This window comes from Pantoea sp. QMID4 (assembly GCF_030270445.1).
Lineage (GTDB): Bacteria > Pseudomonadota > Gammaproteobacteria > Enterobacterales > Enterobacteriaceae > Pantoea > Pantoea vagans.
The window spans coordinates 114,684-230,026 of the sequence record NZ_BSXL01000004.1 but is presented as its reverse complement, the minus strand read 5'-3'; the positions used below and the strand labels follow the sequence as shown (position 1 = coordinate 230,026).

Here is a 115,343-nt window from a genome sequence, read left to right as displayed (position 1 = left end):
TTTTCTGGTTCCTGCCGACGCATGGCGACGGCCACTATCTTGGTACCGCCGAAGGCGCGCGCCCGGTTGATCACGCCTATTTACAACAGGTGGCGCAGGCTGCTGACCGTCTCGGCTTTGGCGGGGTTCTGATCCCAACCGGCCGCTCCTGCGAAGATGCCTGGCTGGTTGCCGCCTCGCTGATCCCGGTGACGCAGCGCCTGCGTTTTTTGGTCGCGCTGCGGCCCGGCGTCATTTCCCCGACTCAGGCAGCGCGTCAGGCTGCCACGCTGGATCGCCTCTCCAACGGCCGCGCGCTATTCAATCTGGTGACCGGCGGCGATCCGGAAGAGCTGGCGGGCGATGGCGTGTTCCTGGATCACCGTGAGCGTTACGCAGAATCTGCCGAGTTCACCCGTGTCTGGCGCCGGGTACTGGAAGGCGAAACCGTCGATTACGAAGGCAAGCACGTGAAGGTTCGCGGCGCACGCCTGATGTTTAAACCGGTGCAGCAGCCTCGCCCACCACTCTGGTTTGGTGGCTCTTCTGAACCGGCTCAGGAACTGGCGGCCGAACAGGTCGATGTTTACCTCACCTGGGGCGAGCCGCCTGCTCAGGTTCGGGAAAAGATTGAACAGGTACGCGCGAAAGCAGCCGCGCAGGGACGTACGGTGCGGTTTGGTATCCGTCTGCATGTGATTGTGCGCGAAACGAATGAAGAAGCCTGGCAGGCCGCCGACCGGCTGATTGCCAATGTCGATGACGCCACTATCGCGAAGGCACAGGCAGCGTTCCAGCGGACCGATTCCGTCGGGCAGCGCCGGATGGCCGCGCTGCACGGTGGTCGCCGCGACAAACTCGAAATCAGCCCGAATCTGTGGGCAGGTGTGGGTCTGGTACGCAGCGGAGCCGGTACCGCGCTGGTCGGCGATGGTCCGACCGTGGCCGCGCGCATCAAAGAGTATGAAGCGCTGGGCATCGAGACCTTTATTCTGTCGGGTTATCCGCATCTGGAAGAGGCTTATCGCGTTGGCGAACTGCTGTTCCCGCATCTTGATCTGCAGGTGCCACTGGTGCCACAACCGCGCGTCGTTCAGGCGCACGGTGAAGCAGTCGCCAACGATTTTACCCCTGAGAAAAAAGTCGCCCGGGGCTGAGGAGAGCATGATGGCCAGAACCCGAAAACGCCTTGCTGATACGCTGGTGCCGTGGCTATTGCCGACGCTGCTTATTGTGGTGTGGCAGATTGCTTCACAAACTGGCTGGTTATCGAACCGTATTCTGCCCGCGCCGGAGAAAATTGTGACCACCTTCTGGCAGCTGACTGCCAGCGGTGAACTCTGGCAGCATCTGGCGATAAGCAGCTGGCGGGCGCTGATCGGCTTCAGCATTGGCGGTTCTATCGGCCTGATACTTGGGCTGATCACCGGCACCTCAAAAACCGGTGAACGCCTGCTGGATACGTCGGTGCAGATGCTGCGCAATGTGCCGCATCTGGCGCTAATCCCGCTGGTTATCCTCTGGTTCGGAATCGACGAGTCCGCCAAAATCTTTCTGGTGGCGCTGGGCACGCTGTTCCCGATCTATCTGAATACCTATCACGGCATCCGCAATATCGATCGCGGGCTGGTTGAGATGGCGCGCAGCTATGGCCTGTCCGGCTGGCGCCTGTTTATCCAGGTGATCCTGCCCGGCGCACTGCCAAATATTATGGTCGGCGTGCGTTTCGCGCTCGGTCTGATGTGGCTGACGTTGATTGTCGCTGAGACCATCTCCGCCAACTCGGGCATCGGCTATCTGGCAATGAACGCGCGTGAATTCCTGCAGACCGATGTGGTGGTGGTCGCCATCATTCTCTATGCCCTGCTCGGCAAACTGGCGGATGTCGCCGCGTTGTTACTGGAACGCGTCTGGCTGCGCTGGCACCCCGCTTACCAACTGAAGGAGGAGAACGCATGAGCCAGACTCTCTCACCAGCCCGCCTTAACACCGGCACGCCGGTTGGCGTTAATGGCGTCAGCAAACAGTATGGCAGTCGTACTATTCTCAATAAGATCGACCTGCATATTCCTTCGGGTCAGTTTGTGGCGGTAGTGGGTCGCAGCGGCTGCGGTAAAAGCACCCTGTTGCGCCTGCTGGCCGGACTCGAACAAAGCTCCAGCGGTGAACTGCTGGCAGGTAATGCGCCGCTGCAGTCGGCACGCGATGATACCCGCCTGATGTTTCAGGATGCGCGACTGCTGCCGTGGAAAAAAGTGATCGATAACGTCGGGCTGGGCCTGCGCGGACGCGAATGGCGCAGCGCGGCCATGGATGCCCTGACGGCGGTGGGACTGGCCGATCGCGCCAATGAGTGGCCAGCCGCCCTTTCTGGCGGACAGAAACAGCGTGTGGCGCTGGCCAGAGCGCTGATTCATCGGCCCGGCTTACTGCTGCTGGATGAACCCCTGGGAGCGCTGGATGCCCTGACCCGCATTGAAATGCAGGGATTGATTGAATCACTGTGGCAGCAACATCACTTTACCGTTCTGCTGGTCACGCATGATGTCAGTGAAGCGGTCGTGATGGCGGATCGCGTATTGTTGATCGAAGAGGGTGAGATCGGTCTGGATCTGCTGGTGGATCTGCCACGTCCGCGGCGTCGGGGATCGGCGCGGCTGGCAGAGCTGGAAGCGGAGGTGCTGGATCGGGTGATGCAGCGTACAGAACGACCGCAGCCGGTACGCTACGCGCAGCAGCGCTGAAAAAGGGAGCGTCTCAGACGCTCCCTTTTTTATTATCAGGCGTTCAGCGCCCGGGTAATTTTTTCGTAGAGATCGCCAGAGAGTTTATTCAGCTCCAGCAGCTGTTCCAGCGCCTGGCGCATCATTGCCTGACGGCCTTCGTCATAACGTTTCAGACGAATCAGCGGTTCTACCATTCGTGCCGCAACCTGCGGATTGCGCGTGTTCAGATCGATGAGCATTTCCACCAGGAACTTGTAGCCGCTGCCATCTTTAGCATGGAACGCGGCCGGGTTAGCCGAGGCAAAGGCACCCACCAGCGAGCGAACGCGGTTTGGATTGCTCATCGTGAAGGAGCGATGATTCAGCAGCTGACGCACATTGCGCATCACGTTGGCAGCCGGACTGGTTGCCTGCAACACAAACCATTTGTCCATCACCAGACCATCCTGATGCCAGCGCTCATCATAAGCCGCCAGCAGCGCATCGCGGCACGGTAACTGAGCTGCCACAGCAGCGGAAAGTGCCGCCAGCGTATCCGTCATGTTGGTTGCCTGGCGATACTGCGTCTGCACCAGTTTGTCCGCCAGCTGTGCATCGCTGAAGGCAAGATAGGTCAGGCAGATATTTTTCAGGCTGCGCTGACCAATCGCGTCATGCTCCACACGGTATTCAGGCTGCTGATTGGCGTTGTAGATCGCAAAGAACTCATCGGCCAGTTCGCGTGCCAGTGTGCGTTGCAGGGCGTCACGCACCAGCGCAATCGCCTGCGGATCGATAGTATCGAACAGCTCGGCAATCTCATTTTCTGACGGCAGCGTCAGGATCAGCGCGGTCAGGGCCGGGTCACAGTCGGTATCGAGCAGCACCGCGCGGAAAGCATCGGCAACATGCAGCGGCAGCGACAGATGCTGGCCCTGCTGATAGCGGGCAACGTTCAGGCGAATGTAGGTCGCCAGCAGGCTCTGAGCCGCATCCCAGCGGGAGAAGTCGTTGCGTGCATGACGCATCAGGAAGGTGAGCTGAGCATCACTCCATTTGTAGTCAAGCTTCACTGGCGCAGAGAATTCACGCAGCAGCGACGGCACCGGCTGGAAGTAGACATTATCGAAAATAAAGGTCTGGAACTCTTCGGTGACATTCAGCACATGATGCACCGGGTGGCCGTTATTCTGCAGCGGGATCACCTTGCCTTCACCGTCATACAGCTCAATATCCAGCGGGATATGCAGCGGCAGCTTCTCTTTCTGTTCGGCAGTCGCTGGGGTGTGCTGCGTAACGTGTAGCGTGTACTGCTCAAGTTCCGGATTGTAATCGTCGCGCACCGTCAGTACTGGCGTACCGGACTGGCTGTACCAGCGGCGGAACTGCGACAAATCGACATTTGAGGCATCTTCCATCGCCTGAACAAAGTCATCACAGGTGGCGGCGCTGCCGTCGTGACGGTCAAAATAGAGCTTCATGCCCTTCTGAAAGTTCTCTTCACCCAGCAGGGTGTGCATCATGCGAATGACTTCTGATCCCTTTTCATACACCGTCAGGGTGTAGAAATTGTTCATCTCGATAACCTGATCCGGACGGATCGGGTGCGCCATCGGGCTGGCATCTTCGGCAAACTGCGCGCCACGCACGATACGGACGTTATCGATGCGGTTCACCGCGCGTGAACCCAGATCGGAGCTGAACTCCTGATCGCGGAACACCGTCAGTCCCTCTTTCAGGCTGAGCTGGAACCAGTCGCGGCAGGTCACGCGGTTACCGGTCCAGTTGTGGAAATATTCGTGACCGATAACCGCCTCAATGCCGAGGTAATCTTTGTCGGTCGCCGTTTCCGCTTTCGCCAGCACATATTTGGCGTTGAAGACGTTAAGACCTTTGTTCTCCATTGCACCCATGTTGAAGAAGTCCACCGCCACGATCATAAAGATGTCGAGGTCATACTCCAGCCCAAAACGCTCTTCATCCCACTTCATGCTGTTTTTCAGCGACGTCATCGCCCAGTCGGCACGATCGAGATTCCCGCGATCGACGAAGATCTCCAGCGCCACGTCACGTCCTGAACGGGTGGTGAAGCTGTCGCGCAGCACGTCGAAATCGCCCGCCACCAGCGCAAACAGGTAGCAGGGTTTCGGGAACGGATCTTCCCACTTCACCCAGCTGCGGCCCTGCTCATCCCGGCCGCTGTCAATGCGGTTTCCGTTGGAGAGCAGGAACGGATAACGCTCACCGTCGGCATAAATGGTGGTGGTAAAACGTGCCAGCACATCAGGGCGATCGAGATACCAGGTAATATGACGGAAGCCTTCAGCCTCACATTGGGTGCAGAGCGCCTCGCCCGATTTGTACAGCCCTTCCAGCGCGGTGTTCTGATCCGGATGAATCACATTGATGATTTTCAGGGTGAAGCTGTCCGGCAGCTGGCTGATGACCAGTGCGCCCTCTTCTTCACGGAAGGCCGTCCAGGGTTGCCCGTCGATCTCCAGCGCAATCAGCGTTAACGCTTCGCCGTCGAGTCGCAGCTCAGCCTGGCTGTCACCCACGCGTTTAACCTGGCTGATGGCCGTTACACGGGTCGTCGACGCATCCAGTTCAAACGTTAAATCGATATCGGTGATGGTGTAATCGGGCGCACGGTAGTCGTGGCGATACTTGATTTGGGGCTGTTGCGTCATAGTGCGTCTCGCGTAGTTATAAGTTTACCGGCAAAGTCTAAGCTTGTTACTGCAAGCTTGCCATGCACAATGCACCTGAAGGGTGAAATGGCTACACTTTGTTAACAAAGGCACAGATTGGTCTCGACCCGCCCGATTGAAATATGCTGTGATCGGCTTCAGATAGTGAATTATACTTTTGCGTCTTTATGACTGTGTACAACACCGGGCACTGCGCCACCGAACAGGATGCTGAAACGCGCCATGACAGGACATGCTTCCCCGATACTGACCTCCCTGCTGGATACGGACGCCTACAAGCTCCATATGCAGCAGGCCGTTTTTCACCGCTATCATGACGTAACGGTGGCAGCGGAGTTTCGCTGCCGCGGCGACGAACTGCTGGGTCTCTACGCTGACGAAATTCGTGAAGCGATTACTGCCATGCAACACCTGGCGCTGACTGATGATGAAGCGACCTGGTTATCCCGCCTTCCCTTTTTCCAGCAGGATTACCTCAGCTGGTTGCGCCAGTTCCGCTATAATCCGGAGCAGGTTGAGGTGTGCAATCATCATGGCAAACTGGAACTTCGTATCCAGGGGCCGTGGCGGGAGGTGATCCTGTGGGAGGTGCCGCTACTGGCGCTGATTAGTGAGATTGTGCATCGTCATCGCACGCCGCAGGTCACCACCCAGCAGGCGATCGACCACCTGCATCAGAAACTGGGCGACTTTAAGACGCAGGTGGCTGACCTGGATATGTCGCGCTTCCGCCTGATGGATTTCGGCACCCGTCGTCGCTATTCGCAGGATGTGCAGCAGTCGATTGTCTCCACGCTGAAACAGGATTTTCCGTGGCTGATTGGCACCAGTAACTATGATCTGGCGCGCCGTCTGTCACTGACGCCGGTCGGCACGCAGGCGCATGAGTGGTTCCAGGCCTTCCAGCAGATCAGCCCGGTTCTCGCCAACAGTCAGCGTGCTGCGCTGCAGGCGTGGCTGGACGAGTATGACGATCAGCTGGGTATCGCGCTGACCGACTGCATCGCCATGGATGCGTTCCTGCGCGATTTCGGTCCGGTGTTTGCCCGCCGCTATCAGGGACTGCGTCACGACTCCGGCGATCCGGTTGAATGGGGCGAGAAAGCTCTGGTTCATTATCAAAAGCTGGGTATCGATCCGCAAAGTAAACACCTGGTCTTTTCTGACAACTTAAATCTCGACAAAGCACTGGCGCTCTATCGCCACTTTGGCCAGCGGACGAATGTGGTGTTTGGCATCGGTACGCGTCTCACCTGTGATATTCCAGGCGTGACACCTCTGAACATCGTTATCAAGCTGGTGCAGTGCAACGGCAAGCCGGTAGCAAAACTTTCAGACAGCCCGGGTAAAACCATCTGCCAGGATAAAGCCTTTGTCAGGGCCCTGCGTAAAGCCTTTGATCTGCCGCTGGTGAAGAAAGCGAGTTAAACCTCTTCTTATCGGGGCGTTGATGCGCCCCGCCTCTGCTGTAATAAATCCGCTTTCCCTCTGAATTTTGCTTGTTTCCTGAAGACTCACAAGTAACATAGCAAAACCCCGGATGGGGCAACTTTTAACTCACTTCTTCTATAGAGAGATATTTATGAGCGTAGTGCCTGTAGCGGACGTACTGCACGGTCGCGTCGCGGTTGACAGTGAAGTCACCGTACGTGGTTGGGTGCGTACCCGAAGAGATTCCAAAGCCGGTCTTTCCTTCATCGCTGTCTATGACGGCTCCTGCTTTAATCCCGTTCAGGCTGTCGTCAATAATTCTCTGAATAATTATCAGGATGAAGTGCTGCGTCTGACCACCGGCTGTTCCGTTATTGTCACCGGTAAAGTGGTGGCATCGCCGGGTCAGGGCCAGGCGTTTGAGATTCAGGCGACCAGCCTGGAAGTCGTCGGCTGGGTAGAAGATCCGGACAGCTACCCGATGGCGGCAAAACGCCACAGCATCGAGTATCTGCGCGAAGTCGCTCACCTGCGTCCGCGCACAAACCTGATTGGCGCGGTCGCCCGCGTTCGCCATACTCTGGCGCAGGCGCTGCATCGCTTCTTCCATGAAAATGGCTATTTCTGGGTTTCCACTCCGCTGATTACCGCCTCGGATACCGAAGGTGCTGGCGAGATGTTCCGTGTCTCGACGCTGGATATGGAAAACCTGCCACGTAACGATCAGGGCAAAGTCGACTTCAGTGAAGATTTCTTTGGTAAAGAAGCCTTCCTGACCGTTTCCGGTCAGCTGAACGGCGAAACTTATGCCAGTGCCCTGTCGAAGATCTACACCTTCGGCCCGACGTTCCGCGCAGAGAACTCCAACACCAGCCGCCATCTGGCTGAATTCTGGATGCTGGAACCGGAAATTGCGTTTGCCTCACTGGATGATGCCGCCGCACTGGCAGAAGCGATGCTGAAATATGTGTTCAATGCCGTGCTGGAAGAGCGCGCCGATGACATGGCGTTCTTTGCTGAGCGCGTGGATAAAGACGCGGTTGAGCGCCTGCAGCGTTTCATCACTACCGATTTTGCCCAGGTTGACTATACCGATGCGGTTGAGATCCTGATGAACTGCGGTCAGACCTTCGAGAACCCGGTTTCATGGGGTATCGATCTCTCTTCTGAACACGAGCGCTACCTGGCAGAGCAACACTTCAAAGCGCCAGTGGTGGTGAAAAACTATCCGAAAGACATCAAAGCGTTCTATATGCGTTTGAACGAGGATGGCAAAACCGTGGCAGCGATGGATGTTCTGGCGCCAGGCATTGGTGAAATCATTGGCGGTTCACAGCGTGAAGAACGTCTGGATGTGCTGGATGCACGTCTGGAAGAGATGGGTCTGAACCAAGAAGATTACTGGTGGTATCGTGATCTGCGTCGCTACGGTACTGTGCCACATTCTGGCTTCGGACTGGGCTTTGAACGTTTAATCGCCTATGTGACTGGCGTGCAGAATGTCAGGGACGTCATCCCCTTCCCACGTACGCCACGCAATGCAAGTTTCTAAAAATCAGCATTAAATATAAGAAATTCATATATATAAAGAGGTCGGCACTGCCGGCCTTTTTTTATTTTTGTAAATTTTGAGTTCTCTCACAAAGTTCCGTATTTTTTACATTTTGTAATACATATTTTCCTTTAGAAACCAGATTACGAGTTTAGTAGCATTTAAGCGCTAGAATTACGGCGGGTTGGATGGAAAGATGCGTGCAGACACAGGAAGACACCAAACTTCGCTCAGGGTTCTGTAAAGATTTCCTGACGGCAGTGGCAGGTGTACAAATAACTCCAATGAGGGTAATGAATAATGATGAAGCGCAATATTCTTGCAGTGGTTATCCCTGCTCTGTTAGCCGCCAGCGCAGCAAATGCTGCAGAAATCTATAATAAAGACGGCAACAAACTGGACCTGTACGGTAAAGCTGTCGGCCTGCACTATTTTTCTGATAATGATGCAGCGGATAACGATGGCAACAACGGCGACAAATCTTACGTTCGTTTCGGCTTCAAGGGTGAAACTCAGATCAATGACCAGCTGACCGGTTACGGCCAGTGGGAATACAACATTCAGGCGAATAACTCTGAAGGTTCTGACGCACAAGCCAACAACAAAACACGTCTGGGCTTTGCCGGTCTGAAATTTGGTGACGCGGGCTCAATCGACTACGGCCGTAACTACGGTGTGGTTTATGATGCAATTGGCTGGACCGATATGCTGCCAGAGTTCGGTGGCGACTCAGGATACTCAGATAACTTCATGAACGGTCGTAGCACCGGCCTGCTGACTTACCGTAACACCAACTTCTTTGGTCTGGTAGATGGCTGGGACTTCGCACTTCAGTATCAGGGTAAAAACGAGCGTACCGACACTCGTCGTGCTAACGGCGACGGCTGGGGCGCATCAACCAGCTATACCTCACCAATTGGTGTGGGTGTTGTTGGCGCATACAGCAGCAGCGATCGTACCGACTCTCAGGCAGACGGCACCACTGATATCAACGGTAACGTAGTCGGTCAGGGTAAACGCGCTGAAAACTGGGCAACTGCTCTGAAATATGATGCAAATAACGTTTACCTGGCAGCAATGTACGGTCAGACCCGCAACTCTACGCCAATCTCTGTTGTAACTGGTCTGAACAACACCACCAGCGCTGCCTCTGCTAACAAGGCACAGAACATTGAACTGGTTGCACAGTACCAGTTCGACTTCGGCCTGCGTCCATCCATTGCTTACGTGCAGTCTAAAGGCAAAGATATCGAAGGCGTGGGCGATGCTGACCTGGTTAAATACATCGACGTTGGCGCGACTTACTACTTCAACAAAAACATGTCTACCTATGTGGACTATCAGATCAACCAGCTGGATGATAACAACGCGCTGGGTCTGAACACTGATGACACTGTAGCAGTAGGCCTGGTTTACCAGTTCTAATCCTGCTTTAAGCATGCTGAAAAACGGGGCTACGGCCTCGTTTTTTATGCCTGTCATTTACCTCATCTGCATTTCTCTCCGCCCTTCTGCTCAGCGTTAACCTCAGCTTCTGTTCATAGCGAAATCAAAGCCGCTAAATAGAGGATTTTGTCTCCCAAACGGTTGGCATTTGCCTGGCCGGACGCTACCCTGACAGCTCTCTTGCTTACGTTCACGCTAATGGACCTGACACATGTTTGAATCGATCTCTGCTGCACCCGCCGATCCTATTCTCGGACTGGCCGATCTGTTTCGTGCTGATGACCGCCCTGAAAAAATTAATCTGGGTATCGGCGTCTATAAAGACGAAACCGGCAAGACCCCGGTACTGACCAGTGTTAAAAAAGCTGAGCAGTACCTGCTGGAAAACGAAACCACGAAAAATTATCTCAGCATTGATGGTCTGGCTGAATTTGCCCGCTGCACACAGGCCCTGCTATTCGGCAATCAAAGCCCGCTGATCACCGCAGGCCGCGCCCGCACAGCTCAGACGCCAGGTGGCACAGGTGCGTTACGTGTAGCAGCAGATTTCCTCGCCACGCAGACCTCCGTAAAGCGGGTCTGGATCAGCAATCCGAGCTGGCCGAATCACAACAACGTGTTCAATGCAGCCGGTCTTGAAGTTTGTGAATATCATTACTATGACGCAGCAAACCATATGCTCGATTTCGAGGGTATGCTGGCGTCGCTGCAGCAGGTCCAGCCGGGCGACGTGGTGCTGTTCCATGGCTGCTGCCATAATCCGACCGGTATCGACCCAACGGCTGAGCAGTGGCAGCAGCTGGCGCAGCTGTCACAGACTAATGGCTGGTTACCGTTGTTCGATTTCGCCTACCAGGGCTTTGCCCGTGGTCTGGATGAAGATGCAGAAGGCCTGCGTATTTTTGCCGCCTTGCATCAGGAGTTGATCGTCGCCAGTTCTTACTCCAAGAACTTCGGTCTGTATAACGAACGTGTCGGAGCCATCACCCTGGTGGCTCCGGAAGCCAGCGTGGCCGATACGGCGTTCAGCCAGGTGAAGTACACCATTCGTGCCAACTACTCCAATCCACCGGCGCATGGTGCTGCCGTTGTCGCCACCATTCTCGGTAACGACACGCTGCGCACGATCTGGGAACAGGAGCTGTCGGATATGCGTCAGCGCATTCAGCGCATGCGTCAGCTGTTTGTGAACACCCTGGCAGAAAAAGGCGCGCAGCGTGACTTCAGCTTTATCATTAAGCAGAACGGCATGTTTTCGTTCAGTGGCTTAACCAAAGATCAGGTGATTCGCCTGCGTGAAGAGTTTGCCGTCTATGCCGTCAACTCAGGCCGCGTAAATGTGGCGGGCATGACGCCAGACAATATGTCGGCGCTGTGCGAAGCGATTGTCGCGGTGCTGTAACGCTGTCGACGAAACAAAAATGGGCCTCATGGCCCATTTTTTATTTCGGAAAAATGACGAATTGTTTACTGCAGGAAAGGATTGCTGATGCGTTCATGTCCCAGTGTGGAAATCGGACCGTGACCGGGAAGAAAAGTCACATCATCGCCCAGCGGCAGTAATTTTGTGCGGATAGCATCAATGAGCTGCTGATGATCGCCCTGCGGAAAATCAGTACGCCCAACACCACCATTAAAAATCACGTCGCCTGAAATCAGCAACCGTCCTGGCCGGTCAAAGAACACGACATGGCCGGGTGAATGTCCCGGGCAGTGCAGAACGTCCAGCGTGGTCAGCCCGACCTGCACACTCTCTCCCTCTTCCAGCCAGCGATCGGGGGTAAAAGGTGCGCACTCGTCAAGTCCGAACATCCGGCTCTGAGTCGGCAGCGCTTCCAGCCAGAAGGCATCGCGCTTTTGCGGTCCGACAATCGGAATCTGATAAAACGCCGCCAGTTCAACAGCGGCCCCGACGTGATCAAGATGTCCATGTGTCAGCAGAATCTGAGCAGGTTTACGTTTTAGCTGTTCCAGCGTTTGTTTGATCAGTTCAGCATCGCCGCCTGGGTCGACCAGTGCGGCTTCACGAGTCGCGTCGCACCAGATAACTGAGCAGTTCTGGGCAAAAGCGGTAACAGGAATAATGTGGTAGTTCATAACGCTCCATGACCGGCTCACGCAGCGTTGCCGGTGTCACTACCAGTGCCTGATCGGACCGGTATCAATATGTACAAAGTTACTGCGGGGATAATATCCTACACCACCCGCACGCAGAGATAACGCCGCTTTGCGTACATTCGCCAGCGAAACCCCTTCAATATGAAAATCCATCGCCTGGCCTTTGGTATGATAGCTGTGTTTTGCGACTCCCGGACCACTCTCACGTAACATGTTGTTGGTTGCCAGTGAACGATAGCCGGAAACCAGCTGGATCGGTTTACGCATACCCAGCAGCGCCTGCAGGCGGAAAATCTGGTCAAACAGATGTGGATCGATGCTTTTCACTTTATTGGCGCGATAGTCACGGAAAAAATGATTTAATCGTGACAGCTCATCCTTGTCGTAACTCTTACCATTAAAAAACTCAGTTTTAAGGGTTTCACCGGTGTGAAGATTATTAAGCATCAATACACGCGGGCGAGACGTTGAAAGCGAGGCCCTTGCAGAAGCTGGCAATAATGCCAGTCCGGCGGCGGCACTACCGCACAGCAGTAGTTTGCGACGAAAAGAATCAATAGTAGACATGTAACGGTTTACCTGAGAGTGAAGCCATAGAAATGTGCAAAAAGCGCACAGGCCGAACCATAACTTTCTCCCGGAGAAGCGTCAACCCATCTGCCATGAGTTTGCGAGGCGATCCCTTGAGGGACCGCCATTTGATAATATTTTACTTTAATGAGGATTTGCGGAGAACGATTTAAAATCAATTACTAGAGCAGCAATCGCTCGGCCCGACTCAGGGCCTGACTGCCCGAACGGGCGGTGTCATCATAATTGTAAATATCTGTGCGGAACTGTGGTTTGCCATCATCCGCAACCCATGCCGTCAGGTAATAAAGGTTCACCGGAATGCGATGGCGAATCGGCACATAGCGGGTGTCGCCCTCTTTTAACGTGCTGGAAATACGGGAGTCGTTCCAGCCCGCATCCTGCAGCAATAACCCTGCCAGTTCAGACGCTTTGTTCACCCGCACACAGCCTGAACTGAGCGCACGGATATCACGCTGGAACAGGTTATGATTTGGCGTGTCATGCAGATAGATCGCATCTGAACTCGGCATATTAAATTTATACCGGCCCAGCGCATTCGCCACGCCCGGAGCCTGAATCAGCCGGTAAGGGAACGATGACGCGGTGACCATGCGCCAGTCGATCATGCTGGGGTCAATCACTTCAGCGTCTGCGCTCCAGCCCGACAGCAGGGTATACCCATGCTTGTAAAGATAGGTTGGATCCTGCTTCACCTTCGGAATGATGTCTTTACGCACCAGCGTTGTCGGCACATTCCACGGCGGGTTGAGCACGACGTTATTAAGCGCACTGCGCATGAGTGGCGTTTTACGATCGGGACGACCGACGATGACACGCGATGAAAGAATCTTGTTACCGTTGTTGTAATAGATCAGCGAGTAGTTGGCGATGTTCACCATGATGCCGTTGTGCATATCATCCGGCAGCAGACGCAGGCGCTGAATGTTCAGCGCAAGCAGCGAAGCGCGCATCTGCGGAGAGACGTTAAGCCACTGCCGCGTTCTGGTACCAATAGCACCATCGCCATCCAGTCCCTGCCACTGCTGGAAACGCTTCACTGCCGCCACCAGCGTATCGTCATAAATATTGGCGATATTCCCTTCCAGCGTCGAAATCCGGACGTTACCCGGTGATTGTGGTGAAGGCGAAAGCAGATTGGTGACTGGTGCGGCGGAAGGACTTACCGTGACAGGCTGGTCGCTGTGTGTCACCGGCGACGGCGCGACAGGCACCGCATCGTCATCCGGTGCGGGTACGTTAATCTGCGCCGTTAACATACCGCTGCGCTGCAGAATTTCACGCAGTGCTGGAACGTCATCACTGACCTGGCCGGGACGCAGGGTTTCACTGCTTTTTAGTTGCGGCCAGGGTTGCTTGTCGCTGAGCAACGTTTTCAGCGCAGCGTGCATAGGCTGATACTGTGGGTGCTGCGGCTGTAATGAGGCAATAAACGTGTCAGCCGAACCCGCATTAACCGAGTTTTGCCACTGATTCACCACTGCGACCGATGGCTGGGTCAGCCTGTAGGGAACATTGCTATAGAGCCAGGTTTCACCCTGCGTCGGCACATTTGAAACAAACTGCAGATAGCCCAGCATCGCATCAGAGAGCGCGACATCGCGGGCAAAGCCGGTAATAGCCGGATTAGTCAGACGCTCAATCCAGCGCGTGAACTGCGGCTGAACACCTGAAAGCGCCACCTCAGCCAGCTGCTGCTGAAATTTCTGCACCGCCTGAGCATCCTGCCAGAGCGGCTGCATATGGCGGGAGGCATAGAGCGTTGCCAGCGGTCCCAGATAGAATGGCTGGTCGGCACTGGAAAAAGCCTGACGGATTCGGTGCTGACTTTCGGAAACCGGGATAGCCGTCTGCGTTGTTCCTGGCATCGCGGCGATGACAGCAGCCTGTGGTAGCGTAAATGGAACAGCGGTTAGCGCCAGCGCTAACAATGATAAAACGCGATGATGATTTAATTTTTTTACCAGCAACATCCCTGCCCCCCTTAATTTTCAACTTCGCAATGTTCCCTGTATCCACTGCGACCGCGCCGTGACTCATAATGTGAGTATACAAACAAAAACGGCATTTGCCTCATGGGACAAATGCCGTTATCAGATTAACCACTGGTTCAGTTTTTGACTACGTTTCCGCCTGCGATTTTTCAGCGGTCAGATCGGGGAGCGCATCCGCTTCGCTTCCCGCACGCACCGGTGAAGGATCGGCAGCAAAACCACGCAGCCCGACCACATGCACATGCTCGGTGTTATTAAACACTTTACGAACCAGTTTGTAGGTCGTGCCTTTCTCCGGGCTGATGTTCTCCGGTGCTGCAATCACCAGCTGCATCTCCAGTCGCTCACAGAGTTCAAACAGTGTGGCGATGGAGCGGGCATCCAGACGGGCCGCTTCATCAAGGAACAGCAGTCGGCATGGCGAAATATCTTTGCCACGCAGACGACGGGATTCCTCTTCCCAGCTCTGCACCACCATCACCAGAATAGACATACCGGTACCAATCGCTTCACCCGTTGAGAGCGCACCGCTTTCTGCACGCAGCCAGCCATCGGAGCCCCGGTTAACTTCCACTTCCATCTCCAGATAGTTGCGGTAGTCGAGCAGCTCCTCACCAATGGTCTGCGGCGTTCGCTGCCCCATATCGATATGCGGGTTAAGACGCTGATAGAGTTTCGCCAGCGCCTCAGAGAAAGTCAGGCGGTTACTGTTGAACAGATCCTGATGCTGCTCATGCTCTTCTGATAGCGTATCCAGCAGCATAGCGTGGGTTTCACGCACGTTCACGTTGAGCCGCACGCTGCGGACCTGACCAAAGCTGACGGTCTGCAGGCCCTGGTTGAGCTGGCGGATGCGGTTCTGTTCACGCTGGATCGTTTTGCGGATAATGTTCGCCGCACTGCGTGAACTGATCGCCAGCATCTGCTCACGCGCGGTCAGCTCTTCGGTCAGACGGTTCAGTTCGATTTCCATCTGCTCAATCGCTTCGACCGGATCGTCGGTACGAATAATATCCTGACGAATACGCTCGCGCAGATGCTGATAGACCGCAATAAAGAACTGAATCTTACGTTCAGGACGTTTTGGATCTTCCGACAGTCGCAGTACGTCGCGCAGATGTTCGTTGTCCGCCACCGCCAGACGCAATGCACCCAGCGCTTTATCCGACATCGAGCGCAGCTCATCACCGCTCAGGTAAGCCAGTTCGCGACGATGCAGGCGACGCTCAACGCCATTCTCTTTCACCAGACGCAGGACGGTACACCAGCCCGCTTTCGCGCTGACCACCTGCTCACGCACCTGATGATACTGACGCTCCAGCTGACGCAGGCGCTTCTGCAGGTTATCCATCTCCGCTTCACAGAAGGTGAGCTGTTTCTCCAGCTGATTGCGGCGGGCACGGTTGTGGCTCAGTGCCGTGTAGAGCTCATCGCGGCGAACGCGCGCGCGTTCTTCTGCGCTGCTGTCAGCCTGGACGCCAATATCCTGCATTTCCTGCTGCAACTCTTTCAGCATGTCGCGCCTGGCGTCATAAGCGCTTTTCAGCGAAGCCAGCACCTGCGAGTATTGCGTCAGCTGTGCCTGATGTTCACGCAGGCGATCGCGGCTGCGTCTGCGTTCACCCTCCGCCTGCTCAAGACGCTGACGCAGCTTATCGCTGAGGTCGTTGTTGCCGTTGAGCATGCTGGCCGAGTCGTCATAGCTGAAGTGAGCGCGACGCTGCACCACTTCTGTCAGCGCAAAGGCCTGCTGACGCGCGTTACGCTGCTGCTGCTGCGCCTGCTGATAATCCGCCTGTAACTGCTCGTGCTGTTCCGGATCGCTCTGCAATACGGCGATGATCGGTTCCAGTTTCGCCAGTTTCGCGCCATGCTGATGCAGGAAGCGCGCTGCCTCCTGTGCTGCATCGACCTGCTCACGGATCTCTTCGCAGCGATCGCCCAGCGTATCGTCCAGCAGCAGGTTAACGCGAGGCAGCAGTCGGTTTAACTGCGACACGCCCTCTTTCGCCAGCTCATACTGCTGACGCTGCTGCTGATTATTGCTCTCATGCTGATTCAGTGCCCGCTCCAGTTCCCCCCGGCGCGCGCCAAGTTGACGGATCTGCGCTTCCGGGTCGGCATCAAAGGCTACGGCCAGATGTGTGCCGATAAAGCGGCTGAATGACTGATGCAGACGCTGCGTTTTCTGCACATCGAACGACAGCGTGGCGTAACGCTCAGCCAGTTTGTCGCGCTCAAGGTGCAGCAGCTCCAGCTGATTTTCGCGCGCTGCGCGACCAAACAGCGGGATTTTCGGGAAGCGGGAGTAGCGCCACTGCCGCTCTGCTACTTTCACCACGACGGCATTCTGCAGCTCATCAACGCTGAAAACACTGTCATCGAATGACTGCGGATCACCTTCGATCAGATAGAGATCTTCCGGGCACTCCTCCAGACCATCCAGCATCTCACGCACGCGGGAGAGATCCGGCACCACGATCGCATGACGGGACGGACCATAGAGCGCCGAAAAGTAAGGTGCATCATCCAGGGTCACATCATCATAAATCTCAGACAGTAATACGCCGCCAAAGCGTTCGGCCAGTTGGGTCAGGCGCGCATCTTCCGCCCCGCCCGGCTGACTGAGCCGCTCAATCTGCTGCTCGATATCACGTTTGCGTGCCGCCACTTCGTCGCGCTCGACGGTGGTTTCACGCTCGCGTTCCAGCAGTTGCTGCATAAATTCGGTGACGTCCTGGCTGCTGTTCAGCGCCTGGCCAGTCTGTTCACTGAGCTGGGTCAGGATCTCCTGTGCCGCCAGCCAGTGTGGCGCACGGGCGGTCAGGCTGGTGATGCGTTCGCGCAGCTGTTCCAGCTCCTGACGCATCATCATGCGCTGCTCACCGGCGTCCGAGACGCTGCTGTCCAGCTGTTCGATCTGCGCTTCAAACGCCTGCTGCAGTCCGGCCAGCGCATCGGCCTCGTACTGCTGCCCCTGACGCTTGCAGAACTCGGCCAGCAGCCGCTCCGCCTCATGCTGCTCGCGCAGGCGCTGTTCCAGCTCATTGAGACGCAGACGCAGCGACGAGAGCTGTTCGGCGTGATGACGCTGATTGCTGGCATCACGCAACAGTTCGCGGCCGGTCTGCCAGGCATCCTGACGGGTCACGTCACCGGCAATGCTGGTCACCAGCGCCAGCGCCTGTTCAAACTGACTGTGCGCGGCTTCGGCCACGCTCAGCTTCTGCTCCAGGCGCAGCAGGCGTTCTGTCGCCTCTTCCTCTTTCGCCTGGAAACTCTCCTGCCATTCTGCAGCATTATCGATGGTCAGATCGGGCAGCTGGCACAGCATGCGGGCGCGTTCCAGCGCCTGCAAAGCTTGCTGATACTGAATGGCGCGCGTTTGCTGCACGTCGAGTGCCTGCTGGAAATCGGCCAGCTGACTTTTCAGCTCATCCACTTCCAGCTCAGCCGCTTCGGCACGCGCTTCATTCTCTTCCTGAATTTCGCGCGCTTCGGCAACCACTTCGGTCTGCTCTTCCAGACGCAGCGTCAGATCGTCGATATCCGCATCGTAGCGCTCAATCTTCTCCTGCTGCCGCATCGCCGTCTGCACCAGATTCAGGTGATCGCTGGCAGCCTGATAATCGACTTCGAGATCGTTCTCTGCGCCACTGTGCTCTGACAGCTCGCGCGCCATCTCCACGTGACGATACTGCTCGGTGGCGAGTTGCTTACGGCTGCTGAACAGCTCATTGCGCAGCTGTAATGCGCTGTCGAGATGTCCACGGCGCTCGTTGGCGTGGCGCATGTAGTCAGCCGACACGTAGCTGGTTGCCTCGGAGATGAGATGCTTAAAGAGGTCGCGGTCTGACTGGGTAACGCGGATCGCCTCCAGCGTCATGCGGTTCTCGCGCAGCGCAGCTTCCATATCCTGGAACGCTTTACGCACGCCGCTGTTTTCAGGCAGCAGGTAATCACGCAGCGATCGGGTGATGGCACTGGAGATACCGCCATAGAGCGAGGCTTCGATGAGACGATAGAACTTGCTGCGATCGCTGGCAGAGCGCAGACGACGCGGCACCACGCCCAGATCAAACAGCATGGCGTGATAATCCGTCACCGAGTTATAAGCGCGGAATTGCACGCCTTCCTGTGCTTCAACCCGCTCTTTTACCTCATTCAGCGGTAAGACGCGTGCCTGACGGCTGTTAAGCACTTCCGTCAGCATATCGGTCGGGTTGGTATCGGTTGGCAAACCGTGGATACTGAACGGCTTGATATCGACCTTTTTATCGCGTCCGGCAACCTGTTGCAGACGCACACCGACCACCACACGCTGATGGCGAGAGTTCACCACATCCAGCATGGAGTAGCAGACACCAGCCCGCAATTTACCGTGCAGACCTTTGTCACGTGATCCTGATGTCGCGCCCGCTTCGGTGGTGTTACGGAAGTGCAGCAGCGTTAAATCGGGGATCAGTGCGGTGACAAATGCCGCCATGGTGGTGGACTTACCCGCGCCGTTACCGCCTGACAGCGTGGTCACCAATTCATCAAGATCAAAGGTACGGGCAAAAAAGCCGTTCCAGTTGATCAGCGTAAGCGAACGAAACTTTCCGCGCTCAATCATGCCTGTTCTTCCTCTGCGTTCTCACTCGCGTCGCCTTCCTGCCCTTCACTTTCATCGGTGTCAATCGGTGCAGTTGCATTTTCCAGTAGCATAGCCTCGCCATCACGAATCAGGCGAAGCTGCGCTTCACGGGCATCATCACCGCCGCGCACGTCGGCACCAAAGCGGAACACCGATTCCGTGATACGGAATTTGCTGCTGTCGTTGCCGAAAAACCACACCATACCAAGGCGGCGCAGGCGGCTCAGAGAGGCGCGTACTTTCTCCTGCAGTTTGGTGCGATCCAGGTCTGAACCGGTTGACCGCTGGTTAACCAGCTTCAGCAGACGGTTCTCATCGGCCAGCGAGAGCAGCTCGTCATAGAGCTCCTGCTGGGTGAAGATCCCCTCATTCGCCAGGCGTTCCGGGCTGAGATAGAGGTAGCAGAGAATCTTCCCGACCATCATGTCCAGCTCAGAGAGCACAGAACGCGGAATCAGCGTGGTTGAACGCGGTCGCAGATAGAAAAAGCCTTCCGGCGCACGAATTAACTCAACGTTATAGCGGGTATAAAACTCTTCGAGAAAGGACTGATAGTCCATCAGAAAAGCGTGGTTATCCAGCTCTTCAATTCCGATATGGCGTCCGGCGCGTAACTGGCTGTCCAGCGCGGGAAAAATCGGGTTGGCCAGTGCCTGTGCCAGCTTAACCGGCATCACTTGTTCAATACTTGTCGATGACATGTGCCTGCACCTTGGCTCCGTAATCATTGATGGCTTGCCATTCAACAGGCAAACCGGCTAAATCAGCTTCCGCTACGCCAAGGCGTACCGCCTGGTCCACCACAATGCGCGCCAGGTCGAAATGGCGGGCGCGTGGATACTGGGCCAGGTAGTCACGCATCACTGACGCGAGGTTGAGCGGTTTTTGTTGCGATTTGTAGACCTGCAGCGCTTCTTCAATCATCGCTGCCAGCTGTTCGCGAATTTCGTTAATCTCTTCGTATTCCATCTCTGGCGGCAGTTCGCCCATCACTTCGTCATTCCGCAGCGTCAGTGCCTCATCGCGCATATCATACAGGCGGTCGGCATTGGCGTAGGTCAGCGCCCAGGGCGCGTCGAAGTAATTCTGTACTGATACCCGCAGACGCTGGGCAAAGACGCGGTTTTTATCCATGTCGATGGCGGTACGAATAAATTTATGGACGTGCCGGTCATAGCCGATCCACAGGTCAATCGCCTGCTGGCCCCAACTGGTAATACGGTCGAGCTTGCTTTGCAGGTCAAACACCAGCTTATCGACGAAGCCCAGGTCCGGGCTGTCCAGCGTGGCATCCTGAATGCGCAGCAGGTTTTCCTGAAGTTTGTCGCCCGCCGCTTCCAGCGTATCCTGCAGTTCACGTAGCGTCCCGGAGGTTTCAGAGAGCAGCATTTCACAGCTGGAGATCGCCGCGCGCCAGTCTTTATTCAGCAGTTCAGCAATATCGTTTTTCACCGCCTGCTGCTGTTCATCCATCAGACGCTGGGTCATATCAATGCTGTCGAAGATCTCCGCCACCGAATATTTCAGCGGCGCGAAAACATTGCGATGCCAGTGAAACTCATCGCCGTTTTCCTGCGCGGCATCGGCTGCCCGCTTGAGCTCGCTGGCCACAATTGACAGCTGCATCGACAGACGCAGCGTTGAAAACTCACGCTGACGGATGTAGTAGTCGGTGATGCCGATCGCCAGCGGCGTCAGGCGATAGATAGCGTTGCCTTCGGTGAGTTCACTGGTAAAGCGGTTAAGCAGGCGCTGACGCACCATGTCGTTGATGGCGTTGTTGGCACGAACCAACACGGTTTCATGGGTTTGTTCAAAAGCTTTACTGACATGACGGAAAGCGTCTATCAGATCGCCTTCGCTCATTTCACCATCCATCCGCTCACCGTTGAGGGTGGCGATAGCCAGCAAAAAGGCCAGACGTTCCACTGGCAGCGCAAGAGAAAAGTCATTTTTGCGCGCCCAGGATACCAGTTCAGGTACCGTCTGGGAAAATTCACTCATAATTCGTCCTTCTGCCCCGGTTTACGCGCGGTGACATGGATGTAGCGCCCTAAGCTTAAAAAGGGTTCCTGACGGCAGTAACGCCGCTCCATCTCAATAATTTCGTCGTCGCTTTTTGGCTCGCCCTTCGGCGGTTTCATGTAGTCACTGAATACCCGGATCCCGGCACGCTGCTCAATCACAAAGCCACACGCCTCCAGCCAGCGATAGACCTGCTCGGGGTCGCGCGGATAGTCAGGCGACAGGGTTCGCTTTTTGCGTTTGGTCAGATTGGTGCGCAGATAGCCGAAGTTACCCAGCGTTAAGGTGCGCAATGTCAGGCCGTGCAGATTGTAAAACATCAGCGACATGACGCCCCCTGGACGCAGCAGGTCGAACAGCGCTTTGAGCACCTTCTCCGGTTCAGCAACCCACTCAAGCACAGCGTGGAACAATACCAGATCCACCGGCTTATCCAAATGTTCGCCCACCTGCTGCGCGCTAATTTGTCTGAATTGCATGTTGTGGCTCACATCCTGTGCCGCCGCATTTTCCGCGGCCCGGCGCAGCATCTCAGCAGAGAGGTCGCACAGCAGAACCTGATGGCCCTGTGCAGCCAGCCCGCTGGACACCTGGCCAACACCGCCGCCGGCATCCAGTACCAACAGCGGATGGGGTGACAGGCCGGGCACTATCTTCTCCAGCTCATCCCGGAGGATGGCCTGACGTATCTTCCCTTTGGTGGTGCCGTAAATATTTTGCGAAAATTTATCCGCGAGATCGTCAAAGTTACGATCCTGCATGGCATGCGCTCCGGTATGCTGCGGTGAGACTTGTGCTATTTTGTCACAGGCACCAGAAGAATGAACCTTTCATCCCCATCTTCCCTTCCGGGTGCTCTATTTTCGGACAACAGGACGCGTTTTCGATGTTATTTACCCTGAAAAAAGTGATTGGCGGGCTGCTTTTACCCTTGCCGTTTCTGCTTTTGCTGATGGCGCTGGGCATTTTACTGCTTTGGTTCACTGACTGGCAAAAAAGCGGTAAAACCGTGATCTCCGTCAGCTGGCTGTTACTGCTGCTGCTGAGCCTGCAACCGCTGGCCGATCGGCTGCTTTTGCCGCTGGATAACCGCTATCCGACCTGGAATGGCGCAGAGAAGGTGGACTACATTGTGGTGCTCGGCGGAGGCTATACCTTCAACCCGGCCTGGGCACCCAGCTCGAACCTGCTGAATAACAGTCTGCCACGCGTGGCGGAAGGTATTCGCCAATGGCAACGCAATCCACAGTCGACTCTGATTTTTACCGGTGCTGCCGGTGGCAGCAATCCGAAGAGCAGTGCGTGGGTAGCCGCTCAGGTGGCAGAAAGTCTGGGCGTGCCGCGCGAACATATTCAGATTCTGGACCAGCCTCGTGATACCGCGGATGAAGCGCAGGCGGTCAAAACGGTAGTTGGCGATCGCCCGTTGCTGCTGGTCACCTCAGCGAATCATATGCCGCGGGCGATACACTTTTTCCACGCGGTCGGTCTGAAGCCGATTGCTGCGCCTGCTAATCAGCTGGCGATTACCTCGCCGCTGAATGGCTGGGAACGGGCGATACCGTCATCGATCTGGCTGAGTCATAGCGAACGGGCTGTGTATGAGGCGCTGGGCACGTTACTGCAGCGACTTAAAGGTGAGGAAGGCTCAGCCGAGCCAGGGTAGTAGTTGCGTGCGGGCATGTTCAAAACGCGGACGATTGAACGTGCCGGTATGCACAAGATGCTCGATGCAGTCCCACAGTTGATAAACCCACCGGCGCCAGACAAAGCCCTCTGAGACGGGTGCCCGTTGCAGGTAGTCGTGCAGCAGCGCTGTCTCAGCAGGTGAGGTATCCAGATGGATCAGGTCATATTCACGGGGTGCCCAGAGAATGGTGCCCGGCTGTGTCATAGCGACTAACTGGTCACTGCGGCTGTTTTTCAGCATGCTCTGCAGCCGCACGTTGCCATGAACCATCACACAGGGATCATCGAAGTCGCGAAAAAGATGCGCCAGACGCGACCGGCAGCGGAACAGAATCTGACGATCCTCCAGCGTGAAGGCGGGTGGGCGCAGATAGCTCAGGGTCGACCACAATACTTCAACCCGTTGCGCATACCAGGCCAGCCAGTGATTCTGCTGGGTGCTGTCTACCGTTCCGACCAGGCCGTGGCTGTCGAGCCGGTGCCAGGCCAGCAGCCCCTCGACTGCCTGCTGGCAAAACTGTTGCCAGCGCTGAGCATCCCGCGCAGGCGCCTCAGCCGTCACCCCATTCAGTCTCGCCATCAGAAGCATTTCATGCACCGGTGGCTGCTGACTGAGCACCAGACCATACACCGCTGGCACGGCGATCAATCCGGCCTGCCGCAGTAATGCCAGCTTTCTGGCTTCCAGCGCTGCCCGCCCCTGATGACGAAAATATTTTGCCACCATCGGCATGGGGTGCCCCTGCCGATCGTACAGGGCATAGAGTCGGGTGGGCGGATGTTCACTGATTAATTCGAGGCGACTTATGGTTTCACCCAGCGCCAGCGTGAGTTCCGATTTAAGCTGTTCCATGCGGCATCCTCCTCAGATGAGTATCACACTATCCTGAAGGAAGTACTGGAGATAAGTTTAGCGGCGGATCAATAACGTTGCGCTGAAACGGGGAGACTGACTCCCCGTGTATCAGGCCTGCATGGCATCGCGGACGCGTTGCAAATCGTCTGGCGTATCCACACCCACGCTGGGAATGGTTTTTGCTACGGCGACATGGATTTTTTCACCGTACCATAAGACACGCAGTTGCTCGAGCAGCTCAATCTGTTCAAGAGGACAAGGCGCCCAGGCAACATAGCGGCGAATAAAACCGGCACGGTAGGCATAGATGCCAATGTGCCGCAGAAGCGTATCGCCAATCTGTTCGCGTGAGGCAGCATAGCGTTCACGATCCCAGGGAATGGTGGCCCGTGAGAAATAGAGCGCATAGCCATTCGCATCCATAACCACCTTCACCGCGTTCGGATTGAAGGCTTCTTCCACATCGGTAACTGGCACCGCCAGCGTTGCCATCCCGGCCGCTGAGCCTGCCAGATTGGTCGCCACCTGGCGCACAATCTCTGCCGGGATCATCGGCTCATCACCCTGCACGTTGACGATGATTTCGTCATCAGCAAACTGATATTTTTCGATCACTTCCGCCAGCCGCTCCGTGCCGGACTGGTGATCGGCGCGCGTCATGCAGACTTCACCGCCTGCCGCTTCCACTGCTCTGGCTACGTCAGGATGATCGGTGGCAACAATGACCCGGCTGGCACCCGATTCACGGGCGCGCTCCATCACATGCACGACCATTGGTTTACCGTGAATATCGAGCAACGGCTTGCCGGGTAACCGGGTTGACGCATAGCGCGCAGGAATGATGGCAGTGAAACTCATGGATGAATCTCTTCAACTGACAGGGTACGGGCTTCGGTTTCCAGCAGTACCGGAATACCCTCCCGAACCGGGAAGGCCAGGCCATCAGGCTTGCAGATCAGCTCCTGCTGAGCATTGTTGAAGTAAAGTTTGCCATTGCACACCGGGCAGGCAACGATTTCGAGTAAACGATGATCCATATGTCCTCCATCAGGAACCGAATGCTTAAGGCATCAAGCATACCATAGCGCGACGCAGTCGGGATGAGGTAAAAAGCCCTCCCGCAGCGACTACCGCAAAATTGATTAATCCAGCCGCCACTGGGCTGGCCAGTGGTCTTTGAGTGCATCAGGTGCCTGCAGAATAGTGACGCTTTCTGCCCCCTGCCAGGCCGCGAAGCGTTCAATTGCACGCCGGATATCCATAACAAAGCGCGCCGTGACGCGGGTCGTCTCTTCCAGCCAGAGTTTTTTAATCTCCAGCTGTTTTGCCTGACGCAGCATGCGGGCATCGAGCCGCCCTTTTATCTGCCCTCGATGAAGGATGGGCAAAACGAAATAGCCAAACTTGCGCTTCTCCTCGGGGGTGTAACACTCGATACGATAGTCAAAACTGAACAGCTCAAGCGCACGTTTGCGATCCCAGACCACCGGATCAAATGGGGACAGCAGCGCGCTGTGCGTTGCCTGCAGCGGTGTCTCCAGTAATGGCAGGTAGTCACGATGCAGCCACATCTCACCCAGCCCTTCTGTATTGATGGCGACCAGGTCGCCCGCAGCCTGGGCCTCAGAGATAAAGTCGTTCAGGGGTGCCCGTTTAAGCCGATAATAGTCCGGCAGCCAGGCCGCGCGGAAAATCCCTAAGCTACGGGCGCTATTCATCAGCATCTGTCGGGTGGCCTCGGCTTCGCTGATACCATGCACCGCATCCTGCCAGTCGGGCATGACGCGACTGCGCAAATCGTAGACGCGCTGAAAATTACGGCGTTCTGTGACCATCAGCTCACCGGCGCTAAAGAGATTTTCCAGATGTCGTTTGTGTGGTTTCCATGCCCACCATCCCGACTTCGGATTATCGGCATGGGTGAAATCAGCGGCGCGCACCGGACCGTTTTCCTGAATCAGCTGCAGTAATTCGGTAATCGCCTGCTGGTGGTCAGCAACCCATTGCGCATTGTATTTCCAGCCAAGGCGTTCAGGCGCCAGCATGCGATGACGAAGTAGTCTGTAATCAGCGCGGGGAATAAAGCAGGCTTCGTGCGCCCAGTACTCAAAGAGATCGCCCTGGGCCAGCGCCTGTTCCAGCCATGCCTGAGGATAGTTTCCCAGGCGACTGAACAGCACCAGATAAGGACTGCGGGCCACCACATGGATGGTGTCGATTTGCAGCAGCGACATACGAGAAATGCAGTTAATCAGATCCTGATAAACAGCGCGTTTTGCCGGAGGGCGCAGCAGGCCCTGCGCGGCGAGATGAAGGTGACGTGCTTGCTGTAACGAAAGTGAATGCGGGGTGTTCATCCTCTTCCTTATCGGGCTTCACCTGAATGGGTGCAGGTATCAGAGCGGGCGACGGCAGCGTTGTTCAATGTCGTCGAGTAACGGCGTTACGGCGTTACCGGTTAAATGGGCGTCCACTGGCAGATACCACCAGTCAGGCTGCGCAAAGTGACGGCATTTCACTGCGTCCTTTTCGGTCATCAGTAGTTGCTGATCCGGCTGTAGCAATCGGGTCAGCTCATCTTTGCTGTAGGCGTGATGGTCAGCAAAGGCGATCTCTGCGACCGGCGTTATGCCCTGCTGTTTAAGCGTGGTGAAAAAACGCGGAGGATGACCAATACCAGCCATGGCGACCACTGCGCCCAGTTGATCAGGTGCACGGGTTTCCCCGGTCAGCAGATTGGTGGCGAGTCCGGGCTGAAGTTGCATTGCAATCTCGTCACCCAGGGCCTCACCGCCATTAATGATGACGGCATCAACCTGCCGCAGACGATCGGCACGTTCACGCATCGGACCGGCAGGCAACCACCAGCCATTGCCAAAGCGACGAACGCCATCAACCACCACGATCTCGCGATCGCGCTGCAGCGCATAATGTTGCAGGCCGTCGTCAGTGATAATCACATCCAGCGGCCCCTGCTTCAGTAACGCCTCAATCGCCTGGCGCCTTTTCGGAGCAACCGCGACCGGCGCTCCGGTGCGCTGGGCAATTAAAACTGGCTCATCACCGGCCTGTTGGGTGGGGGTCTGCGCCGTGACCAGCAAGGGATAGTGGTCCGCCTTGCCGCCATATCCTCTGGAAACGACGCCAGTGCGCAGGCCGCGCTGCTGCAGCGCCTCGACCAGCCAGATCACGACCGGCGTCTTACCGTTGCCACCGGCAGTGAGGTTACCCACCACCACGACCGGCAGAGGCGCACGCCAGCTTTTACGCCAGCCGCGCCTGTAACTGAAACGTATCAGGGCCGTAATCGCACCATACAGCAGGCTGAATGGCCATAGCAGTAACCATAGCGGTGAGCGACCACTCCAGATACGGTCAATCATTGGCCGAATTGCATCTTGTGCAGCTGTGCATAGGCGCCACGTTCTGCTAACAGCACCTGATGCGTACCACGTTCAACAATCTGACCATCTTCAATCACCACGATTTCATCGGCTTTCTCAATGGTAGAGAGGCGGTGCGCAATCACCAGCGAGGTACGGTTCTTTTGCAACTCATCCAGTGCCGACTGAATGGCACGTTCCGACTCGGTATCCAGCGCAGAGGTCGCTTCATCCAGAATCAGAATCGGGCAATCACGCAGCAACGCACGGGCAATGGCAATACGCTGACGCTGGCCGCCAGATAACAGCACGCCATTCTCGCCAATCACCGTGTCCAGGCCTTTATCCATTTTATTGATAAAGTCCATGGCATGCGCCATGGTGGCCGCCTGCTCGATCTCTGCACGGCTATATTGCTCACTGCGGGCATAAGCGATGTTATTGGCAATGGTGTCGTTGAAGAGATGCACATTCTGCGACACCAGTGCCACCTGATTGCGCAGCGAACGCAGGCTGTACTCACGCAGATCATGACCGTCCAGCAGAATTTCACCCTGCTGAATGTCATAAAAGCGGGTCAGCAGGCTTGCCATCGTAGACTTACCGGAACCGGAACGGCCCACCAGCGCCACCGTTTTACCGGCCGGCAGCGACAGATTGATATTACGCAGTGCCGGGATATCACGGCCCGGGTACGTAAAGGTTACATCACGGAATTCGATATCCCCTTTAGCACGGGTGATTTCGCGCGTGCCATTGTCTACTTCCTGCTCGCTATCCAGAATCGAGAACAGTGTCTGGCAGGCCGCCATGCCACGCTGGAACTGGGCATTGACGTTGGTCAGCGACTTAAGCGGGCGCATCAAGGCAATCATTGAGGAGAAGACGACAGTAATCGTACCGGCTGTCAGCGTATCCATGACGCTGGGGAAGCTGGCGGCATAGAGTACAAAAGCCAGTGCCAGCGACGCGATCAGCTGAATAATCGGATCGGAAATGGAAGAGGCAGAGACCAGTTTCATACCCTGCTGACGCATGCGGTTACTGACGCGGGAAAAACGCTCTGATTCAATTTCCTGACCGCCAAAAATCAGCACTTCTTTGTGACCCTTCAGCATCTGTTCGGCGCTGGTTGTCACCTGCCCCATGGTGTTCTGCATACTTTTGCTGATGGTGCGGAAACGCCTGGATACGGTGCGAATGGCAAATGAGACGATAGGCGCCAGTACAATCAGAATTAACGACAGCTGCCAGCTGTAGTAAAACATCATGATAAACAGACCAATAATCGATGCACCTTCACGCACTACGGTAACCAGCGCCCCCGAAGACGAGGAGGCGACCTGCTCAGAATCGTAGGTAATGCGCGATAACAGGGTACCTGTGGACTGCTGGTCAAAAAATGAAACCGGCATGCCCATCATATGGCTGAACAGCCGACGGCGGATATTCATCACGACGTTGCCAGAGACCCAGGAGATGCAGTAGCTGGAGATATAACTGGTAATTCCGCGTACCAGCATCAGGCCAATAACGACTAACGGCATCCAAAGCATTACCGACCTGTCAGCTTTACCAAAGCCATCATCCAGTAACGGTTTCAACAGGGAGAGCATTAAGGCGTCGCCCGCAGCATTAATAATCAGGGCGACAGAGGCCACAATTAATCCCGCTTTGTTAGGCGCGATCATCGGCCAGAGTCGGCGAAACGTCTGCCACGTAGAGAGATCTTTATCTTGATGCATTATTTATTCACGCTGTTGGAAATAGCCGGCCATTCTACCTGGATTCGCGTTTGACGCCAAACCACTGATGATACCAACGAGGCATTAATTGTTCCCGCAGGGTGAAAACCTGTACTCTGCCGTGCTCTATCCTGATACTGATTTGTCCTGACTGGGCCGTGTCCAGCCACTTAAAACCAGCCGTTCGGTAATTTTCCAGCACATTTTTCGCGGGCATGCGCCATGCATTGTAGCGTGCCAGAGAGGCGATAGCGGTGTGCCCTTCTGTTTTGCGCAGTAGCAGGGAGGTCGATGAAGTCCGGCTTCCGTGGTGCGGTACCTGCACGATATCGACCTTCAGCCCCTGCTTCTCCAGCGCCACCAGCTGGCGTTCCGCCTTAGCCTCGATATCGCCGGTTAACATCAGCCGCACCTGTCCATCATCGACGATCACCACACAGGAGTCATTATTTCCACCCGGTAAGGGTGCCGTCAGCGGCCAGACAACCCGAAAGTGGAGCTGCCGCCAGCGCCACTGGGTGCCACGAACACAGGGTAAATGCGTCTTATCGGCCAGCACGCTTCTGATTTCAACCGCTGGCCAGCGTTGCGAGATCGCCTCCAGCCCGCCCGTATGATCCAGATGTTTATGACTGAGAATGATCTGTTTTAGCTGTAACTGCCTGCGCGCCAGCCAGGGAATAATCACCCTGCTCCCCGCATTATCGTTCTGCCAGCGAGGCCCTGTGTCATACATCACCGCTTCGTTACCCTGAGTGAGCACTATGCTCAGGCCATGCCCGATATCAAGCATATCGATGCGCCAGCCCTGCTCCGGCTCTGGCTGGCGACTCAGTATCATCGCCAGCGCTAACGCGCAGCTGCTCAATGGCAGTGAGAAGAAGAGCTGCGCACGCCAGAGAATCAGGCCGCCCCATACCATGACCGTAAACCATATTGTGCCACTCAGTGGCCACCAGCCCGGTGGGAGCAGCGTCAGACAGTGAAACAGGGAGCGCAAAGAGAAATCGGCGGCTCCCCAGAAGAATCCGGATACCTGCGCCATCGGTAATAACATGGCGAGCGTCACCAATGGCATGGTGATAAACGAGACGACAGGGATAGCGATAACATTAGCCACCAGCGCAGTCAGGCTGATGCCATTGAATATCGCCACCTGCAACGGCACCATCAAAATCATCATGCCTGCCTGCAAATGCAGCAGCTGTAACGGAATCCAGCGCCGTTGATGACGGAATCGTGCAGGCAGCGGGAACCAGTGGTACCAGACCAGCAACATGCCGACAGCCAGAACCGAGAGCCAGAAGCTGTCAGACAGCACCGTCAGCGGATCCATCACCAGCAGCAACGCAATACAGAACGTCCAGATCTGCCAGCTGTTCAGCTGAACACCCGCAAACCGGGTTAGTGCCCACAGCGTCAGGGCAAGCAGTGAACGGGCTGCGGGCGGCTGAGCCCCGGAGAGCCACGTATACACGGCAGCAAATAGCCAGCTCACGATGAGGGGAAAAAGATAGCCGATAAAGCGGGCTGGCAGGATAAATTGCACCCCACGCGCCATCATCCAGCCGGTGCTGGCGGCCAGAGCAATATGCATGCCCGATATCGCCATCAGGTGCGCCGTGCCGGTATCACGCAGTAGCTGGCGCGTCTGTGGGCTCATCTCTTCCCGGATACCAAATGCCAGTGCCTCCAGCGTGCCACGCGAAGGCATTTCACGGGTTCTGTCACGATGCCCTACAATAAATCGCCAGCGGCCATCACAGCGTTCGCTGACAGCATCCTGTTTAAGGATCCGCCCCTGAAGCGGCGTATTATTCGCGAGTGCAAAACGCTGGGCATCGAAATCGCCTTCATTCAGGCGGGCATGAACCGGTCGTAAGCGCAGCTGCATCGTCCAGCGTTGTCCAGGACAGTAAATCGTTGGGTCAGCATCGAAATAAAGCCAGGCAAAGCGAGGCGGAAATATCATTCGGCCCTCCTCTTCCAGCAGACGAACCCGGATTTGTTTTCGCTCTTGCCGCAGTTCATTAATCTGAAGTGTAAAGGTGGCGGGCCGTGCGGAAAGCTGTTCAATATCCTGTACCATCACGCGGGCATCGTGACAGGCCCATGCCAGAAACAGCAGAGCAATTCCCGTCAGACGAGCGGGCTGATAAGGACAATGCTGCAGAGCCACGCCCACAAAGAGCAGGGCCACTATCGCCTCACCGGAAGGCAGTCGGGCAATCAGCAGTAGCGGCAAGGTCGCAACGATCGCCAGTCGCGCCAGAACGGTCCATGTCAGCATCATCGTATCCATTGATTCAGTACGATTATTCTGGCCAAATCTGGTGAAAGTGACAGTGGACGATGAGTAAAGCTGGGGCAGTCTCGCAGAGAAAGTACAATATTACAGTGTTATTGCCTGAGATCTGGATATCAGGTCTCAAGCTGAATAACAGGCAAAAAAAACGACATCCGGAGATGTCGTTTATCTGGTTCGGTATCGGCTTAGCCGTAGATATTTGCGCGATCGCGCAGCTCTTTGCCCGGCTTAAAGTGGGGAACGTATTTACCTTCCAGGTCCACTTTGTCACCCGTTTTCGGGTTACGGCCAGTACGCGGAGCGCGATAGTGCAAAGAAAAGCTGCCGAATCCCCGGATTTCGATGCGTTCGCCCTGTGCCAGCGTAGTGGCCATGTGCTCGAGCATCTCTTTTACTGCATCCTCAACGACTTTCGCCGGTATATGAGTATGCTGTCCCGCCAGTCTTTCGATCAGTTCTGACTTGGTCATGTAACCTCCGGTTTATCCCTGTGGGAATGTATGACAGCTTTTACCGAAACCGGGTGGTTGCCCACCCGGTGCTTCAGGTCGATTACTCGCCTTTAGCCGCTTTGAACGCTTCAGCCATAGCGCTAGAGAAATTGCCTTCTTCCTGTTTAGTGTTAACAGTATTGATAGCTTCTTTCTCATCAGCCTGGTCTTTCGCACGGACAGACAGGCTTACGACACGGTTTTTACGATCAACGCCGGTGAACTTAGCTTCAACGTCGTCGCCAACGTTCAGAACCAGAGTTGCATCTTCAATGCGGTCCAGTGAAGCTTCAGAAGCGCGCAGGTAACCCTCAACGCCGTCTGCTAATTCAACTGTAGCACCTTTAGCATCAACTGCAGTCACTTTACCGGTGACGATCGCACCTTTCTTATTCAGAGTGATGTAGTTGTTGAACGGATCTTCTGCCAGCTGTTTAACGCCCAGAGAGATACGCTCGCGCTCTGCATCAACCTGCAGTACAACGGCAGCGATTTCGTCACCTTTTTTGTACTCACGAACGGCTTCTTCGCCAGTCGCGTTCCAGGAGATGTCAGACAGGTGAACCAGACCGTCGATGCCGCCGTCCAGGCCGATGAAGATACCGAAGTCAGTGATTGACTTGATTTTACCTTCAACACGATCGCCTTTGTTGTGCGTCTCAGCGAACAGCTGCCATGGGTTAGATTTACACTGCTTCAGACCCAGGGAGATACGACGACGCTCTTCATCAATGTCCAGAACCATAACTTCAACAACATCGCCTACATTAACAACTTTAGACGGATGGATGTTTTTGTTAGTCCAGTCCATTTCAGACACGTGTACCAGACCTTCAACGCCTTCTTCGATTTCCACGAAGCAGCCGTAATCAGTCAGGTTGGTAACACGACCGGTCAGGCGGGTGCCTTCCGGATAGCGTTTAGCGATAGCAACCCATGGATCTTCGCCCAGCTGCTTCAGACCCAGAGAAACACGGGTACGCTCGCGGTCGAACTTCAGCACCTTAACGGTGATTTCGTCGCCAACGTTAACGATTTCGCTTGGATGCTTAACGCGTTTCCATGCCATATCAGTGATGTGCAGCAGGCCATCAACGCCGCCCAGATCAACGAATGCACCGTAGTCAGTGAGGTTCTTAACGATACCTTTAACTTCCATGCCTTCCTGCAGATTTTCCAGCAGCTGATCGCGCTCTGCGCTGTTTTCGGATTCGATAACCGCACGACGTGAAACCACGACGTTGTTGCGTTTCTGATCCAGCTTGATGACTTTGAACTCAAGCTCTTTGCCTTCCAGGTGCAGCGTATCGCGCACCGGACGCACATCTACCAGTGAACCTGGCAGGAACGCACGGATACCGTTGAGCTCAACTGTGAAGCCGCCTTTAACTTTGCCGTTGATAACACCGGTAACAGTTTCAGCGTCTTCGTAAGCTTTCTCCAGCGTGATCCATGCTTCATGGCGCTTAGCTTTCTCACGGGACAGCAGGGTTTCACCGAAGCCGTCTTCCACTGCATCCAGAGCAACGTCAACTTCGTCGCCAACCTGGATTTCCAGTTCGCCGGCTGCGTTCTTGAACTGCTCTGCAGGAATTGCAGATTCAGATTTCAGACCCGCATCAACCAGAACGACATCTTTGTCGATAGAAACGACGATGCCACGAACGATAGAACCCGGGCGGGTTTCGATTGTTTTTAAGGATTCTTCAAATAGTTGAGCAAAAGATTCAGTCATATTGATAATCTTCAGGATTCTTCAATTTAACGTCCATCTGACTTCATGTCGGATGGGGTTGTTTCACATGCCCGGCACCGGATCCGTGGTACAGGGTGATAAATTCAGTTAAGCCGGAATGCCCAACTTCTCGCGGGCATAGTGTAGCGCTTTTTCAATGACCTGGTCGATAGACATCTCTGTAGAGTCCAGAACCAGTGCATCAGCAGCAGCCACCAGAGGCGCAATTGCGCGGTTACGATCGCGGTCGTCGCGTTCTTTTATCTCGGCTAAAAGGCGGTCAAAGTTAACATTAAAGCCATTTCCCTGCAACTGTAGCATACGTCGCTGAGCACGCTCTTCCGGGCTGGCATCAAGGAAAATCTTTACTGGCGCATCCGGGAAAACCACGGTGCCCATATCACGGCCATCAGCAATCAGGCCCGGCATCTCGCGGAAACCGCGCTGGCGGCGCAATAACGCTTCGCGCACCCGTGGAAACGCAGCGACACGTGATGCGGTGTTGCTGACCTCCTGAGTGCGGATTTCACCGGTCACATCTTCACCTTCAAGTATGACCTGCACTTCACCGTTTTGTGACAAAAAGCGCACATCAAGATGCGCAGCAATCGGCACCAGCGCCTCTTCAGATTCAATGTCCACCTGATGATGCAATGCGGCTAACGCCAGCACGCGATAAATAGCACCGGAATCCAGCAGATGCCACTGCAGCGATTCTGCCATCGCTTTGCAAAGGGTTCCCTTTCCCGCTCCACTTGGCCCATCAATAGTTATGACCGGGGCAGTTACTGTCATTATTCCCTCCTGTTGCTGCGTGCATTATGACCTTCAGGCCACCCTTAATGCTTAGCATTATACGCTGCATAGCAAGGCTTGGTTACCCTTTCGCACTGACGGGGTTCGAAATGTTAGTCAATTCAGAGGATATCGGTGCGGTTGCAGCCAGATTAAATCAGGGAGAGATCCGGTGCGGAACCGCACCGGAAAGGCAATATCAGGCGTGCTGGCTGATTTTAGCCAGCTGAACAAAATAGTCCGGGAAGGTCTTCGCTGTACAGCCAGGATCAAGAATGGTTACCGGCGTATCAGAAAGTGCAACCAGAGAAAAACACATCGCCATGCGGTGGTCATTGTAGGTGCCAATATCAGCATGAATCAGCGATGCTGGCGGTGTAATACGGATGAAATCATGACCTTCTTCGACTTCCGCCCCTACTTTACGTAATTCAGTGGCCATTGCGCTCAGTCGATCGGTCTCTTTTACCCGCCAGTTATAAATATTACGTAACTGGGTAATGCCCTCTGCAAACAGCGCGGTGGTCGCAATGGTCATTGCAGCATCAGGGATATGGTTCATATCCATATCGATAGCCTGCAGTTTTCCGGCTGTGCAGGCAATGTAATCATCGCCCCACTCAATTACAGCGCCCATCCTTTCCAGCACGTCAGCGAAACGGATATCGCCCTGCACACTCTGGCGTCCGATACCGGTGACGCGAACCGTCCCGCCTTTTATTGCGGCGGCGGCCAGGAAATAGGAGGCGGAAGAGGCATCGCCTTCAACCAGGTAATCGCCTGGTGACCGATACTGTTGCTGTCCCTTGATCAGGAAGCGCTGATAGCTCTGATTCTCAACCTCAATGCCAAAGCACTGCATCAGATTGAGTGTGATATCAATGTAAGGTTTGGAAACCAAATCGCCTTTAATCGTGATACAGGTATCCTGCTGTGCCAGCGGCGCGGTCATCAGCAGCGCAGTCAGGAACTGACTGGAGACGCTGCCATCCACGCTGACGTCTCCCCCGGTGAAACCTCCGCGTAAACGAAGCGGCGGATAGTTTTCATTTTCCAGGTAATCAATGATTGCGCCACCCTGACGAAGCGCATCAACCAGATGGCCGATTGGACGCTCTTTCATGCGGGGTTCGCCAGTCAGTTCGATATCGTGCTCACCCAGACAAAGTGACGCGGCCAGAGGACGCATTGCGGTTCCGGCATTGCCCAGAAATAGTGACAGCGGTTGAGAGGAGTGCAGCGGCCCGGCATTTCCCGTCACTTCACACACGGTACGATCGCTGGAAAGCGTATAGCTTACGCCCAGCGCGGTCAGCGCATTCAGCATATGCTTCACATCATCGCTGTCGAGCAGGTTAGTGAGACGGGTTGTACCTTCAGCCAGCGCAGCCAGCAGCAATGCGCGATTGGAAACGCTTTTTGAACCGGGCAGATTTACGGTGCCATCGACGCGCGCGATCGGTTGGAGAGTCAGGGAGTCCTGCATGTGAAACAAAATCCTCAAAAAATACAGAGACCTCGCCGTATGGCGAGGTCTGGCATCAGCATCAACGCTGATATCTTAATAATCAGCCGTGACGGCGTTCAAAGTCGACCATGAAATCGGTCAGCGCTTTCACACCTTCCAGCGGCATCGCATTATAAATAGAGGCACGCATACCGCCTACTACACGATGGCCTTTAAGCGCATGCAATCCTGCCTTAAATGACTCTTCAAGGAACAGCGCATCGAGTGACGCATCCGCCAGCTGGAAAGGAATATTCATGCGTGAGCGGTTTTCTTTAGCCACATCGTTACGGTAGAAGCCACTGTGATCGATAACGCCATAAAGCAGGTCAGATTTTGCCTGATTGATACGATCAATTTCAGCTACACCGCCCTTCTCTTTCAGCCATTTAAACACCAGGCCTGAGAGATACCACGCAAATGTTGGCGGGGTATTAAACATCGAATCATTATCGGCCAGCACTTTGTAATCAAGAATTGAAGGTACAGAGGCGTGCGCCTGACCCAGCAGATCTTCGCGAACGACGACCAGCGTTAATCCTGCCGGACCGACATTTTTTTGTGCGCCGGCATAAATCACGCCATAGCGGCTCACATCGATCGGACGTGACAGAATGGTAGATGAGAAGTCAGCGACAACCGTTTTACTGCCGAAATCGGGCTGTTCATCAATAGCGATGCCATCGATAGTTTCATTCGGGCAGAAATGCAGGTAAGCAGACGCATCACTCACCTGCCATTCGCTCATCGGCAGAATGGCACGTTTACCATCGCGGGTGGTTTTTACATCCAGCGTGCGTGGGGAGCAATACTTTTCCGCTTCTTTTATTGCACTGTGCGCCCAGTAGCCGCCATCAACATAGTCAGCGCTGGTCGCTTGCCTGAGCAGATTACCTGGTACAGCAGCGAACTGCGCACGCGCGCCGCCATGACAGAATAAAACTTTGTAATTAGCCGGTATTTTTAGCAGATCACGGAAGTCCTGCTCCGCTTCCTCAGCCACCTGAATAAACTCTTTACTGCGGTGACTGATCTCCATTACAGAGGTTCCCAGACCGCGCCAGTTCGTCAGCTCCTGTTCTGCACGACGAAGGACTTCAACCGGTAGCATCGCCGGGCCAGAGCTAAAATTATAAACTTGCGTCATTTCCCCTCACCACTGTCATATCGAACGGTTATGAATAACCATCCGGTTTTATCACTGCATTCTGATAGCTGCAATCATAAATCAGGGTGCGGTCACATTTTCTGAATCCGGCTCGCCGGAGGTTATGTTACCAATGCAAATCTGAACGGAATTTTATGAGGCTTTATCCAGCTCCATCAATCTGCGTTTGGCCAGAGTGCCGCTGTGATGAAAACTACGCCGGTAAACTAAGCCGGTAAAAATGTCCCGCCCTGATAGCGGTCAGTAAGCAAAATCCGTATCATGGCGCGCTTTACGCACCCTATGACAACAGAGAGAGCGGCACTATGACGCAAACATTTATCCCGGGCAAAGATGCCGCACTGGAAGACTCCATCGCGCGTTTCCAGAACAAGCTGCAGGATCTTGGTTTTAATATTGAAGAAGCCTCCTGGCTTAATCCTGTTCCCCATGTCTGGTCTGTGCATATCCGCGACCGCGATTGCCCGCTCTGCTTTACCAATGGTAAAGGAGCCAGTAAAAAAGCGGCACTGGCCTCTGCACTGGGCGAGTATTTTGAGCGTCTTTCTACTAACTATTTTTTTGCTGACTTCTGGCTGGGGAAAAAGATCGCCAGCGGTGATTTTGTCCACTATCCCAATGAAAAATGGTTTGCGTTACCGGAGAATGATTCCTTACCTGAAGGCATTCTGGATGCGCGCCTGCATGCGTTTTACGATGCCGACAATGCTCTGACGGCTTCCGGCCTGATTGATTTGCAGTCCGGCAATACTGAGCGTGGTATCTGCGCTCTGCCCTTTACCCGCCAGTCCGATCAGCAAACTGTCTATATCCCGATGAACATCATCGGCAACCTCTATGTCTCAAATGGCATGTCGGCGGGCAACACCGCGAATGAAGCGCGTGTTCAGGGGCTGTCAGAAGTGTTCGAGCGCTACATTAAAAACCGCATTATTGCTGAAGCAATCAGCCTGCCAGCGATTCCTGATGAGGTGATGCAGCGTTATCCTGACGTCATTGAGGCGATTGCACGCCTGGAGGCAGAAGGCTTCCCGATTTTCGCCTATGACGCCTCGCTGGGCGGCAAATATCCGGTTATCTGTGTGGTGCTGTTTAACCCGACCAACGGCACCTGTTTTGCCTCATTTGGTGCGCATCCCGATTTCGGTGTGGCGCTGGAGCGTACCGTTACCGAGTTGCTGCAGGGTCGCAGCCTCAAAGATCTGGATGTGTTTACACCACCAACCTTTGATGACGAAGAAGTGGCTGAACATGCCAACCTTGAAACACACTTCATCGATTCAAGCGGTCTGATCTCCTGGGATCTGTTTAAAGAGACGGCGGATTATCCCTTTGTCGACTGGTCTTTCGCAGGCAGCACTGAGCAGGAATTTGCTACGCTGATGGCGATCTTCGCTTCAGAAGATCAGGAAGTCTATATCGCTGACTACGAGCACCTGGGTGTCTATGCCTGCCGCATCATCGTACCTGGCATGTCTGATATTTACCCGGCGGAAGATTTGTTCCTGGCGAATAACAGCATGGGTGCTGGCATGCGTGAAACTCTGCTTGCTTTGCCTGACAGCAACTGGAATCCGGAAGAGTATCTGGATCTGATTGGACAGCTGGATGATGAAGGTTTTGACGACTTCACCCGTGTTCGCGAGCTGCTGGGACTGGCAACCGGTAAAGACAACGGCTGGTACACGCTTCGTATTGGCGAATTAAAAGCGATGCTGGCGCTGGCGGGCGGCGATCTGGATCAGGCATTGATCTGGACAGAATGGACAATGGAGTTTAACAGCTCAATCTTTACGCCAGAGCGGGCTAACTACTATCGTTGCCTGCAGACCCTCCTGTTACTGGCAATGGAAGATGAGCGCGATCCGCTGCAGTATCATCACGCCTTCCTGCGTATGTATGGTGAGAACGCAATGGAAGCGGCTTCCGCCGCTATTAGTGGTGAGAATCCGTTTAACGGGCTTCAGGCTGTGGATGAAGCGTTGCAGGCATTCCCGGCCCATCAATCCCTGCTTGCTGCCTACGAAAAACTGCAAGCTGCTAAACGTCATTACTGGAAAAAAGCGTAAGGCATAACGCCTGGAGCTGGAAAAAAATAACTCAATATGGCACTGGATTTATCTGGTGCCATAGTTTCCCTCTGTCTCAATTAAACATCAGCTGTAATGAAAATACCTTCCGCCACATTGCATCATTTCACTTAACATATACGATATTAATTCGTAACATAGACTGAATTAAAAGTGCGAGCAACCGCATCCTATTAAAATATATTTGTATTTTTAAAATTTATTTAAACCTTTATTTTCATGAAGTTACGCTATTATTTTTTCATTTACATGCGAGATGATGGCTACCCTTTCGGCAAACATGATCCACATCAATTACCGATTGATACTCCTTTGTTAGTATTTTTTCAGACAACTTCAGGAGTAAGTTAGTGTGAAAACTGACAACCCTTTTAATCTTTTATTACCATCCGCAATGGCGAAAGTGGCCGAAGAGGCGGGTATCTATAAAGCAACCAAACATCCCTTTACTACCTTCTTTCTGGCAATAAATGCTGGCGTATTCATCTCAATCGCATTCGTTTTTTATATTACAGCAACTACCGGCAGCGGCGCGATGCCCTATGGCATAGCCAAACTGATTGGCGGTATCTGCTTTTCACTCGGTTTGATGCTGGTCGTGGTGTGTGGTGCCGACCTTTTTACCTCAACGGTATTAATCGTCGTGGCTAAAGCCAGTGGTCGCATCAGCTGGGGTCAGCTGGCCCGCAACTGGATTAATGTTTACGCCGGTAACCTGGCAGGTGCACTCTTCTTTGTCGCCCTGATGTGGTTTGCCGGACAACATATGGTTGCGAACGGTGCCTGGGGCTTAAATGTCCTGGAAACCGCCGATCACAAGATGCATCACACCTTCTTAGAAGCAGTCTGTCTGGGTACTTTAGCTAATCTGCTGGTCTGCCTCGCCGTCTGGATGAGCTATTCCGGTCGCAGCCTGACCGATAAGCTGGTCGTGATGATTCTGCCTGTTGGAATGTTTGTCGCCAGCGGTTTCGAACACAGCATCGCCAATATGTTTCTCATTCCCTACGCCATTACTATTCGTGACTTCGCAACACCTGAGTTCTGGCAGGCTGCTGGCACCACGGCTGCACAGTTTCACGCGCTGACAGTCAGTAACTTTATTCTCCACAATCTGATTCCCGTCACCATCGGTAACATCATCGGCGGTGGCGTTCTGGTTGGTCTGACTTACTGGATTATCTATCTCCGCAACGGTGACCAGGTACATTAAACGCATTTTTGACGGCACAGGACGTTGACTGTGCCCGACCGTAAAGTCTCTTCATATAAGGCAGGTATATTATGACCGAACTTAATGCAAAACTGGCTTCAGCATGGGAAGGATTTGCTGAAGGCGAATGGCAGAACAGCGTCAATGTGCGCGACTTCATTCAGAAAAACTACACCCCCTATGAAGGTGATGAGTCATTCCTGGCGGGCGCCACTGAAGCGACCACCAAACTGTGGGAAAGCGTGCTGGAAGGCATCAAAATTGAGAACCGCACCCACGCGCCAGTCGACTTCGACACCGATCTCGCCTCCACGATTACCTCGCACGACGCGGGCTACATTAATCAGTCTCTGGAAAAAATTGTTGGGCTACAAACTGAAGCGCCATTAAAACGCGCCATCATTCCTTATGGCGGCATCAAAATGGTTGAAGGTTCATGCAAAGTGTATGGCCGTGAACTCGACCCTTCTCTGAAAAAAATCTTCACCGAATACCGCAAAACACACAATCAGGGTGTATTCGATGTTTATACTCCGGACATTCTGCGCTGCCGCAAATCAGGTATTCTGACCGGTCTTCCTGATGCTTATGGCCGTGGCCGTATTATCGGTGACTATCGTCGTGTGGCGTTATACGGCATCGATTTCCTGATGGCGGATAAATTCGCACAGTTCGCATCACTGCAGGCAGATTTAGAGAACGGTGTGAATCTCGAAGCGACCATTCGTCTGCGTGAAGAGATCTCCGATCAGCATCATGCACTGGCCCAGATAAAAGAGATGGCCGCAAAATATGGTCATGACATTTCCAGCCCGGCAACCAACGCAATGGAAGCTGTTCAGTGGACTTACTATGGTTATCTGGCTGCCGTTAAATCACAAAACGGTGCTGCCATGTCGTTTGGCCGCGTCTCAACCTTCCTGGATGTTTACATTGAGCGTGACCTTAAAGCCGGTAAGCTGTCGGAAGAACAGGCTCAGGAACTGATTGACCATCTGGTCATGAAACTGCGCATGGTGCGCTTCCTGCGTACCCCGGAATATGATGAGCTGTTCTCTGGTGATCCAATCTGGGCAACTGAATCACTGGCAGGTATGGGCGTTGATGGTCGTACACTGGTATCAAAAAGCACCTTCCGCTTCCTGAATACCCTTTACACCATGGGTCCTTCACCTGAGCCAAACATGACCATTCTATGGTCAGAAAAACTGCCAATTAACTTTAAAAAATACGCCGCTAAAGTTTCTATCGATACCTCATCTTTGCAGTATGAGAACGATGATCTGATGCGTCCTGATTTTAACAATGATGATTACGCCATTGCCTGCTGCGTTAGCCCGATGATTGTCGGCAAACAAATGCAGTTCTTTGGCGCACGTGCCAACCTGGCGAAAACGCTGCTTTACGCAATCAACGGCGGCGTGGATGAAAAACTGAAAATGCAGGTCGGACCGAAAGGCGACAAAATCAGCGACGACGTGCTGGATTTCGACACCGTCATGGAGCGTATGGAGCACTTCATGGACTGGCTGGCAAAACAGTATGTGACTTCGCTGAACATCATCCACTACATGCATGATAAGTACAGCTATGAAGCGGCACTGATGGCTCTGCATGACCGGGATGTCTATCGCACCATGGCTTGTGGTATCGCCGGTCTCTCTGTTGCTGCGGATTCACTTTCTGCAATTAAATACGCCAAAGTGAAACCGGTCCGTGACGAAGATGGTCTGGCGATCGACTTCGATATCGAAGGTGAATATCCTCAGTTCGGTAACAACGACGCTCGTGTTGATGACCTGGCCTGCGATCTGGTTGAACGCTTCATGAAGAAAATTCAGCAGCTGACTACCTATCGTAATGCCGTGCCGACGCAGTCTGTTCTGACCATCACCTCGAACGTGGTATATGGTAAGAAAACCGGTAACACCCCGGATGGACGTCGCGCTGGCGCACCGTTTGGACCTGGTGCTAATCCGATGCATGGTCGTGACCAGAAAGGTGCGGTGGCTTCACTGACTTCTGTCGCTAAACTGCCCTTTGCCTACGCGAAAGATGGTATCTCCTATACCTTCTCAATCGTACCAAACGCGCTGGGTAAAGATGATAATGTGCGCAAAACCAACCTTGCCGGCCTGATGGATGGTTACTTCCATCACGAAGCCAGCATCGAAGGCGGCCAGCACCTTAACGTCAACGTTATGAACCGTGAAATGCTGCTGGACGCGATGGAGCATCCGGAGAAGTATCCGCAACTGACGATTCGCGTTTCTGGTTACGCTGTACGCTTTAACTCACTGACTAAAGAGCAACAGCAGGATGTGATTACCCGTACCTTCACACAGTCACTGTAATCACGGCTAAACCCGATAAAAAGGCTCCTCGCGGAGCCTTTTCCTTAAAAGTCTGTTCTGATGGTCATCTTCATCAAGGTTCCCACCAGAATCGATTTCCTGCCCTGAGCGCAACAGAGATTGCGCCGTCTGTCCCGGCAGACTCACTGGAGAAACATCGCAATGTCAGTTAACGGTCGTATCCACTCATTTGAATCCTGCGGGACCGTTGACGGTCCCGGCATCCGTTTCATCACCTTCTTCCAGGGCTGCCTCATGCGCTGTCTCTACTGTCACAACCGTGACACCTGGGATACTCACGCCGGCAAAGAGATCAGCGTCGAGGCGCTGATGGCGGATGTGCTCTCCTATCGCCACTTTATGAATGCCTCTGGCGGCGGTGTTACTGCGTCAGGCGGTGAAGCGATTCTTCAGGCTGAATTTGTGCGTGACTGGTTTCGCGCCTGCAAGGCCGAAGGCATCCATACCTGTCTTGACACCAATGGCTTCGTACGCCGCTACGATCCGGTAATCGACGAATTGCTTGACGTGACTGACTTAGTGATGCTCGACCTGAAACAGATGAATGACGATGTGCATCAGATTCTGGTGGGTGTATCCAATCATCGTACGCTGGATTTTGCCCGCTACCTGCAGAAAAAAGGCAAGCGGACCTGGATCCGATTTGTTGTGGTACCTGGCTATTCTGACGATGATGACACCGCGCATCGGCTGGGTGAATTCACACGTGATATGGAGAACGTCGAGAAGATTGAATTGCTGCCCTATCACGAGCTGGGTAAGCATAAATGGATTGCGATGGGTGAAGAGTACAAGCTGGATGGGGTAAAACCACCGGGGAAAGAGACGATGGAACGCGTTAAAAACATTCTCGCCAGCTACGGCCACGAAGTGATGTACTGAAGAATCGGTCACAAAAAAGGGAGCTTAACGCTCCCTTTTTACTGTTCAGCGATCAGGCATGTGCCACTGGCGTCGCCTGCTGGTCCGCTTTACGCAGCAGCATCAGCAGATAGATCAGCGCTACTGCAGCGATCATCACAAACAGCAGTCGGTCAGAGTAATTCTGCATCAGAACGGAGGTCATTGCCGGTCCAGCCAGACTGCCAACGGTATAACTCATCAGCAGCGCCTGATTCATCGCAACCAGCTCATGATGTGCAACCGTCTCACAAGCCCAGGACATCGCCACCGGATAAAGGGTGAAGCCCGCCAGCCCCAGAACAAACAGTGCTGGTGCCATTGCGGCATTGGTTAGCATAGCCATCGCACCCAGGATAACGACAAAGACCTGCACCCGCAGCACCAGCAGGCGACCGAAACGATCGGCCAGGCGACCAACTGGCCACTGACCGACAATACCTGCGCTGACCAGTAACGCCATCCAGTAGCCGACATTGGCATCACTCATTCCCTGATGCGACAGGTAAAGCGGCATCAGGCCATAAAGCGAGCCTAAAACGATACCGGAGATAATGCAGCCATTAATGCCGAGACGTGAACTGCGACGACGAAGCATTGGCCAGATGCGAGCCGGTGCCGTTTCAGCCGCTTCACCGGTAGCTGATACACGTGTAAAGACCAGAGGCAGTACTGCACAGAACACCAGTGAAGTGACCCAGGGTACTACACTCAGTAATTCTGTAGAGAGGGTGCTGACCAGTAACTGACCGGTTACGGTGCCGAGATAATAAACAATCATATAGGCAGCCAGTAGCTGTCCACGATTGCGGACGGTTCCGCTACAAAGAAGTGCGCTTTCAACCACGACCCACATCAGTGCACAGCCTACGCCCGCGACAAAACGAAGCGAACTCCATGCCCAGAAACCTTCCATTGTTGCCAGGCAAATCGTTGCCACGGCAAAGAGTCCGGTTGCCAGATAATAACTGCGATTAAACCCGTAATGCCTGATTAACCAGCCAGCCAGCAATGTACCTGCCAGATTGCCGGTGTAATAAGAAGAACTTACGATGCCTACCTGCCAGGTTGTCAGTAAGTCATGCGTCAGCCACAATGGAACAAGCGTATTCAGCACGGCAATGGCGACAGTCATTAACATCAGGCCGCAAAGCAGCAATATCACGGGGCGTGACCAGGTTGACATAGGGGTTAGAAACCAGAGCAAAATGAAGGAAATTGCGCGCAGTTTGCCACTGGCTTTTTTAAAGTCAATGGGCTGAATCTGACAGCAGCACATTTTGCTGCGGGACAATTTAATTTACTAATCTTCAGTGAGTTACAATTATGTTATGCGGCATATTGCTGAATGCTATCTCTATGAAATATTAGATTTTTAAGCGTTCCGGCGCACCTGGTATCGATAACGTTTATTTGTGATTAAAATCAGTCTCAATAAATCCTTTTTTCTCAGATAACAGGCATAAAAAAACCCGGCCATGGCCGGGTTTAAGAATTGTGAATCGCTTAGCCGATGATATCGACGCCATTCATGTAAGGGCGTAAGACTTCAGGCACGGTGATGCGGCCATCTTCCTGCTGATAGTTTTCCAGCACCGCGACCAGAGTACGGCCTACGGCCAGTCCTGAGCCATTCAGGGTATGAACCAGACGCGGTTTCTTTTCCTGCTTATTGCGGTAACGCGCCTGCATACGACGGGCCTGGAAATCACCCATATTGGAACAGGATGAAATTTCACGATAGGTATTCTGCGCTGGCAGCCAGACTTCCAGATCGTAGGTTTTGGTCGATCCGAAGCCCATATCGCCGGTACAGAGTAAAACCTTACGATACGGCAGGTTCAGCAGTTGCAGCACTTTCTCCGCATGACCTGTCAACTCCTCCAGTGCATCCATTGACTGTTCCGGCGTGACAATCTGCACCATTTCAACTTTGTCGAACTGGTGCATACGGATCAGGCCGCGCGTGTCACGACCGTAAGAACCCGCTTCAGAACGGAAGCATGGCGTATGCGCGGTCAGTTTAACCGGCAGGCTATCCTCTTCCACGATCTCATCGCGCATCAGGTTGGTCAGCGGTACTTCCGCGGTAGGAATCAACGCATAGTTGCTGCTGTCTGACTGCTCTTCCAGCGGACGGGTGTGGAACAGGTCTTCACCAAACTTAGGCAGCTGTCCTGTGCCATAAAGCGTTTCGTGATTGACAAGGTAAGGCACATAGGTTTCAAGGTAGCCATGCTGCTCAGTGTGCAGGTCAATCATAAACTGACTCAGTGCACGGTGCAGGCGGGCAATCTGACCCTGCATGACTACAAAGCGCGAACCGGTCAGTTTCACGGCAGCCGCAAAATCCAGGCCTTTCGCCGCTTCACCCAGCTCAACGTGATCTTTAACCTGGAAACTAAACTCGCGTGGGGTACCCCAGCGGCTCACTTCCTGGTTTTCGCTGTCATCTTTGCCCAGCGGCACTTCATCTGCCGGAATGTTAGGCAGCGCCAGCGCAAAGTCACGGATTTGATTCTGCAGTTCATCCAGTTCTGCTTTTGCGGCATCCAGGCGTTCGCCCAGCGCGTTCACTTCCTGACGCAGCGGCTCGATGTCTTCCCCACGTGCTTTGGCCTGACCGATGGATTTGGATCGGGAGTTACGCTCTGCCTGCAGATTTTCAGTTTCCACCTGCAGTACTTTGCGACGCTCCTCAAGCGAACGCAGCGTTTCCACATCCAGTTTGAATCCCCGGCGTGCCAGTTTTTCTGCGACTGCGTCTGGCTCGTTACGCAGCAGATTGGGATCGAGCATGCTTATCCTGTGTATAAAAAGTTGGTTGAAAGAAGGGGCGCATTCCTGCGGAATGCGTTGAAAACATTGCCCACATTACCGTAACGTCTGTTTCAGCGGTAGCGTTTTGTCGGGCTATTTTGATCCTGCTCAGCGAGCCAGCTTAGCTTTTCACCAATCTTACCCTCAAGCCCGCGCTGGGTTGGAGTGTAATAGCGTGCGCTGGCCAGTTCCTGCGGAAAATAGACTTCACCGGCGGCATAGGCGTTGGTTTCGTCATGGGCATAACGATACTCTTTGCCCAGGCCCATCTCTTTCATCAGCTTCGTCGGCGCATTACGCAGATGTTCCGGCACATCGTAATCGGGATGGTCGCGCGCATCACGCATAGCGGCTTTAAACGCGTTGTAGACCGCATTACTTTTAGGCGCGCAGGCGAGATAAACAATGGCCTGAGCGATGGCGCGCTCCCCTTCTGCCGGACCGACACGTGTAAAGCAATCCCAGGCCGCAATCGCCACCTGCATACCGCGCGGATCGGCATTGCCAACATCTTCGGAGGCAATAGCCAGCAACCGGCGTGCCACATAGAGTGGATCGCCACCCGCGGTGATAATGCGCGCATACCAGTAAAGCGCCGCGTCGGGTGCGGAACCGCGAACCGATTTATGCAGTGCCGAAATCAGGTCGTAAAAGCGGTCGCCTTTGTTATCAAAACGCGCGGATCGCTCACCCGAGACTTCGTTAAGCAACTGCGGCGTCAGTTCACGCTGACCCGAAGCGGTGATTTCAGCCATATCCGCCATCATCTCCAGCGTGTTCAGCGCCCGGCGTGCATCGCCATTAACCAGTTCAGCGATCATCCTGCGTGTATTGTCCGGCAGCACGATATCACTGTCGCCATACCCACGGGCTTTGTCCTGCATCGCCTGATCCAGCACCTGCTCAATATCCTCGGTCGTCAGTGATTTCAGCAGGTAAACGCGGGCGCGTGACAGCAATGCGGAGTTGAGTTCAAAAGAGGGGTTTTCGGTGGTCGCTCCAATAAAGGTAATCGTGCCGTCTTCGATATGCGGCAGAAAAGCATCCTGCTGGCTCTTGTTGAACCGATGGACCTCATCCACAAACAGGATGGTGCGCCGCCCGGCATGTTTATTCTGGCGGGCACGCTCAATCGCTTCACGAATCTCTTTCACACCCGAAGTGACTGCTGAGATACGCTCCACATCGGCGTTACCGTAATGCGCAATAATTTCAGCGAGTGTCGTCTTGCCGGTCCCGGGTGGTCCCCACAGGATCATCGAGTGCAGGTGCCCTGCTTCAATCGCGCGCGGCAGAGGTTTGCCCGCATCCAGCAGATGTTGCTGACCAATGTACTGTTTCAATGTTTCTGGCCGCATACGCGCGGCCAGAGGTTTGAAATTTTCGGTGGAAAAATCCAGGGACAGGTTACTCACCGTGACCTCACTGACGTTGGTCGTCCACCGTCACGCCTTTTGGCGGTGTGAACGTGAATTTATCCGGGCTGATAGCGCCATTCTGCTGGCTTTTCAGTTGGTAATCACTGCGCTGGCCATCCTGTTCGATAGCGCTGAAGCGGTTAATGGTGCCGCTGGAGGTCACCTGAATGGTGAACTGTTTCAGGTTGCCATCGCTGTTTTTCGGAGTCAGCTCGAAATTGTCACCCTGCTGTTTAATGTTGTACTGCTTCCAGTCATTCGACTGGTTGCGGGCAATCAGCATAAACGGTGTGTTGCTGGTCGCATTCTGCAGCAGGCTAACGGTCGCCTGCTCAACAAATGGGTTGTAGAACCACAGCGATTTGCCGTCAGAGATGATGATGCTTTCATCCGGCGCGGTCATGTGCCAGTTAAACAGGCTGGGACGTTTAACCCACAATTCGCCTTCACCATCCTGCACATTCGCGCCGCTGCTGTCGGTCACTTTTTGCGTGAAGCTGGCATGGAAGCTGCTGACCTTATTGAGGCGCTGTTGCAGATCACTGGAAGCATCAGCCAGAACGCTGGCTGAAGAAAAGGTGGCCAACAGGCCCAGAGCGATTACGCGTAATTTCATCTGCTTCAATTCCTTATTTAAACGTTCCCATTAATAACCACAGTAAGCCTGGTCGCCGTTCCGCCAACAGAACAGAGGAAAAAGCCGAAAGCTGATCCAGATATGGGGCTTAACCGCGTAAAAACAATGAGCCAGTCGGAACTGGCTCATTAAGTAGTGTTTCAAAACATTTAACCCCTACATATCGTGTGGTGGTGGCGACAGCACTTCACGGTTACCATTGTGTCCCGGTGCAGAGACAATACCCTGTGCTTCCATCTGCTCAATGATACGTGCCGCACGGTTATAGCCGATGCGGAACTGACGCTGAACGCCTGAAATCGAGGCGCGGCGCTTATCAACCACAAAACCGACTGCCTGATCGAACAGCGGATCAAGTTCTTCATCGCTATCAATGCCACCGGCACTTTCGCTCTCTTCGCCTGCCGTAATACTGTCGATATATTGTGGACGACCACGTGCTTTCCAGTCCTGAACCACCGCATGCACTTCCTGGTCACGCACAAAGGCACCATGTACACGAACCGGCAGGGAGGAATTTGGCGGCATGTAGAGCATATCACCCATACCCAGCAATGACTCCGCGCCGCCCTGATCGAGAATGGTACGGGAGTCGATTTTGCTCGAAACGGTGAAGGCGATACGTGTCGGGATGTTCGCTTTGATCAGGCCGGTAATCACATCCACGGATGGGCGCTGTGTTGCCAGCACCAGATGGATACCCGCCGCACGGGCTTTCTGTGCCAGGCGGGCAATCAGCTCTTCAACTTTTTTACCCACTGCCATGATCAGGTCAGCAAACTCATCGACCATTACCACGATATACGGCAGTTTCTCCAGCACCGGCGGCGTCATATCCATGCTGTCGCCCGGTTTCCAGAACGGATCAGGTATTGGACGGCCCATCGCTTCGGCCTGCTCCACTTTCTCGTTGTAACCCGCCAGGTTACGCACGCCCAGCGCAGACATCAGCTTATAGCGACGCTCCATTTCGCCGACGCTCCAGCGCAGCGCATTCGCGGCGTCCTTCATGTCGGTGACAACTTCGGTCAGCAGGTGCGGAATACCTTCGTAGACCGACAGCTCCAGCATTTTCGGGTCGATCATAATGAAGCGAACGTCTTCCGGTGTCGCCTTGTAAAGCATGCTGATGATCATGGCGTTTACGCCCACAGACTTACCGGAACCGGTGGTACCGGCAACCAGTAAGTGCGGCATTTTCGCCAGATCGGCCACGACAGGCTGACCGGCAATGTCTTTACCCAGCACGACGGCCAGCGGCGATGGGTTGTCGCGGAATTTAGGGCAATCCAGGACTTCACGCAGATAAACGGTCTGACGATGTTTGTTTGGCAGTTCCAGGCCCACATAAGGTTTGCCAGGGATCACTTCCACCACGCGAACCGCGACAGTCGAGAGTGATCGTGCCAGGTCGCGCGACAGGTTAGAGATACGTGCTGCTTTTACACCCGGTGCCAGGTCAAGCTCGAAACGGGTGATAACCGGGCCGGGTGAGATGCCGACCACTTCGGCTTTGACGCGGTAATCGCCTAAGCGTGACTCCACCAGACGGGCAGTCTGCTCCAGCGAGAACATATCAACCGGCTCTTCCTCTTCAGGAGGCGCCGTCAGCAGATCCAGCGAAGGCAGTGGCGTGGACGGTTTCTCCAGCGGCTGCTCGTGGCGCATCAGGAACGGATGGATCAGGCTGTCATGCAGTGAAGGTTTCGCTTCTTCAACTGGCTGAACCGGCTCAACGGCTGGCGTGCCATAAGCCGGGGCCTGAGGCGCCGTTGGTGCAGCATACACAGGCGCAGATGGCGCGGCATAACCCGCTTCAGGCTCTGAAGGCGTACCATAAGCAGGCGCAGAATAAGCCGGTGCCTGAGGTGCCGCTGGCGCACTATATACAGGTTCTGCCGGTACAGAACGGGCAGGTGCAGGCACCTGAACCGGCGCCTGAGGACTTGAGACCTCACTCACCTGCTGCCACGGTTCGTGTGAAACTGCAGGGGCTTCCGGCTCCGGCGTCGCAGCAATGGTAAACAGTGGTTCAGACGGGCCGTCATCCACCAGATCTTTCATCGGTGAAAAATCGAACGCGGAGGCTGTATCAATGTTCAATACCGGCTCTTTTCTCACTTCAGGTTCATAGCGCTGCTGTTGCTGCTCGGCGAACTGACGCGCCAGTTCATCCTGCTGTTGCGCATCCTGCTCCTCTTCTTCGTCCTGTTGCCAGCTGGTGCCGTAACGCTGCTGTTGTTCAGACTGGAAGGCCTGACGCAGTTCAGCCTGCTGCAATGCCTCTTCAGCATCAGGTGCTGTGGAAACCGACGTTGCCGATACCGTTTCGCTCTCTTCCGCTTTGGCTTTCTCTTCAGCCATGCGCTGAGAAGGTAACTTAATGCCATAAGAGGCCAGCTCACGACGCGTAGGCAGTTTTACCGGATTAGGACGCGGCAGCGCCGGTCCGATACCCTGTTTAACCTGCGGATTCAGATTGGTTTCAGGGGCTAAATCGAAAACAGGCGCAGTACGTGTGGCCGCCGTTGCGGCAGCGGCGGCTGTAGCGGCCGCTGGGATCGCTGACGTGTCACGCCAGTTACCCATTTTAGGTTCGTCATCGTCGTAAGCATTAAACGACGGCGCGGCCGGAGCTTCATCTGGCATTTCAAAGTGGTAAAGCGGTGGTGAGGCTGCGGGTGCAGAAGCACTCTGCACCGGAGTCGGGGCCGTCGCGGCACCATAGGATGCAGGGGTGCTCTGTACAGCTGCTGGAGCAGGTTGTGCCGTCGGCGATGCAGGTGTTGCTGCTGACGCGGCAGGCGCCGATGCAGTTAAGGCCGCTGCAGCAGGCGCCGCGTTAACCGGCGCTGCGGGAGCGATAGTCACTTCTGCAGCTTCCGCAGTGGCGGCTACCGCCGCACTGGTTGCGGCTGCTGCTTTCGCCAGTAGCGGATCCGGCTGTGTCGTAACAGGCTGAGCGGCAGCGCGTGGCGCGGCAAGCAGCACATCATCATCCTGATCGACAGCACGCGGAGCAGACAGCAGCACGTCATCATCCTGATCGGCGGCATGCAGTGCAGGGACATCCGCATAATCTTGCACGTCCCGCTCGTCATCCCCTTCCTGCCAGGGTTCATCGTGGCGTGAGCGGTTGCTGGCAAATGTCAGTACGCCCATGACGACACCACCAATTCTTTCTGCAATGGTGAGCCAGGACCAGCCGGTATACAGGGTTATCCCCGCTGCCCAGACGCAGAGCAGCATCAGCGTGCCGCCAGCCGGACTGAACCAGGGGGCAATAGCATTACTGACCAGACTACCAATCACGCCGCCCGAAGCGAAGTACCAGATATCATCAGCGTTCAGCGCTGCCATACCACAGGTCGTTACCACCAGCGCAAGAACGCCGATTAAGCGTAACCCCACGGCAAAGTAGTCAAAATAGTCCTGGCTGTCGCGCTGACGGAAAGCAATCCAGCACAAACCCAGTATGACGGGCGGAATGGCGTACGCCATCACACCAAAGATGAAAAGTAAGGTGTCAGCCAGCCAGGCACCAACGCTGCCGCCGATATTATGGATAGGTTCATGCCAGGCCGTTTGCGACCAGCTCGGATCGGAAGGGTTAAAACTGACCAGTGAAACCATCAGGTAAATGGCAAACAGCGCCACCAGAATGAGCAACGCCTCCAGCAGACGACGTCCACTGCTCAGCGATTGTAACGAAACGTCTTTATCTTCTGTATATTCCTGGCTCAAGAGGACTCTCCAGGTGCCTGTAAAGTAAGAAGCAACAGCGTCGGGCAAGCCCGACGCTGATCCTGTATGAATGCACAGGAGTGTACCGAAATCTCACAGGTTTTGCACCTGCCCCGCATCAGCGAGTTTTGATCACCAGTCGATTGCTCTGTTTGACCTCTTCCATCACCACATAAGTTCGCGTGTCGTTTACGCCCGGCAGGCGCAACAGGGTTTCACCCAGCAGCTTACGGTAGGCAGACATATCAGGTACGCGCGTTTTCAGCAGGTAGTCGAAATCGCCGGAAACGAGGTGACACTCTTGAGTTTCCTCAAGTTTTTGCACAGCGGCGTTAAATTGCTCAAACACATCCGGCGCACCACGATTCAGAGTAATCTCAACGAATACCAACAGAGAGGCATCCAGATAGTGCGGGTTTAACTGCGCGGTGTAACCAAGAATAAATCCCTGGCGTTCCAGACGGCGTACACGCTCAAGACATGGCGTAGGCGATAAGCCTACGCGTTTAGAAAGCTCTACGTTTGAAATGCGACCATCTTTCTGAAGTTCATTCAGAATGTTCCTGTCAATTCTGTCGAGGTCTTTCCCGGGGCGTTTCTTATTGTCTACCATTATTATTGTCTCTCTTAATTCCTTCCCTTTACCTGCCACGCCCTGAAAACGCTCAATGTTCGGGGCATTTCTGAAGTGAGCTAACAGAGCCTGTGATCTGACTCCTATCGATATGACGCATGTTGTCTGTCCACATCATGCGTCATTATCCATATCAGGCTGCTTTTATTCGGCGTTACACGCAAAACAGGCGAGGAAAACCTGTTTTGTTCCGATAAATGTTATTCGCTTCTGATAATGTTTTCGCAAAAGCGCAGGCGATTGTCAAAGTAAAATCACCAAATTCAGGACAAGATGCCAGACAGACCGCTGGGTATCTGTTTTTAAATGAGTATTTTTCCACTTTTGCACCCTATAAAGCCGATTTTTGCCCCATTCTGGCGCATTGACCAGGCAAAACCGTCGCTCATCGTCTACGCCACTTGCAGCTATCGTTAACAAAATTGGCTAAGTCTTGTTATTGTCGCCGGATATTCCCTACAATCGCAGGCTATGTCAGCCGAATGAAACTGAGGAACGCATGAGTACGGCCAAACACAGTAAGTTACTCATTCTGGGCTCCGGCCCAGCGGGTTATACCGCAGCCGTTTATGCTGCACGCGCCAACCTGAACCCGGTGCTGATCACCGGTCTGGAAAAAGGCGGACAGCTGACCACAACCACTGAGGTGGAGAACTGGCCGGGCGACCCGCACGATCTGACAGGTCCATCGCTGATGGAGCGCATGCACGAGCATGCCGAAAAATTCAATACTGAGATCATTTTCGATCACATTCATACCGTGGATCTGCAGAACCGTCCGTTCACTCTCACTGGCGACAGCGGCGTATACACAGCAGATGCCCTGATCATCGCAACCGGTGCATCAGCTCGCTACCTGGGTCTGCCGTCTGAAGAGGCGTTCAAGGGCAAAGGAGTCTCTGCCTGTGCAACCTGTGACGGTTTCTTCTATCGCAACCAGAAAGTTGCAGTGATTGGCGGGGGTAACACAGCCGTTGAAGAGGCGCTCTATCTGGCGAACATTGCGGCTGAAGTGCATCTGATTCACCGTCGTGACAGCTTCCGCGCAGAGAAGATCCTGATCGACCGGCTGATGGAAAAAGTGCGCAATGGCAATATCGTGCTGCACACCCATCGTACGCTGGATGAAGTCACAGGCGATCAGATGGGTGTGACAGGTCTGACACTGCGTTCTACTCAGAACAGTGATGAAACAGAAGCGCTGGAAGTCGCGGGTCTGTTTGTTGCTATCGGACACAGTCCGAATACGGCCATCTTCGAAGGTCAGCTGGCGCTGGAGAACGGTTACATCAAAGTTCAGTCGGGTCTGCACGGCAACGCCACTCAGACCAGTATTCCAGGCGTCTTTGCGGCAGGCGATGTGATGGACCATATCTATCGTCAGGCGATCACCTCGGCGGGCACCGGCTGCATGGCGGCGTTAGACGCTGAGCGTTTTCTTGACGGGCTGGTTAAAAACGATCGGTAAGTTGTTAACCCTCTGATCTCAAATGTTCCAGGCGACGGTTTTTCCGTCGCCTTTTTTATGGCTCTCATGCTAAATTCTGGCGCCTGAAGAGATGGAATTGTCTTTCCATTTTCCCCTGTCACCGACATTTAGCATGGTCTCGCATGGACAAATCGCGGCAGCAGCATCTTACCCGCTGGCTTCGTCAGCAACGTCGTTTTGCCGGTCGCTGGTTGCGGCTCAACACGCTGCTGGGCATGGTAAGTGCCCTGCTGATCATTGCCCAGTCGGGTTTACTCGCCTCGCTGCTGCAGGCGCTGATCATAGACCAGCAGCCGCGTGAAACCCTGACTGTCAGCATCCTGCTGTTACTGCTCTGCTTCGCACTGCGCGCCCTGATCAACTATGCCCGCGAGCTGACCGGTTATCGGGCGGGGCAGGCTATCCGTCAGGCGTTACGTCAGCAGGTCTTAGACCGGCTATCTGTGCTGGGCCCGGCATGGATACAGGGAAAACCAGCCGGTAGCTGGGCAACCCTGCTGCTGGAGCAGATCGAAGAGATGCAGGAATACTACGCTCGCTATCTGCCGCAGATGACGCTGGCAGTGTTGATCCCCTGCTGCATTCTGCTGACTGTTTTTCCGCTGAACTGGACGGCGGGTCTGATCCTGTTTGCCACTGCGCCGTTAATTCCGCTGTTTATGGCGCTGGTCGGCATGGGTGCGGCCGAAGCCAATCGCCGCAACTTCCTGGTGCTGGCCCGCCTGAGCGGTAACTTTCTCGACCGTCTGCGCGGCAGAGAAACGCTGCGGCTGTTTCATCGTGGTGAAGCAGAGCAGCAGGCGGTTGCCGACGCCACCACCGATTTTCGCCAGCGCACCATGGACGTGCTGCGTTTAGCGTTTCTCTCCTCCGCCGTGCTGGAGTTTTTTGCCTCGTTAGCCATTGCTGTGGTAGCCGTCTATTTTGGCTTCTCCTATCTGGGTGAATTGCATTTCGGTGATTATGGCCAGGGCGTGACGCTGTTTGCCGGGTTCCTGGTGCTGATCCTCGCCCCGGAATTTTTCCAGCCATTGCGCGATCTCGGCGCGTTCTATCATGCCAAAGCCCAGGCGGTTGGGGGTGCCGATGCACTTGAAACCTTTATGCAGGCAACACCGGACGCCGCGCCGCAGGAGGAGGGTCCGTTACCTTTCACAGCCGACCGTTCCATCGCGCTTGTCGCCGATGAGCTGCGGATCTGCTCGCCCGATGGTCAGGTGCTCTGCGGCCCGCTCACTTTCACTATTGCCGCTGGCGAGCAGATTGCGCTGGTCGGTCAGAGCGGAGCCGGGAAAACGGCACTGATGAACGCCCTGCTTGGCTTTCTGCCTTATCAGGGCTCGCTGAAAGCGAACGGCATTGAACTGCGTGATATACGGCGGAGCGACTGGCATCAGCAGCTTAGCTGGGTAGGACAGAATCCTCAGTTACCGGCCACCACCTTGCGCGATAATATTGTGATGAATGCGGTCTGGGATAGCGAGCGCTTTGCGACGCTGCTGGAATCGTGTGGCATTAACGAGTTCCTGCCTCGTCTGCCCAGCGGGATTGAAACTCAGCCCGGCGATGGCGGTAATCAGCTGTCGGTGGGTCAGGCACAGCGGGTCGCGGTCGCACGCGCCCTCTATAAATCCTCACATTTATTGCTGCTTGATGAACCCGCAGCCAGCCTGGATGCACTCAGCGAACGTCATGTCATGGTGGCCCTGAACCAGGCGGCTGCTCGCCAGACAACCCTGATGATTACCCATCAGATTGATACGCTGAGTCGCTGGCAGACCCTCTGGGTGATGGAGGCGGGTAAGCTGGTGCAACAGGGTAACTGGCAGCAGCTATCGCAACAGCCTGGTGCCTTCAGCGAGATGCTGAAGTATCGTCAAAAGGAGATCCGCTGATGTCGGCCTTGCGTCCTTTTCTTCGTCTCTGGCTGCGCCACCCTTTCCGTCTTGCATTAGGCATCGTGCTGGCGATTGTTACCCTGCTGGCCAGCATCAGCCTGCTGACCCTGTCAGGCTGGTTTCTCGCCGCATCGTCAGTAGCAGGCGTAGCGGGTCTCTATACCTTCAACTATATGCTGCCCGCGGCAGGCGTCCGTGGCGCTGCGATCGTCCGCACCGCCGCACGCTATGCTGAACGTCTGGTCAGCCATGATGCGACGTTCAGGGTGCTTCAGCATCTGCGTGTCCACACCTTCAGCCGCCTGATGGCACTTTCGCCGGGACAGTTGTCACAGTTCCGCCAGGCGGATCTGCTCAACCGTTTTGTCGCCGATGTTGATACGCTGGACCATCTCTATCTGCGCGTCATGTCGCCGCTGCTCGGCGCATTTGTGGTGATAGTGGTCGTTACCCTTGGTATGAGTTTTATTGATGTTCCGCTGGCACTGACGCTGGGCGGTATCATGCTGAGTACGCTGGTTCTGATGCCGTCGCTGTTTTATCAATTGGGCTCACCGGCAGGCATCGCGATTGCCCGTGGACGCGCCCGCTGGCGTCTGCAGCTGATGCAGTGGCTGGCGGCGCAGGCTGAACTTACGTTATATGGTGCCTCACAGAGCTGGCGTCAGCAACTTGACCAGGATGAACAGCGCTGGCAGCAGGCACAGAGCCAGCAACACCGTTTACAGGCCGCCGCCCAGAGCCTGCTGCTGCTGGTCAGCGGCGTAACCGTAACCCTGCTGCTCTGGCTTAGTGCTGCGACAATCAGTGAACAGCAGTTACCCGGCTCGCTGATTGCCCTGGTGGTGTTCTGCGCCCTGGCCGCCTTTGAGGCACTGGCACCGGTTGCAGGCGCTTTTCTGCCTATGTCGCAGGTGACAACCGCCGCGCAACGGGTTAATGACATTATCGATCAGTCACCCGAGATCACCTTTCCGGCACAGTCAGACGCCCGATCAGGACCGCTCGACGTCAGTATCGATCGGCTTGACTTCAGCTACCCCGACCGTCCGGATAAGGTACTCAACGGCTGTTCCCTGCAGGTGGCCGCGGGTGAACATATTGCGCTACTGGGACCGACCGGCTGCGGAAAATCGACGCTGCTGGCGCTGCTGACCCGCGCCCGTGAGAGCCAGCACGGTGTCATCAGCCTGAATGATCTGCCGATTACCGCCTGGTCAGAGCCCGCGTTGCGCCAGCGTATCAGCGTGGTGACGCAGCGGGTTCATCTTTTCAGTCAGAGCCTGCGCGATAACCTGCTGCTGGCTCGTCCCGATGCCACTGATGAGAAGCTATGCCGTGTACTGAACGACGTTGGCCTGCAGCGCCTGCTTGAGAACCAGGAAGGATTAAACGCCTGGATGGGCGAAGGGGGTCGCCCACTTTCTGGCGGTGAACTGCGCCGGCTGGCGCTGGCGCGTGCGTTACTGCACGACGGCGATCTCTGGCTGCTGGATGAGCCTACTGAAGGGCTGGATGCCACCACCGAGCAACATATTCTCGCCCTGCTGCAACGGCTGACCGCCGGAAAAACCACAATCATGGTTACTCACCGGCTGAGTGGCCTGGAGCGTATGGATCGTATCTGCGTGATGGATAATGGCGAGATTGTTGAACAGGGCAGTCATACGGAATTAATCTCAAAAGCGGGGCGCTACTGGCGTTTCCGGCAGCGTATTGCGTTATAGTCTTAGCGAAATGCCGATGAGTAACTTAACGCGATGAGACTGGTACAACTGTCACGGGAATCTCTGCTCTTTCCCCCGCCTGAGATGGCGCTGCGTGAGCCAAACGGCCTGCTGGCCATGGGCGGTGATCTTTCCCCTGCCCGGTTACTTAACGCTTACCAGCACGGTATCTTTCCGTGGTTTTCGCCCGGTGATCCCATTCTCTGGTGGTCGCCCGATCCCCGGGCCGTTCTGCTACCAGAACAGTTTCATCTCAGCCGCAGCATGAAACGTTTTCACAATCGTTCACCTTATCGGGTGACAATGAACGAGTCTTTTGCCGAGGTGCTTGAGGGCTGCGCCAGCGGTCGCGAGGAAGGCACCTGGATTACCTTTGAGATGAAGCGTGCCTGGTTGCGACTGTATGAACTTGGCCACGCGCACTCCATCGAGGTGTGGGATGAACATCAACTGGTGGGTGGCATGTATGGGCTGGCAATGGGGCAAATATTCTGCGGTGAGTCGATGTTCAGTCGTCAGCAGAATGCATCCAAAACCGCACTATGGGTATTTTGTCAGCATTTCATCCGGCATCAGGGCCAACTGGTTGATTGTCAGGTACTTAATCCCCATACTGCCTCGCTGGGCGCGCAGGAAATCCCGCGTGCTGATTATCTGCAATATGTACAAAGCCTTGCTTACCAGCCGGTCAGCGATGGCTGCTGGCAGACCCAAACGCTTTTTTAGCCGTGCAGAGATGTTTTGCACACATAAAGGCGCATAAGTGGTATAATAGCCGGGTTTGGTATGTCGTCCGCGTTTCGCAATAACGAGCCGGAATTGCCAGGCTGGGAATCTCAACGCACTCTCGGAACTGTTTTCAATCGTGCGCATGTAACCGGTTGATTCAGATTCCTGGCCCGCTAATCCCCTGCAGACGTCACCTTAAACACCCTAATTTTACCGGATGCGCGCAACTGACGTGCATCCCTGCAAAGCGTTGGCAAAATCGCCGACGGTTCTTTACATAAATCGTTGAATTGGGCATTATCTTGCCGGTTCAACTGAAAGGTAGTACACCCAGAGGATTCGATGGCCAAAGAAGACAATATTGAAATGCAAGGTACCGTACTGGATACGTTGCCTAACACCATGTTCCGCGTAGAACTTGAAAACGGACACGTGGTCACTGCTCATATCTCCGGTAAAATGCGCAAAAACTACATCCGCATCCTGACGGGTGACAAAGTGACCGTTGAGTTGACCCCGTACGACCTGAGCAAAGGCCGCATTGTCTTCCGTAGTCGCTAATTTGCAGTAATCTCATCGCTCTGCATATTGCAGCAAAAAAAAAGGCCGGATTTTAATCCGGCCTTTTTCACCTTTGTAGCAGGTGATTAATGCACAGTGCCTTCGGTTTTTCGTTTTTCAGCACTCATGAAGTGATAGGTGAGTTCACCTTTCTCACGATCCAGCGCGACTGATACTGAGCCGCCATCCACCAGCGAACCAAACAGCAGTTCGTTAGCTAACGGTTTCTTCAGGCTGTCCTGCACGGTGCGCGCCATCGGACGTGCGCCCATCGCTTTGTCGTAGCCTTTCTCAGCCAGCCAGTCACGCGCTTCATCGCTGACTTCCAGCGACACGCCTTTCGCATCCAGCTGCGCCTGCAACTCGACAATAAACTTGTCGACCACCTGATGGATCACCTCTGGTGACAGATGACTGAACCAGATAATGTTGTCAAGACGGTTACGAAACTCTGGCGTAAAGATCTTTTTGATCTCTTCCATCGCATCGGTGCTGTTGTCCTGATGAATCAGGCCAATCGACTTACGTTCAGTCTCACGCACACCGGCGTTGGTGGTCATGACCAGCACCACGTTGCGGAAGTCCGCTTTACGACCGTTGTTGTCGGTTAGCATGCCGTTGTCCATCACCTGCAGCAGCAGGTTAAAGACATCCGGGTGCGCTTTCTCAATCTCATCCAGCAGCACGACCGCGTGAGGATGCTTGATTACCGCATCCGTCAGCAGGCCACCCTGATCAAATCCGACGTAACCCGGAGGCGCACCAATCAGACGACTGACGGTGTGACGCTCCATATACTCAGACATATCAAAGCGCAGCAGCTCAATGCCCAGTGCTTTCGCCAGCTGCACGGTGACTTCCGTTTTACCCACACCGGTTGGTCCGGCAAACAGGAAGGACCCGACCGGCTTACGATCCTGACCCAGACCGGCGCGGCTCATTTTGATTGCTTCGGTCAGCGCCTCAATGGCGTTATCCTGACCAAACACCAGCATCTTCAGGCGATCGCCCAGATTTTTCAGCGTATCGCGATCGGTTGCCGACACGCTTTGCTCAGGAATACGGGCAATACGGGCCACCACGGTTTCAATGTCAGAGACATTGATGGTTTTCTTACGCTTACTGGCTGGCATCAGGCGCGCACGCGCACCCGCTTCATCAATCACATCAATGGCCTTGTCAGGCAAATGACGATCGTTGATATATTTCACCGCCAGTTCCACGGCTGCACGCACCGCTTTCGCGGTATAACGCACATCGTGATGCGCTTCGTACTTGGTTTTCAGGCCGTTCAGGATCTGCACCGTCTCTTCAACGGAAGGCTCCGTGATATCGATCTTCTGGAAGCGACGCGCCAGAGCACGATCTTTTTCGAAGATGTTGCTGAATTCCTGATACGTGGTGGAACCCATCACGCGAATCTTGCCCGAAGAAAGCAGTGGTTTGATCAGATTAGCGGCATCAACCTGGCCGCCGGACGCGGCACCTGCACCGATGATGGTATGGATCTCATCGATAAACAGAATGCTGTGTTCGTCCTGTTCCAGCTGCTTCAGCAGCGCTTTGAAACGTTTTTCAAAGTCACCACGGTATTTAGTGCCCGCCAGCAGTGAACCGATATCCAGCGAGTAGATGGTGCAGTCTTTCATCACTTCCGGTACGTCGCCCTGCTCGATGCGCCAGGCAAGACCTTCTGCAATGGCGGTTTTACCCACACCCGATTCCCCCACCAGCAGCGGGTTGTTTTTACGGCGACGGCACAACACCTGAATGGTACGTTCCAGCTCTTTATCGCGACCAATCAGTGGATCAATACCACCGACGCGAGCAAGCTGATTAAGATTGGTGGTGAAGTTTTCCATACGCTCCTCCCCGCCTGCTTGCTCTTCGTTAACCGGATTTTCAGCGCCTGGCGCCTGGCCCGGCTCGTCTTTGCGCGTACCATGAGAGATGAAATTCACCACATCAAGGCGGCTGACTTCATGTTTGCGTAACAGATAGGCCGCTTGCGACTCCTGCTCGCTGAAGATGGCGACCAGCACATTTGCCCCAGTGACTTCGCTGCGACCGGATGACTGGACATGGAAAACCGCACGCTGCAGGACGCGCTGGAAGCTGAGCGTTGGTTGTGTATCACGCTCCTCTTCACTGGCAGGCAGCACCGGCGTGGTTTGTTCGATGAAGGCTTCGAGTTCCTGCCGCAGAGCCACAATGTCCACCGTACAGGCTTCCAGTGCCTCTCTGGCCGACGGGTTACTGAGCAACGCCAGTAACAGATGCTCGACGGTCATAAACTCATGACGGTGCTCACGCGCTCTGGCGAAAGCCATATTTAAACTGAGTTCCAGTTCTTGATTGAGCATTAGGCACCTCCCCCAATTATCGCCCTTACCAGTTTCCTATATGGAGCCTGGTTCAGGCTTTTTCCAGCGTACACAGCAACGGATGATGGTTTTCCCGCGCATAGTTGTTCACCTGGGCCGCTTTTGTTTCGGCGACTTCTGCAGTAAATACACCACAGGTCGCCTTGCCGTGATAGTGAACTTTCAACATCAGCTGCGTTGCACGTTCAACATCATAAGAAAAGAACTTTTGTACGACGTCAATAACAAATTCCATAGGTGTATAATCGTCATTATTCAGAATGACTTTATACATAGAAGGCGGCTTTAACCCTTCGCGTACTTTGTCTTCGGCCAGATGTTCAAAGTTAAGCCAGTCATTTGTGTTTGCCATAGTGTTCCGTTGAGATTTTGCTTTGAGCCTGATGGCTACATGTTGAGAGTTTAACATGCCTGTCAAGCTCCTGGTCGCTGCTGAAAATTTATTCAGAAATTCCCTTGCGCGACCTGCATCACAAAATTTCTAATAGCGTTAACTACCTCAAATTTTGATGATTTTTTCCCCACCTGGCCCGGTGGTTTGCTTGACGCCAGCGGCGCTTTCTCTACATTCTACCTGCACACGCTGATTGAGTTTTAATCAAATCCGACTCACAGCCTGTAAGACCTCACCTACTTATAAAATGTCTTGCGAGGGAAGTAAAAGCATGGAGACGGGCACAGTTAAATGGTTCAATAATTCCAAAGGCTTTGGCTTTATCTGTCCGGTTGGCGGTGGCGAAGATATTTTTGCACACTACTCCACCATTCAGATGGAAGGCTACCGCACGCTAAAGGCAGGCCAGCAGGTTCAGTTCGACGTTCATGAAGGTCCGAAAGGCAATCACGCCAGCCTCATCGTGCCGGTTGAGATACAGGCCGTGGCGTGATACTTACCCCACCTCTGAATAGTGACGCAAAAATGCCAGCCAGTGCCGCTGGCATTTTTCTTTCCGGAGCAGACTTAATCTGCCTGGCGCTGCGCCAGCCCGATCACCCGGGCAAACATCTGCCGTATTAACGGCGGGATGGCCTCCGGCCCGCGTTCCGCCGCCGACGTCGCCACTGCGATCGCCAGTTCTGGCTTGGAGCTCTGATGAATCGCTTTAGTAATAATACGCCTGGAACTCATCGGAACGTTTAACGGCAGGTGCGCCATCTGATGATAGATATCCTGGAAACCCTGATGATAGAGAAAATTCTCCATATCCAGCGCCGGTAGCTGCGTCAGAAAACGCGGCTCAGGATCGCCGGGCTGTAACTGCGTCCGTGCGGTGCTGGCATATTTGTTACCCGCCTGATCGCCGTCTGTCAGCACATGCCAGGCGATGCCCATGCGGCGGGCAAACTTCAGCAGCGGCTTTAAGCCCGACTGAGCAAACTCAATTACTTTTACCCCTTCAGCCGCGAAGTTGTAACCGCACTGCTGTGCCAGCTCATTCATGATCCAGACTTCGGTTTCCCCCTCCACCAGCAGCCAGCAACGGGCAAACAGCGCAGCAGGCCGGTTAACACGAATATGGAAGCCGATGCGTCGGCTCTCTTCGGCACTCAGTCCCTCCGGACCGATGCGCCAGGCCGTCACGCGCGAGGAGCCGCGTACCAGACGACAGACATTCTCTACCGGCACCTGAGACAGCAGCTCAGCGGAATTGGTGGTGGCAATTTTTTGCAGCGGCAACAGCCTTAGCAGGTTCCATGCCACCGACAGCATAATCGGATGCAGCCGGGTTTCCGGATCTTCTATCAGCAGCAGCGGCCGGGCATCAGCGGCCAGCGGGACGTCGCCTCGCGCCTCAATCAGCAGGGTAAACATCTGCAGCAGGATCAGCTGACGGCTGCGGGAGTCGGTTCCGGCAATCAGCTGATTGAGATGATCCAGCGCCCGCCATCCCTTTTCCCCGTCGCGTGTCTGCGGATCCCGTGACCAGAGTCCGTTGCCCGCATCGGGCAGCTGCACCAGAAAGTAGTGCTGCATCAGTTGCTGCATGGTCTTCAGCCCCTGTCGCAGCACCTCATCACTGAGCTGCTGAGGATGGCGCTCCAGATCGCGCGCCAGCGACGTCATGCCCGCCAGCAGCTCAGGATGGGGAGTCGCCACCGGCGCACTATTACGCGTGCGCTTACTAAAGCGCGCATCGCGTAATCGCAGCACCGGATAGCGTTTCAGCAGCAGATCAATGGCCGCCGCGCAGTGCTGTTCAGGCAACAGCTGTGCGTTCACATCAACGAAACGGCGTCGGGTCTCGATGCCGCTGTCACGCCAGGTCGCGCTGACGCTGTAATAAAGCCGACGCTGGCCCTGAGTATCGTGCTGCCAGAAGGCCGAGAGCACCGCATCCGGGTCGCTGCCATCATCGCGAAAATGAAATACCACTGACAGACGGCGCATGGGATCGGTCACATCGCCTGGGGTGAAATGGAAATCAGCCTGGGTAAAAACATAGGCCGGTTCATGGGGCGAAAGTAGCAGGCTCAGGGCATCCAGCAGGCTGGATTTCCCCCACGCATTTTCACCAATCAGCAGATTGGTCCGGGTTAAAGGGAGTGAGAGTTTATTGATGCCGCGGAAACCGCGAATATCGATATGTTCCAGAATCATAGGCGTCCGTCCTCAGGTTATAAACAGCATGGTTGCCGCCAGCGAACCGGTCAAGCTGCTATGGGGTTTACTCCGATACGCTTTTTCGCTAGCGTGTGGCCTCTTCCCCCATGGATGGCATTGATATGTACTCCGGACTTCTGATTATTCTGCTGCCGCTGATCGCCGGCTGGCTGTTACCGTTCCGTAAAATCACCACCCTGCGCCGGGTAAATCAGCTGCTGGGCTGGATGGTTTACGTCATTCTGTTCTTTATGGGCATCAGCCTGGCTTTTCTCGACAATCTGAGCAGCAACCTGCTGGCGGTCTTTCACACCGCGCTGGTAGCGGCGTTCTGCATTCTGCTGTGCAACCTGCTGGCGCTGCGCGGACTGGAAAAGTATGCCCCCTGGCAGCATGCGCACCGGCAGGAGAAACTGCCATCGCGACTGCATATGGCGCTGGACTCCCTCAAGCTGTGCGGCGTCGTTGTCCTTGGTTTTTTGCTTGGGCTGACCCAGTGGCCACTGCTGCATCACGCCTCGACAGCCAGCGAGTACGCGCTGATCTTCCTGCTGTTTCTGGTGGGCATTCAGCTGCGCGGCAGCGGCATGACGCTGCGGCAAATCATCCTGAACCGTCGTGGCATGCTGGTGGCCGTTGTCGTGCTGGTCAGCGCGCTAATCGGCGGCATGATTGCCACGCTGGTGCTGGGCATACCACTGAAGACCGGTCTGGCGTTAGCCAGCGGCTTTGGCTGGTATTCTCTCTCCGGTATTCTGATGACCGAAGCCTTTGGGCCGGTCATTGGCAGCGCCGCCTTCTTCAACGATCTGGTGCGTGAACTGGTGGCGATCATGCTGATTCCGGCACTGATTGGCCGTCATCGCTCCAGTGCACTCGGCCTGTGCGGTGCCACCTCAATGGACTTTACCCTGCCGGTCCTGCAGCGGGCGGGCGGTAATGAAATTGTTCCGGCCGCCATTGTGCACGGCTTTGTCATGAGTCTGCTGGCCCCGATTCTGATCGCCTTCTTCTCTGCCTGAATCCTGTCTGAGATGCGCTGAGCTCTGCCAGCGCATTTTTTCACGTCTGTTTTTCTGCCCTGTCGTCTACGCTTCTTTTTTCGGTTCTGGTCACGTCACTCTTTAGTACGGGCTGACAAAGGAGAAGAGCATGAAACAAACCGTGGCGGCGCTGGTCGCCAAAACGCTGGAAAGCGCGGGCGTTAAACGCATCTGGGGTGTCACCGGGGACTCCCTTAACGGCCTGAGCGACAGTCTCAATCGCATGGGCACCATCGAATGGATGCCAACGCGCCATGAAGAAGTGGCCGCCTTTGCGGCGGGTGCGGAAGCCCATATCAGCGGCGAACTGGCGGTCTGCGCCGGTTCCTGCGGGCCAGGCAACTTACATCTGATTAACGGTTTGTTCGACTGTCATCGCAACCGCGTCCCGGTTCTGGCGATTGCGGCGCATATCCCCTCCAGCGAAATCGGCAGCGGCTATTTCCAGGAAACCCATCCGCAGGAGCTGTTCCGCGAATGCAGCCACTACTGTGAGCTGGTCTCGAATCCTGAGCAGTTACCGCAGGTGCTGGGCATTGCAATGCGAAAAGCGATTCTGAATCGTGGCGTCTCAGTTGTGGTACTGCCTGGTGACGTGGCGCTGAAACCGGCACCGGAAAGCGCCAGCACTGAGTGGTATCCGCCGCAGTTGCCGCAGGTCCTGCCTCAGCCCGCCGAACTGGCCCGGCTGGCACAGACGCTGAATGACGCCACCGATATTACGCTGCTGTGCGGCAGTGGCTGCGCCGGTGCGCATCAGGAAGTGGTCGCGCTGGCCGAAGCGCTGAAAGCGCCTATCGTCCATGCGCTGCGCGGTAAGGAACACATCGAATATGACAACCCTTATGATGTTGGCATGACCGGACTGATTGGCTTCTCATCCGGTTTCCACGCCATGATGAATGCCGGGACGCTGGTATTGCTCGGCACCCAGTTTCCCTACCGCGCCTTCTATCCCGAAAAAGCTAAGATCATTCAGATTGATATTAATCCGGGCAGCCTGGGATCACATTGTCACGTCGATCAGGCTTATGTCGGCGATGTGAAAAGCACGCTGCAGGCATTGCTGCCGCAACTGACGCACAAAAGCGATCGCAGCCACCTCGATAGCGCAGTTAAGCACTATGGCGAGGCGCGTAAAAGTCTGGACGAGCTGGCGCAGCCCAACGACAAGCAGCCGATCCACCCGCAATATCTGGCACAACAGATCAGCCACTACGCCAGTGACGACGCTATCTTTACCTGTGATGTCGGAACACCGACCGTCTGGGCGGCGCGTTACCTGAAGATGAACGGCAAACGTCGCCTGCTGGGTTCGTTTAACCATGGCTCGATGGCGAATGCGATGCCACAGGCACTGGGCGCGCAGTCAATCGATCGCAACCGTCAGGTCGTTGCGCTGTGCGGCGACGGCGGTTTTAGTATGCTTATGGGCGATTTTATCTCGCTGGCGCAGCTGAAAATGCCGGTAAAACTGGTGATCTTTAACAATAGCGTACTGGGCTTTGTGGCGATGGAGATGAAGGCCGGCGGCTATCTCACCGATGGCACGGAGCTGGAGAATCCCGATTTTGCCGCTATCGCCCAGGCCTGCGGCATTCATGGTATCCGGGTAGAAAAAGCGTCGGAACTGAATGGCGCGCTGGAGCAGGCGTTCGCCCATGATGGCCCGGTGCTGGTGGATGTCATCACCGCCAAAGAGGAGCTGGCGATGCCGCCGCAGATCAAAATGGAGCAGGCCAAAGGCTTCAGTCTTTACATGCTGCGCGCCATCATGAACGGTCGCGGTGATGAGGTGGTAGAACTGGCGAAAACCAACTGGCTGCGGTAAAACAGAAGTTCCATCCAGGCGGGCGCGATGCCCGCCTTTTTTTTCTCTTTCGCCACATCCAGGAGCATAAGGTGATCGATTTACGCAGTGATACCGTGACCCGGCCCAGCGCCGCCATGTTAAGCGCGATGATGTCAGCCGAAACCGGTGATGACGTCTACCGTGACGATCCCACCGTGAATGCGCTGGAGGCGGAAGCTGCACGGCTGAGCGGCAAAACCGCAGCGCTGTTTTTCCCGACCGGCACCCAGGCAAACCTGGTGGCGTTACTCAGCCACTGCGAGCGCGGCGATGAATATATCGTCGGTCAGCAGGCACATAATTACAAATATGAAGCGGGCGGAGCGGCGGTGCTGGGCAGCATTCAGCCGCAGCCGGTGCTGGCCGCCGACGATGGCACCCTGCCGCTCGATGTGGTGGCAGCGGCCATTAAGCCGGATGATATTCACTTTGCCCGCACCCGCCTGCTGAGTCTGGAGAACACCCACCACGGTAAAGTACTGCCGCTGGATTATCTGGAACAGGCCTGGACCTTTACCCGCGCGCATCAGCTGGCGCTGCACATCGATGGCGCGCGCATTTTTAACGCGGTAGTCGCGCAGAAGACCACGCTGGCGGCGATCGCCCACTACTGTGACACCCTGACCATCTGTCTCTCTAAAGGTCTGGGTACGCCCGTCGGTTCGCTGCTGTGCGGCGACACGGCGCTGATTGAGCGCGCCCGTCGCTGGCGCAAAATGACCGGCGGCGGCATGCGTCAGGTGGGTATTCTGGCGGCGGCGGGTCTCTATGCGTTGGAGCACAACGTGGCGCGACTGCAGGAGGATCATGACAATGCCGCCTGGCTGGGACAGCAGTTGCATGAGCTGGGCGTCAGCGTCATCGATCAGCAGACCAACATGCTGTTTGTAGCGGTGCCGGAAGCCCAGGTCAAACCCTTAGGCGAATGGATGAAGGCACGTGGCGTGTTAATCAGCGTGGGAACACGCACCCGACTGGTTACTCATCTGGATGCGGACCGTGCAGCGCTGAAGCAGGTTGTCGCCCACTGGAAGGCGTTTCTCCAGCAGTAATCCGCTATTCCGCCGCGCCATACTTCTCCAGTAGCGCGGCAGCTATCGCGGCGGTTTCGGCATCGGGCTGACCGCGATAATCCGCAGGCCGGAAATGCATCTGAAACGCGGCAATCACTTTCTGCTGCTCACGCGCACTCATCCCCGCTGTCACTGAATAACCGTAGCGTTGCAGGCTTTCCATAAGGGGCTGTACGAGCACCAGGGCGTGCGGATCCTGACCCGCTAAATAAAACCGCACCCGTCCGGCATCGGGCCAGGCACCGAGTCCGCGCTGCGCCAGTTGCTGCCAGGGGAACAGCGGACCGGGATCCTGCTTACGCTGCGGCGCGATATCACTGTGCCCGATAATGTTTTCTGGTGGGATGCCGTAACGCTGTGCAATATCCCGCACCAGCGCCTCCAGCGTGGTGATCTGCGCGGCGGTAAAGGGCTGCCATTCGAGGCCGGTCAGCGTCCGGCGATAGCCCCGGTTCACCAGTTCAATGCCAATCGAGGTGTCATTGATGCGGGTGGCTCCACGCCAGAAGCTGGGCCCGGCATGCCAGGCGAGCTGCTGCTCCGGCACCAGCTGCCAGATAACGCCTTTACCGGCGTGCTGTGGCGGCTGGCGGGGGATCAGATAGTGGGCGCTGACTTCCCGATCGGTGAGGGTCGCCAGCGACGAAGAAAAATCCTCGGCGGTGTAGTGGACCACAATCACCTTCACTCGCGGTCGCGCGCCCTGTGCCGGATGCCGCAGATCGGCCCAGTAGCCGTCACGCGATTCCATCCCGGAGTGACAGCCCGCCAGCAGCAGCGCCAGTATCAGCCACAGCCCGCGTTTCAACGAATGATCACCGCCGTGCCGCTGACGCTGACCATCAGCATGCTGCCATCTTTGCCGACCGTTTCGTAATCAATGTCGATACCGACCACCGCGTTGGCACCCAGCGCTTTCGCCTGCTCTTCCAGCTCTTCAAACGCGATCTCCCGCGCTTTACGCAGCTCTTTCTCATACGCGCCGGAACGGCCACCGACCACATCACGAATGCCCGCGAAAAAATCACGGAAGATGTTGGCACCGAGAATCGCTTCTCCAGTTACCACACCGCAATATTCACTGATGCTATGACCTTCCAGCGTTGGGGTTGTTGAAAATTTCATCGCATTCTCCTTGTTGTAAACCGGGCTAAGGCTCTTTCGACTAAAAAGCACGGCTATACTCTATGCTAAAAAGGGCACCTTGCCAGAGAACCATAAGGAAATCGAGATGAGAAACAACGCGTTTGCGCTAATGATCCCGGCGGCCCTGCTGCTCAGCGCCTGTACCACCGTTGAGCCAGTCATTAAGGATAATGGCCCGCGCACCGCCCCCTGCATTGACGGCGGTCCTGACCAGGTAGCCCAGAAGTTTTACGACCTGCGTGTCGGGCAGCCTGTGCAGGGTCTGCCCGACAGCAACACGCTGGCAAAATATCGCCCTTACCTGAGTGATGCGCTTTATCACTCCCTGCAGGCGGCCAGCGGCAGTAATGCCGGCTCACAATGGCGCAATGGCGATCTCTTCTCCAGCCTGTCACAGGGTCCGACAGCTGCCAGCGTCGCCGATGCCTCCACCATTCCGAACCGTGATGCACGCAACATTCCGCTGCGGGTCGATCTGAGCCGCGACGGCAAACAGTGGCAGGATGAAGTGCTGATGATCCATCAGGGCACCTGCTGGGTCGTTGACGACGTGCGCTACATGGCGAATCCTGCGCATGCCGAGGGCGGTAGCCTGAGCCAGATGCTTGAAAAATCAAAAAAATAATTCAGACTCAACGGTTATGAGAAGCGCAGCCACCGCAGGTGACTGCGCTTTTTTTATTGCCACTACCCGCTACAGGGCCTTTTACTGACGCCAGACAGCGCATGATATTGTGCTAAGCTTTTGCTGTTTACCTGCTGTTTTACAAATTTTAACCCACCTTAATTGCATAACTATTCTGGTGACGTTAAAATCCGCGACACTAATAGCTATTCAAATCTGGCGCATGAGTATTCAACTAAACGCAATAAACTGCTTCTACGGTGCTCATCAGGCGCTGTTCGACATCAACCTTGAGTGTCCGCAAGGCGAGACCCTGGTGCTGCTGGGGCCCAGCGGTGCGGGCAAGAGTTCGCTGTTGCGGGTGCTTAATCTGCTGGAGCAGCCCCGTTCAGGTCAGTTGCAGATTGCCGGCAATCAGTTCGACTTCACGCAGAAACCGTCTGATGCCGCGATTCGCGAACTGCGTCAGAACGTCGGCATGGTGTTCCAGCAATATAATCTCTGGCCACATCTGACCGTGCTACAGAATCTGATCGAAGCGCCCTGCCGGGTTCTGGGCCTCAGTAAAAGCGACGCCCGCGCCCGCGCCGATAAACTGCTTGACCGGCTGCGCCTGACGCCCTACAGCGATCGCTTTCCGCTCCATCTCTCCGGGGGGCAGCAGCAGCGTGTGGCCATTGCCCGTGCGCTGATGATGGAGCCACAGGTGCTGCTGTTCGATGAGCCGACGGCCGCGCTGGACCCTGAAATTACCGCACAGATTGTCAGTATCATTCGCGAACTGGCGCAGACACGCATTACCCAGGTGATCGTGACCCATGAAGTGGAAGTGGCACGTAAAACGGCCAGCCGCGTGGTTTATATGGAGAACGGTCACATTGTGGAACAGGGCGATGCCAGCCGCTTTACACAGCCGCAAACCGACGCGTTTGCTCACTATCTTTCGCACTAAGTCAGGATGCTAAAAATGAAAAAAATGGTACTTGCTGCACTGCTTGCCGGTTTTAGCCTGAGCGCTACCGCGGCACAGACGATTCGTTTTGCGACCGAAGCCTCTTATCCTCCTTTTGAGTTTGTGGATGCGGACAATAAGATCCAGGGCTTTGATGTCGATCTGGCCAATGCGCTGTGTAAAGAGATTGATGCTACCTGCACCTTCACCAATCAGGCATTCGACAGCCTGATCCCGAGCCTGAAGTTTCGCCGCTTTGATGCGGTGATGGCGGGCATGGATATCACGCCGGAGCGTGAAAAGCAGGTCCTGTTCACCAAACCTTACTATGACAATTCAGCGCTGTTTGTGGCCCAGAAAGGCAAAGTGGCCAGCGTTGAGTCCCTGAAAGGCAAACGCGTAGGCGTTCAGAACGGCACCACCCATCAGAAATACCTGACGGAAAAACACAGCGACATTACCACTGTGCCTTACGACAGCTATCAGAATGCCGTTCTGGATCTGAAAAACGGTCGTATTGATGCCGTGTTCGGTGACACCGCCGTGGTCAACGAATGGCTGAAGCAGAACCCTGCACTGGCGGCCGTCGGTGACAAAGTGACGGACAAAGCCTACTTTGGTACCGGTCTGGGCATCGCCGTGCGCACCGGCAACACCGAGTTGCAGAGCAAATTCAATGGCGCGCTGGATAAGATCAAAGCAGATGGCACTTACAAAACCATCTACAGCAAATGGTTCCAGCAGTAATCTCTGATGAATGAAATGATGACCCTCGCAAGCGCCGCCGGTATGACCGTCGGCCTTGCTGTTTGTGCTCTCATCGCGGGCCTGGTGCTGGCGATGATATTCGCTGGCTGGGAGTCGCTGCGCCTGAGGCCGCTGGCGTGGATAGGCACCGGTCTGGTGACGCTGATCCGTGGCCTGCCGGAAATTCTGGTGGTGCTGTTTATCTATTTTGGCGCTTCACAGCTGCTGCTCACCCTCTCTGATGGTTTCACGCTGAACTTCGGGCTGTTTACGCTGCCGGTTCAGATGCAGATAGAGAACTTCGATGTCAGTCCGTTCCTGTGCGGTGTGATTGCGCTGGCGATGCTCTATGCCGCCTACGCCTCACAGACGCTGCGCGGCGCACTCAAAGCGGTGCCGGTCGGTCAGTGGGAGTCGGGTCAGGCGCTGGGCATGAAAAAATCGGCCATTTTTCTCCGGCTGATTATGCCGCAGATGTGGCGTCACGCCCTGCCCGGTCTGGGTAATCAGTGGCTGGTACTGCTGAAAGATACCGCGCTGGTTTCGCTAATCAGCGTCAACGATTTGATGCTGCAAACCAAAAGTATCGCGACGCGTACCCAGGAGCCGTTTACCTGGTTCCTGGTGGCGGCCGCGATCTACTTAGTGATTACGCTGTTCAGCCAGGCGGTGTTACGCCGCATCGAACTGCGCACCACCCGCTTTGAACGGGGGAACAGCTAATGCTGGCCTATCTGCCCGAACTCCTGAAAGGGCTGCACACCAGCCTGACGCTGACGGCGGCCTCGCTGGTAGTGGCACTGCTGCTCGCGCTGCTCTTCACCGTGGTGCTGTCGCTGAAGACGCCGGTACTGAATCCGCTGGTAAAAGGGTTTATCACGCTGTTTACCGGTACGCCGTTGCTGGTGCAGATCTTCCTGATCTACTACGGTCCGGGACAGTTCCCCTCGCTCCAGCAGATCCCCTGGCTGTGGCATTTACTGTCGCAGCCGTGGCTGTGCGCGATGCTGGCGCTCTCGCTGAACAGTGCGGCTTATACCACGCAGCTGTTTTACGGTGCGGTCCGGGCGATTCCTTCCGGACAGTGGCAGTCGTGCGCAGCACTCGGTATGAGCCGCAAAGATACCCTGCGCATTCTGCTGCCTTATGCATTTAAACGCGCCCTCTCCTCCTACTCCAATGAAGTGGTGCTGGTGTTTAAAGGCACCTCGCTGGCCTACACCATCACCCTGATGGAAGTCATGGGCCACGGCCAGCTGCTCTATGGTCGCACCTATGATATTACGGTCTATGCCGCGGCGGGTCTGATTTATCTCTGCGTTAATGGTTTGCTGACGCTGATGATGCGCCTGATCGAAAAACGTGCCCTGGCCTTTGAACGGCGTAACTGAATACCGGGCGAGGCTGCTCGCCCCTTTCGCCTGAAAACCCACTATAATTGCATAAAAATTCATTTTATGGCAGGGTATCGCCTTCTCTGGCTGACCACATCACAGGAATCATAAAATGAAAAAATGGATTATCGCTGCTGCGCTGGCTTCGCTGGCAGTGACCGCGCAGGCTGCGGAAACGATTCGCTTCGCTGCTTCAGCAACCTATCCGCCCTTTGAATCTCTGGACAAAGGAAATAACCTCGTCGGGTTTGATATCGATCTGGCTAAAGCGCTGTGCCAGCAGATGAAAGCGGAGTGTACCTTCACTAACAATGCCTTCGACAGCCTGATTCCGTCACTGAAATTTCGCCGCTATGACGCCGTGATTTCCGGTATGGATATCACCACGGAGCGCAGCAAGCAGGTCGATTTTACCCAGCCCTATTACGCTAATTCCGCCATCGTGATCGCGCCCAAAGGCCGGTTCAGCAGCTTTGGTGATTTGAAAGAAAAGCGCATCGGCGTTGAAAACGGCACCACCCACCAGAAATACCTGCAGGATAAGCATCCGGAAGTGAAAGTGGTGGCGTATGACAGCTATCAGAATGCGATTCTGGATATGAAAAGTGGCCGGCTGGATGGCGTGTTTGGCGACAGCGCGGTAGTGAATCAATGGCTGAAGACCAATCCGGATCTCGCCACGGTCGGTGAACATGTCACGGATGCAGACTACTTCGGTACCGGCCTTGGCATTGCCGTGCGCAAAGGCAATATGGCGCTGCGCGATCGGTTCAATCAGGCACTGACTGAACTGAAAGCCAACGGCAGCTGGCAGCAGCTCAATCAAAAGTGGTTCCCGGAGTAAGGACCGGGTGAAACTCCGGACTTAGTGCTGACGGCGGGTTAACAGCGTCAGCACTTCAAAATGCGCGGTGTGCGGGAACATGTCGAACAGCTGCACTTTTGTAACCTCATAGTCACTCAGCCGGGCAATATCCTGCGTCATGGTCTGCGGATTACAGCTTGAATAGATCAGATAGTCCGGAGCCATCTGGCTGAGATAGTCACACAGCGCCTCACCCATCCCACGGCGCGGCGGATTCACCAGCACCAGCTGCGGCACTGCGTCGCGTCTGGTGGCAAACGCCGTCGAATCCAGCGCCGCAAACTGCACTTTTTCCAGCCCCAGCATTTCAGCAGAACGTCGGGCGCATTTAATCGCCTCAGCGCTAATCTCGATGCCGGTCAGTTCCATCTGCGGTGTCGCGCAGTGCAGGCCAAAACCACCTACGCCGCAGAAGAGATCCCACATGCTGTTAACCGGCAGCGCACGCACCCAGTCGCGCGCGGTGGCATAGAGTGCGCTGGCAACCTGCGGGTTGGTCTGAAAGAAGCTCTGCGGGCGGATCCACAGCGGCACGCCATTGAAGTTCTCTGCCAGCGACTGATCGGTCGTGAGTGCAATCTCCTCTTCTCCCTCCAGAATCGCCATATGCACCGGCTGAATATTGACCGAGATCACCGCCAGCTGCGGTAACTGCTGTTGCAGCCACGGCAATGCCGCACGCAGCTGTTCCAGCTTGGCGGCTGAGCGCAGGACAAAACGCAGCATCACGCCGCCCTGCTGGCTCTCGGTGATCAGCAGAAATTTGAGTTCGCCGCGTTTACGCGCCACGTTGTAAGGCGTCAGCCCGGCACGGGCGATAAAGGGCTTAAGCGCTGCAAACACCGGCTGAAAGCTGGCGGGATAGAGCGGACAGTCGCAGAGATCGACCGGCTCACCATCACGGTGAATAAGACCCAGCACCGGACGCTCGACGCTGCCGCTGACCACCATTTTGGCTTTGTTACGAAATGCCTGCTGCGCTGATGTTACCGGCGGCAGCCAGACCGCAACCGGCTGTTCAGCCAGTAGCTGCTCCAGCATCGACTGTTTGTCGTTCAGCTGAGTGGGATAGGGTTTTTCCAGCCACTGACAGGAGCGGCAACGGTTAGCGTCATAAAGCGCGCAGTGCATGGTAAAGCCTTAACGATGGGGTCGGGCGGAGCGCGATTGTATCACCGCTTTCTGAAAAAAGCGCGGCTGCTGGCAGGCAGAAACAGCAACATTAGCACGACCAGATCCGGGATTTTCTGCGACAGGGTGTGGTGGATAATCTGGACGTTATTGTCGCCATCAATGCTGAAAATCTCGGGGTAGATCCCGCCCAGCGAGGCGACCAGCATATAGCAGAGCACTATCACCTGGGTTGCCACATATCCCCAGCGGCCACGGTTACTGCCGCGCATCAGGGTAAAGGCGCAGCGCAGTTCGAACAGGAAGATCAGCTGGCTGGCGATAAAAATAAGCGTAGCGTCCCAGGACTGGGCGCTGCGATGAACAAAGTTAGCGATTTCACTGTAACCCAGCTCATTGGCCAGCATCAGTACGCTCAGGCAGCGGGTCGCAATAATAGCAATGCCCGCGACCGTCACCGGAACCGGTGCGTCTGAAAGCGTTGCACTGCTTTTGAAGATTTCTGACATAGTCCCTGGCTCCACCTGATCGAAAAACGGGCCGGTTAAACCGGCCCGTTCATATAGTGGCAAAGGTTACGTATTTCAGCCACGTTTAGCTTTCTGAATATCGCTTAAACGCTGTTTTTCTTCGTGCGCCATGAATCGCCAGGCGATAAAACCGACTAAACCGACCACAAACAGGATCAATGAAGCCAGCGCATTGATTTCCGGGTTCACGCCGCGGCGTACGGTAGCGAAGATCGCCATCGGCAGCGTGGTGGCCCCCGGGCCAGTCACAAAGCTGGCGATCACCAGATCGTCAAGTGACAGGGTAAATGCCAGCAGCCAGCCGGTCACAATTGCTGGCGCAATCATCGGCACGGTAATGACGAAAAAGACCTTCAGCGGCGTCGCGCCTAAATCCATCGCCGCCTCTTCGATTGAGCGGTCCAGTTCACGCAGACGCGAGTTGATTACCACCGCCACATAGGCGGTACAGAATGTGACGTGCGCCAGCCAGATGGTCAGCATCCCGCGCTCACTCGGCCAGCCAAAAGCGTTGCCCATGGCCACAAACAGCAGCAGCAGCGACAGGCCGGTAATCACATCGGGCATCACCAGCGGCGCCGTCAGCATAAAAGCAAAACCGTTGTGCCCACGGAAACGACCAAAGCGCACAATGATCACCGCCGCCAGTGTGCCCAGCACCACCGCCATGGTGGCCGACAGCCCGGCAATGCTCAGACTCAGTAGCACCGCGTCAATCATCGCGCTGTCCTCAAACAGCACTTTGTACCAGTGGAATGAGAAGCTGTCCCACACTGTCACCAGCGGTGAGCTGTTGAAGGAGTAAACCACCAGCAGCAGCATCGGCGCATAGAGGAAAAGGAAGCAGCAGACCAGAATGCCGGTACGCCAGGGCGAGCGGATGGTTGGCAAATTATTCATGCCTTCTCTCCCATTTCACGGTTTTGATGCTTATGGAACCAGATGATTGGCAAAATCAGGATCAGCAGAATAATCACCGCCAGCGCGGAGGCCACCGGCCAGTCGCGGTTATTGAAGAACTCCTGCCACAGGATACGGCCAATCATGATGCTGTCCGGGCCACCCAGCAGTTCAGGGATCACGTACTCCCCCACCGCCGGAATAAACACCAGCATCGACCCGGCAATAATGCCGCCTTTGGTCAGCGGCACAATCACGCTGAAAAAGGTCTTCAGCGGGCGTGCACCCAGATCCAGTGAGGCTTCCACCAGTGAGTAGTCGATACGGGTTAGCGCGGTATAAATCGGCAGCACCATAAACGGCAGATAGCAGTAGACGATACCTATATAGACCGCGGTATTGGTGTAGAGGATCACCAGCGGATGATCGATCACGCCCAGCCACAGCAGGAACCGGTTCAGAATACCGTTGTTATTTAGCAGGCCCATCCAGGCGTAGACGCGCACCAGAAACGAGGTCCATGACGGCAGGATCACCAGCAGCAGCAGGATGGTGCGCATCGACGGCTTGCTGTGCGCCACGGCCCAGGCAAGCGGATAGCCAATCAGCAGACAGATGACGGTCGAGATCGCCGCCACTTTCAGCGACTGCAGATAGGCGTCAATGTAGAGCGGATCGTCGGTCAGCGTCAGGTAGTTGCTGAAGTTGAGCACAATACTGAACTGGTCGTCAGCCCAGCTCACCAGCTCGGTGTAAGGGGGAATCGCTCGCGCAATGTCCGCGAAGCTGATCTTCAGCACCGTCAGAAAAGGCAGCAGGAATAACAGCACCAGCCAGACATAAGGCAGTGCGATCACCAGCTTGCGGCCATGCTGCATTTTTACCCGCGTGGCCCAGCGTTGCAGCGGCGTGCCGACCAGTCGGGCGGGCGCTTTAGCGCGTTGGAAAATCTGGCTCATAGCCGCTCCTTAAACTGTCAACACCACGCAGCTGTCGCTTTCCCAGCAGAGGCGGACTTCATCACCCCAGGTCGGCAACCCTTTGCGGTAGCGATGCGCGTTTTGCAACTGTGCGCTGATCATCTGTCCGCTGTGCAGACGGACATGGAAAATGGAGAGGTCGCCGAGATAGGCGATGTGAACCACTTCGCCCACCGCAAAGTTACAGCCATCGGCAGGCACGTCGTCGCACAGCATGACTTTTTCCGGACGCAATGCGACATGCACCGGCACGTTATCCACTACCGAAACATCGGAGTCGACTTTCAGCGGATGCATCAGGCCAGGACTCTCAATCACCAGACCATCTGCCTGACGTTCACGCAGTAAGCCTTCAAAGACGTTAACCGACCCAATAAATTCGGCACTGTAGCGGCTGGTTGGATGCTCGTAAATCTCCTCCGGCTCGCCAATCTGCACGAATTTACCGCGATTCATAATCGCGATACGGCCCGCCATCGTCATCGCCTCTTCCTGGTCGTGCGTCACCATCACGCAGGTCGCGCCCACACGCTCCAGAATATCGACCACTTCCAGCTGCATCCTGTCGCGCAGTTTTTTGTCCAGTGCGCCCATTGGCTCATCGAGCAGCAGCAGTTTTGGCCGTTTCGCCAGGCTGCGTGCCAGCGCTACGCGCTGACGTTGACCACCGGAGAGCTGATGCGGTTTGCGTTTTGCAAACTCCTGCATATGCACCAGTGCCAGCATTTCAGCGACGCGGCTGGTGATCTCCCCTTTCGGCAGCCGATCCTGCTTCAGACCAAAGGCGATGTTCTGCTCTACCGTCATGTGCGGGAACAGTGCGTAAGACTGGAACATCATGTTGATCGGACGCTGATAGGGAGCAACGTGCGACAGATCCTGACCATCCAGCACAATCTGGCCGCTTGTTGGGGGCTCAAAACCGGCAAGCATACGCAGCAGCGTGGATTTCCCACAGCCCGAAGCGCCCAGCAGGGCAAAGATTTCACCTTTATAAATGGTCAGACTGACATCATCCACGGCGTGCTGCCCGTCAAAGGATTTGGTCAGGTTGCGAATTTCCAGCAGCGGCGTTAACGCCTTTGCGGTTTTATGTTGAGGACGGGAAATGGCATCGTTCACAAAGGGTTCTCTCCGGAGCCAGGCGGAACATTGCGGCGAAGTTTGCCGCTAAAAATGGCACAACAGAGGCCGGGGTTGCGCCTCTGTTGCTGATGCGTGACAGGTCAATCCGTTAAGGACGAACTACTTACCACTTTTTACTTTAGTCCATGCGCGGGTACGCACACGATCCAGTTTCGGATCCTGGACTTTCAGCACGAACAATTTCGACATCGCTTCTGGCGTCGGGAAGATACCCGGGTTGTTGCGGACGTCGGCATTGATCAGCGGCAGCGACGCTTTGTTGCCGTTGGCGTAGTTCATTTTGTTGGAGACATCAGCGATCACTTTCGGATCCATGATGTAGTTCAGCCAGGCGTAAGCGCCGTCGAGGTTTTTCGCATCTTTCGGGATCGCCATCATATCGAAGAAGGCCAGAGCCCCCTCTTTCGGCACGCTGTAGCCCAGATGCACGCCGTTTTTCGCCGCGTCGGCACGGTTTTTTGCCTGCAGAATATCGCCCGACCAGCCGATGGCCACACAGATGTTACCGTTAGCCAGATCGTTGATGTACTGCGACGAATGGAAGTAGCGGATATTCGGACGCAGCTTCAGCAGCAGGTCGGTCGCTGCGCCGGAATACTCTTTAGAATCCGAGGAATTCGGATCTTTACCCAGATAGTTGAGCACGGTGGCGAAGATCTCTTCCGGTGCATCCAGGAAGGAGACGCCACAGCTTTTCAGCTTCTCCAGATTTTCCGGCTTCAGAACCAGATCCCAGCTGTTGACCGGCGCATCGGCGCCCAGTGCGGCTTTAACCTTGTCGATGTTGTAACCGATACCGGTGGTGCCCCAGAGATATGGAATGGCATATTTATTACCCGGATCGTGCTGCGCCACTTTTTCCATCAGCGCCGGATCAAGGTTTTTGTAGTTAGGCAGTTTGCTCTTGTCCAGCGGCTGGAATACGCCGGACTGCAGCTGACGCGCCAGGAAGCTGGAAGATGGCACCACGACATCGTAGCCGGTACTGCCCGCCATCAGTTTGCCTTCCAGCACTTCGTTGGAGTCAAACACATCGTAGACCACTTTAATGCCAGACTGCTTTTCAAAGTTCGGGACGGTATCTGGCGAAATATAATCGGACCAGTTGTAGACGTGCAGCGTTTTATCTTCCGCCATACTGCTGGCCGACGCGGCCATCAGCGCAGCAGCTACCAAAGCTGACAGCCATTTCTGACGTGAGTTGAACATATTTTTCCATCCTCCTGAGCGGGTCATTTCAACGCTGCAAACCTGAGATCCCTGCATTGCGTTCTGTACAATACGTCAGTGACACAATGAATCATTATTCAGCGGGAGTTTAATAGCAAAATCCTATAGCTGGGACGCAGTTACACGTCTGTTACAGCCCCGCAAGCATAGCCCCCCCTGTCAGGCTTCACCAGACCCCAGCGTAAAAAACGCCTGAAACCGATATTTTATGCATGTTTGAGCTATGAGGTTCGGCTTTGATGGCATAAACCACGACAAATATGTGGCGGTAAAGGGCAAAATGCAGAATAAAAAAAGGTGGCGGCAAATCACGGGCATAAAAAAGCCGTCTCAGGGACGGCTTAATGGGTGACCCTATCGGGCTTAGTGCAGCACAGAATGAACGCTGGCCACCGGAACGTGCTCTTCTTCTTCACCCACAATCAGCAGATTATTGGCAAAGGCCTCCAGGATCACCATGGATATTTGTTCTTCACTCTGTTTCATAAAGTGTGAGAACTGACCAAAGGTTAATCCGGCGGTAGTGGTCATTGACTGACAGACAATGAGCTTCGGCAGATTATCATCCTGAATGTCGATAAAGGCTTTCACCGTCAGTGAACTGGCATTGATTTGCGACAGATCGCCAACCAGCGGAATCAGCGCCGTTGGCTTAACTTCAGCCAGCGCCGAAAACAGAATGACGTTGTCGACCAGATCGATTTTGGCGTCAAACACCCCATCGAAGTTTTGCATGTGCGGCAGATGAAGTGCCTGACAGGCATCGCATTCGAACCAGGTGATATTTTGCTGATCCAGCCAGCGACGCAGCAGGTCGATATCCGGAACGACAAGAGAATCCATCGTAAAATCCCAGTGGGGTGATAAACAGGCGACTTAGCTTACGGAAAAATGCGCGGCGATGCCACGAAAACTGCTGAAAAGCGCGTGTCAGCCAGCGGTTTTAGGACGGAGCCCGGGGGTGGCCTGCTGCTCAATCCGCAGAATCATCAGCGCAGCAATGTTAAGACCGCTGCTGGTTTCAATGCCTTCCAGCCCGGGCGAGGCGTTCACTTCCATCACCAGCGGACCGCGATGCGCACGCAGAATATCGACACCGGCGATTTCCAGCCCGAGGGTGGCCGCTGCTTTCACAGCGATCTGCCGCTCCTGTGGCGTGATCGCTATCGGATACGCTTTACCGCCGCGATGCAGGTTAGAACGGAAATCGCCCTCTTTCGCCACCCGCTCTATCGCTGCCACCACCTGATTGCCAATCACCAGACAGCGAATATCTCGTCCCTTTGCTTCTTTAATGAATTCCTGCACCAGGATATGGGCATTCAGGCCGCGGAAGGCATCGATGACGCTCCCGGCCGCCTGACGCGTCTCCGCCAGCACCACACCAACACCCTGGGTGCCTTCTACCAGCTTAACCACCAGCGGCGCACCGCCCACCATCGCGATCAGATCGTCAGTGTCATCGGGTGAGGAGGCAAAGCCGGTGACCGGCATGTCGATGCCTTCGCGTGCCAGCAGCTGCAGCGAGCGCAATTTGTCCCGGGTACGGGTAATCGCGGCGGACTCATTCAGCGGATAGCTGCCGCACATCTCAAACTGTCGCAGCACTGCCGTACCGTAAAAGGTAATGGCATTGCCAATGCGCGGAATAACCGCGTCGAAATGGCCCAGCGGTTCACCACAATAGTGAACCGCTGGGGTGGCGGGATTGATATTCATATAGCAGGAGAGCGGATCGATGATTTGCACCGCGTGGCCGCGTGCAGCGGCCTCGTCACGCAATCGCCGACTGGAGTAGAGCGTCTCATCGCGCGACAGAATGGCTATCTTCATCGCAGCTCTCCCCTGTGCATTAACGCGTGGCCCAGCCCTGCTGATGCAGATAATCGAGCATAAAAGGACGCGTCTCTTTAATAATCAGCCGCTGGATCAGCTCGCTCCAGGTTTCGCTGCGCTGGTTGCTGTCGCGCTGCTGATAGTAGAGTTCCGTGCGGCTGTCATATTCGGCCAGCACTGTCGCATCCAGAGGCTGATAGCGGTTTTCATGCACCAGCATCGCATGCGGCATACGCGGTTTGACGTCCGGCTTTGACTCCGGATGCCCCAGGCAGAAACCAAACAGCGGCAGCACAAATTTCGGCAGACCCAGCAATTCGGTTACTTCCACGATGCTGTTACGAATTCCGCCGATAAAGACGCCGCCCAGATCCAGCGATTCCGCTGCGACCATCGCATTCTGCCCCATCAGGGCGGTGTCGACGCAGCCCAGCAGCAACTGCTCGGCACGGCCCAGTTGCGCGTCCGGGCAAATCTGCAGGTGGCGATTAAAGTCCGCGCAGAAAACCCAGAACTCAGGAGCATCTGCGACCCACTTTTGTCCACCGGTCAGCGTCACCAGCTTGTCACGCAGCGCTTTGTCGGTGATACGGATTATAGAAGAGCACTGTAAAAAGCTGGATGTGGACGCCGATTGCGCCGCATTAATAATCGCTTCACGCTGAGCTTCGCTGACTGGCTGGTCAGTAAAGGCGCGGATTGAACGGTGGCTGCACAGTAAATCAATGGTCGGTGTCATAACGTCTCCAGCAATATTATCTTTTTTTATCAATCTGATTGAACAGCTGTGGTGCGATAGCTTTCGCGGTGCGCCACATCAATAGCCAGGCAGCATCAGCACAACGCCAGCGATGAACAGCACGGTAGCCAGCGTTCTGGCATCAGCCTGATCTGGCAGCGGCAGCCAGTGGTTAATCAGCAGCAGCGCACCCAGAATTAACAGGCCGCCAGCCGCCTCCAGCACCACGATAAACCGGGGTAATCTGGCCACACTTTGCATCACATCCTCCTGCCCTTGCGGCTTACTGAGCGTCAATTATGGTCAACAACCCAAAAATTGCGCGGGTTACACGGTTTGCAGTCGTGAAAAAGCCCTTGTTTCAGACGCTTCCTGAACGGCGGCAATAGCGTGCGGGCATCAGACTAACAGGCAAATCCTGCTTTCCTTAAGCGATACGAGCGGGCATGATGGTTGCCATTCTCTGTTTGATCATGTGATACACGTCACATAATCGTCGCTGCAAGGAGTTCTTAATGATTGCTGTTATTTTTGGTCGTCCGGGCTGTCCCTACTGTGTCCGTGCCCATGAACTGGCCGACAAACTGACCGCGGAGCGCGATGACTTTAGCTATCAGTATGTTGATATTAATGCAGAAGGCATTACTAAAGCCGATCTGGAAGCCAGCGCGGGTAAACCCGTCAGCACCGTACCGCAGATTTTCGTGGACGAAAAACATATTGGTGGTTACACCGAGTTTGCGGCCTGGACCAAAGAGAATCTGGGATTTGTCGCGTAAGCGCAGATAACCGGAATGATAGAGGCGAGGCAGGATTTCTCTGTCTCGCCTTTTTGCTTTCTGACTGACGTCAGCCCTCGGGCACCGTGTTAGTTAAGTGACGCCATTACAATCTGCATTAACCGCACCAGCAGCGCCCCGCAGCCTGCCCAGAATAGCGCGCTAAGACTCCACGCGATGGCAAACAGTCCGCTGCTGTGAATAAACAGGCTGTTATTGAGCAGCAGTGCTGCCAGCAACGTTCCCCAGAGCCCCATCAGCAGCGTGCTTTTTAACGGGCTTTGCACCTGCATCAACGCCATCACAATACCGGGTAACATAAAGAGCAGTAATTCGGGCTGACCGCGAAGCGGGCCGGGACCGACCTGCCAGAAATGACAGGTTAAAACAAATACCAGACTGTACAACACCACGCCGCACAGGCGGGTAGTCCAGAGATAAGAACGCTGCGGCATACCACCCCACTGATTAAAAGTAACCCCGACAATAACCTGCTGATATCCCTGATGCGTTCTGGTGGAAATAAAAAGAAACAGTTCGTTATGGCAACGAATGAAACAGCGAATAGCTGTATAAGATATTTGTGATTAGAATAGCGCCGCGATAACGGTTCCATTTGCAGTGTTGATACAACAGAACCTCAACGGCCTGATCACGATAGCGAAAAAAAGGCCACTCTTCAACAAGTTACACGTAAACAAGAAGTTAAACAGTGAATATTAACGTCGCAGGATTGTTAAGCGGAAATGACATTTTGTTATTATTTGTCGTTTTGGCGCTCGGCCTCTGTCTGGGAAAGTTGCGTCTTGGCTCGGTTCAGCTGGGAAATTCGATTGGCGTGTTAGTGGTTTCGCTCTTATTAGGGCAGCAGCACTTCGCGATCAATACCGATGCGTTGAGTCTGGGCTTTATGCTGTTTATTTTTTGTGTTGGTGTTGAAGCGGGTCCCAACTTTTTTTCTATTTTCTTTCGCGACGGCAAAAACTATTTCATGCTCGCCATCGTCATGGTGGTCAGTGCGCTGTTGCTGGCACTGGGGCTGGGCAAACTCTTTGGCTGGGATATTGGTCTCACCGCCGGCATGCTGGCCGGGTCGATGACCTCAACGCCGGTGCTGGTGGGCGCAGGTGATACCCTGCGGCAAAGCATCAGCGATCCAAAGCAGCTTGGATTGATGCAGGATCAGCTGAGCCTCGGTTACGCTGTGACCTACCTGATCGGCCTGGTCAGTCTGATTTTCGGCGCACGCTACCTGCCCCGTCTGCAACATCAGGATCTGCCGACCTGTGCGCAGCAGATTGCGCGGGAACGCGGTCTGGATGCCGACAGCCAGCGTAAAGTCTTCCTGCCGGTGATCCGCGCCTATCGTGTGGGCCCGGAACTGGTGGCGTGGAGCGGCGGCAAAAACCTGCGCGAGCTGGGTATCTATCGTCAGACAGGTTGTTACATTGAGCGTATTCGCCGCAACGGTATTCTCGCCAGTCCCGATGGGGATGCGGTGCTGCAGCTTGGTGATGATATCTCGCTCGTGGGCTATCCCGATGCACATGCCCGGCTCGACCCCAGTTTCCGTAACGGCAAAGAGGTGTTTGACCGCGATCTGCTGGATATGCGCATCGTCACCGAAGAGATCGTGGTGAAGAACCACAACGCAGTGAACAAACGCCTCAGCAAGTTAAACCTTACCGATCACGGATGCTTCCTGAACCGGGTGATACGCAGTCAGATTGAGATGCCGATCGACGACAGCATCATGCTCAATAAAGGTGATGTGCTGCAGGTCAGCGGCGAGGCGAGACGGGTGAAAAGCGTGGCAGATCGCATCGGTTTTATCGCGATTCACAGTCAGATGACCGATCTCCTGGCCTTCTGCGCTTTCTTTATCGTGGGTCTGATGATTGGTCTGATTACGTTTCAGTTCAGCAATTTCAGTTTTGGAATCGGTAACGCGGCGGGTCTGCTGTTCGCCGGTATTATGCTCGGTTTCCTGCGCGCCAACCATCCGACCTTTGGCTATATTCCGCAGGGCGCGCTTACCATGGTGAAAGAGTTTGGCCTGATGGTGTTTATGGCGGGTGTGGGATTAAGTGCCGGCAGTGGGATTAATCACGGGCTGAGCAGTGATGGTGCGCTGATGCTGCTGTGCGGTCTGCTGGTAAGCCTGATTCCGGTGATCATCTGCTATCTGTTTGGGGCCTATGTGCTGCGGATGAACCGCGCCCTGCTGTTTGGGGCCATCATGGGCGCGCGAACCTGCGCACCCGCCATGGAGATCATCAGCGATACGGCACGCAGTAATATTCCGGCGCTGGGCTATGCCGGAACCTATGCGATCGCCAACGTGTTACTGACGCTGGCGGGGACGCTGATTGTGATTATCTGGCCGATACTGCCCTTATAAAATTTTTTTGCTGACGTCCAGAACTTTATTGTTAAGCGATAGTCATAATAAGTGCCACTGCTTTTCTTTGAAATCCCCAAATTGTGGAGCCCGCTGGTCTTTTTCCCGGCGGGTTTTTTTATGCCTTTTTTTCATCCGATCCTGCGCTTATATACTGAAATTACCTCTCAAACCGTCATAAAACTTAAACAGTTATGCAACTCATTATGAGATTAAGAGCCTTTCCATAGACGAACTGGCCGACAAAAAGCAGGATAGCGCACTGTTAAGTTAGCAAATTGTGCTGATTGATTGGTCGGGCGCGCTGTCGCTGAACGTTTATTTGCCGCTGTTATCGTGCCTGGGTGACCGGATGTTGCCTGAAGCTGATGACCGGCCTGTCTGCTGAGGAATTTATCCCGATATGGAAGAGCTGAACCACGCACTGTTTACTGCTATCAATGCCACACCGGCGTCACCCGCCTGGTTGCTGCAGCTGGCGACCTTTATTGCCAGAGATTTGATCGCTATCGTGCCGCTGTTAATCGTCGCGATGTGGCTCTGGGGACCGCGCGATCAGGTTTCTTCACAGCGGGTGCTGGTACTGAAAACGGGTATGGCGCTGATCTATGCGCTGGCGATCTCATGGTGTGTGGGCCATCTGCTGCCGCATCCCCGCCCTTTCGCCATTGGTTACGGTTATCAGTTCCTGCACCACGCCGCTGATGACTCTTATCCCAGCGATCACGGCACGACAATATTCACCTTTGCTCTGGCCTTTATTTTCTGGCATCGCCTCTGGTCGGGTGTAGTGCTGATGGTGGCGGGTTGCGCCATCGCCTGGTCGCGGGTCTACCTGGGCGTTCACTGGCCAATGGATATGCTGGGTGGGTTCCTGGTAGGTCTGCTGAGTTGTCTGGCATCGCATCTGGCGTGGCAGTTCTATGGCGAGCGGATGCTGGCGGTGATCAACCCGCTCTATCGGGCATTATTTGCTTTACCGATTCGTAAGGGCTGGACGCAGAATTAAGAAAGGGATGCGGTTACGTCTCCTTAATTGTCTGGAATCTGCTTCAACTGGCGGTAAGATCAAACCTGCGCAGGGAACAGGGTCAGATCGGAAAGACGCAAAAACCGCCATCCATGGCACGCTCGACCCGCGCCGTCCATGGCGCGGGACGCTTTCCTCTTCTGACCCAGTTCCCAGCGCGCTGGGCTAAAGCGTTGCTGCTGAATTCTGATTTGGAAACAGCACTCGTCTCAGGGACGCCTCAGCGTCCCTGCTCGCTTATGAGAGCCACTTCCCGAACCAGCCGTTGAACTTCATCATCACAAAATCAATCATCCGGCTGAAGAAGCCGCCTTCCGGCACATCCTGCAGTACCACCAGCGGACGCTGCTCAATCGTCTTACCGTCTAACTGAAAGTCGATGGTGCCGACCACCTGATTCTTCTTCAGCGGCGCTTCGAGTTGTGGTGTCGTGAGTCTGAAACTCGCCTTCAGGTTCTTCATCTGCCCTTTCGGGATGGTCAGCGCGGCATCTTTCGCCACGCCCAGATTCACCTGGCTCTTATCACCAAACCAGACCCGCTGCTGCGCAAACGGCGCATCCGCTTTAATCGGCGTCACCGTTTCAAAGAAACGAAAGCCCCATGTCAGCAGCTTTTCACTTTCGCGGAAACGAATCGCATCGCTGGCGGTGCCGAGCACCACCGAGATCAGACGCATGTCGCCTTCGGTCGCGGAAGCCACCAGGTTATTACCCGCGCCGGAGGTGTGACCGGTTTTGACACCATCCACCTTGAGGTTGGTGCTCCACAACAGACGGTTACGGTTAATCTGGCGAATCTTATTAAAAGTGAACTCTTTCTCTTTATTCAGTGCGTACTCTTCGGGCACATCGCGGATCAGCGCCTGAGCAATCAGCGCCATATCACGCGCGGTACTGTACTGCCCTTCTGCATCCAGACCATGCACCGTCATAAAGTGAGTATTTTGCAGTCCCAGCGCCTTCACATAGTTGTTCATCAGTCCGATAAACGAATCCTGACTGCCCGCCACATAGTCCGCCAGCGCAATACAGGCGTCATTACCTGACTGGATCACAATCCCTTTGTTCAGCTCATGAACTGGTATCCGATCGCCAGGCTTGAGGAACATCAGCGAAGAGCCACGCAGCTTAGGATTGCCGGTCGCCCAGGCATCCTGTCCCACGGTGACCAGGTCATCCGGTTTGATTTTGCCCGCTTTAATCGCCTGACCGACCACGTAGCTGGTCATCATCTTGGTCAGACTGGCAGGGTCGAGACGCTGATCGGCACTGGATTCGGTTAACACTTTACCGCTGGCGTAATCGATCAGAATCCACGCTTTAGCATCAATGCCAGGCGCAGCCGGAGCCTGCTCAGCAAAAGCACTGATGGGGGCGATAATCAGTAATGAGGTGGCAACGAGGTGCCGCAGGCGAGATGTGAAGCGAGTGTTTGTCATGGGCTTGGCCGGATTGTCCTTGTTAAATCAAAATTCCAGGGGCAGAAAATTCTCACTCAAACGCTAACCCTTGCCGGCAGCGAAAAAAACCGTCGAATCGTAAAGTTTTTTAGAGTTTAGTAGAGTAACCCTGGCATAAGCGCCGCGCGCGTGCCGCTTTTCGCCGCGTATGTCACTTTCAAAACTGCGTGAAATTCCGATTTTTCGCAGAAGAGTTAAGCCCGTCACAATTATCGGCTAACCTGAAAGCCAGTCAGCCGAGGAGACCGACCATGGACTTAGCCCTTTTTGATCTTGATGAAACACTGATTTGTGAAGACAGCACCAGTCTGTGGCTGCGCTGGCTGGTATCACAGGGATTCGCCCCCAGCGAACTGATTGATCAGGAACAGGCATTAATGAATCAGTACTACGCCGGCACGCTATCGATTGAAGAGTATATGAATAAAACACTCTCCCCGCTGGCAGGCATGGCAACACTGACTGTTGAAGGCTGGGTGCGCCGCTTCATTCATCGCGACATCATGCCACGCGTTTATCCTGCCGCCCGCGAGCGCATTGAGTGGCACCGGGCACGCGGTGACAGAGTGATAATCATCTCCGCCAGTGGCGAACATCTGGTGGTGCCGATTGCCGAGAATCTGGGTGCCTGCGGCGCGCTGGCGATTGGCGTTGAGATCGTGGATGAGCGCTACAGCGGCAACACCTACGGCACCATGACCTACAAAGAGGGCAAAGTGACCCGCCTGGGTGACTGGAAAGCGCTGCAGCAGGAGGAGAACTTTGACCGCACCTGGGCTTACAGCGACTCCATGAATGACCTGCCGCTCCTCCAACAGGCCGATCATGCCCACGTCATTAATCCTGACGAACAACTGCACCAGGAAGCGCTAAACCGCGGCTGGCAGATTTACCACTGGGCACGCTGACTCAGCGCCTGTCCCGGCAGGCATTATTATTTCGGGCTGTCGGGACACGGTCTGCGCGCATTCATCAGCGAGTACACGTAATACGTGAAGAGGGTGAGCACGGCTCAGGTCCAGACTGACAAATGAAATCGTCTGCCAGCCCGGGTCCTTAGCCGCGGGACGCGCCAGCGTCCTGCGCTAATCCCACTTTCAGCAGTTTGCCATTGGCCTCATCGGTCAGCACATAGAGCCAGCCATCCGGTCCCTGCCGCACATCGCGGATGCGCGCTTTCTGATCGCCCAGCAGGCGCTGCTCTTCCACCACTTTTTCGCCGTTAAGACTCAGACGGATCAGGTTTTTCTCTTTCAGTGCCCCGATAAACACTGAATTCTTCCACTGCGGAAAACGGGCGCTATTATAAAATGCCATGCCGCTGATGGCCGGAGAATCCTTCCAGTGATAAAGCGGCTGTTCGGTGCCTGCAGCATGGGTGCCCATTGATTCCGGCACCTTATCGCCGTTGTAGTCAATGCCGTACGTCGCCAGCGGCCAGCCATAGTTTTTGCCACGGCTCATGATATTTACTTCATCGCCACCGCGCGGGCCATGTTCATTTTCCCATATCGTGCCGGTCCAGGGGTTGTGCGCCAGTCCCTGCGTATTACGCAGTCCATAGGCCCAGATCTCAGGCCGTGCGCCGGGCTTTCTCACAAACGGATTATCGTCTGGCACGCTGCCATCGGCGTTAAGCCGCAGCAGTTTGCCCTGCAGCTTATCGAGATCCTGCGCGGCACTGCTGACAAAATTATCGCCGAACGCGATCCAGAGGTAGCCCTGCGTATCAAACGCCAGCCGGGTGCCGATATTGTTGCCGCTGGAGAGCATCGGCGTCTGCCGGACTACCTCGCGGAAATCGCTGAGTTGCTGGTTATCCGGACTCAGCGTCCCGACGCCCACGACGGCACCTGCTTTACCGCTGCTGTTCGCCTCGGTGTAGCTGAGCCAGACACGACGGCTGGTCGCAAAATCAGGTGCCAGCACGACATCCAGCAGGCCACTCTGCCGTTCTGCCCAGACCTTTGGCACACCCCGAATCGGCTGCGACAGGCCACTCTCCGGGCTCCAGCTGCGCAGCGCTCCGCTACGCTCGGTAATCAGCAGCGTTTTGTTATCGGGCAGGAAGGCAACAGACCATGGATGTTGTAACTTATCCTGCAAGACCTCGACTTTTACGTCAGCGGCAAACAGTGGCGAGGCGCAGAACAGCGCGCCGCCGAGCACAAGAGCAGTCGAAAAACGGGACATAAGGTTCTCCTGACGGGATAGCGTGCCCTTAAGCGTAGTCATCCACTGCGTGGTGAACCTGAGGATTTACAAAAGATTAAACAAAGTGACAAGGATGCGTTGCCCCAAAGGTTATGGCGCGTTGAAACTGACCGTGTCACGAACCAGCGTATCAATACCCGGCTTCAGATCATCAAAAATGAGTGGCGTCGTGCTGTTACTGACCGTTTTGCCAAAAGCTTTTCGTATAACCCGTATCAACGGTTTGCTGGTCACGGCATCGCTGGCTTCGATTTCCAGGGACAGTTCACTGTTCTGAGTTCGGTGACCTGAGGCCGCCATTGTACTGGCGACGACTGCCGCAATCGGCACCACTTCGTAAAACTGTGCGCCCTCGTTCTCTGCCCAGACGGCGGTGATCGCGGCACGTACTTTAAGGGCATGTGACGAAGCCTGATTAACCAGCGGCAGACGGGTGGCAATCGCCCCTTTTAACTGAATATCGGTGTAACTGCGCATCTGATCCAGCGTCTGCTGACTGACGCGAGCCGTAGGCCGTGCAGCCGGATAGAACACGACCGGTATATAGAGCACATCCTGATACTGGCTGCTCTTATAGTCGGGAGACACCCAGCGCAGGGTTGGTTACCCGCTGGCTGATTCAGAGGGCTTTAGCTGGCTGTAATCTGCTAAGAAACCCGAATAGTGCTGCTTGTCTGCAACATGAGAAGTACATCCACTGAGCAACAGTGCGGAGACAGCCAGCAGAGCAGTAACGGACGTTTTACGCATGATCAACTCGCTTGTGTCAGGAAGGTTTAAGCAAGCATAGATAAATCACGGAGAAAATGCTTAAAACAGGCGTCTTTTCAAGGGGGTTATCTGAGCATAAGATCGGAAAATACCCGCTGCATAACACAGCGGGTGAAAAGCATTACTCGAAACTGGCATCAGGATTATCAGACAGGGTGATGAACTGCTTACCGCCCTGAGTCAGTGCCATGATGGTGCCGGTTTCGATGTCGTAAACCCAGCCGTGCAGGCGCAGTTTGCCGTTACGCAGGGCAACGGAGACCGACGGATGAGTCTTCATGTTATTCAACTGAGCGATCACGTTCTCTTTAACCATCTCGTTCAGCTTCTTCTCTGGCGAGTCATATTCACGCTGCTCAACTACCGCTTTTGCCGCATCGGCATAGCGCAGCCAGTGCTCAACCGCAGGCATAGTATCCATGCAGGCGCAGGAAGCGATGGCGTTCATGGCACCGCAGTTGGAGTGACCGCAGATGATGATGTCTGAGACGCCCAGCGCGACCACCGCATATTCGATCGTGGCGGAGACACCGCCCGGCTCCGGGCCAAATGAGGGAACGATGTTGCCCGCATTGCGGATAACGAACAGCTCTCCTGGCTCCTGCTGCGTCACCAGTTCCGGCACCAGACGGCTGTCTGAACAGGAGATGAACAGCGCTTTCGGATTTTGATTTGACGCCAGGCTTTTGAAAAGATCCTTCCTTTCAGGAAACACATTCTGCTGGAAATTCAGAAATCCGTTGATGATCTCTTTCATTATTTAGCTCTCACATTATCCATTTCATTACCTGAGGGGCATAGCCCCCTCAGTGGGGTTTGCTGGTTTATTATTAATGAAAACAAGTGAATATCAACCCGCGTTTTTCGGACAGCTCTGAACTGATGGCATCGTCAGCGTTTCGCTTATCCGCCATCCAGCGTTTTCGGAGCCGATTTCTTTTTACAGCACGGGACGTTACCGGAAAAGGCAGAGTGTGATCCAACCGATTTTTTTGTCCGAACCGTGGACCAGCTTTTACGCGTTTTTTCATTACTTTACGTCGCGGTTTGACCGAAACCAAAGATTTCTCATTTGCATCTGGCCTTTCAGGGCTGACAAAGGGGAGCAGGATAACGCCCGGAGAACGAGCCGGGCGGGTTCAGGCAATGACGGAAGCCACGGTGGAGGTGGCCGGGGGAGGAAATTTAGCGTTTAACCATACTGCTGCTGATGCGCTTTTTTGCGGCGCAGGTAGTCCTCATCTTCGCGCAGTTTGTCCCAGTAAGCTTTGAAAATAGCGGCCGCAGCGGCCTTTTCCTCATTAACGCCGCGCGGCAGCTCCTTGCCGTCCGCATCATATTTGCGGCCGCCTTTGTGATTACTGTAACGCCGCGCTCGGGTATATCCCATCTGGATAAATTTGCGCGCCATATCCATGCCGACAAAATCGTCCTGACGCCGGTAATCCTCAAACAGCGCCATGATTTTTTCAGCCGACTCTTCAGCAATGGGAACGGTGCGAAAACGCCAGTGCGGCAGAATTTCGCTTTTATAAGGCTCGACCATCAGCACACCCTGCTCACCTCGCCCGACCTGATAACGCTCGGGATGCTGGCGGAAGTCGATTGTGCTGAAGTCCTGATCATAATCGAAAGGTTTCATCTCTTTAGTTTAGGATCAAGTGCGTCACGTAGCCCGTCGCCGAGCAAATTAAATGCCAGAACCGTGAAGAAAATCGCCAGACTGGGGAAAATCGCCACGTGCGGGGCAATCACCATATCGGCCCGCGCCTCATTCAGCATGGCGCCCCACTCCGGCGTGGGCGGCTGTGCACCCAGCCCGAGAAACGACAGACTGGCGGCGGTAATGATGGAAGTACCAACCCGCATAGTGAAATAGACCACAATCGGCGATACCGTGCCGGGCAGGATATGCCGTATCAGGATCGTCCAGTCAGAGGCGCCGATGCTGCGTGCCGACTCAATATAGGTCTGATGCTTCAGCACCAGCGTGTTACCGCGAACCAGACGGGCAAAGGCCGGGATACTGAAAATAGCGACTGCCACAATCACGTTGCTCATGCCGCTGCCCATAATCGCCACCACCGCAATCGCCAGCAGAATGCCGGGGAAAGCAAACAGCACATCACAGATGCGCATGGTGATACGGTCCCACCAGCCTTCGTAATACCCTGCCAGCAGACCAAACAGCGTGCCAATCACTGCGCCAATAACCACCGAGAAAAAGCCGGCAATCAGGGAAATACGCGTGCCGACCAGCACCCGGCTGAAGATGTCGCGACCCAGCGAATCAACGCCAAAGAAATGCATCATCGATGGACCGTCGTTGAGCCGGTCATAATCGAAGTAGTTCTCTGCGTCGAACGGCGCAATCCACGGGGCGATCACCGCCAGTACAATCAGTATCAGCACAAATACCCCGGCCAGCAGCGCCACCGGCTGATGCCGGAAGCGTCGCCAGAACTCACGCCATGGCGTACGCACCCGGTTCTCCACTATCAGCGGCATCGTTTTCAGTGCCGCTTCACGTCGCCAGTTTTTCATCGCGACTCCTTAAAGCGAATAGCGGGGTTAATCACCGCATAGAGCATGTCGACAAACAGATTGATCAGAATAAACTCCAGTGAAAACAGCAGTACTTCAGCCTGAATAACCGGATAGTCGCGCATCGCCACGGAGTCGACCAGCAGACGCCCCAGGCCCGGCCAGTTAAACACCACCTCGACCACGATTGAGCCACCCAGCAGAAAACCAAACTGCAGCCCCATCATCGTGACCACTGGGATCATCGCGTTGCGCAGGCCATGTTTCACCACAACCAGCGACTCGCGTACCCCCTTAGCCCTGGCGGTGCGCATGTAATCTTCCTGCATTACCTCCACGAACGAGGCGCGGGTAAAGCGCGCCATGACCGCGGCGACCGCTGCACCCAGGGTGATGGAGGGCAGAATGTAATGCTTCCAGCTCTCAGCCCCGACGGTGGGCAGCCAGCCCAGCTCAACCGAGAAGACCTGCATCAGCAGCATCCCCAGCGCAAAGGCAGGAAACGAAATGCCCGACACCGCCAGCGTCATCCCCAGCCGATCGGGCCAGCGGTTACGCCAGACAGCCGAAACGATGCCGATGGTCATGCCAAAAATTACCGCCCAGATCATGCTGGCCAGCGTCAGCCACAGTGTCGGCATAAAGCGTGAGGCGATCTCATCCGCAACCGGCCGCTTTGAGACCATCGACTGACCGAAATCACCCTGCAGTGCATTCAGCATAAAGTGCCAGAACTGCTGTGGCAGCGGCAGATCGAGACCCAGCTCCTGACGCACCAGCGCCACCACCGAGGCATCCGCTTCCGGCCCGGCGATGAGGCGTGCCGGGTCGCCCGGCAGCAGGTGAACAAACAGGAATACCAGCACCGCCACGATCAGCAGTGTGGGGATCAGCCCAAACAGTCGTTTGAGAAAGTAGTTAAACATGCATGCAACATCCTGCAGTTGCGGCCAGCCACGCGGGCTGGCCGGCTCCGTTACTTCAGCGTGGCCTCATCAAAATTGAATGAGGTATCGGGCATCACATAAAAACCAGTCAGGTTTTTGCTGTTGGCAGAAACCAGCTGCTCAACCACCAGCGGGATCCACGGATGGTCCTGCCAGATGGTATCCTGCGCCTCTTTGTAGAGACGCGCTTTTTCAGCACGGTCGGTGGTTTTCAGCGCATCGGCCAGATCTTTATCGACCTTAGGATTGCTGTAAAACGCGGTGTTGAAGATTGCCGGTGGCCAGGCTGCGGTGGCAAAGAGTGGCGTCAGCGCCCAATCGGCTTCACCGGTTGAGGCGGACCAGCCGGTGTAGAACATGCGCACGCCGCTCTCTTTCTGGCCTTTACCTTCGACTTCAGCAGCTCGCTGACCCGCATCCATCGCTGTGACTTTTACCTTCACGCCAATCTGCGCCAGCTGCTGCTGAGTGAACTGCAGCACCTTCTGCGCGGTGCTGTGGTTGTGCGACGACCAGAGCGTGGTTTCAAATCCGTTCGGGTAGCCCGCCTCTTTCAGCAACGCTTTCGCTTTAGCGGGATCGTAGCCGATAGCCGGATAGGTCTGCGCAAAGTCAATGGCGGGCGGCACGATGCCGGTCGCAGGCGTGGCGTAACCGGCGAAGGCCACCTTCGCCAGCGCCTGACGGTTGATGGCATACTCCAGCGCTTCACGCACCTTCGGATTATCGAACGGCTTCTGCGTGACGTTAAGGCTGATGTAACGCTGCATAATCGAAGGCGTGGTCACCACATCGAGCTTGTTGTTCTTCTCCAGCAGTTTCGCCTGCTCATAAGGCACCGGGAACGCAAGGTTCGCTTCGCCGGTCTGCAGCATGGCCGCGCGGGTGTTGTTATCCACCACCGGTCGCCAGGTAATGCTGTCCAGTTTCGGATAGCCCGGTTTCCAGTAGCCGTCCCACTTCTTGACCTTCACAAAGTCGGTCTGATTCCAGGTTTCAAACACAAACGGACCGGTGCCCACCGGATGGAAACCGATCTCTTTGCCATATTTTTTCAGCGCGGTGGGCGAAATCATCGCCGCCGCCGGATGGGCCAGATTGTTGATAAAAGCAGAGAACGGCTCTTTCAGCGTCACCTTCACCGTCGTCGGATCCACGACTTCGGTACTGGCGATGCGTTTGAACAGGTTGAAACGCTTAAGATGATTATCCGGATTGCTGGCACGATCGAGGTTGACCTTCACCGCATCCGCATTGAAGTCCGTGCCATCCTGGAATTTAACCCCGGAGCGCAGCTTAATCGTGTACGTCAGGCCATCGGCGCTGGCCTGGTAGCTCTCCGCCAGCACATTGGTGAGTTTCATATCCTTATCGAAGCCAAACAGCCCCTGATAGAACGATTTCGCCACCGCCTGCGACAGCGTGTCGTTGGCATCATAGGGATCGAGCGTGGTGAAGTTGGACGCGACGGCAATCACCGCATCCTGTGCTGCCCAGGCGGGCAATGTCATTGCGCTGCTTAACACGCCAGCCGCCAGTAACCCTTTACGCATCGTAATCTGCATCTTCTTCTCCTGTAATCCCTGTCGGGTTGGTCGCCGGGGCGACATCTTCACTGTTCAGGTCGCGCTGATAACGTGGCGGGCGACGAAATGGCCCGGAGCCACCTCCATCAGCGGCGCCACTTCAGGTTCATCCCCTAACGCATGAATCGGGCTGGGGATCTCATCGACCAGTAAGGCGCGTTCACGACGCCGGTGCGCCGGATCGGCTACCGGCACCGCGGCCATGAGTTTTCGGGTATAGGGGTGCTGAGGCTGTTCAAACACCGCCTGGCGCGGCCCTATCTCGACAATCTGACCAAGATACATTACCGCCACACGGTGGCTGACACGCTCCACCACCGCCATATCGTGAGAAATAAACAGAAAGGCGATGCCAAACTCGCGCTGCAGGTCGAGCATCAGATTAATAATCTGCGCCTGAATCGACACATCCAGCGCCGAGACGGATTCATCGGCGATGACCACCTTCGGATTCAGCGCCAGCGCGCGGGCAATACAGATACGCTGGCGCTGCCCGCCGGAAAATTCATGCGGATAGCGCTGAGCATGTTCCGGCAGCAGACCGACTTTATCCAGTAACCAGGCGACACGCTGTTCCGCCTCGCGACGCGGCATCGCCTTGTGGACCAGCAGCGGCTCCATAATTGAGAAGCCAACCGTCAGCCGGGGATCAAGCGAGGCGTAGGGATCCTGGAAAATGAACTGAATATCGCGCCGCAGAGGGGCGAGTGCAGCACCTGTGAGATGGTCGATGCGCTGTCCGTCAAATGTCAGCGTGCCGCCCTGGCTGGCAACCAGCTTCAGCAGCGAGCGTCCGGTGGTCGATTTACCACAGCCCGACTCCCCCACCAGCGCCAGGGTCTCTCCGGCATAGAGATCAAAACTGACTTTTTCGACGGCATGGACCCGGCTTTTGACGCGATTCAGCAGGCCGCCGCGAATATCGAAGCGGGTGACCAGATCGCGTACCTGCAGAATGGGGGGCTGCAGGCGGCGTACCGTATCCTGCGGTACGTCATCAACCGCGTCGCTATGCAGCAGCGGGAACTTGGCCGGCAGGGGCTGGCCCTGCATCGAACCGAGTCTGGGCACCGCGGCCAGCAGCGCCTGGGTGTAGGGCTGCTGCGGTGCGCTGAACAGTTCGGCGACGGGCGCATTCTCCACCACATCACCGCGATACATGACCTGAACGCGATCGGCCATTTCGGCAACCACGCCCATATCGTGCGTGATAAAAATCACCCCCATCTGCATCTCTTTTTGCAGCACGCGGATGAGTTGCAGAATCTGCGCCTGAATAGTGACATCGAGTGCGGTGGTCGGCTCATCGGCAATCAGCAGCGCCGGTTTGCAGCAAAGCGCCATCGCAATCATCACGCGTTGACGCATTCCGCCTGAGAGCTGATGCGGAAAACGAGACAGGACATTGTGCGCATCGGGGATGCGCACCAGATCAAGCATCCGCCGCGCCTCTGCCAGTGCCGCGGCGTGGCTCAGCCCCTGATGAAGACGGATGGATTCAGCAATCTGCTCGCCCACGGAGAAGACCGGATTCAGCGAGGTCATTGGCTCCTGGAAGATCATCGCCATATCCGCGCCGCGCACCCGACGCATCTGACTTTTTGAGGCGCGCATCAGATCCAGCACCTCGCCGTTGCGACGACGTAATTGCACCTCACCGCTCACCCTGCCGCCAGCCTGCTCAATCAGCCGCATCAGCGCCAGCGAGGTGACCGATTTTCCTGAACCTGATTCTCCTACCAGCGCCAGCGTTTCGCCGCGAAACAGATCGAGTGACAAATGACGCACCGCGTCTGTGACGGTGGCTTCGTGCTGAAAACGCACACTGAGATCGCGCACCGCCAGCACCTGATCAGGGGCCAGCGGCGGTAACGTTTGCCTGTCGCTCATTTCTGCATCCTTAACTTTCGCGATAGATAGCGACGTCAGCCGCCTCGCCAACCCGCGCAACGCCCCGGTACATGCCTTCGCTGTTGAACGGCAGCGCCACGTTGCCTGCGCGATCGACGGCGATTAAGCCGCCACTGCCGCCCAGTTCCAGCACGCTGTCATGAATAACGTTAACACTCGCCTGCTGCAACGAGCGTCCGGCGTAGCGCATCTGCGCGGCCACATCGTAGGCCGCCAGCGTCCGCATAAAGACTTCACCGGTGCCGGTACAGGAGACCGCCACGCTGTCGTTGCTGGCGTAGCAGCCCGCGCCCGGCAGCGGCGAGTCGCCGACGCGTCCGGCCTGCTTATTGGTCATCCCGCCCGTTGACGTGGCCGCAGCGAGGTTGCCCGCCAGATCCAGCGCGACCGCCCCGACAGTGCCGAACTTACGATCCGGGTCGAGCGGGTCGTCGCTATGTACGGCACCATCATGGTCCAGCACCGTGGTATCGCTGTTGAGCGCGCGCTGCAGCTGCTCCCAGCGTTCCGGCGTTGAGAAGTAGTCAGGCGCGACCGTTTCCAGCCCCTGCGCCACGGCAAACTGCTGCGCGCCTTCTCCGATAAACAACACATGCTCACTTTTTTCCAGCACGGCACGTGCCGCCAGGACCGGATTACGTAATCGCGTTACACCTGCGACCGCGCCGACATCCAGCGTGCGGCCATCCATAATGCAGGCATCGAGTTCATGGGTGCCCTGATGGGTGAAGACCGCGCCTTTGCCCGCGTTAAACAGCGGACACTCTTCCAGCAATCGTACGGCCTCGGTTACCGCATCGAGTGCACTGCCGCCCTGGGCCAGTATCTGCTGACCCTGAGTGACAATATCGTGGAGCGCCTGACGGTAGCGTTGTTCCTTTTCAGCGCTCATTGCTGCGCGCGAAATCGCACCTGCGCCGCCGTGAATGGCGATCACTGCATTGACCATAACGCTCTACCCTGTGATTACATCAGGACGAAAAACACTGATTTAGAATGATTTTCACCCATTTTGGTGATTTTTGACTATAGAAAGCCTGCTAAGTGTTGTAAAGCGGAAACTGTTCCTGTGGTTATAACCTTTTCTTACCGCCATATTTCACTTTGGTCGCAATGACCGGCAGGTCAGGCCGACGCCGATGTGACTCAGCGGCCAATTCCCACCATAATAGGCAGCATCTGAAATAACCAGGCTGGACTGTTCATGGAAAGTTTTACTGCAGGTTTGATCTCCCTTGAGGAGGCACAACAAAAAATGCTGTCACAGCTGACGCCCATCACCGACTCACTGAGCGTGTCGCTGGCCGAGGCTGTCGGGCGCATCACCGCAACCGCGGTCACCTCACCGATTGCTGTGCCACCCTTTGATAACTCCGCGATGGACGGCTACGCCGTCAGGCTTGCCGATGTCAGCAGCGGACAGCCGCTTTCCGTGGCAGGAAAGGCCTTTGCTGGCGCACCGTTCAGCGGTGAGTGGCCGCAGGGCAGCGTGATTCGCATCATGACCGGTGCGCCGGTACCTGCAGGCTGTGAAGCGGTAGTGATGCAGGAGCAGACCGAAACTCAGGGCGATGCGATTGTCATTGCCGCGCCGGTGCGTCAGGGACAGAATATCCGTCTGACCGGCGACGACATTCAGCCGGGCCACATGGTGCTGGAAGCGGGAACGCGTCTGGGTGCCGCCGAGCTGCCGCTGCTCGCCTCACTGGGTATCGCCAAGGTTAGCGTGCTGCGAAAACTGCGGGTCGCTATCTTCTCCACCGGTGATGAACTTCAGCCAGTTGGCGAGCCGCTGGCAGACGGCCAGATATATGACACCAACCGTTTTGCAGTCTCGCTGATGCTGCATAAGCTGGGTTGCGAAGTCATCGACCTTGGCATCATCAAAGATGATCCCATCGCGCTTCGCGCAGCTTTTGAAGAGGCCGATCGGCAGGCCGATGTGGTGATCAGCACCGGCGGCGTTTCTGTGGGTGAAGCGGACTTCACCAAAAGCATGCTGGAAGAGCTCGGTGCCATCAGTTTCTGGAAGCTGGCGATCAAGCCCGGCAAGCCGTTTGCCTTTGGCCGCCTCAACAGCAGCTGGTTCTGTGGCCTGCCGGGCAATCCGGTTTCCGCCGCCGTCACTTTCTATCAACTGGTGCAGCCGCTGCTTGCCACCCTCACTGGCCAGCAAAAATCCGCCTTGCCACCCCGTCAGAAAGTGCGCTGCGCCTCGCGACTGAAAAAGTCACCGGGTCGTCTCGACTTCCAGCGTGGCATCCTGCGCCAGAACGCAGAGGGTGAACTGGAGGTAGAGACCACCGGGATGCAGGGTTCGCACGTCTTCAGCTCTTTTGCCCAGGCGAACTGCTTTATTGTGCTGGAACGGGATCGCGGCAACGTGGAATCGGGTGAATGGGTTGAGGTGGAACCGTTCAACGCCCTGCTGGAGGCGTAAATGCTGCCTGAATTAAGTGATGAGGAGATGCTGCGCTACAACCGGCAGATTGTCCTGCACGGCTTTGATTTTGACGGGCAGGAGCGGCTGAAAGCCAGTCACGCGCTGGTCGTCGGGCTGGGCGGGCTGGGCTGCGCCGCTGCGCCCTACCTTGCTTCTGCCGGCGTCGGCAGCCTGACGCTGCTGGACTTTGATACCGTGTCGCACTCCAACCTGCAACGGCAGATCCTGCATCATGACGGGGATATCGGCCGCGCCAAAGTGGACTCTGCCGCACAAAGCCTGGCCGCCATCAATCCACATTGTCAGTTGCACTCTGTTAATGGACAACTGGACGATGCGGCGCTGCTGGCGCTGATCGTCCAACAGCAGGTGGTACTGGACTGCACTGATAACGTCGCGGTGCGTGAGCAACTCAATCGACTCTGTCGGCAGCAGCGGGTACCACTGGTTTCTGGCGCCGCGATTCGGATGGAAGGTCAGATCAGCGTATTCAACTGGCAGCCTGGCACACCCTGTTATCGCTGCATCAGCCGCCTGTTTGGCGAACAGACCCTGAGTTGTGTGGAGGCGGGCGTCATGGCTCCGCTGGTTGGCGTGATTGGTGCGATGCAGGCGATGGAAGCGATTAAAGTGCTGACGGCATTCGGCAACCCCGCCACCAGCCGGTTGCTGATGTACGATGCGATGAGCGCCGAGTTCCGCAGCATGAAAGTATCACAGGACGCGCATTGTGAAGTGTGTGGCGGTGGGGCTTAACATCAAAAGCAATACATCTGCTCCATGAAGCCAGCGCTGTTTTGAACTCTGCCTGCTTTAGGGAACACGGTCAGATTGTAAAGTCGCTTAGACCATCCCTGGGCGCTCTGCCCGCGCGATTACGCACCTCATCCCTGAGGTGCGCCCGTTGCCGGGCCAACGCGTTGCGTTGTTCAAAAACGCTCCCGGCGTTTTTGTCCATGGCGCGGGACGCTTTCCTCCTCTGACCGTGTTCCCTGCGCCTTGAACATTTGCGTTGCAGCCAAATTCACTCAAATTCACTCTGAACTGGCTTTACCTGAAGGGCCTGCGTTGAGCCCCAAAACCACGCTCAATCCACTTACAGACAGCTCAAAACTTAAAGCGATGGGAGCATACGCCTGTAGCAAAGCATAGCGGGCCAGGGATGGCGTCCTTTGCGTCTTTGCGAAAGGCGTATGCTCCCTGAAGCCCACACAGTAGTGACGTTTTACCTGCTTAGGGAACACGGTCAGATCGGAAAGTCGCATAATTCATCAATGGCCGCTCAGCCCCTGGGGCATAAAAAAACGGGGTGGCCTGCGCCACCCCGTTTTTATCAGACGATACCCTGACTCCGCAGGTAATCTTCGTAGTTACCAGTGAAGTCCACCACCTTGTCTGCTTTCAGCTCAATCACGCGGGTTGCCAGCGAGCTGACAAATTCGCGGTCATGCGAAACAAACACCAGCGTACCTTCATACATTTCCAGCGCCATATTGAGCGATTCAATCGACTCCATATCGAGGTGGTTGGTCGGCTCATCCATAATCAGGATATTCGGTTTTTCCATCATCAGCTTACCGAACAGCATACGACCCTTCTCACCACCGGAAAGCACTTTGGCCGGCTTCTTAATATCATCCTGCGAAAACAGCAGACGACCGAGAATACCGCGAATGGTCTGCTCATCATCGCCCGGCTGTTTCCACTGACTCATCCAGTCAAATACCGTCAGGTCATTGGCAAAATCATCGGCGTGATCCTGAGCGTAATAACCAATACGCGCATTCTCTGACCATTTAACCGTGCCATTATCTGGCGTAAGCTGACCCACCAGCGATTTCAACAGTGTTGACTTACCAATACCGTTGGCACCGATTACCGCCAGCTTCTCGCCCACTTCCAGCAGCAGATTTAAATTCTTAAACAGCGGACCGTTATCAAATCCTTTGGTTAATCCTTCCACTTCCAGCGCATTACGGAACAATTTCTTGTCCTGCTCAAAGCGGATAAACGGGTTCTGACGACTGGAGGCTTTCACTTCATCCAGTTTAATTTTATCCATCTGCTTAGCACGTGAAGTCGCCTGACGTGATTTAGAGGCGTTGGCGCTAAAACGACTGACGAACGATTGTAAGTCAGCAATCTGCGCTTTCTTCTTGGCATTATCAGATAACAGACGTTCACGTGCCTGCGTTGCCGCGGTCATATATTCGTCATAATTACCGGAATAAACCCGCAGCTCGCCATAATCCAAATCGGCCATGTGGGTGCAGACCATATTGAGGAAGTGACGGTCATGCGAAATGATAATCATGGTGCTGTCACGCTCGTTCAGCACCTGCTCCAGCCAGCGAATCGTATCGATGTCCAGGTTGTTCGTCGGTTCGTCGAGTAACAAAATATCGGGATTAGAAAAAAGCGCCTGCGCCAGCAGCACACGCAATTTAAAGCCCGGGGCGATTTCGCTCATCGGGCCATAATGCTGTTCAACCGGAATGCCGACGCCGAGTAATAATTCACCGGCACGCGACTCGGCGCTATAGCCATCCATCTCACCGTAAAGCGCTTCAAGATCGCCGACTTTATACCCCTCTTCTTCGCTCATTTCTGGCAAGGAATAAATGCGGTCGCGCTCCTGCTTTACTTCCCATAATTCATGGTGGCCCATGATAACGGTGTCCAGCACGCTGAATTGTTCAAAGGCGAACTGATCCTGACGCAACTTACCAATGCGCTCGTTGGGATCGTAAGAGACGTTGCCGCCTGAAGGCACCAGATCGCCACCCAAAATCTTCATGAAGGTGGATTTTCCGCTGCCGTTCGCACCGATTAAACCGTAACGATTACCGCCGCCAAATTTAACGGAGATATTTTCGAACAGTGGCTTGCTGCCAAACTGCATGGTGATATTGCTGCTAACTAACACGGCATTGACCTTTGTGAAGAGAATGGATGAAAAAACGGCGGCTATTATGCCAGATGTGACGCAGCGCACGCCAGCGTCAGGCGTGGATTCCTGGCGGGGTGATTGATATCCCGACAGAAATAAAAAAGCCGGAGGACCATAATGGCCCCCCGGCTCCCACTTACAAGGATTGTGTTGATCAGTCGATCAGGAAACTGTCCAGGCTTTTACCGGAATCCAGCGCTTTTTTAATCGCTGCCGGGGTGCGGCCCTGACCTGTCCATGATTTCTGCTCACCGTTTTCATCGGTGTAGGAATATTTAGCCGGACGAGGCGCACGCTTGGTACGTTTTTTTCCGCTTTCCAGCGCACCTAATAATTCATTAGGATCGATACCGTCAGCCAGCAGCATTTCGCGATATTTAGACAGTTTTTCTTCTTTTTCGCGATTCTGCGTCTCTTCCGCTTCTGCTTCTTCGCGGCGCTCAGTAACAACAACGGTTAATTTTTCCAGGATCTCTTCAAGATCGGTCAGTGGCAGTTCACGAGCCTGGGCACGTAATGTGCGAATATTGTTCAGTACTTTAAATGCGTCACTCATCACAATGTCCTTGATTAAGGGGGGTTAATAAAACTGTAGCGCCAAGATTACCTAATTCAAATAAAAAAATAAATTATTTTTACGCTACAGATAATTCTTAAGTATTAATTCAGATAAAACAGCACTATTAAAATCGGCTGTGCCTGACGTTTATTAACGCTGAATTAACAACAAATCGTGCTCAGGCTCCATTGTTGAAAACGATTTCAGCGGTTTTATACCGAAAGCTGACTGTTTACCTTATCCACTAAAGTGGGTTTTTACAGCATCATTATTTACGGATGCGGACCTGGCGATAGCAGATTTAAAACGTGCTTTGATCGCGATCTCAGTCACACCAGCTTACAGATTATGCTTAAAAATCGTCCTCCGGGCCGTTAAATAGCCCAAAATAATTACCGCGCTGGTGAATTTTTAATAATGCCCGCCGCCCTCTGTTAACTTTTTTTTCCGCTGCGTTTAGCAGCAGAGTCAGATTATTCGCAGTGCCCTCAGCTGTGCAATAACAGTTCAGCCTGACGCAGGCAAAGGAATAGTTGCGCCCGGCTTACCAGCCTGCTCATGAGGCGACTTAAAAACCCGCTCTGGAAATAAATTCAGAAAGGTGACCGAGTTCAAAAAGCGGAATCAAAATGGGACAGCAACATAAAAATAACGCTGCTTCGCGACTGCTGATAATAACCCTGTGCTCATCACGCGTTTATTTTCTGCTGCCTGTGTCGGGCAGAGCGGCGGTGAGACACCTGGTTATTCAACAGGTTAGATAATCATCAATCGCCGGGAGAGGCTGTCAGCCTCTGACGTAATGCTGACAGGAAGAAAGATTAAGGGCGGTTACTGCACAGAGGCAGCGACCGCCAGAGGACTAATCTGCCTGGGTGGCCGGGCCAAATACCGGATATTGCGGCATCTCCACGTTCTGGTACGTTTCCCAGCCGCCACCCAGCGCTTTATAGAGCGCGACTAAATCAAGGGCACTCTGCATCCGCGCCTGTGTCGCCTGCTCCTGCGCCTGCGCCAGCTGACGCTGTGCATCCAGCACCTCGAGGAAGGTTGAAAGTCCCTGCCGGTAACTGTCGCTGGCAAGATCAAAGGCGCGCTGAAGGGCACCGGTCGTCTCATCCAGCGCAGTAACACGCTGCTGATCGGCGCGATAGCTGACCAGCGCATTCTCCACATCCTGCAACGCCGTCAGCACCGTCTGACGGTAATCCAGTGCGGCGCTGGCCTGCTGCGCCCGGGCGAGTTTCACGCTCGACACCAGCTGTCCACCCTGGAAAATCGGAATCGACAGCGACGGACCGTAACTGTAGAAATGGCTGCTCCAGTTATCCAGATAGCTGACGTCGGTATTGCGCACGCCCAGCTGACCTGTCAGTGACAGGCTCGGGAAAAGCTGCGCCACTGACACGCCAATCTCTGCGGTCTGAGCATGCAGCATCGCTTCAGCCTGACGAATATCGGGACGACGACGTGCCAGCGTGGAGGGAATACCCACCGGGACAAACTGCGGTAGCGGGGGTAATGCTTTTGGCGTACTGAGTTCAGCATCCAGTGCTCCCGGTGTTTTACCAAGCAGCACCGCCAGCCCATTCATCGCCTGTCGTGCCTGTGACTGATACTGCGGCAGTTGCGCCTGCAGCGTGCTGAGCTGGGCTCGGGCATTTTCCACATCGGTCAGCGGTGCCAGACCATTTCGCTGCTGACTTTGGGTCAGCTCGGTGGTTTGCTGCGCCACCTCAATCTGCTGCTGCAGCGTCTGAATGGTGCTCTGCGCGCCTCGCAGCTGCAGCCAGGCTCGCGCCACTTCGGCCTCCAGTGAGACTAGCGCATCATTGCGCTGCTCTATCGCCGCCTGCTGCTGGGCATTGGCGGCCTCGACCTGACGGCGCACTTTGCCCCACAGATCAAGTTCCCAGCTGGCATCAAAGCTGCCCTGATACAGATTAACCGGCTGGGTCAGGCCATTAAGCTGGCTTGCCACATTGCTGTCGAGCTGATCGGTCGCGCCATTGGATTCCAGCAAGCCTTTAAGTCCGAGCTGCTGACGCGTCACTTTGGCCGAACCGTTCAGACTCGGGAACAGACTCCCCTGCGCCTGCGTCAGCTGTTCACGCGCGCCAGCAATGCGCAGTACCGTCTGCTGCAGACTCAGATTGCCCGCAATCGCCCGCTCAATCAGGCTGTCGAGCTGTGGATCGTTGAAGCTGCGCCACCAGCGGGAATTAATTGCGGCAGTTTGCGGTTTTGAAGCCTCTTGCGAATCCAGGGTGTTGTAGCTGCCCGGTACGGCGGGTTTCGGTGCCTGATAATCAGGTCCGACGGCGCAGCCTGCCAGCCCAAGGGCCAGCAGTAAACTCAGAGGTTTCAGGCGATGAGAGAAATAAACCTTCATGTTAGTGTGCTCCTGCACTGCCTTCGCTCTTAATCGGCGATAGCAGCCAGCAAAATGGAATCAGAATCAGGGCGACAATACTCAGGCCTGAGAAGACATCGATGTAAGCGAGGATGCGCGACTGCGCAATCATCTCCTGATAGAGCTGTCCGGTTGCCAGCGTAACGGGATCACCCACCGCCGAGGTAAAATCACGTATCGCCTGCGCCCAGTGCTGAAGCGTAATGTTGAACGGCTCGTTCAGCGGCGTCATGTTATGCACCATATGCGCTGAACGTACCTGTTCACGCTCGGTGATGGCCGCGGTCGACAGCGAGATCCCAATCGATCCGGCCACGTTTCGGAACATGGTAAACAGCGCCGAGGCGTCAGCATTAAGCCGCTGTGGAATGGTGACAAAGGCGATAGTGGTCAGCGGGACAAACAGGAAACCCAGCCCGATGGACTGTGCGCTGCGCATCAACACCAATGTTTTAAAATCGACATTGGGCGTTAAGGTGGAGGAATAGAGAAACGCCACGGCCAGACAGCTGAAGCCAAACGCGATAATGTATCGCGTCTGTACAATCGGCATCAGTTTCAGCACCAATGGAATCGTCAATACAATCAGCACTGCGCCAGGCGACAGCACCAGCCCTGACCAGGTAGCGGTGTACCCCAGATCCTGCTGCGCCAGCTGTGGCAACACCACGGAGCTGCCATAGAGAATCATCGCCATCCCTGCCATCAGCAGCCCAGCCACCCAGAAATTGCGGTCTTTCATCACCAGAATATCGACCACCGGTTTACGGGCATACATCAGCCAGTAGATGGCCCCGACGATACCGACCAGCGCAAGCACCGCGAAAAGTACGATAAAGTGTGAAGCGAACCAGTCCTCATCTTCTCCACGATCCAGCATCACCTGCAGGCAACCCAGCCCCAGCGTAATCAGACTGATACCGATGTAATCGATCTTCAGTTTGCCTTTGGCCCATTTACGCTCCCACGGTGGATCTTCCAGCAGCTGATAAATGGCCAGCACGGTCAGCACACCGACCGGAATGTTGATAAAGAAGACCCAGCGCCAGCTGTAATTATCAGTAATCCAGCCACCTAATGTCGGGCCAATGACCGGCGCGACAATAATCGCGATAGAGGAGAGACCAAAGGCCTTGCCGCGATCTTCCGGCTTGAAGTAGTCCAGCAGTACGGACTGCTGAACCGGCTGCAACCCGCCGCCAAAAAAGCCCTGCAGCACGCGGAACAGAATGATTTGCCAGAGTTCCGTGGCAATGCCGCACAGAAATGAGCAGATGGTGAACATCACGATGCAGATCAGGAAAAACTGTTTACGGCCAAACAGCCGGCTGAAGAATGCAGAGATAGGCAGCACGATGCCGTTTGCCACCAGATAAGAGGTCAGCACCCAGGTTGACTCATCGTAACTGGAGGAGAGCGAACCGGCGATGTGCGGCAGCGCCACATTAACGATGGTGGTGTCGAGAATCTCCATAAACACCGCCAGCGTTACCGTGATCGCCACTAACCACGGATTACTGGCGGGTTTCCAGCTCTGCGCCGTACTCATTCCACGGTTACCTTCGGTTCAACCGAGAGACCCAGCGGCAGCGGATGGTTCGGATCAAGGCCCTTATCAATAACGATTTTTACCGGCACGCGCTGAACGATTTTCACATAGTTACCGGTGGCGTTTTCTGACGGGAAGGTCGAGAAGCGCGAACCGGAACCCATCTGAATACTGTCAACATGCCCTTCCAGCTTCATATCCGGCCAGGCATCGACGCTGATATCCACTTTGTCGCCCGGATTCATACGTTGCAGCTGAGACTCTTTGAAATTCGCTGTGACCCAGATCTCAGGTGAGACCAGCGAGAACAGTGAGGAACCAGCCTGCACCAGGGTGCCCAGCTGAACGTTACGTTTAGTAATAAACCCGTCATAAGGCGCACGAACCTGGGTATAGGAGAGATTCAGATCGGCTGTACTTAACTGCGCTTTCGCCTGCTCAACCTGTTGCTGACGCGCTTCAACATTGGTCTCCTGCTGGCGAATCTGCAGGGCAACCTGTGACGCGACTTCAACCTGCGCTTTCGCGCTTTGTAACTGCGCCTGCGCCGAACGTAACTGCGCGGACGCGCTGTCAATATTACGCTGACTGGTCGCACGCGGGTCGACGCCACGCTGGCGACGATAATCCGCCTGCGCATTCAGCAGGTTCGCCTCTGCTTTCGCCTGGTCCGCCAGCGCCTGGTCGCGCTGTGCCGGATACTGTACTTTTGACAGCGCCAGCTGTGCCTGCGCCTGATGCAGCTGTGCGACCGCTAAACCAAGCTGCGCATTAGCCTGTTCGCGCTGAGCACGATTGTCGCTGGGATCGATTTCCACCAGCAGATCGCCCTTCTTCACCCGCTGGTTATCTTTCACCAGCAGCTTCACGACATAGCCGGACGCTTTAGGCGCAATGGTAACGGCATCGCCTTCGGTAAAGGCGTCATCGGTGGTTTCAATATTGCGGGTTGAGAACCAGAACCAGAAGCCGACAATCAGCATAATCACCACCACCACCGCCAGAATAATCAGCGGCTTTTTACCGGGGCGTTTACGCTCAGGCTGCTGGTCGTTGTCCTGATTTTCCTCTGACTGACGGCTTTTATCCGTCGCGTTATCTGCGTCCTGCTGGTGTTGATCGCGTTGGTTATTCTCGCTCATAGTTCCCATCACTGGCTAAGGCCCTGATTCCGGGCATAAAGGTCATGTTAACCTTATCTCGGAAATTGACAAAATCCAGTGCAACTTTACGAAACCTGAGGAATGGCGCACATCCTGCCACTTAATGTGGCGTAGCAGGATGCGTCCGGGCTAAGGGAGTAACTTTAACAGCAGCCAGCCGCTGGCCATTGACCAGGCCAGCAGAGGAAGGGAAAAGAGATGGAATTGCCACCAGATAGCTTTATCTTTCGCCATGCGCAGGGCAATCAGGTTAGCAAGCGATCCCGGCAGCAGACCGAATCCGCCGATGTTGACGGCCCAGGCGAGCACATCCGCAGGCGGTACTTTTTGCAGCAGCAGAATCGTTGCCGGGACGTTGCTGATCACCTGAGACAGACCAATCGCCAGCAGATAGAGCTGTCCCTGGCCGAAATGCGCCACCGCATCGAAGTGCGCCTGCATTACCGGCAGACGCGTCAGCAGGAAGATGTCAATAAACATGGCGATAAACACCGCCAGCAGGCTCCAGTCGATGCGCTGCAGCACGGGACGTGCCATCACCAGGAAAGTGGCGAGGATCAGTAGCAGTATCCAGCCGGTGATCTCCAGCTCCAGACCGGCAATGAACAGCAGGTACAACACGACGCTGACGATAAACAGCGGCTTCTGCCACTGCGGCTGTTCCGGGTTGTCATGCTTATCAATCGACCGCTTTGAGAAGCTGAACCAGGTTAACACCACCAGACTCAGCAGCAGCCACGCGGCCAGCGGCAGCATCTGCACGATAAATGCCACCACGCTCAGCTTGCCGTGGCTCCACAACAGAATGTTCTGCGGATTGCCGACCGGCGTCAGCAGCGATCCGGCATTAACCGCCAGCGCCTCAAAAATAATCAGTCGCGAGATAGGTAAACGGGAGAACTTACGCAGCGTCAGCGTCAGCGGTACCAGAATGAACAGCGCCACATCGTTGGTCAGAAACGTAGAGAGCAACGCCGCAGCCAGCACCATAAAGAGTGCAAGCGCGCGTTCGTGCCGGAAACGCGCAACCAGCCGTCCCCCCAGCACGTCAAAGTAGCCGCTGGTTTCCAGCCCTTTGGTCAGAATCAATAACCCGGTGAGCGTAATAATGGTATGCCAGTCTACGGCACCGGACAGATCGGCCCAGCGGAAATCCGCCAGAAATGCCAGAACTACACCCATCACGATTAATAAATGCAAAACAGAGTCATGCAAAAAAGATCGAAGCAGTTGAGGCATGGTGAGGGTACGCCTTAGCGTTAACGGGTTTCGGAGAACTTCTTAAATACAGCCAGCGTTTCATCACTGACGTGATGCTCAATACCTTCTGAATCGCGTCGGGCTGTTTCGGGACTAATGCCTAACGCCAGCAGAAAACTTTCAACAATATGATGACGGGCGCGGCTCTCTTCTGCCAGCTTCTCGCCTTCGCTGGTCAGGAAAACACCGCGGTAAGGCACCTGCTCAACCAGCCCGGCACTGCCAAGCCGCTTCAGCATTTTCGCCACGGTAGGTTGCGAAACGCCCAGACGGGCCGCCATATCGACCTGACGCGCTTCGCCAAATTCACCAATCAAATCAGAGATTAACTCAACGTAGTCATCAATTAATTCCCGACGATGCGCTTCACGCACCTGCCGAAAACCTTCGACATGCTCTTCAATATCTTTCAGTGGTCCTTTTGGCGCAGAAACCACGCTTTTAGCACGACGACTCATTCAGCTTCCTCATTATTATTTCCCGTACTGACACTGCTATACGGATTTAGCTGCACTCATTGTAAACCAGCCGCAAAGAAGCTCAAATTTTTCGTCATTAGGCTTGGCTAAACAATATAGCCAGTGCTATATTTGTTGATAATGTAAGCAGCAAAAAAATGGGATCCTGATTGATCCTCTGTTGCACCGGTGTGATGACATTTCTCACCGCTGGCTGCTGACTACCGCGTTGACAATGATTGGGAGGTGATTCTATGAGCACCCTGAAATGTTGCTTAGATTGCAGCAAATGCTTCCAGGCTGAGAAAAAAACAACCACGGAGATGAAATCCTGGTTGTGCCTGCTGACGCGTTCCCCGTTCACACTGCGTCTGATGTTGATTGAAAAGCTGCTGGGCCATAAGCCTGCCGATCGTCGCTGCCAGAATCTGATCTGGCGCGGCTAATCCAGATTCAGCGCCTTTCAGCCAGCGGCTGAGAGGCTCACTCCCCTCTTTCTGCATCCCTTTATCTTATTTACCCACGAAACCTGTATGCCTTATGGCGTTAACGGCTAAGGCTGGTTATCAACTGTTGATAGCACAAGGAATCGAAGAGCGATTCGATGTAGAGGCGGGATGAGTAAAATCAGCACAATAAAAAACGGCCCACAAGGGGCCGTTTTTTGCAGGTCAGCTAAGCTAAACTTAGAAGCTGTAACCTACGCCGGCAATCCAGGTACCAACGTCAACATTGCGGATGCGGCTCTGCTCGTAGCCCACGTCCAGCGCAACGTCCTGAATTGGGTTAAACTGCAGACCTGCACCGTAGGAGAAGCCTACGTCGCTTGAATCAGTTTTAGCGCGTGATGCGGTATCGTTCTGCTGGAATTTACCGTAGCCGACACCTACAACACCGTAGATGCTAGCCCAGTCGTTCAGACGGAAAGCTGGACCACCGGTCACACCGTAGTACTGGCCTTTGTTGTAGATGCCATCTTCGGTACGATCTTTTTCAGTGTAGGTGAATGAACCGATCCAACCCAGTGGGTTAGAACCGTCTTCGTAGCGGTATTTCAGGTTGAAGCCGTTAGCTTTGCTAGCCACGCCCTGATAGTCGCTCTGAGCATAGCCACCAGTTACGGTGCTCTGTGCCATTGCTGAACCTGCAGATACTGCCAGTACACAGGCTAATGCTGAAAGACATGCAATTTTTTTCATAACCACCTCAAATGTGAAAATACTTCTCTCCTGACAACGCTGAAAATATAACAAAAAATAGCGAGAAACTCTGCCCGGATTTTGTTGTCTAACAGAAAGTTTGGTGTAACAGGAAGTTAATGCGACATCCTATGTCATTCATTTTTCTTATAAAATCAGTCATCTTTTTGCAATAATCATTTTGTGCTCATTTCGTGCTTTAAGTTAAATCCTAAAAAATCCTGACATTTCTTTACCTAAATGGCCCTGATTCTGGCTAAAACCTGCTCAGTTAAGCCAGATTTAAAACGCGATTTCGTGAATCTTTGCCCGCTATTTCCTTTACACTGGCTGACTTATGACGTTAATGACCAGGAAAAGTACACAGGATGTCTGCCTCTCCCACTTCCAAAAATCTTGCCCCGATAGTCATGCCAATTGCCGTGCTACTGATTGCGATGCTGTCGCTGCAGGGCGGCGCTTCACTGGCAAAAAGCCTGTTTCCTTCTGTAGGTGCCACCGGGATTACCGCACTGCGTCTGGGCTTTGGGACCCTGATACTCTGCGTCATTTTCAAGCCCTGGCGTTTACACTTTAGCCGGGAGCAGCGTCTGCCCCTCCTGATATATGGACTGGCTCTGGGCACCATGAATTTCACGTTCTATCTGGCGATTCGTACCGTGCCACTGGGCGTGGCGGTGGGACTGGAATTTACCGGCCCCCTGGCGCTGGCGCTGTTTGGATCGCGCCGGCCACTGGATTTTGTCTGGGTGTTGCTGGCGGTAATTGGCCTGTGGTTCCTGCTGCCATTTGGTACAGACATGACCGCAATTGACCCGCTGGGCGCAGCGCTGGCAGTGGGTGCAGGTGCCTGCTGGGCAATCTATATCCTGGCGGGACAACGGGCGGGCGCAGAACATGGACCCGCAACCGTGGCCATCGGTTCGCTGATTGCTTCGGTCATTTTTGTGCCACTCGGGCTGACGTTCGCCGAAAGCGGCATCTGGACATGGGCGGTTATGCCGATCGCGTTGCTGGTCGCGCTGCTCTCCAGCGCTATTCCCTATTCCCTGGAGATGATCGCCCTTACCCGCTTACCGGCGCGCATTTTCGGCACGCTGATGAGTCTTGAACCCGCCATGGCCGCCTTTTCCGGCATGCTGTTTCTGGGGGAAACGCTGACCGGACTTCAGTGGCTGGCGCTGCTGGCCATCATCATCGCCTCAGCCGGTTCAACACTGACTATGCGTCCGAAAAAGAGTCAGTTAAACAGCATTGAATTATCAGACGACTGCCATAAATAAGCGATTTCAGCCCGCCACGCTGGCGGGCGAAATAACAATCATCCTCAGCATGATAATTATTCTTAACCGCTGCGCTTTACGGCTCATCCTATTTTGAAACAGTCACTTACCTGTTATTTACAACTGATTATAACATTATGATTTTAATGACTATTTAATAATAGTTATATTTTAACATAGCTTTAACCTTACCTGCCCAGCCCGGCTTTTAATAAAGACATACGCTATTTCATCCATCGTCAAAGTCGTTTCTGCAAAGCTGAAAAGCGCTGCTATACTTATCCGGTACTTGATTAGGACAACCATCAAAGAGAGGACTGAAACGATGAGTACCGCTAAATTGGTTAAAACGAAATCTTCTGACCTGATTTATACCCGCAACGACGTGGCCGAAGATGAGAAGAAAGCCACTATCGCGGTGTTAAACCGTCTGGTAGTCGAGTTTATTGACCTGTCATTGATCACTAAGCAGGCGCACTGGAACATGCGCGGTGCTAATTTCATCGGTGTGCATGAGATGCTGGATGGCTTCCGCACCACGATTACTGATCATCAGGACACCATTGCCGAGCGTGTGGTACAGCTGGGCGGCGTAGCGCTGGGCACCACGCAGGTTGTGAATGACAAGACTCCGCTGAAAAGCTATCCGCTGAATATTCACAGTGTTCAGGATCATCTGAAAGCGCTGGCAGACCGTTACAGCGTTGTGGCGAACGATACCCGTAAAGCGATTTCAGAAGTGAAAGATGAAGATACCGCTGACATTTTTACTGCGGCATCGCGTGATCTGGACAAGTTCCTCTGGTTCATCGAAGCCAACATTGAATAATTCGCAATGCACTCAATCAGGCGGGGAAACCCGCCTTTTTTATGTCTGTGTTACCTCAATTTTATGACCCTGTTAACAGTTTTTCCCTCCCCCCGCTTCACAGCCTTAACATCTGAGGCAAACTACCGCTTGCACCAAAACAGTCACCTGCACCAAAATTGAGCACCAATAGGGTGCAATGGCAGAATTAACTGCAAAATCGTGTCAGCTGTGTTATTTAACTCTCTGATTTCGCGGATTTTGCAAAGTTGGCATAATTCTTTCATATGACAAGCCGCAAACGCAGGCCCTGCCGCCTGGTAGTAAAAAGGAAAAAATGATGAAGTCACTGTTAAAAGTTTCTGTGGCCGCGCTGGCGCTGGCCTTCTCTCTCTCTTCCACCGCAGCAGAAAAAAAGCTGGTCGTCGCTACTGATACCGCCTTTGTTCCGTTTGAATTCAAACAGGGTGACAAGTATGTCGGTTTTGATGTGGATCTGTGGGATGCCATTGCGAAAGAGCTGAAGCTCGATTACACCCTGAAGCCAATGGATTTCAGCGGCATTATCCCTGCACTGCAAACGCGCAATGTCGATCTGGCATTGGCAGGTATCACCATTACCGAAGAACGTAAAAAAGCGATCGCGTTCTCAGATGGCTATTACAAAAGCGGTCTGCAGGTGATGGTGCGTAATAATGAAAACGACATCAAAGGCATCAGCGATCTGAACGGTAAAGTCGTCGCAGTGAAAAGCGGCACCGGCTCTGTGGAGTACGCCAAAGCCAACATCAAATCGAAAGATTTGCGTCAGTTCCCGAACATCGACAGCGCTTACATGGAGCTGGGCACCAACCGTGCGGATGCCGTGCTGCATGACACGCCAAACATCCTGTACTTCATTCACACCGCCGGTAAAGGCCGCTTTAAGGCGGTAGGCGATTCGATTGAAGCGCAGCAGTATGGTATCGCCTTCCCGAAAGGCAGCGACGATTTACGTGAAAAGGTAAACGGCGCACTGAAAACCCTGAAAGAGAACGGCACCTACAACACGCTTTATAAAAAATGGTTCGGCACCGAACCTAAATAATAATTTGCCCGTTATCTGATTTCAGCAGGGAAACTTTTTCCCTGCTTTTTTCCATCGCAACATATCTGGAGTGACACCATGGAGTTTGACTGGAGCGTCATCTGGCCCGCCATGCCAGCGCTGCTCGAAGGCGCCAAACTGACCTTAATTATCTCAATCATTGGTCTGGTTGGCGGCCTGTTTATCGGGCTGGTGGCCGGTTTTGCCCGCGCTTACGGTGGCTGGATCACCAATAACATCGCACTGATATTT

General features: G+C 54.9%; 97 protein-coding genes and 1 pseudogene (2 of these 98 cut by a window edge). 38 read left to right on the top strand and 60 right to left on the bottom strand.

Going from position 1 to position 115,343, the window contains the following annotated elements:
- The 3 genes in view from ssuD to ssuB are tightly spaced (at most 10 nt apart) and all read left to right on the top strand, a layout consistent with a single transcriptional unit that may run on beyond the window.
- Nucleotides 1–1,136: the 3' portion of an FMNH2-dependent alkanesulfonate monooxygenase gene (gene ssuD, locus QSK07_RS10775; protein ID WP_285720720.1), read on the top strand. It extends 13 nt beyond the left edge of the window; the window shows 1,136 of its 1,149 coding nt (coding positions 14–1,149); its start codon lies beyond the left edge, outside the window; its stop codon occupies nt 1,134–1,136.
- Between the two features lie 10 nt (nt 1,137–1,146).
- Nucleotides 1,147–1,938, top strand: a complete 792-nt coding sequence (gene ssuC, locus QSK07_RS10770) for an aliphatic sulfonate ABC transporter permease SsuC (protein ID WP_098051041.1) — start codon at nt 1,147–1,149, stop codon at nt 1,936–1,938.
- Complete coding sequence (gene ssuB, locus QSK07_RS10765; protein WP_013357336.1) at nt 1,935–2,723, top strand: aliphatic sulfonates ABC transporter ATP-binding protein; 789 nt, start codon at nt 1,935–1,937, stop codon at nt 2,721–2,723. The genes ssuC and ssuB overlap by 4 nt, the downstream gene beginning before the upstream one ends.
- A gap of 35 nt (nt 2,724–2,758) precedes the next feature.
- Here the strand turns inward: ssuB and pepN are convergent, their stop codons facing one another.
- Nucleotides 2,759–5,374 (bottom strand): aminopeptidase N, encoded by a 2,616-nt coding sequence (pepN, locus tag QSK07_RS10760; protein ID WP_285720721.1) that lies wholly within the window; start codon nt 5,372–5,374, stop codon nt 2,759–2,761.
- A 243-nt stretch (nt 5,375–5,617) separates the two neighbouring features.
- On the opposite strand from pepN, the gene pncB reads away from it, so the two are divergent.
- The 4 genes from pncB (at nt 5,618) to QSK07_RS10740 (ending at nt 11,226) form a co-directional block, all read left to right on the top strand.
- Nucleotides 5,618–6,823, top strand: coding sequence for a nicotinate phosphoribosyltransferase (gene pncB, locus QSK07_RS10755; protein ID WP_275219768.1), 1,206 nt, complete (start codon nt 5,618–5,620; stop codon nt 6,821–6,823).
- A gap of 154 nt (nt 6,824–6,977) precedes the next feature.
- Nucleotides 6,978–8,378: an asparagine--tRNA ligase gene (gene asnS / locus QSK07_RS10750; RefSeq protein WP_285720722.1), complete on the top strand. Its 1,401-nt coding sequence runs from the start codon at nt 6,978–6,980 to the stop codon at nt 8,376–8,378.
- A 300-nt stretch (nt 8,379–8,678) separates the two neighbouring features.
- Nucleotides 8,679–9,803, top strand: coding sequence for a porin OmpF (ompF, locus tag QSK07_RS10745; RefSeq protein WP_285720723.1), 1,125 nt, complete (start codon nt 8,679–8,681; stop codon nt 9,801–9,803).
- Nucleotides 9,804–10,035: 232 nt separating this feature from the next.
- Nucleotides 10,036–11,226 carry an amino acid aminotransferase gene (locus tag QSK07_RS10740; protein WP_285720724.1) on the top strand — a complete coding sequence of 397 codons (1,191 nt, stop codon included), beginning with the start codon at nt 10,036–10,038 and terminating at the stop codon, nt 11,224–11,226.
- A 65-nt stretch (nt 11,227–11,291) separates the two neighbouring features.
- On the opposite strand, the gene QSK07_RS10735 is transcribed toward QSK07_RS10740, so the two are convergent.
- The 7 genes from QSK07_RS10735 to cmoM all read right to left on the bottom strand — a co-directional run bounded on the left by QSK07_RS10735 (nt 11,292) and on the right by cmoM (nt 21,949).
- Nucleotides 11,292–11,921 carry an MBL fold metallo-hydrolase gene (locus tag QSK07_RS10735; RefSeq protein ID WP_285720725.1) on the bottom strand — a complete coding sequence of 210 codons (630 nt, stop codon included), beginning with the start codon at nt 11,919–11,921 and terminating at the stop codon, nt 11,292–11,294.
- A 39-nt stretch (nt 11,922–11,960) separates the two neighbouring features.
- Entirely contained in the window at nt 11,961–12,509 is a 549-nt protein-coding gene (mepK, locus tag QSK07_RS10730; RefSeq protein WP_010254972.1) for a peptidoglycan L,D-endopeptidase MepK, read from the bottom strand.
- Between the two features lie 185 nt (nt 12,510–12,694).
- Entirely contained in the window at nt 12,695–14,506 is a 1,812-nt protein-coding gene (gene ldtD / locus QSK07_RS10725) for a L,D-transpeptidase (RefSeq protein ID WP_285720726.1), read from the bottom strand.
- 148 nt (nt 14,507–14,654) lie between these two features.
- Complete coding sequence (gene mukB, locus QSK07_RS10720; protein WP_285720727.1) at nt 14,655–19,142, bottom strand: chromosome partition protein MukB; 4,488 nt, start codon at nt 19,140–19,142, stop codon at nt 14,655–14,657.
- Nucleotides 19,139–19,864 carry a chromosome partition protein MukE gene (gene mukE, locus QSK07_RS10715; RefSeq protein WP_285720728.1) on the bottom strand — a complete coding sequence of 242 codons (726 nt, stop codon included), beginning with the start codon at nt 19,862–19,864 and terminating at the stop codon, nt 19,139–19,141. The genes mukB and mukE overlap by 4 nt, the downstream gene beginning before the upstream one ends.
- On the bottom strand, nt 19,845–21,167 hold the full coding sequence (gene mukF, locus QSK07_RS10710) for a chromosome partition protein MukF (RefSeq protein WP_013357325.1): 1,323 nt from the start codon (nt 21,165–21,167) through the stop codon (nt 19,845–19,847). The genes mukE and mukF overlap by 20 nt, the downstream gene beginning before the upstream one ends.
- On the bottom strand, nt 21,164–21,949 hold the full coding sequence (cmoM, locus tag QSK07_RS10705; protein WP_098051051.1) for a tRNA uridine 5-oxyacetic acid(34) methyltransferase CmoM: 786 nt from the start codon (nt 21,947–21,949) through the stop codon (nt 21,164–21,166). Before cmoM ends, mukF begins: the two co-directional genes overlap by 4 nt.
- Before the next feature lie 125 nt (nt 21,950–22,074).
- Between cmoM and elyC the strand changes: the two genes are divergently transcribed.
- The gene (gene elyC, locus QSK07_RS10700) at nt 22,075–22,854 is read left to right on the top strand and encodes an envelope biogenesis factor ElyC (protein WP_275219771.1); all 780 of its coding nucleotides are present in this window, start codon (nt 22,075–22,077) and stop codon (nt 22,852–22,854) included.
- Here elyC and QSK07_RS10695 read toward each other — a convergent pair.
- The 12 genes from QSK07_RS10695 to serC form a co-directional block, all read right to left on the bottom strand.
- The gene (locus tag QSK07_RS10695) at nt 22,837–23,730 is read right to left on the bottom strand and encodes a phosphotransferase (protein ID WP_285720729.1); all 894 of its coding nucleotides are present in this window, start codon (nt 23,728–23,730) and stop codon (nt 22,837–22,839) included. The genes elyC and QSK07_RS10695 overlap by 18 nt on opposite strands.
- Before the next feature lie 111 nt (nt 23,731–23,841).
- Nucleotides 23,842–24,591 carry a 3-deoxy-manno-octulosonate cytidylyltransferase gene (gene kdsB / locus QSK07_RS10690; RefSeq protein WP_098051054.1) on the bottom strand — a complete coding sequence of 250 codons (750 nt, stop codon included), beginning with the start codon at nt 24,589–24,591 and terminating at the stop codon, nt 23,842–23,844.
- On the bottom strand, nt 24,588–24,770 hold the full coding sequence (locus QSK07_RS10685; RefSeq protein WP_009091101.1) for a Trm112 family protein: 183 nt from the start codon (nt 24,768–24,770) through the stop codon (nt 24,588–24,590). Before QSK07_RS10685 ends, kdsB begins: the two co-directional genes overlap by 4 nt.
- A gap of 105 nt (nt 24,771–24,875) precedes the next feature.
- Nucleotides 24,876–26,090, bottom strand: coding sequence for a winged helix-turn-helix domain-containing protein (locus QSK07_RS10680; protein WP_285720730.1), 1,215 nt, complete (start codon nt 26,088–26,090; stop codon nt 24,876–24,878).
- A 39-nt stretch (nt 26,091–26,129) separates the two neighbouring features.
- Nucleotides 26,130–27,116 carry a tetraacyldisaccharide 4'-kinase gene (lpxK, locus tag QSK07_RS10675; protein ID WP_275219775.1) on the bottom strand — a complete coding sequence of 329 codons (987 nt, stop codon included), beginning with the start codon at nt 27,114–27,116 and terminating at the stop codon, nt 26,130–26,132.
- Complete coding sequence (msbA, locus tag QSK07_RS10670) at nt 27,113–28,861, bottom strand: lipid A ABC transporter ATP-binding protein/permease MsbA (protein ID WP_098051057.1); 1,749 nt, start codon at nt 28,859–28,861, stop codon at nt 27,113–27,115. The genes lpxK and msbA overlap by 4 nt, the downstream gene beginning before the upstream one ends.
- 34 nt (nt 28,862–28,895) lie before the next feature.
- Nucleotides 28,896–31,151, bottom strand: coding sequence for a DNA internalization-related competence protein ComEC/Rec2 (locus QSK07_RS10665; RefSeq protein WP_285720995.1), 2,256 nt, complete (start codon nt 31,149–31,151; stop codon nt 28,896–28,898).
- 203 nt (nt 31,152–31,354) lie between these two features.
- Nucleotides 31,355–31,639 carry an integration host factor subunit beta gene (gene ihfB / locus QSK07_RS10660; protein WP_003849360.1) on the bottom strand — a complete coding sequence of 95 codons (285 nt, stop codon included), beginning with the start codon at nt 31,637–31,639 and terminating at the stop codon, nt 31,355–31,357.
- Nucleotides 31,640–31,721: 82 nt separating this feature from the next.
- Nucleotides 31,722–33,395, bottom strand: coding sequence for a 30S ribosomal protein S1 (gene rpsA / locus QSK07_RS10655; RefSeq protein ID WP_003849352.1), 1,674 nt, complete (start codon nt 33,393–33,395; stop codon nt 31,722–31,724).
- Nucleotides 33,396–33,503: 108 nt separating this feature from the next.
- Nucleotides 33,504–34,190 carry a (d)CMP kinase gene (gene cmk, locus QSK07_RS10650; protein WP_285720731.1) on the bottom strand — a complete coding sequence of 229 codons (687 nt, stop codon included), beginning with the start codon at nt 34,188–34,190 and terminating at the stop codon, nt 33,504–33,506.
- A gap of 199 nt (nt 34,191–34,389) precedes the next feature.
- Entirely contained in the window at nt 34,390–35,676 is a 1,287-nt protein-coding gene (gene aroA, locus QSK07_RS10645; RefSeq protein WP_098051059.1) for a 3-phosphoshikimate 1-carboxyvinyltransferase, read from the bottom strand.
- Between the two features lie 82 nt (nt 35,677–35,758).
- On the bottom strand, nt 35,759–36,844 hold the full coding sequence (serC, locus tag QSK07_RS10640; RefSeq protein WP_275219778.1) for a 3-phosphoserine/phosphohydroxythreonine transaminase: 1,086 nt from the start codon (nt 36,842–36,844) through the stop codon (nt 35,759–35,761).
- A gap of 326 nt (nt 36,845–37,170) precedes the next feature.
- On the opposite strand from serC, the gene ycaO reads away from it, so the two are divergent.
- From ycaO to pflA, 4 genes are all read left to right on the top strand, one after another.
- Complete coding sequence (gene ycaO / locus QSK07_RS10635) at nt 37,171–38,934, top strand: 30S ribosomal protein S12 methylthiotransferase accessory factor YcaO (protein ID WP_285720732.1); 1,764 nt, start codon at nt 37,171–37,173, stop codon at nt 38,932–38,934.
- Between the two features lie 373 nt (nt 38,935–39,307).
- Complete coding sequence (gene focA, locus QSK07_RS10630) at nt 39,308–40,168, top strand: formate transporter FocA (protein ID WP_285720733.1); 861 nt, start codon at nt 39,308–39,310, stop codon at nt 40,166–40,168.
- A 71-nt stretch (nt 40,169–40,239) separates the two neighbouring features.
- Complete coding sequence (pflB, locus tag QSK07_RS10625; protein WP_285720734.1) at nt 40,240–42,522, top strand: formate C-acetyltransferase; 2,283 nt, start codon at nt 40,240–40,242, stop codon at nt 42,520–42,522.
- Between the two features lie 162 nt (nt 42,523–42,684).
- Complete coding sequence (gene pflA, locus QSK07_RS10620; protein WP_098051064.1) at nt 42,685–43,425, top strand: pyruvate formate lyase 1-activating protein; 741 nt, start codon at nt 42,685–42,687, stop codon at nt 43,423–43,425.
- 52 nt (nt 43,426–43,477) lie between these two features.
- On the opposite strand, the gene QSK07_RS10615 is transcribed toward pflA, so the two are convergent.
- From QSK07_RS10615 to lrp, 6 genes are all read right to left on the bottom strand, one after another.
- Nucleotides 43,478–44,629 (bottom strand): MFS transporter, encoded by a 1,152-nt coding sequence (locus QSK07_RS10615; protein WP_098053061.1) that lies wholly within the window; start codon nt 44,627–44,629, stop codon nt 43,478–43,480.
- Between the two features lie 320 nt (nt 44,630–44,949).
- Nucleotides 44,950–46,242, bottom strand: coding sequence for a serine--tRNA ligase (gene serS / locus QSK07_RS10610; protein WP_098051065.1), 1,293 nt, complete (start codon nt 46,240–46,242; stop codon nt 44,950–44,952).
- A gap of 92 nt (nt 46,243–46,334) precedes the next feature.
- Nucleotides 46,335–47,678: a replication-associated recombination protein A gene (locus QSK07_RS10605; RefSeq protein ID WP_098051066.1), complete on the bottom strand. Its 1,344-nt coding sequence runs from the start codon at nt 47,676–47,678 to the stop codon at nt 46,335–46,337.
- A gap of 7 nt (nt 47,679–47,685) precedes the next feature.
- On the bottom strand, nt 47,686–48,297 hold the full coding sequence (gene lolA, locus QSK07_RS10600) for an outer membrane lipoprotein periplasmic chaperone LolA (RefSeq protein ID WP_003849334.1): 612 nt from the start codon (nt 48,295–48,297) through the stop codon (nt 47,686–47,688).
- A 177-nt stretch (nt 48,298–48,474) separates the two neighbouring features.
- A complete protein-coding gene (locus tag QSK07_RS10595; protein WP_285720735.1) occupies nt 48,475–52,062 on the bottom strand; it encodes a DNA translocase FtsK 4TM domain-containing protein in 3,588 nt (1,195 codons plus the stop codon).
- A 118-nt stretch (nt 52,063–52,180) separates the two neighbouring features.
- Nucleotides 52,181–52,675 (bottom strand): leucine-responsive transcriptional regulator Lrp, encoded by a 495-nt coding sequence (gene lrp / locus QSK07_RS10590; protein WP_006118610.1) that lies wholly within the window; start codon nt 52,673–52,675, stop codon nt 52,181–52,183.
- 520 nt (nt 52,676–53,195) lie between these two features.
- Between lrp and trxB the strand changes: the two genes are divergently transcribed.
- The 5 genes from trxB to infA all read left to right on the top strand — a co-directional run bounded on the left by trxB (nt 53,196) and on the right by infA (nt 59,100).
- Nucleotides 53,196–54,164, top strand: coding sequence for a thioredoxin-disulfide reductase (gene trxB / locus QSK07_RS10585; RefSeq protein ID WP_098051068.1), 969 nt, complete (start codon nt 53,196–53,198; stop codon nt 54,162–54,164).
- A 143-nt stretch (nt 54,165–54,307) separates the two neighbouring features.
- Nucleotides 54,308–56,080, top strand: a complete 1,773-nt coding sequence (gene cydD, locus QSK07_RS10580; RefSeq protein ID WP_285720736.1) for a heme ABC transporter permease/ATP-binding protein CydD — start codon at nt 54,308–54,310, stop codon at nt 56,078–56,080.
- Nucleotides 56,080–57,810, top strand: a complete 1,731-nt coding sequence (cydC, locus tag QSK07_RS10575; RefSeq protein ID WP_285720737.1) for a heme ABC transporter ATP-binding protein/permease CydC — start codon at nt 56,080–56,082, stop codon at nt 57,808–57,810. The genes cydD and cydC overlap by 1 nt, the downstream gene beginning before the upstream one ends.
- 33 nt (nt 57,811–57,843) lie before the next feature.
- Nucleotides 57,844–58,536: a leucyl/phenylalanyl-tRNA--protein transferase gene (aat, locus tag QSK07_RS10570; RefSeq protein ID WP_098051071.1), complete on the top strand. Its 693-nt coding sequence runs from the start codon at nt 57,844–57,846 to the stop codon at nt 58,534–58,536.
- A 345-nt stretch (nt 58,537–58,881) separates the two neighbouring features.
- Complete coding sequence (gene infA, locus QSK07_RS10565; protein WP_002211347.1) at nt 58,882–59,100, top strand: translation initiation factor IF-1; 219 nt, start codon at nt 58,882–58,884, stop codon at nt 59,098–59,100.
- Between the two features lie 86 nt (nt 59,101–59,186).
- Here the strand turns inward: infA and clpA are convergent, their stop codons facing one another.
- Nucleotides 59,187–61,463 carry an ATP-dependent Clp protease ATP-binding subunit ClpA gene (gene clpA, locus QSK07_RS10560; protein WP_098051072.1) on the bottom strand — a complete coding sequence of 759 codons (2,277 nt, stop codon included), beginning with the start codon at nt 61,461–61,463 and terminating at the stop codon, nt 59,187–59,189.
- 52 nt (nt 61,464–61,515) lie between these two features.
- Complete coding sequence (clpS, locus tag QSK07_RS10555; protein WP_285720996.1) at nt 61,516–61,836, bottom strand: ATP-dependent Clp protease adapter ClpS; 321 nt, start codon at nt 61,834–61,836, stop codon at nt 61,516–61,518.
- Nucleotides 61,837–62,149: 313 nt separating this feature from the next.
- Here clpS and cspD point away from each other — a divergent pair, with 313 nt between their 5' ends.
- Nucleotides 62,150–62,371, top strand: a complete 222-nt coding sequence (gene cspD / locus QSK07_RS10550) for a cold shock-like protein CspD (protein WP_098051073.1) — start codon at nt 62,150–62,152, stop codon at nt 62,369–62,371.
- Nucleotides 62,372–62,445: 74 nt separating this feature from the next.
- On the opposite strand, the gene QSK07_RS10545 is transcribed toward cspD, so the two are convergent.
- Nucleotides 62,446–64,083, bottom strand: coding sequence for an ATP-dependent nuclease (locus QSK07_RS10545; protein ID WP_285720738.1), 1,638 nt, complete (start codon nt 64,081–64,083; stop codon nt 62,446–62,448).
- 125 nt (nt 64,084–64,208) lie between these two features.
- Between QSK07_RS10545 and QSK07_RS10540 the strand changes: the two genes are divergently transcribed.
- The 3 genes from QSK07_RS10540 to ltaE all read left to right on the top strand — a co-directional run bounded on the left by QSK07_RS10540 (nt 64,209) and on the right by ltaE (nt 68,033).
- Nucleotides 64,209–65,108, top strand: coding sequence for a LysO family transporter (locus QSK07_RS10540; RefSeq protein WP_098051075.1), 900 nt, complete (start codon nt 64,209–64,211; stop codon nt 65,106–65,108).
- Between the two features lie 130 nt (nt 65,109–65,238).
- The gene (gene poxB, locus QSK07_RS10535; RefSeq protein WP_285720739.1) at nt 65,239–66,960 is read left to right on the top strand and encodes a ubiquinone-dependent pyruvate dehydrogenase; all 1,722 of its coding nucleotides are present in this window, start codon (nt 65,239–65,241) and stop codon (nt 66,958–66,960) included.
- A 71-nt stretch (nt 66,961–67,031) separates the two neighbouring features.
- On the top strand, nt 67,032–68,033 hold the full coding sequence (gene ltaE, locus QSK07_RS10530; protein ID WP_098051077.1) for a low-specificity L-threonine aldolase: 1,002 nt from the start codon (nt 67,032–67,034) through the stop codon (nt 68,031–68,033).
- A 4-nt stretch (nt 68,034–68,037) separates the two neighbouring features.
- Here ltaE and QSK07_RS10525 read toward each other — a convergent pair whose 3' ends face one another.
- A complete protein-coding gene (locus QSK07_RS10525; protein ID WP_285720740.1) occupies nt 68,038–68,862 on the bottom strand; it encodes an N-acetylmuramoyl-L-alanine amidase in 825 nt (274 codons plus the stop codon).
- On the bottom strand, nt 68,859–69,179 hold the full coding sequence (locus QSK07_RS10520; RefSeq protein ID WP_003849304.1) for a heavy metal-binding domain-containing protein: 321 nt from the start codon (nt 69,177–69,179) through the stop codon (nt 68,859–68,861). Before QSK07_RS10520 ends, QSK07_RS10525 begins: the two co-directional genes overlap by 4 nt.
- Before the next feature lie 106 nt (nt 69,180–69,285).
- Between QSK07_RS10520 and QSK07_RS10515 the strand changes: the two genes are divergently transcribed.
- The 6 genes from QSK07_RS10515 to QSK07_RS10490 all read left to right on the top strand — a co-directional run bounded on the left by QSK07_RS10515 (nt 69,286) and on the right by QSK07_RS10490 (nt 73,762).
- A complete protein-coding gene (locus QSK07_RS10515; protein WP_285720741.1) occupies nt 69,286–69,825 on the top strand; it encodes a lipoprotein in 540 nt (179 codons plus the stop codon).
- A 223-nt stretch (nt 69,826–70,048) separates the two neighbouring features.
- A complete protein-coding gene (artP, locus tag QSK07_RS10510; protein ID WP_098051080.1) occupies nt 70,049–70,777 on the top strand; it encodes an arginine ABC transporter ATP-binding protein ArtP in 729 nt (242 codons plus the stop codon).
- Between the two features lie 15 nt (nt 70,778–70,792).
- On the top strand, nt 70,793–71,524 hold the full coding sequence (gene artJ, locus QSK07_RS10505) for an arginine ABC transporter substrate-binding protein (protein ID WP_098051081.1): 732 nt from the start codon (nt 70,793–70,795) through the stop codon (nt 71,522–71,524).
- A gap of 6 nt (nt 71,525–71,530) precedes the next feature.
- Nucleotides 71,531–72,247, top strand: coding sequence for an arginine ABC transporter permease ArtQ (gene artQ / locus QSK07_RS10500; protein WP_003849293.1), 717 nt, complete (start codon nt 71,531–71,533; stop codon nt 72,245–72,247).
- Nucleotides 72,247–72,915 (top strand): arginine ABC transporter permease ArtM, encoded by a 669-nt coding sequence (gene artM, locus QSK07_RS10495; protein ID WP_098051082.1) that lies wholly within the window; start codon nt 72,247–72,249, stop codon nt 72,913–72,915. The genes artQ and artM overlap by 1 nt, the downstream gene beginning before the upstream one ends.
- A gap of 115 nt (nt 72,916–73,030) precedes the next feature.
- A complete protein-coding gene (locus QSK07_RS10490; protein ID WP_098051083.1) occupies nt 73,031–73,762 on the top strand; it encodes an arginine ABC transporter substrate-binding protein in 732 nt (243 codons plus the stop codon).
- Between the two features lie 21 nt (nt 73,763–73,783).
- Here the strand turns inward: QSK07_RS10490 and rlmC are convergent, their stop codons facing one another.
- The 10 genes from rlmC to QSK07_RS10440 form a co-directional block, all read right to left on the bottom strand.
- Nucleotides 73,784–74,914, bottom strand: a complete 1,131-nt coding sequence (rlmC, locus tag QSK07_RS10485; protein WP_275219793.1) for a 23S rRNA (uracil(747)-C(5))-methyltransferase RlmC — start codon at nt 74,912–74,914, stop codon at nt 73,784–73,786.
- 41 nt (nt 74,915–74,955) lie between these two features.
- Nucleotides 74,956–75,423: a YbjO family protein gene (locus QSK07_RS10480; protein ID WP_098051085.1), complete on the bottom strand. Its 468-nt coding sequence runs from the start codon at nt 75,421–75,423 to the stop codon at nt 74,956–74,958.
- Nucleotides 75,424–75,498: 75 nt separating this feature from the next.
- Nucleotides 75,499–76,344 carry a putrescine ABC transporter permease PotI gene (potI, locus tag QSK07_RS10475; protein ID WP_013357282.1) on the bottom strand — a complete coding sequence of 282 codons (846 nt, stop codon included), beginning with the start codon at nt 76,342–76,344 and terminating at the stop codon, nt 75,499–75,501.
- Nucleotides 76,341–77,303, bottom strand: a complete 963-nt coding sequence (gene potH, locus QSK07_RS10470) for a putrescine ABC transporter permease PotH (protein ID WP_285720742.1) — start codon at nt 77,301–77,303, stop codon at nt 76,341–76,343. Before potH ends, potI begins: the two co-directional genes overlap by 4 nt.
- Nucleotides 77,304–77,312: 9 nt before the next feature.
- Entirely contained in the window at nt 77,313–78,446 is a 1,134-nt protein-coding gene (potG, locus tag QSK07_RS10465; RefSeq protein ID WP_098051088.1) for a putrescine ABC transporter ATP-binding subunit PotG, read from the bottom strand.
- Nucleotides 78,447–78,569: 123 nt separating this feature from the next.
- The gene (potF, locus tag QSK07_RS10460) at nt 78,570–79,679 is read right to left on the bottom strand and encodes a spermidine/putrescine ABC transporter substrate-binding protein PotF (RefSeq protein ID WP_285720743.1); all 1,110 of its coding nucleotides are present in this window, start codon (nt 79,677–79,679) and stop codon (nt 78,570–78,572) included.
- 384 nt (nt 79,680–80,063) lie between these two features.
- Nucleotides 80,064–80,543 (bottom strand): YbjN domain-containing protein, encoded by a 480-nt coding sequence (locus QSK07_RS10455; RefSeq protein ID WP_098051090.1) that lies wholly within the window; start codon nt 80,541–80,543, stop codon nt 80,064–80,066.
- A gap of 87 nt (nt 80,544–80,630) precedes the next feature.
- Nucleotides 80,631–81,533, bottom strand: coding sequence for a 30S ribosomal protein S6--L-glutamate ligase (rimK, locus tag QSK07_RS10450; protein ID WP_285720744.1), 903 nt, complete (start codon nt 81,531–81,533; stop codon nt 80,631–80,633).
- 19 nt (nt 81,534–81,552) lie between these two features.
- On the bottom strand, nt 81,553–82,275 hold the full coding sequence (gene nfsA, locus QSK07_RS10445) for an oxygen-insensitive NADPH nitroreductase (protein WP_285720745.1): 723 nt from the start codon (nt 82,273–82,275) through the stop codon (nt 81,553–81,555).
- Between the two features lie 78 nt (nt 82,276–82,353).
- A complete protein-coding gene (locus QSK07_RS10440) occupies nt 82,354–82,536 on the bottom strand; it encodes a DUF1418 family protein (protein ID WP_502921709.1) in 183 nt (60 codons plus the stop codon).
- A gap of 254 nt (nt 82,537–82,790) precedes the next feature.
- On the opposite strand from QSK07_RS10440, the gene QSK07_RS10435 reads away from it, so the two are divergent.
- Nucleotides 82,791–83,054, top strand: coding sequence for a GrxA family glutaredoxin (locus QSK07_RS10435; protein ID WP_003849263.1), 264 nt, complete (start codon nt 82,791–82,793; stop codon nt 83,052–83,054).
- Between the two features lie 89 nt (nt 83,055–83,143).
- On the opposite strand, the gene ybjM is transcribed toward QSK07_RS10435, so the two are convergent.
- Nucleotides 83,144–83,509, bottom strand: coding sequence for an inner membrane protein YbjM (ybjM, locus tag QSK07_RS10430; RefSeq protein WP_098051093.1), 366 nt, complete (start codon nt 83,507–83,509; stop codon nt 83,144–83,146).
- 257 nt (nt 83,510–83,766) lie between these two features.
- On the opposite strand from ybjM, the gene QSK07_RS10425 reads away from it, so the two are divergent.
- The gene (locus QSK07_RS10425) at nt 83,767–85,455 is read left to right on the top strand and encodes an aspartate:alanine antiporter (protein ID WP_013357276.1); all 1,689 of its coding nucleotides are present in this window, start codon (nt 83,767–83,769) and stop codon (nt 85,453–85,455) included.
- A 403-nt stretch (nt 85,456–85,858) separates the two neighbouring features.
- Nucleotides 85,859–86,464 (top strand): undecaprenyl-diphosphate phosphatase, encoded by a 606-nt coding sequence (gene ybjG, locus QSK07_RS10420; protein WP_013357273.1) that lies wholly within the window; start codon nt 85,859–85,861, stop codon nt 86,462–86,464.
- Between the two features lie 258 nt (nt 86,465–86,722).
- Here the strand turns inward: ybjG and QSK07_RS10415 are convergent, their stop codons facing one another.
- Entirely contained in the window at nt 86,723–87,925 is a 1,203-nt protein-coding gene (locus QSK07_RS10415) for a serine hydrolase (RefSeq protein WP_071888658.1), read from the bottom strand.
- 272 nt (nt 87,926–88,197) lie between these two features.
- Here QSK07_RS10415 and QSK07_RS10410 point away from each other — a divergent pair, with 272 nt between their 5' ends.
- Nucleotides 88,198–88,854, top strand: a complete 657-nt coding sequence (locus QSK07_RS10410) for an HAD family hydrolase (RefSeq protein ID WP_098051094.1) — start codon at nt 88,198–88,200, stop codon at nt 88,852–88,854.
- A gap of 148 nt (nt 88,855–89,002) precedes the next feature.
- On the opposite strand, the gene QSK07_RS10405 is transcribed toward QSK07_RS10410, so the two are convergent.
- The 9 genes and pseudogenes from QSK07_RS10405 to QSK07_RS10365 form a co-directional block, all read right to left on the bottom strand.
- Nucleotides 89,003–90,139, bottom strand: a complete 1,137-nt coding sequence (locus QSK07_RS10405) for a PQQ-dependent sugar dehydrogenase (protein ID WP_285720746.1) — start codon at nt 90,137–90,139, stop codon at nt 89,003–89,005.
- Nucleotides 90,140–90,250: 111 nt separating this feature from the next.
- Nucleotides 90,251–90,910: pseudogene (locus QSK07_RS10400) on the bottom strand (DUF3313 domain-containing protein).
- A gap of 142 nt (nt 90,911–91,052) precedes the next feature.
- A complete protein-coding gene (locus QSK07_RS10395) occupies nt 91,053–91,688 on the bottom strand; it encodes a carbonic anhydrase (protein WP_013357268.1) in 636 nt (211 codons plus the stop codon).
- A 435-nt stretch (nt 91,689–92,123) separates the two neighbouring features.
- Nucleotides 92,124–92,573, bottom strand: coding sequence for a DUF4385 domain-containing protein (locus tag QSK07_RS10390; RefSeq protein WP_098051096.1), 450 nt, complete (start codon nt 92,571–92,573; stop codon nt 92,124–92,126).
- Entirely contained in the window at nt 92,570–93,475 is a 906-nt protein-coding gene (gene gsiD / locus QSK07_RS10385) for a glutathione ABC transporter permease GsiD (protein WP_285720747.1), read from the bottom strand. Before gsiD ends, QSK07_RS10390 begins: the two co-directional genes overlap by 4 nt.
- A complete protein-coding gene (gsiC, locus tag QSK07_RS10380) occupies nt 93,472–94,401 on the bottom strand; it encodes a glutathione ABC transporter permease GsiC (protein WP_013357265.1) in 930 nt (309 codons plus the stop codon). The genes gsiD and gsiC overlap by 4 nt, the downstream gene beginning before the upstream one ends.
- A 50-nt stretch (nt 94,402–94,451) precedes the next feature.
- Nucleotides 94,452–95,987 (bottom strand): glutathione ABC transporter substrate-binding protein GsiB, encoded by a 1,536-nt coding sequence (gene gsiB, locus QSK07_RS10375; RefSeq protein ID WP_285720748.1) that lies wholly within the window; start codon nt 95,985–95,987, stop codon nt 94,452–94,454.
- Between the two features lie 54 nt (nt 95,988–96,041).
- Nucleotides 96,042–97,898 carry a dipeptide ABC transporter ATP-binding protein gene (locus QSK07_RS10370; RefSeq protein ID WP_285720749.1) on the bottom strand — a complete coding sequence of 619 codons (1,857 nt, stop codon included), beginning with the start codon at nt 97,896–97,898 and terminating at the stop codon, nt 96,042–96,044.
- 10 nt (nt 97,899–97,908) lie between these two features.
- Nucleotides 97,909–98,868 (bottom strand): isoaspartyl peptidase/L-asparaginase family protein, encoded by a 960-nt coding sequence (locus tag QSK07_RS10365; protein WP_285720750.1) that lies wholly within the window; start codon nt 98,866–98,868, stop codon nt 97,909–97,911.
- Between the two features lie 255 nt (nt 98,869–99,123).
- Here QSK07_RS10365 and moeA point away from each other — a divergent pair, with 255 nt between their 5' ends.
- Together moeA and moeB are read left to right on the top strand one after the other, a co-directional pair.
- Nucleotides 99,124–100,359: a molybdopterin molybdotransferase MoeA gene (gene moeA, locus QSK07_RS10360; RefSeq protein ID WP_285720751.1), complete on the top strand. Its 1,236-nt coding sequence runs from the start codon at nt 99,124–99,126 to the stop codon at nt 100,357–100,359.
- Nucleotides 100,360–101,118 (top strand): molybdopterin-synthase adenylyltransferase MoeB, encoded by a 759-nt coding sequence (gene moeB, locus QSK07_RS10355; protein ID WP_285720752.1) that lies wholly within the window; start codon nt 100,360–100,362, stop codon nt 101,116–101,118.
- 577 nt (nt 101,119–101,695) lie between these two features.
- Here moeB and QSK07_RS10350 read toward each other — a convergent pair.
- From QSK07_RS10350 to mntR, 7 genes are all read right to left on the bottom strand, one after another.
- Nucleotides 101,696–103,288: an ABC-F family ATPase gene (locus tag QSK07_RS10350; protein ID WP_033782451.1), complete on the bottom strand. Its 1,593-nt coding sequence runs from the start codon at nt 103,286–103,288 to the stop codon at nt 101,696–101,698.
- Between the two features lie 178 nt (nt 103,289–103,466).
- Complete coding sequence (locus tag QSK07_RS10345; protein WP_003850507.1) at nt 103,467–103,868, bottom strand: H-NS family histone-like protein; 402 nt, start codon at nt 103,866–103,868, stop codon at nt 103,467–103,469.
- 865 nt (nt 103,869–104,733) lie between these two features.
- Nucleotides 104,734–106,263, bottom strand: a complete 1,530-nt coding sequence (locus tag QSK07_RS10340; protein ID WP_285720753.1) for an efflux transporter outer membrane subunit — start codon at nt 106,261–106,263, stop codon at nt 104,734–104,736.
- Between the two features lies 1 nt (nt 106,264).
- Nucleotides 106,265–107,833: a DHA2 family efflux MFS transporter permease subunit gene (locus QSK07_RS10335; RefSeq protein ID WP_013357256.1), complete on the bottom strand. Its 1,569-nt coding sequence runs from the start codon at nt 107,831–107,833 to the stop codon at nt 106,265–106,267.
- Nucleotides 107,830–108,975: an HlyD family secretion protein gene (locus QSK07_RS10330; protein ID WP_285720754.1), complete on the bottom strand. Its 1,146-nt coding sequence runs from the start codon at nt 108,973–108,975 to the stop codon at nt 107,830–107,832. The genes QSK07_RS10335 and QSK07_RS10330 overlap by 4 nt, the downstream gene beginning before the upstream one ends.
- 150 nt (nt 108,976–109,125) lie before the next feature.
- Complete coding sequence (locus tag QSK07_RS10325; RefSeq protein ID WP_285720755.1) at nt 109,126–110,235, bottom strand: SLC13 family permease; 1,110 nt, start codon at nt 110,233–110,235, stop codon at nt 109,126–109,128.
- A gap of 20 nt (nt 110,236–110,255) precedes the next feature.
- Complete coding sequence (mntR, locus tag QSK07_RS10320; protein WP_003850512.1) at nt 110,256–110,714, bottom strand: manganese-binding transcriptional regulator MntR; 459 nt, start codon at nt 110,712–110,714, stop codon at nt 110,256–110,258.
- Between the two features lie 254 nt (nt 110,715–110,968).
- On the opposite strand from mntR, the gene QSK07_RS22840 reads away from it, so the two are divergent.
- Nucleotides 110,969–111,160: a hypothetical protein gene (locus QSK07_RS22840; RefSeq protein WP_033782439.1), complete on the top strand. Its 192-nt coding sequence runs from the start codon at nt 110,969–110,971 to the stop codon at nt 111,158–111,160.
- A 240-nt stretch (nt 111,161–111,400) separates the two neighbouring features.
- Here the strand turns inward: QSK07_RS22840 and ompX are convergent, their stop codons facing one another.
- Nucleotides 111,401–111,913, bottom strand: a complete 513-nt coding sequence (gene ompX, locus QSK07_RS10310; RefSeq protein WP_285720756.1) for an outer membrane protein OmpX — start codon at nt 111,911–111,913, stop codon at nt 111,401–111,403.
- 368 nt (nt 111,914–112,281) lie between these two features.
- Between ompX and rhtA the strand changes: the two genes are divergently transcribed.
- From rhtA to glnP, 4 genes are all read left to right on the top strand, one after another.
- A complete protein-coding gene (gene rhtA, locus QSK07_RS10305; RefSeq protein WP_285720757.1) occupies nt 112,282–113,196 on the top strand; it encodes a threonine/homoserine exporter RhtA in 915 nt (304 codons plus the stop codon).
- 325 nt (nt 113,197–113,521) lie between these two features.
- Nucleotides 113,522–114,025, top strand: coding sequence for a DNA starvation/stationary phase protection protein Dps (dps, locus tag QSK07_RS10300; protein WP_013357250.1), 504 nt, complete (start codon nt 113,522–113,524; stop codon nt 114,023–114,025).
- A 319-nt stretch (nt 114,026–114,344) separates the two neighbouring features.
- Nucleotides 114,345–115,091: a glutamine ABC transporter substrate-binding protein GlnH gene (gene glnH / locus QSK07_RS10295; RefSeq protein WP_098051108.1), complete on the top strand. Its 747-nt coding sequence runs from the start codon at nt 114,345–114,347 to the stop codon at nt 115,089–115,091.
- A 78-nt stretch (nt 115,092–115,169) separates the two neighbouring features.
- A protein-coding gene (gene glnP, locus QSK07_RS10290) for a glutamine ABC transporter permease GlnP (protein ID WP_285720758.1) crosses the window boundary here: on the top strand, nt 115,170–115,343 show its beginning. It continues 486 nt past the right edge of the window; only the first 174 of its 660 coding nucleotides appear in the window; it begins with the start codon at nt 115,170–115,172; the stop codon falls past the right edge of the window.

Coding starts and splice junctions, on each gene's coding strand:
- ssuC (WP_098051041.1), top strand. CDS start 1,147: ATGGCCAGAACCCGAAAACGCCTTGCTGATACGCTGGTGCCGTGGCTA.
- ssuB (WP_013357336.1), top strand. CDS start 1,935: ATGAGCCAGACTCTCTCACCAGCCCGCCTTAACACCGGCACGCCGGTT.
- pepN (WP_285720721.1), bottom strand. CDS start 5,374: ATGACGCAACAGCCCCAAATCAAGTATCGCCACGACTACCGTGCGCCC.
- pncB (WP_275219768.1), top strand. CDS start 5,618: ATGACAGGACATGCTTCCCCGATACTGACCTCCCTGCTGGATACGGAC.
- asnS (WP_285720722.1), top strand. CDS start 6,978: ATGAGCGTAGTGCCTGTAGCGGACGTACTGCACGGTCGCGTCGCGGTT.
- ompF (WP_285720723.1), top strand. CDS start 8,679: ATGATGAAGCGCAATATTCTTGCAGTGGTTATCCCTGCTCTGTTAGCC.
- QSK07_RS10740 (WP_285720724.1), top strand. CDS start 10,036: ATGTTTGAATCGATCTCTGCTGCACCCGCCGATCCTATTCTCGGACTG.
- QSK07_RS10735 (WP_285720725.1), bottom strand. CDS start 11,921: ATGAACTACCACATTATTCCTGTTACCGCTTTTGCCCAGAACTGCTCA.
- mepK (WP_010254972.1), bottom strand. CDS start 12,509: ATGTCTACTATTGATTCTTTTCGTCGCAAACTACTGCTGTGCGGTAGT.
- ldtD (WP_285720726.1), bottom strand. CDS start 14,506: ATGTTGCTGGTAAAAAAATTAAATCATCATCGCGTTTTATCATTGTTA.
- mukB (WP_285720727.1), bottom strand. CDS start 19,142: ATGATTGAGCGCGGAAAGTTTCGTTCGCTTACGCTGATCAACTGGAAC.
- mukE (WP_285720728.1), bottom strand. CDS start 19,864: ATGTCATCGACAAGTATTGAACAAGTGATGCCGGTTAAGCTGGCACAG.
- mukF (WP_013357325.1), bottom strand. CDS start 21,167: ATGAGTGAATTTTCCCAGACGGTACCTGAACTGGTATCCTGGGCGCGC.
- cmoM (WP_098051051.1), bottom strand. CDS start 21,949: ATGCAGGATCGTAACTTTGACGATCTCGCGGATAAATTTTCGCAAAAT.
- elyC (WP_275219771.1), top strand. CDS start 22,075: ATGTTATTTACCCTGAAAAAAGTGATTGGCGGGCTGCTTTTACCCTTG.
- QSK07_RS10695 (WP_285720729.1), bottom strand. CDS start 23,730: ATGGAACAGCTTAAATCGGAACTCACGCTGGCGCTGGGTGAAACCATA.
- kdsB (WP_098051054.1), bottom strand. CDS start 24,591: ATGAGTTTCACTGCCATCATTCCTGCGCGCTATGCGTCAACCCGGTTA.
- QSK07_RS10685 (WP_009091101.1), bottom strand. CDS start 24,770: ATGGATCATCGTTTACTCGAAATCGTTGCCTGCCCGGTGTGCAATGGC.
- QSK07_RS10680 (WP_285720730.1), bottom strand. CDS start 26,090: ATGAACACCCCGCATTCACTTTCGTTACAGCAAGCACGTCACCTTCAT.
- lpxK (WP_275219775.1), bottom strand. CDS start 27,116: ATGATTGACCGTATCTGGAGTGGTCGCTCACCGCTATGGTTACTGCTA.
- msbA (WP_098051057.1), bottom strand. CDS start 28,861: ATGCATCAAGATAAAGATCTCTCTACGTGGCAGACGTTTCGCCGACTC.
- QSK07_RS10665 (WP_285720995.1), bottom strand. CDS start 31,151: ATGCTGACATGGACCGTTCTGGCGCGACTGGCGATCGTTGCGACCTTG.
- ihfB (WP_003849360.1), bottom strand. CDS start 31,639: ATGACCAAGTCAGAACTGATCGAAAGACTGGCGGGACAGCATACTCAT.
- rpsA (WP_003849352.1), bottom strand. CDS start 33,395: ATGACTGAATCTTTTGCTCAACTATTTGAAGAATCCTTAAAAACAATC.
- cmk (WP_285720731.1), bottom strand. CDS start 34,190: ATGACAGTAACTGCCCCGGTCATAACTATTGATGGGCCAAGTGGAGCG.
- aroA (WP_098051059.1), bottom strand. CDS start 35,676: ATGCAGGACTCCCTGACTCTCCAACCGATCGCGCGCGTCGATGGCACC.
- serC (WP_275219778.1), bottom strand. CDS start 36,844: ATGACGCAAGTTTATAATTTTAGCTCTGGCCCGGCGATGCTACCGGTT.
- ycaO (WP_285720732.1), top strand. CDS start 37,171: ATGACGCAAACATTTATCCCGGGCAAAGATGCCGCACTGGAAGACTCC.
- pflB (WP_285720734.1), top strand. CDS start 40,240: ATGACCGAACTTAATGCAAAACTGGCTTCAGCATGGGAAGGATTTGCT.
- pflA (WP_098051064.1), top strand. CDS start 42,685: ATGTCAGTTAACGGTCGTATCCACTCATTTGAATCCTGCGGGACCGTT.
- QSK07_RS10615 (WP_098053061.1), bottom strand. CDS start 44,629: ATGTCAACCTGGTCACGCCCCGTGATATTGCTGCTTTGCGGCCTGATG.
- serS (WP_098051065.1), bottom strand. CDS start 46,242: ATGCTCGATCCCAATCTGCTGCGTAACGAGCCAGACGCAGTCGCAGAA.
- lolA (WP_003849334.1), bottom strand. CDS start 48,297: ATGAAATTACGCGTAATCGCTCTGGGCCTGTTGGCCACCTTTTCTTCA.
- lrp (WP_006118610.1), bottom strand. CDS start 52,675: ATGGTAGACAATAAGAAACGCCCCGGGAAAGACCTCGACAGAATTGAC.
- trxB (WP_098051068.1), top strand. CDS start 53,196: ATGAGTACGGCCAAACACAGTAAGTTACTCATTCTGGGCTCCGGCCCA.
- cydD (WP_285720736.1), top strand. CDS start 54,308: ATGGACAAATCGCGGCAGCAGCATCTTACCCGCTGGCTTCGTCAGCAA.
- cydC (WP_285720737.1), top strand. CDS start 56,080: ATGTCGGCCTTGCGTCCTTTTCTTCGTCTCTGGCTGCGCCACCCTTTC.
- aat (WP_098051071.1), top strand. CDS start 57,844: ATGAGACTGGTACAACTGTCACGGGAATCTCTGCTCTTTCCCCCGCCT.
- infA (WP_002211347.1), top strand. CDS start 58,882: ATGGCCAAAGAAGACAATATTGAAATGCAAGGTACCGTACTGGATACG.
- clpA (WP_098051072.1), bottom strand. CDS start 61,463: ATGCTCAATCAAGAACTGGAACTCAGTTTAAATATGGCTTTCGCCAGA.
- clpS (WP_285720996.1), bottom strand. CDS start 61,836: ATGGCAAACACAAATGACTGGCTTAACTTTGAACATCTGGCCGAAGAC.
- cspD (WP_098051073.1), top strand. CDS start 62,150: ATGGAGACGGGCACAGTTAAATGGTTCAATAATTCCAAAGGCTTTGGC.
- QSK07_RS10545 (WP_285720738.1), bottom strand. CDS start 64,083: ATGATTCTGGAACATATCGATATTCGCGGTTTCCGCGGCATCAATAAA.
- QSK07_RS10540 (WP_098051075.1), top strand. CDS start 64,209: ATGTACTCCGGACTTCTGATTATTCTGCTGCCGCTGATCGCCGGCTGG.
- poxB (WP_285720739.1), top strand. CDS start 65,239: ATGAAACAAACCGTGGCGGCGCTGGTCGCCAAAACGCTGGAAAGCGCG.
- QSK07_RS10520 (WP_003849304.1), bottom strand. CDS start 69,179: ATGAAATTTTCAACAACCCCAACGCTGGAAGGTCATAGCATCAGTGAA.
- QSK07_RS10515 (WP_285720741.1), top strand. CDS start 69,286: ATGAGAAACAACGCGTTTGCGCTAATGATCCCGGCGGCCCTGCTGCTC.
- artP (WP_098051080.1), top strand. CDS start 70,049: ATGAGTATTCAACTAAACGCAATAAACTGCTTCTACGGTGCTCATCAG.
- artJ (WP_098051081.1), top strand. CDS start 70,793: ATGAAAAAAATGGTACTTGCTGCACTGCTTGCCGGTTTTAGCCTGAGC.
- artQ (WP_003849293.1), top strand. CDS start 71,531: ATGAATGAAATGATGACCCTCGCAAGCGCCGCCGGTATGACCGTCGGC.
- artM (WP_098051082.1), top strand. CDS start 72,247: ATGCTGGCCTATCTGCCCGAACTCCTGAAAGGGCTGCACACCAGCCTG.
- QSK07_RS10490 (WP_098051083.1), top strand. CDS start 73,031: ATGAAAAAATGGATTATCGCTGCTGCGCTGGCTTCGCTGGCAGTGACC.
- rlmC (WP_275219793.1), bottom strand. CDS start 74,914: ATGCACTGCGCGCTTTATGACGCTAACCGTTGCCGCTCCTGTCAGTGG.
- QSK07_RS10480 (WP_098051085.1), bottom strand. CDS start 75,423: ATGTCAGAAATCTTCAAAAGCAGTGCAACGCTTTCAGACGCACCGGTT.
- potI (WP_013357282.1), bottom strand. CDS start 76,344: ATGAATAATTTGCCAACCATCCGCTCGCCCTGGCGTACCGGCATTCTG.
- potH (WP_285720742.1), bottom strand. CDS start 77,303: ATGAGCCAGATTTTCCAACGCGCTAAAGCGCCCGCCCGACTGGTCGGC.
- potF (WP_285720743.1), bottom strand. CDS start 79,679: ATGTTCAACTCACGTCAGAAATGGCTGTCAGCTTTGGTAGCTGCTGCG.
- QSK07_RS10455 (WP_098051090.1), bottom strand. CDS start 80,543: ATGGATTCTCTTGTCGTTCCGGATATCGACCTGCTGCGTCGCTGGCTG.
- rimK (WP_285720744.1), bottom strand. CDS start 81,533: ATGAAGATAGCCATTCTGTCGCGCGATGAGACGCTCTACTCCAGTCGG.
- nfsA (WP_285720745.1), bottom strand. CDS start 82,275: ATGACACCGACCATTGATTTACTGTGCAGCCACCGTTCAATCCGCGCC.
- QSK07_RS10440 (WP_502921709.1), bottom strand. CDS start 82,536: ATGCAAAGTGTGGCCAGATTACCCCGGTTTATCGTGGTGCTGGAGGCG.
- QSK07_RS10435 (WP_003849263.1), top strand. CDS start 82,791: ATGATTGCTGTTATTTTTGGTCGTCCGGGCTGTCCCTACTGTGTCCGT.
- ybjM (WP_098051093.1), bottom strand. CDS start 83,509: ATGCCGCAGCGTTCTTATCTCTGGACTACCCGCCTGTGCGGCGTGGTG.
- ybjG (WP_013357273.1), top strand. CDS start 85,859: ATGGAAGAGCTGAACCACGCACTGTTTACTGCTATCAATGCCACACCG.
- QSK07_RS10415 (WP_071888658.1), bottom strand. CDS start 87,925: ATGACAAACACTCGCTTCACATCTCGCCTGCGGCACCTCGTTGCCACC.
- QSK07_RS10410 (WP_098051094.1), top strand. CDS start 88,198: ATGGACTTAGCCCTTTTTGATCTTGATGAAACACTGATTTGTGAAGAC.
- QSK07_RS10405 (WP_285720746.1), bottom strand. CDS start 90,139: ATGTCCCGTTTTTCGACTGCTCTTGTGCTCGGCGGCGCGCTGTTCTGC.
- QSK07_RS10395 (WP_013357268.1), bottom strand. CDS start 91,688: ATGAAAGAGATCATCAACGGATTTCTGAATTTCCAGCAGAATGTGTTT.
- QSK07_RS10390 (WP_098051096.1), bottom strand. CDS start 92,573: ATGAAACCTTTCGATTATGATCAGGACTTCAGCACAATCGACTTCCGC.
- gsiD (WP_285720747.1), bottom strand. CDS start 93,475: ATGAAAAACTGGCGACGTGAAGCGGCACTGAAAACGATGCCGCTGATA.
- gsiC (WP_013357265.1), bottom strand. CDS start 94,401: ATGTTTAACTACTTTCTCAAACGACTGTTTGGGCTGATCCCCACACTG.
- gsiB (WP_285720748.1), bottom strand. CDS start 95,987: ATGCAGATTACGATGCGTAAAGGGTTACTGGCGGCTGGCGTGTTAAGC.
- QSK07_RS10370 (WP_285720749.1), bottom strand. CDS start 97,898: ATGAGCGACAGGCAAACGTTACCGCCGCTGGCCCCTGATCAGGTGCTG.
- QSK07_RS10365 (WP_285720750.1), bottom strand. CDS start 98,868: ATGGTCAATGCAGTGATCGCCATTCACGGCGGCGCAGGTGCGATTTCG.
- moeA (WP_285720751.1), top strand. CDS start 99,124: ATGGAAAGTTTTACTGCAGGTTTGATCTCCCTTGAGGAGGCACAACAA.
- moeB (WP_285720752.1), top strand. CDS start 100,360: ATGCTGCCTGAATTAAGTGATGAGGAGATGCTGCGCTACAACCGGCAG.
- QSK07_RS10345 (WP_003850507.1), bottom strand. CDS start 103,868: ATGAGTGACGCATTTAAAGTACTGAACAATATTCGCACATTACGTGCC.
- QSK07_RS10340 (WP_285720753.1), bottom strand. CDS start 106,263: ATGAAGGTTTATTTCTCTCATCGCCTGAAACCTCTGAGTTTACTGCTG.
- QSK07_RS10335 (WP_013357256.1), bottom strand. CDS start 107,833: ATGAGTACGGCGCAGAGCTGGAAACCCGCCAGTAATCCGTGGTTAGTG.
- QSK07_RS10330 (WP_285720754.1), bottom strand. CDS start 108,975: ATGAGCGAGAATAACCAACGCGATCAACACCAGCAGGACGCAGATAAC.
- QSK07_RS10325 (WP_285720755.1), bottom strand. CDS start 110,235: ATGCCTCAACTGCTTCGATCTTTTTTGCATGACTCTGTTTTGCATTTA.
- mntR (WP_003850512.1), bottom strand. CDS start 110,714: ATGAGTCGTCGTGCTAAAAGCGTGGTTTCTGCGCCAAAAGGACCACTG.
- QSK07_RS22840 (WP_033782439.1), top strand. CDS start 110,969: ATGAGCACCCTGAAATGTTGCTTAGATTGCAGCAAATGCTTCCAGGCT.
- ompX (WP_285720756.1), bottom strand. CDS start 111,913: ATGAAAAAAATTGCATGTCTTTCAGCATTAGCCTGTGTACTGGCAGTA.
- rhtA (WP_285720757.1), top strand. CDS start 112,282: ATGTCTGCCTCTCCCACTTCCAAAAATCTTGCCCCGATAGTCATGCCA.
- dps (WP_013357250.1), top strand. CDS start 113,522: ATGAGTACCGCTAAATTGGTTAAAACGAAATCTTCTGACCTGATTTAT.
- glnH (WP_098051108.1), top strand. CDS start 114,345: ATGAAGTCACTGTTAAAAGTTTCTGTGGCCGCGCTGGCGCTGGCCTTC.